Raw genomic sequence first — 95,747 nt, forward strand, 5'->3', positions numbered from 1 at the left:
ATGGTCAGGTTATCGACGTTGCGCACCGCCGACAGCGCGCCGACGGGGCAGAAGCCATCGCGGCACTTCGCCTTGATCGCCGGGCGATAAAAACTCTCTTCCGGCAGGCTCACGTCGTTAGCCAGCGCGTAGCCGGCGATATAGTTCGCCGCCTGTTCCGCCGCCACTTTACGTGCGGTTTTGCCGACAATCAGCGCCACGGTGGCGCCGCTTTGTACGGTTTCGCCCTGCGGATAGGGGATCGACTCGCCATCGCCAATCACGGTATTGCGCGGCTTGATAAACCAGACCGCGGTTTTCGGCGGGGTCTTGTAGGGGGCCTGTTGAAACGCTTCGCGCCAGGCGTCGAGCTGGCTGCGATGATTGAGCGCAACGGCGAAGATGGTACCTTTCATTCACCACTCCTCTGGAACTCATTTCGGATTCGAAGGGATTTCATTAATATGTTAATGATCATCTTTTATGCTTTGCGGCCAGGTTTAGCAACTGGAAGTGAATGTTTTGTGATCTGATTAACACAATATTTACACTTCAATTACTTATTCGTTTTTAATCAATAAGTTGACTGTTTTTCAGGAAGAGGCTGGTACTTTTCAGGTGCAGAAACCGGTTGTACATGGCAGGATTAAAGCTAATTGTTAAGTTGTTAATAAGTTTTGGATGAGGCTGTAGAGGGGATACTATGCATGATTCATTAACCATTGCCTTGTTGCAGGCGCGTGAGGCGGCGATGGCCTACTTTCGGCCGATCGTCAAACGGCACAATCTCACCGAACAGCAGTGGCGGATCGTGCGAATTCTCGCCGAACGTCCGTCGATGGACTTTCACGATCTGGCCTTTCGCGCCTGTATCCTGCGCCCCAGCCTGACCGGGATTCTGACGCGCATGGAGCGGGATGGGCTGGTGCTGCGCTTAAAGCCGGTTAACGATCAGCGCAAGCTGTACGTCTCGCTGACGCCTGCCGGAACCGCACTGTATGAAAGCGCCCAGGCCGAAGTGGAAGAAACCTATCGCCTGCTGGAGGCCCAGTTCACCACGGAAAAGCTGCAGCAACTGACCTCGCTGCTGGAGGAGTTTATTGCGCTTGGCGTCCCTGCCGGGCGCGGTGATGAAGAAGAGTAGCGGTTACGGCTCGGCGCTCAACCTGGCGAGGGCAATAAGCGTTTCCGTGCGGGCGGGAGCCAGCGGTTCTCTTGGCTGCGGCAGCGGCCAGCCATACAACCAGCGGGCGCTGGCGGCGCAGGTGCGCCCCTGACAGGCGCCCATTCCGCAGCGCTGGGTCAGTTTGGCCTGCGGCCAGCCTCCGGCGGCCGCCACATCGCCGCAGCGTACATCTTCGCAGCGGCAGAGCAGGCTCTCCGGCGTCGCCGCGTTTTTCAAAGATTCCGCCAGCCGGAAGGTACGGTTAATGGCCGCGGCGAAGCGCTGCCAGCGGGCGCGACGGATAAATAACGCCTGCGCTTGCTGGCTGGCCCCGGCGGCGGCATACCCGGCGATTTCGCCCTCCGCCTGCGCCAGCTCGCTACCACCGAAACCGGTGCACTCGCCGGCGGCGTAGATATCCGCGATGCTGGTTTGCTGCCAGCGGTTAACCTGGATCGCCTCCTGTGCCGTGGCGCAGCCAAACAGCAGCCCCGTCTCGATATTGGGCACCAGCCCGTAGCCGATAGCCAGCCGATCGCAGGCGATAGTTCGCTCAACGCCGCGCTGGCGCAACGTCACGGCTTCCAGCCGCGTTGTGCCGTGAGCGCGGATCGCCTGCGCGCCGCTCAGATAGCCTTTCGGAGCCAGCGTCGCTAACTGTCGCAGCTTCTGCGGCCAGCGCCACAGCCCGCTGGCGAAGCGCAGCAGCGCCGGGAGCGGCGCTTGCTCAATGATATTCGTTACGTCGCCTCCGGCCTTGTTCACCGTATCCGCCACCGCCAGCAGCAGCGGACCACTGCCGGCAATCACCACCTTTTCTCCTTTCAGCGACAGGCCCTGTTTGATTTGCGCCTGCAAGCCGCCCGCGCCGGTTACGCCGGGTAAGGTCCAGCCGGGAAAGGGCAGCGACAGCTCGCGCGCGCCGCAGCAGAGGATCAGTTTTTGCCAGTAAACCACGCCAGCGCCGTCGACGGTTTCAAACAGCACGCTGTGCGCGGAGGGACGGGCAATCAGCCGCGCGCCGTTCACCACCCGGATGGCGGCAGACGCGGCGATGGCGTCGCGGTAGCGCCGGGCCAGGACGGGCAGCGTCGCCTGCGGACCGGCACGCCAGATTTGCCCGCCAGGGGCGGGGTTATCGTCGAGAATAATCACCTGTTTATCGCAGGCGGCGGCGGAGAGCGCGGCCGCCATGCCGGCGGGGCCGGCGCCGAGGATTAAAATGTCACAGCGCAGCGTGTTCATCGCGGCTCCTTTCTATTTGCATATCGGACCGGCACAGGGTCTGGCAGGCCAGCACCCGTAGGCCATCGACGGTGACCCGGCACTCCTGGCAGACACCCATGCCGCAAAACGGCGCGCGTGAGTCGCCCTTGACCGCCTGGCGGGTGGTGGGATCGCCGGTCAACGCCAGCGCCGCCGCCACGCTAATGCCTTCCGGCACCGTCAGCGCTTCGCCATCAATGGTGATAGTGAGAGTGGTCTTCATGCGATCGCCTCCTGTTGACACAAACGGGCCGGGAGCCAGGCGTCTGGCGCCAATGGGCAGCGTTCATCGAGGATCTGCGCCGCCAGCAGTTCAGCCGTGGCCGGGGCGGTGGTGACGCCCAGCCCTTCATGGCCCAGCGCCAGCCATACGCCACGGCGCGTGGGATGCGGGCCGATCAGCGGGTTGCCATCCTGCGAGGCGGCGCGCAGGCCGCTCCAGCAGCGGATGATATTCAGCGTCGCCAGCGCCGGCACAAAATGGCGGGCGCGGTCGAGCATCTGCCCCAGTAAGGGCAGATCCAGCAGCCGCTCGCGGTTATCAAACTGACGCGACGAGCCAATCAGCAGCTGGCCGGTCGGCCGCGGCTGAAGGTTAAACGCCACTGAGGTGCCGCCGCCGTGGGCGCTGGCGCCGTAACCCAGCTCAACCAGCTGATGATGCACCCGCGGCCGGTAGCGATCGGTAATCGCCAGCTGGCCCTTTTTCGGTCGCAGCCAGTTTTCCGCTAACAGCGCGTTGGCTTCAAGTCCGCAGGCCACCACGATTGCCCGCGCCTGGAGTCGTTTGCCGCTGGCGAGCAGCACCTGCGGCTCTTCAATCGCCTGGGCGCTGTCGTGCAGGCAGGTGAGATGGTTTCCGGCATCGGCCATCAGCCAGCGGGCGACGTTTGGCGCGTAGACGATACCATCGCCTGGCACCCACAGGCCGCCCGCCAGCCCGCCGCGCAGCAGCGGCTCGCGCCCGGCGATCTGCTGAGGGGTCTGGCGTTCGCTGGGTACCTGATAGCTGGCCATCCGCCGCTGTTTTTCGCCCGCGACGGCCATCTCTTCTTCGCTTTCCGCCAGCCACAGCGTGCCGCAGCCGCGCCAGGCGCAATGGTCGGGCATTCGCGGCGTGATAGCGCGCCAGCGTTCCAGCGACCACGCCGACAAGGCAAGCTCGGCGGGGTCATCATCCATGCACACCAGATGGCCCATACCGGCCGCCGTCGCGCCTGGCTGACCGTTATCGATAAGCGTCACGCTCTGCCCCCGCTTCGCCAGCTGCCACGCGCAGGCGGCGCCGATGATCCCGGCGCCGATCACGATGACATCGCACTGCTTCACGGTGCGATCCCCCAGCAGAAGGGATCGTCAGGGTTGAGGATCAACTGGTTATCGCCGCATACCCAGGCTTCGCCGCGGATCGTTGGAATGATGCCTTCAGCGGTGCGCTGGTAGCTGGCGGTAAACTGGCTGCCGATGATGCTGGCCTGACGCCAGATTTCTCCTGGCTGCAGCTTGCCATCCTGCGCCAGGCAGGCCAGCTTGGCGCTGGTGCCGGTACCGCACGGCGAGCGATCCCAGGCCTTTCCCGGACAGAGTACGAAGCTGCGGCTGTCGGCGGCATCGTCAGCGGCGAACAGCTCGATATGGTCGATAATGCCGCCGTCATCGCCGCGGATCCCCGCCGCTTCCAGCCCCTCGCGTACCGCCCAGGCGTAGTCGGTGAGCTGTGGAATCTGTTCGGGGGTAATGGCGAACGGGTGGTCGTTAATCAGAAAAAACCAGTTACCCCCCCAGGCAATATCGCCGATGACGGGACCCAGCGCGGTCTCAACGCGGATCTGTTTTTTCCAGCGGCGGGCCGGGACGTTTTGCACCGATACGCTGCCATCGTCGTGCAACGTGGCGCTTACGTCGCCGACCGGGGTTTCAATCAGATGTACGCCGGGCTGGATACGCCCAAGCCAGGCCAGCGAGGCGATAAGCCCGATGGTGCCGTGACCGCACATATTCAGAAAACCGGCGTTGTTGAAGAAAATCACGCCAGCGGTAGCCGCTGGCGAGACAGGTTTGCACAGCAGCGCGCCGACCAGTACGTCATTACCGCGCGGTTCGAGAATGGCCGCCTGACGCCACTGGTCGAAGTCGCGGGCAAAGCGGTCGCGGCGCTCCGCCATGTTGCCGCCGCCGAGGTCGGGGAAGCCGTCAACGATCAGGCGGGTTGGTTCGCCGCCGGTATGTGAATCAATAGCTCTCAGCGTAACAGGGGGGCGTGGCGCGATCATCAGACTCTCCGGAAGTTAACAACATGTTTCATCATGCTGGCGCAACCTTCCCCGGCCTGCTTGAGCGCTTTCGTCAGAGAAAATGACGAAATCTGCACAGTAATCAGCACGGTATTTTTCAATTTTTCATAGTTATTTCTTATTAATCATTTGCTTAATGCTGTGGTAAACCGAAAGTGACCATTGCGCCAGTGGATAAATCAGGGGAAGGCGTAAAGCGGATCCAGGATCGCAAAACCGAGGGTTGCTGCTTGAGGTGTTAACAGAAAGTGAATAAATATCCTCCGGTCACTTACATGAGGAGGCCTTATGATCGGTGTTTCTGATGCGGCGCCGCCGCGCGCGGTTAACCAACCTGAGCTGGCCGTCGATGAGTTGAGCCAGATCTGCGAAGGGCTGGCGCGCCAGCGGCCGGAAAATATGCCAGCGCTGCTGAATGCGCTGGCGCTGATTGCGCCCCTGCTCAATGCCATTCCTAATGTGGTCTTTTTTATCAAAGATCGTCAGGCGCGGTATCTGCTGACGAACCTGACGCTGGCCCGCCGCTGTGGTTTCAAAAGCGTCTCCTCGCTGCTGGGCAAAACCTCCGCCGATGTCTTTCCTTCCGCGCTGGGTCAGGGCTACACCGAACAGGATCTTCGGGTGTTGCGGGAAGGGGTGACCCTGCGCGATCAGCTGGAAATGCATCTCTACAATGGCCGCGAGCGCGGCTGGTGTCTGACGCAGAAACTGGCGCTGCGCGATATCAGCGGCCAGGTGATCGGCATGGCCGGGATCTCTCACGATCTGCAGGAGGCCCACGCCCGCCATCCGGCGTGGCAGCGGCTGGCGATCGTCGACGATCATATCCGCCGCCACTATCACCGGCCGATCGCCATGGAAGAGTTAACCGCCTTAAGCGGGATGTCGATTGCGCAGATCGAACGCTACTGCAAACGGATCTTTCATCTCACCCCGCGGCAAATGATCCACAAAGTGCGCCTGGAAAAAGCCACCGAACTGCTGGCTGGCGATACGCCGATTACCGATATCGCCCTGCAGTGCGGGTATACCGATCACAGCGCTTTCAGCCGCCAGTTCAAGGCGATGACCGGCTCGACGCCGCGTGATTTTCGCCTCACGCTGCTCGGATAAACGCTGGCTCACACTTTTGTCGACTGTGCTAATTTCGTCATCGTATTGAGGGAAAACCGACAAGCCGCCGGTTCCGCGACACGTCAATCTGTCAGTGAATATTCACCATTCATTCACTTCGACTTAACAAAATGACGACAAGGAACTGAGCATGAGCAAAAAAGCGATTCACTGGAGCGGCGTATTCCCGGCGGTCAGCACGCAGTTTCGTAGCGATTTCACCCTCGATTTAGACGCCACTCACGCGGTGATGAAAAACCTGGTCAAAGATGGCGTTTCCGGGCTGGTGGTGTGCGGCAGCGTAGGTGAAAACACCTCGCTGAGCACCGATGAAAAACTGCAGATTATCGAGGTGGCGAAGGATGCCGCGGGCGGCAAAATTCCGGTCATCGCCGGGGTGGCCGAGTTCACCACCGCCTTCGCCCAGAAAATGGCGAAAGAGGCGGAGCGCGTCGGCGTCGACGGGATCATGGTGATGCCGGCGCTGGTCTACTCCTCAAAACCGCATGAAACCGCGGCCCACTTCCGCAGCGTGGCGAGCGCTACCGACCTGCCGATTATGGTCTACAACAACCCGCCGATTTACAAAAACGACGTGACGCCGGACATTCTCGCCACCCTGACCGACTGCGACAACATCGTCTGCTTTAAAGACTCCTCCGGCGATACCCGCCGCTTTATCGACCTGCGTAACACCGTTGGCGACCGCTTCGTACTGTTTGCCGGGCTGGATGACGTGGTGGTGGAAAGCATCGCCGTCGGCGCGGAAGGCTGGATCTCCGGAATGTCCAATGCCTTCCCGCGCGAAGGGGAAACACTATTCCGCCTCGCCCGCCAGCAGCGTTACGAAGAGGCGATGGCGCTGTACCGCTGGTTCATGCCGCTGCTGCATCTCGATGCGCGTCCGGATCTGGTGCAGTGCATCAAGCTGTGTGAAGAATTGCTGGGTCGCGGCAGCGCCATTACCCGTCCGCCGCGTCTGGCGCTGGAAGGCGAAACGCGCCAGCAGGTGGTGGCGATCGTTGAACAGGCGCTGGCCACTCGTCCGACGCTGCCGGATGTCGGCCTCTGAGCACAGGAGTCAATATGAATGCATCTCAGACCATGGCGGGACGGCAGTTTATCGCCGGACGCCGTATTGCCAGCGGTGAGGCGACGCTATTGAGCCTGCGGGCGGTGGACGGCGAAGCCACCGGCCACCGCTTTTATCCGGCTTCCCGCGGGGAAGCCGCACAGGCCGCAGAAGCCGCGCAGCAGGCCTTTGCTGTTTATTCACAAACCACGCCGCAGCAGCGGGCGCACTTTCTCAACGCCATTGCTGATGAACTGGATGCGCTGGGTGAGGCGTTTTTTGCTATCGCTGGGCAGGAGACCGCGCTGCCGCAGGCGCGGCTGCAGGGTGAACGGGCGCGCACCAGCGGCCAGTTGCGGATGTTTGCTGGCGTGATCCAGCGCGGCGATACCTTCGCCGCCCGTATTGATACCGCCTTAGCCGACCGTCAGCCGCTGCCGCGCCCGGACCTGCGCCAGTATCAGCAGGCGTTAGGGCCGGTGGCGGTGTTTGGCGCCAGCAACTTTCCGTTGGCCTTTTCCACCGCTGGCGGCGATACCGCCTCGGCGCTGGCGGCTGGCTGCCCGGTGGTGGTGAAGGCCCATCCGGGCCATATGGCCACCGCCGAGCTGACCGCCGAGGCGATCGTCAGGGCGGTGGCGCGGTGCGGTTTACCCGGCGGCGTATTCAATATGATTTTTGGGACCGATATCGGCGCCGAATTGGTCCGTCATCCGGCGATTCAGGCCGTTGGCTTTACCGGTTCGCTGGCCGGCGGTAAGGCGCTGTATCAGTTGGCGCAGCAGCGCCCGCAGCCGATCCCGCTGTTTGCTGAAATGTCGGCGATTAACCCATTGATTATTCTGCCGCAGGCGCTGCAGACCCGGGCCGAAGCGCTGGCGAATGAGCTGGTGGCGTCATTTACCCTCGGCGGCGGGCAGTTCTGTACCCGTCCGGGGCTGATTCTGGCGCTGCGCGGCGCCGGGCTGGAACGCTTTAAGTCGGCGCTGTGCGCGGCGATAGCGGGCTCTTCGCCGCAGGTGTTGCTCAATGCGCCGACCCTTCAGCACTACCGCCAGGGCGTGGCGGCACTGGCGGCGCACCCGCGTATCGAGAAGCTGGCGAGCGGCATCGCTGCCGGCGCCGGGCAGGCGCAGACCCTGCTGTGGCAGGCTCAGGTCGAGGATCTGCTGGCGCAGGATACGCTGCTGCAGACCGAAGTTTTCGGCCCGCTGTCGCTACTGGTGGAAGTGGACGACGCGGCCCAACTGCAGGCGGTGGTGAAAGCGCTGCAGGGGCAGCTCACCGCGACGCTGCACGCCGAGGCGGATGATGGCCCGCTGGCGGCGAGCCTGCTACCGCTGCTTTGCGAAAAGGCCGGACGGGTGCTGTTTAACGGTTATCCCACCGGCGTGGAAGTGTGCGATGCGATGGTCCACGGCGGTCCGTGGCCGGCGACCACCGACGCACGCGGGACCTCGGTCGGCAGCCGGGCGATTGAACGCTTTCTGCGCCCGGTCTGTCTGCAGAACGCGCCCGCCGCCCTGTTACCGCCGGCGCTGCAGGATGCGAACCCTTTGAACCTGCTGCGCCTGGTCAACGGCCAGTGGACCCGGGAAGCGATTTCCTCCTCTCATTGACGCAAGGGCATCACCATGACCATTCACTCTACGCATAACAGTCAAACCCGCGTTGCAGAGTCGGGTAAGTTTAAAAAACAGCTGACCCTAACCGATCTCACGTTTATCGGCCTGGGAGCGATTTTCGGCTCCGGATGGTTATTCGCCGCCAGCCACGTGGCCTCCATTGCCGGTCCGGCCGGGATCGCCTCGTGGGTAATTGGCGGTTTTGCGGTATTGCTGCTGGGGATTGTCTACTGCGAGCTGGGGGCGGCGCTGCCGCGCGCCGGCGGTATCATTCGCTACCCGGTCTTTTCCCACGGTGAGCTGATGGGCTATCTGCTGGGGTTCATCACCCTGATTGCGTTCTCCAGCCTGATCTCGATTGAAATCGTCGCCGCCCGGCAATATGCCGCCGCCTGGTTTCCGGCGCTGACCCAGCCGGGCTCCAGCTCGCCGACGCTGCTGGGGTGGGTGGTGCAGTTCTTGCTACTCTGTTTCTTCTTTGCGCTTAACTACTACAGCGTCAAGACCTTCGCCCGTTCAAACAACTTCATCAGCGTGCTCAAGTTTTTGGTGCCGCTGCTGGTGGTGGTGACGCTATTCACCTTCTTTAAACCGGAGAACCTGCACGCGCAGGGAATTGCGCCGTTTGGCATGTCCGGGGTGGAAGCGGCAATTAGCGCAGGCGGGATTATCTTTGCCTATCTTGGGCTGACGCCGATTATCTCGGTGGCCAGCGAAGTGCAAAAGCCGCAGCGAACCATTCCGATCGCGCTGATTTTATCGGTGGTGCTGTCGACAATTATCTATGTGCTGCTGCAGATTGCGTTTCTCGGCAGTATCCCCACCGAAATGCTGAACGGCGGTTGGGCCGAGGTGAGCAAACAGTTCTCGCTGCCGTATCGCGATATTGCCATTACCCTCGGGATGGGCTGGCTGGCCTTTATGGTGATAAGCGATGCGATCATCTCCCCGAGCGGCACCGGCAATATCTATATGAACGCGACGCCGCGGGTGATCTACGGCTGGGCGAAGGCGGGTACCTTCTTTAAAGCCTTTACCCATATTGATAAAGAGTCCGGTATTCCGCGCCCGGCGCTATGGCTGACTTTTGGACTGTCGATTTTCTGGACGCTGCCGTTCCCCTCCTGGGAACAGCTCATTAGCGTGGTGTCGGCTGCCCTGGTGCTGAGCTACGCCATCGCCCCGGTGACCGCCGCCGGGCTGCGCCGCAACGCGCCGGATCTGCCACGGCCGTTCCGCGTGCGCGCCTTCGGCATCATCGGCCCGGTATCGTTTATGATCTCGGCGCTGATTGTCTACTGGTCCGGCTGGAATACGCTCTCGTGGCTGTTGGGGCTGCAAATCGTGATGTTTGTCGTCTATGTGATGTGCAAAGGTAAGGTGCCGGAACATACCGTGAGCCTGGCGCAGCAGGTGAAATCGTCGCTGTGGCTGATCGTGTTTTATGCGTTGATTATCCTCTTTTCCTGGCTGGGCAGCTTCGGCGGGCTTAATGTTATCGGTCACCCCTGGGATACGGTGCTGGTGGCGGCGATGTCGTTGGGGATTTACTACTGGGGCGCGCGCAGCTGCCTGCCGCAGGCTAATTTTAGCGGAGATGAAGAAGAGTAAGGAGAGCACGATGGAGTCGGTAACCCTTTCGTTACCTGAAGCTTATGACCTGGCGCTGGAAATGCTCAGCGCCAATGGATTTAGCGCCGACCACGCGGCGGCCATTGCCCGTAATGTGGCCGCCGGGGAGCGCGACGGCTGCGCTTCCCACGGCCTGTGGCGGCTGTTGGGTATTGTCGATACCTTGCGTAAAGGTAAGGTATCGCCTGATGCCGAGCCGCATATCCACGACCAGGCGCCGGCGATTGTGCGGGCGGATGCCGGGGGCGCTTTTTCGCTGCTGGCCTACGAGCGAGCGCTACCACTGCTGCTGGAGAAAGCGCGGCACAGCGGTATTGCGGCGCTGGCAATTAACCGCTGCGTCCATTTTTCCGCGCTGTTTGCCGATATTGAGCCGTTGACCGAGGCAGGGCTGGTGGGGCTGGCCTGTACGCCAAGCCACGCCTGGGTCGCCCCGGCGGGCGGCACCCGTCCGCTGTTCGGCACCAATCCTATCGCTTTTGGCTGGCCGCGGCGGGACAAACCGCCGTTTATTGTTGATATGGCGACCAGCGCCGCGGCGCGCGGTGAGATCCAGCTGCATCAGCGTGCCGGCAAAGCGCTACCGGAAGGCTGGGGAATCGACAGTCAGGGACAGCCAACGACCGATGCCGCGGAGGTGCTGAACGGCGCGATGTTAACCTTTGGCGGGCATAAGGGCTCGGCGCTGGCGGCAATGGTCGAGCTGTTGGCCGGGCCGCTTATCGGCGATATGACCAGCGCCGAATCGCTGGCGTGGGATAACGGTGCGGGCGGTCTCCCCTACGGCGGCGAGCTGATCCTGGCGCTGGATCCGCAGCGTTTTCTCGGCGCGCAGGCACAAGAGCAGCTGGCGCGCGCCGAAACGCTGTTCAAGGGGATGCAGGAGCAAGGGGCGCGGCTGCCGGGCGAGCGGCGTTTCGCCTGCCGTCAGCAGAGTGAACGGCAGGGGGTCACTATCAGTCGTTCATTGCATGATGAGATTTGCGCCTTGCGGCCATAGTAAAGTGCGGAGCGCGGCGGGGCCGACCATCAGAGCGACAGGCGCATGGCGCAGCGCGACTCGGGCGGCAGGCCGTGCCGGGTCTCCTGTTCCCTTTTTGCCGCCAGCCCGGCAGGCAGGGTCAGCTCATCGAGCATGGTGAATCCCAGACGGGTATAAAACGGCGCATTCCACGGCACCTCGCGGAAGGTGGTGAGGGTTACCGCTGGATAGCCCATCTGCCGTGCGCCCTCGATAACCTGCTCCAGCAGCATCCGGCCGATGCCCTGATGCTGCCAGTCCTCGTGGACGGCGATTTCGACGATAAATAAGGCGTCGTCGAGCGGTTCGGTCAGAATAAAGCCAATCGGCTGCCCGGCGGCTACCGCCAGCAGGCTATGCTCTGTTTCCAGATAATCATGATGACGCGCAACGCTAATCACCTCGCTGTCCGCCAGCCAGGCGAGAGAGGGGATCTGGCGAAATGCCTGGGCGGCAGAACGTTCAATGGCGGGCAGAAGGGCGATATCGCTCTCCTGAGTCAGGCGTAATACGGCACCGGCAGTTATAGTGTTAGTTTTCATCACCTCAGCATAGCAGCCCTCGGGAGAAAAGTATGGAGCTGACCGCCGTTCCCGCCACGCAGTTCAGCAGCGTGCAGTTAACGGATATTCTCAACGCCTGTTTTGAAGCCTATCTGGTGCCTGTTACCCAGTCGGTGGCGGGATTTGTTCAGCGTTTTAGCGCCGAGGGGATGAGCCTGATCGATTCCCGCGTCTGGCTGGCCGGAGATGAACCGGCGGCGATCGCGATTGTCGCGCGCCGGGGAAGTGCCGCTCGCCTGGCCGCCTTTGCCCTGCGCCCGGCCTGGCGCGGCAAAGGCCTGGGCCGGGAACTGATGCAAGAGCTGCTAATGCGCCTGCAACAGCAGGGGAGCGAGACGGTATCCCTGGAGGTGATCCGCGATAACCACGCGGCCGTCGCGCTATATCAGGCGCTGGGCTTTACGCGACGCTATGGGCTCTGCGGTTACCTGAGCAATGAACCTCTGGCTCCGGTATCGGGTGTATTACAGCTTTATCCCACCCTGGGCCTGCTACGGCGCGCCATTGACGAGAATAATAGTCAGCTCCCCTGGCTGCTGGATCCGCTCACCTTCGCCACCCTGCCATGTCAGGTCGTGACGCTGGAACAGCGCGCCTTCGCGGTACTAACGACGGCGGGCTCGCGGCCTGTACTGCAGTTTCTGTGGGTGGAGCCCGCCGCCCGCCGTCAGGGGCTGGCGCGTGAGCTGCTGGTGACGCTGGCGCAGCAGTTCCCGGGCATTGGTACTTCGGTGACGGTCCCGGAAACGTTTACGCCGCTGTTTGCCGCGGCGGGATATGTGCCGCTATCGCTGCAGCAGTATGAAATGAGCGCAACGATGAATGCCCTGCGGTCAGCAGGGCGTTAAGATTCAGTCGTTACGCGGGTCACTAATCGGCTGGCGAACCAGGAAAATGTAGGCCAGTGCGCCGAGAGCGGTCACACAGCCGCATATAACCAGTGCCAGCTGGAAGGAATGGGTGGTATCGACAATAAATCCGGTCACCACCGGTGCGAATGAAGCGCAGATAAAGCTGGCGAAATTCTGAATACTGCCGACGGAAGCCGTCATTCTTGATGCTACGGCGACGTGGATCAATCCCCAGCAGGACGTTCCGGCAAAATGAATACAGAACAACGCCATACCGATTAACAGCACCGCCGCGATTGAGGTGGTGGCATGGGGCACGATCAGCGTAAACGCCGCGGAGCAGAACATCCCGGCAATAATGCAGATCTTGCGGCTTTTGATCGGGGCCATGCCGCCTTTGACCAGCCAGTCGGTGACGTAGCCATTGATCAGCATACCGGCGGCACCAAACAGGAAAGGAATGGCGGCCATAAACCCGGTACTTTTCAGATCGAGGTTATACGCCGTTTGCAGGTAACCCGGCAGCCATGCCAGATATAGCCACGCGGTATAGTTGATGCCGCTGAAGCCGAACATCATTCCCCACATGGTTTTGTTTTTAAACAGACTGCGCCATTCGGCAAAACTCAGCGGGTCGCGGCGAACGTTGACGCTTCCGGCATTAAGGTAGGCCTGCTCATCGGCGGTGAGGGGGATATCCTCCCGGTTGCGATAAAGCATATACCAGCCGATAGCGACAAAGATCCCCAGTACGCCGATGGTAATAAACATCCAGCGCCAGCCCATCATCAGCATCATCGCGGCAAGGATCGGCGGGCTGATCGCCACGCCAATCGTCGAGGCGGCGTTAAAGAAGCCCATTGGGCGACCGCGCTCTTTAATATTAAACCAGTCGTTGATCACCTTGACGCCGCACGGGTTCATCGGCGCTTCGCCGATCCCCATGCCGATACGCACCAGGACAAACTGGGTAAAGCTGTGCACCATCCCGGAGACCGCCTGAAATAGCGACCAAAAAAACATGCCCAGCCCCAGCATGATGCGTGGACCTTTGCGATCCAGCAGCGGCCCGCAGGGCAGTTGCGCAATGCCATAGGCCAGAGAGAAAACCGATAACAGCGCCCCGATTTCAGTGGCGGTAAGCCCTAACTCCTCGCGAATCGTTAAGTTCGCAACGGACAATGAACTTCGGTCGAGGTAGTTAATCACCGCCGCCAGAAATAACATAATCATTGCCGTTGTTTGAATCTTTTTAATACGAGAACTACGTTGTAGTATATTTTCTAAGGGAGCTGAAAGGGTTTCCGCTTCCCCCTTTTTAAAGTCGGTCTGCGGGTCTATGGTTATATTTTGTGATTCCACGCCTGACTCCTGATTATTATGTTTGAATACCAAGTGACAACGAAGTGTTTAAACATCACCCACCTGTTTCACAGTAAAGTAAGTCGACTTGTTTTCAGCATAAATAACCTTTTTGAGGGCGCCGGATTACGTTTTTGGATTTGTGCTGTTGCTAATCATTTTCTGTTTTTAATCGGTACTTAATGCGCCAGCGATTCATTTTGCTTGAGAGAGTTAATCATGGATTGCTTCGCGGAGTTCAGGTGGTTACGTAGTGCCAGGTTGGCATCCAGATCGCTGCGACAGATGAGTGCGCTCAGGATCGTCATATGTTCATCAATGGCGATGATATTGCGCTGTTTAAGGTCGCTTTCATCCCACTGATAGTGGAAGTGAAAGATCACGGAAATAATTTCAAGTGATTGATTAAAAAATATATTATCAGCAGCGGAAAGCAGCAGCGAATGAAAATCACGATCGAGCTGGGAGAACATACGAAAGCTGTTGCCGATGCTGTCCCGCAGGGTGCGGTGGCGCTCGAGCAGGGTTTTGGCCTGCAGCCAGCGGGCATCGCTGTCCGGCAGATTAAGAAAATGTTGAAGTGCGTGGGTTTCCAGCATCTCCCGCAATTCGAACAGTTGCTCGGCCCAGGATTGCTCAAATTTTTTCATGTTCCACTGGCCGCGCTTTTCGCTTTCAATCAGGTTGTAGCGGCTGAATTTCAGTAAAAATTCTCTGACCACGACCGGGCTGACGCCCGCGGCACGCGCCAGTTGCAGTTCGGAGAACCGCTCCCCGGCGCGTAGCTGACGCTGGTTAATCATGGTAAAAAACGCTTGTTCAAAGAGACGGTTTTGTTCGGTCAGCGAGGCGCTGGAACCATCGAAGCCGTCCTGTACTTCCGGCTGACGAAGGATCTGGTAGTCGTGATTGACCTGGCTCAAGACGCCGCGCTCGCATAAGTGACAAAGGATATGGCGCACCGTGGTGCGGCTGATGTTATACATCTCCGCCAGTGCGCTTTGCGAGGGTAGCGGCGAGGGGATAAAGCCGCGCGCCATATCGTTGATGACCTGGTTAATAACATTGTGACGTAGGTTTTGTGAGCGACTCATAACGTTTTCCTTTTTTATCCATTAAAGCCGGATTTAAAACAGTTTTGTGCGCGACATTTCACAGATTTTGCAATGAGTTTCACTCTGTTTCTATTTTTCATCGATATCTAAGCCAACAAATACGGAGGCAATTATTATGACGTCGATGAATACTTTAGTGTGTCAGGAACCTAAAAAACTACACTGGGAAAAACGCCAGATTCCCATTCCCGGTGACGATGAAGTGCTCATTAAAATAAAAACGGTGGGAATTTGTGGCACGGATATTCACGCATGGGGCGGCAATCAACCTTTTTTTAGCTATCCGCGCGTTCTTGGACATGAAATATGCGGTGAGATAATTGGGCTGGGTAAAAATATTCTTAATTTGAAGAGCGGACAGCAGGTTGCTGTAATTCCCTATGTCGCCTGCCGCCAGTGTCCGGCCTGCCTGAGCGGCCGGACAAACTGCTGCGAGAAGATTTCGGTGATCGGCGTGCATCGCGACGGCGGGTTTAGCGAGTATCTCTGCGTGCCGGTCAAAAATCTGCTGGTGGTGGATGACGTTGAGCCGGAAGCCGCAGCGCTAATTGAACCCTTCGCCATCAGCGCCCACGCGGTGCGCCGCGCCGCTATCCGGGCAGGGGAGCAGGTGCTGGTGGTTGGCGCGGGCCCCATCGGCCTTGGGGCGGCGGCGATCGCTAAGGCTGACGGCGCGCAGGTGGTGGTGGCGGATACCAGCCCGGCGCGGCGCGATCATGTGGCGCAGCACCTTGGTCTGACAACGCTCGACCCTTCCGACCCGCAGTTTATCGAACAGCTGTGCGCAGCCTTCGGCGGTTCTCTGGCGCAAAAAGTGATCGACGCCACCGGAAATCAGTATGCGATGAATAACACCGTTAATTTAATCCGTCACGGCGGCAGCATCATTTTTGTTGGTCTGTTTAAGGGGGAACTGCAGTTCTCTGACCCGGAATTTCATAAGAAAGAGACGACGATGATGGGCAGTCGTAATGCGACGGAAGAGGACTTTGCCAAAGTCGGGCGGCTGATGGCCGAGGGGAAAATCACCGCCAGGATGATGCTGACCCACCGTTACGATTTCAGGTCGCTGGCGGACATTTACGAAAGCGAAGTGATTAATAATCGCCAGCTGATCAAAGGCGTCATTCATTTTTAGCAGGTAATCTTATGAAATCGTTAAACAGACAAGATTTTCCCGGGCCGCAGTACCCGACGCGCGCGATTCAGTTCGGCGAGGGCAACTTTCTGCGGGCGTTTATCGACTGGCAGTTGGATCTGCTGAACGCGCAAACCGATCTGGCGGCAGGCGTGACCATCGTTCGCCCGATCAACACCGCGTTTCCGCCGTCGCTCAATACCCAGGATGGACTCTACACCACGGTGATCCGCGGACTGGACGAACGCGGCGAGGCGGTGAGCGAGGCGCGGATTATTCGCTCCGTTAATAACGAGATCAATCCCTGGCAGGATTTTGCCGGCTATCTGGCGCTGGCTCGAAATCCGGCGATCGCGTTCGTATTTTCAAACACCACCGAAGCGGGCATCAGCTATCACGCCGGAGACCGGCCTGACGATAAGCCGCCGGTTAGCTTCCCGGCGAAACTGGCCCAGCTGCTGCTCGAACGGTTCCGCCATTTCAACGGCGCAGTGGATAAGGGTTGGACGATCATCCCCTGCGAGCTGATTGACTATAACGGCGAGGCGCTGAAGGCGCTGGTGCTGCGCTATGCCGAAGAGTGGCAATTGCCTGCGGCTTTTCGCGACTGGGTTGAAACCGCCAATACGTTTTGTTCAACGCTGGTTGACCGCATCGTCACCGGCTACCCGCGTGATGAAGCAGAAAAGCTGGAAGCGGAGCTGGGCTACCATGATGCTTTCCTCGATACCGCCGAATACTTCTGGCTGTTCGTTATTCAGGGGCCGCAGGCGCTGGCGAAGAAACTGCGCCTTGATCGCTGTCCGCTCAATATTCGCATCGTCGACGATATTCGCCCCTACAAAGAGCGCAAAGTCGCCATTCTCAACGGCGCACATACCTCGCTGGTCCCCGTAGCGTGGTTGTGCGGCGTGGATACGGTTGGCGAAGCGATGCGGGACGAGGCCATTCGGCATTATGTGCAGCAAACCATCGGCGAAGAGATTATTCCGGCGCTCGATTTACCTGCCGATGAGCTACGGCAGTTTGCTGACGCTGTCACCGGGCGCTTTCTGAATCCCTATATTCACCATCAATTGCTCTCCATCGCCCTGAATGGCATGACTAAGTTCCGCACCCGGATCCTGCCGCAGCTGCTGACGACTATCCGCCAGCACGGCGCGATCCCGCCGCGGCTAACGTTTGCCCTGGCGGCGCTTATCGCCTTCTATCGCGGCCAGCGCGACGGACAGGTGTATCCGCTGCAGGATGATGACGTCTGGCTAACCCGTTTTGCCGAAGGATGGGCTCAGGTGGCGAACGGCAGCCCACTGCATGAACTGGTCACGGACGTCCTGCAGGATGCAGCGCACTGGGGTGAGGATCTGACGGCCATTCCCGGCCTTGCCGACCAGGTCACGCGCTATCTGGAAATGATTTTGAGCGCGGGAATGCGGGAGGCTATGGCGCGGCTGTAACGGGGCTGTTGATGGCGGCCAGCCGGGCTGGCCGCTACGCTATTCTCCGAGGCGCTTCCCAGAAAATTATCGTCAAATCCATTCGGGTAAAAACCGGTGGTAGAGTCCGGCTTTCCTTCTCTTTCAGGCAAGCGGATGGCCATGAAAAAACGGATGACCTCGACGCCGCACGATGCGGTCTTTAAACGATTTCTTCGCCACCCGGAGACGGCGAATGATTTCCTCACCCTCTACCTTCCAGAAGCGATCCGCCAGCGGTGCGATTTCGCGACCCTGAGACTGCAATCGGCGAGCTTTATCGATGAGGATCTGCGCGCCTGGTATTCGGACGTCCTCTGGTCGGTACAAACCACCTGCGGTGCGGGGTATGTTTACGTGGTGATAGAGCATCAGAGCTCGCCGGATAACCATATGGCGTTTCGCCTGATGCGCTATGCGATTGCCGCGATGCAGCGCCACCTGGATGCCGGGCACAAAACGCTGCCGTTGGTGGTGCCGATGCTTTTTTATCACGGTGTGACCAGTCCATACCCCTTTTCCCTCAACTGGCTGGATGAATTTGCCGACCCGCAGCTGGCGAAGACGCTGTATGGCTGTCCGTTTCCGTTGATCGACGTTACGGTGATGCCAGATGATGACATCGTGCAACATCGGCGAGTCGCCTTGCTGGAGCTGATGCAAAAACATATTCGCCAGCGCGATCTCAGCGGCATAACGGAGTCGTTGGCGGCCGTTGTGATGCTGGGATACACTAACCGTCGGCAGTTGAGAATACTGTTTCACTATATGCTGCAGTACGGTAATACGGCCGAGCCGGGCGTGTTTCTCCGCCGGCTGGCCCGCCGTCTGCCACAGTATGAGGAGACACTGATGTCTATCGCGCAAAAGCTTAAGCAGGAAGGTCGGCAAGAAGGTCGTCAAGAAGGTCGTCAAGAAGGTCGACTAGAAGGCCGGGAAGAAGGGCACCAGGAGGGCTTGCAGGAAGGAAGCCGGCGCGAGGCGCTGCGTATTGCCGGCAGTATGTTACAAAATGGCCTCGACAAAGAGATGGTACAGAAAATCACAGGGCTTTCGGCTGATGAACTACAGCCGCTGTAGGGTTAACGCTCTGCCACGGCAACCGTTGCCCGGCGCGCAAACCCGCCGGGCAGGATGATTTTAGCCTTCGCTTTTCACCACTTTGATCTCCACCATGCCGATCCCCAACTGACGTGGGGAGTGACCAAGGATATTCCCCTCGTTGGTGGACTGCGGGTCCGGCGGAGTGATGGTCAGGGTGTTGCTGTGCGACGGGTTGTCGAAATGCAGCGTCGTAGTGGTTACGTCATTGGCCAGTGTAAGCACTTGCTCACTGTCTCCCACCCGCACCGGGATCGGCTTATTGGCGTTTGGGCCGTAGGCTTTGGCGGTGATCACCAGATCAAATTTTTCCGGTAGCGGCTCTTTATATTCAATCTTCACGTCGCTGCCCAGCTGGGCGTTGGACCACCGACCCCAGGACTCGGGACGCGAAATGCCGCTGAACTGCTTGACCTCTTCCGGGGCGCCGGCGACGTTAAACACGAAGCTGTCGGCCTTGTAGCGAATATCGTTGTCGACGACTTTTAGCGTCTCGACGTTCCCCTTATAGCGCTCCATATCGATAAGGGTGTCCCTGAAAGCGGTTTTGCCTTGCCACTGCGGCTTATCGACGTGCTGGACCTTCTGCTCACCGCCCAACTGCCCCTGCGAGACGCACCAGTCGGTGGAGAGCGCCAGCTCAGGCGACCACAGTTGCCCCATTTTATAGCAGCGATCGACCCACACGAAATTGTCCCGCGGCGCGAAATCGGCCAGCTGGAAGCGCAACGGCGCGGAGTATTCGCTCTCCGGCAGCGGTTCAACGCGCTGGTCCGATACCCGCAGCAGCAGCGGCAAACGGAAATGGCTGCCGGAGAAAGCGATCATGTTCTTCTGCGAGTCGATGGTGAAGTTTTTCATCTCTTTCGGGAAGTTCCACAGGCGGATCACGTCCGGTTTCCAGGCCAGCACTTTCTCTTTCATATTCAAGAAAATACCGGAGAGCGACTGGCCGGAGAGGCTGCTGCGCCCGAGGCCGATAAAGTTATCGCCGCCGAGAATATCCAGCACCGTCGCGCCGTTATCCATGGTGTTGCGTTTCACCGCCAGCGTCTCCTGCTGCGGTTGATCGCCGCGCAACACGAAGAACAGATTGCTGCGATCGTGCTTGTTGAGATAATCCCAGGCGCTGTTTTTCATGGCCAGGTGATCGGAAGAGACCACGATGACCGTGTTTTTGAAATAGGGTGAGGCTTTGATCTTCTCGATCAGCGCGGCGATATGTTCCTGGCTGCAGCTAACGGCGCTGAAGGAGAGGTTTTTCTTACCGTCCACGTCATAGCGTTTACGCTCGCAGGTGCGCGAGATAAAGCCATCCGGGTGGTGAGTATCCACCGTCAGGGCGAACAGCGAGAAGCGTTTACCGGACCGGGACAGCTCTTCAAATTTTTTCCACGTCTCATCGAGCACGGTGTCGTCATAGAAGCCCCAGTCGTTGCGATAGGCGCGATCCGCTACCGTAGTTTTGAGCTCTTCCGCCCCGAACAGGTGATCGAAGCCGTGGGATTTGAGAAACACGTCTTTGCCGGCAAAGCGCAGGTTGGCTCCCTGCACAAAGTAGTTTTCATAGCCGGAGTTTTTCAGGATATCGCCAAGGCAGATATTCTGCGGAAAGAAGCTGGAGACCGAGGCCGAGGCGTTGCCTTCAAACGGCGCGAACAGCGGAATGCCGCACTGCGAGGCGACCATACCGGCGATGGTGTAATCCGTCCCCGGGAGCTGCATGGTATTGCTGAAATCGAGGCCCTGATCTTTTATTTTGCCGAGCTCAGGGGTGAGGTTAGGAAAGGCGTCGTTATCAAAATAGGTACGCTCAAGGCTTTCGCCATAGATATAGACCAGGTTCAGCTGTGGATTGTCGATATGCTTCGACGGCTCTTTGTAGTACGCGGCAAAATCCGGGTCACCTTCCCGTGACTGCGATTTCACCAGCTCGCTGATCTGATGGAAGGCCGGGCTGGCATCAACGGAGGCCAGCGCCAGCAGCAGCGCCGCCAGGCTGTAACCGACGTGATGAGGATGATGCCGACGGCGGCGCAGCACCCAGCCCAGCGCGCCAAAGACGGCAACCAGCGCGACGCCAACGCCGACGCCCGGCAGAATGTATTTGCCGATCCCGGCGCCAGTCAGGCTGTTGGTCAGGGTATAGAACACCGCGTCGTTGATGCCGTCGCCGGTAAAGTAGTCGCTGGCGTAGAGGGTGATGTTCAGCACCACGAACAGACCTAACACCGTCAGCGTGGCGGCAAACCACCAGGTGTTACGACCCGCTTTCCAGGCATAAAGCACCACCGAAGCTAAAAATAAGGCGATGGATAACAACTCTGACACAGCTCATCCTCATTAGCGCCAGTTGTCGGCTGGCAGAACAGATTACTTTTCACGCCACACTGTAATTGCAGCGCCATCTTGCTGCAATTCTAGCGTCATGAAACTGTGCAGTTATTCAGAATTGGTTTAGATGTTGCCTTTTTTGATCGGTGTCGCATCGGGTGTGGCGGGGAAGCGGAGAGGGAAAAAGGGTAAAAAAACCGTTTCAGGCCGCGCTGCCGTCGCGAAGGCGACAAACGCGGCATTAGCAGTACGTATCAGGAGAGGAAGTTAACGCCCTGTTTTAAGACCAGATCGCAGGCTTTGGTTTTCACCTGTTTCGCCAGCGAGCTGTTGCCAAGCGTATTCAGGTCCAGCTGCTGGCCGTTATTACTATTGAGCAAGCCCTGTAGGCCATCGAGATAGTTGGTGTCTTGTTTCTGTTTTTCCGGCGTGCTGAGTCCCAGTTTATCCAGCACCTGGTTTTTGACGTTATCGGCGCTGGTCACGGAGGCCAGCTTCTGTTGCGCGCAATATGACAGGATCCCGGCCGCATTATTCATGCTGCTGGCGGTCAGAGACTGGTTGCTGCCGCTGAGCAGGCTGGTTAGCGAGGAGACGGACATGCCGCCGCTGCCGGCCTGGGTGCTGCTGCCGCTAAGCTGGCTGGCGGCGCTGTTAAGAGAATCCTGCCAGGAGGCAGCGTGGGCGCCGGCGAGGGTAAATGCACTGGCGGCAAGCGCGGCAAGTAAGCCATTTTTAAACAATTTCATAGACGGACTCATAAGCGTGACTGAATAATCGCTTTAGTATAACGCCGTCGTCGTCCGGAAATCTCTTAATACTCCTTGCCAGTGACGCGGTGTCGGTAACTTTCCCAGTTGAAGATAACCCACAGGCTGTTCCCCAGCCGCATACGGTCCATTACCCGCTCGCCGAGCAGCTTGTTCATCTCTTCCATATTGCTGTTGGTGAGCATCCCGGTAGGCCGTTTGGATGAAGAACGACGGTCAACTATCTGATTGATAATGACCTTCTCATAGCGAGACTCCGTCTGCATACCAATTTCATCAATCACCAACAGGTCGACTTTGCTGAGGTCGCTCAGCAACTGCTCTTCGCTCGTTTCCCGGTTGCCAAAGGTATCTTTCATCGCCGACATAATATCGGCCACGGTGATGATTAAGACCGACTTCCCGCGCAGCAGCAGCTCGTTGCAGATGGCTGCCGCCAGGTGGTTTTTGCCGGTGCCAGGTTTGCCGGAGAAGATAAAGCTGGCGATATTGCCATCGAACTCTTCCACATACTGACGTGCGCGGGCGAGGGCGTTCATCTGTCCTTCGCACTCGACGCGGTAGTTATCAAAGGAACAGTTCTGATGCAGCGGGCGGATCCCTGAGCGGTTGAAGGTGCGCTGCATTTTCATCGCGCGGTTCTCCCGCTCCAGCGCTTCGGAACGCAGCCGGCCTTGCTCTTTTTGCCAGGCCAGAAGCTCTTCGCCGGTTTTAAACGCCGGTTCGATATGGGCCGGCATCATTTTCTGCAGACGCTTCATCAGATCGCCCACGTTTTTCATGCTCATCCTCGGAAACCTCGCGGAATATGACTGTCGGGTTCGCTCACGCTGTTCACATCGCGCTTCGGCTGTCCGCCGTTGCTGGCGCGGCTAATTTGCACGCTGCGCGCCAGCTTCTGCTGCCACTGCACGTGGTGAAACACTTTACCTTCCGCCTGCCAGTAAGCGACGAAGGCGGCCAGCTCTTCCGGCGTGACTGGCTGGCTCAGGGCAATGCCCCACAGCGCGGCCAGGCGCTGAAAATCGGCGTCCGGCTGCCAGTCCGCGTACATGGCAAATTTGCCCATAGGCACCGCAACCGGCGCCGCGGCGGGCTCCTCGAAAAACTGCGGGTCAAGCGCGATGTCGCTGCCGGGGCGCGCCAGCCTGGCTTCCAGCTCCAGCAACTGCGCCAGCCGTGCTGGCGTCAGCGCATAGAATACCGGCGCGTTATTGGCAAAAACGGCAACGGTGCCGTCAGTCGATTTCGCCAGCAGCGTCGCGTGCTGCTGGAGGAACTCTTCCAGGCCGCTAAAATGGGAGGTTAAAATTCGCGAAGACATAACTCTATCTCAACTCTGAACTGCAAAGAGTGGGGTGATCTGCACATAGTAGCACAGAGCCCATCGCGGAAGGAGCGTCGCGGCTGTACCGCGACGCCGGGGTCAGACGCGAGGGCGCTTGCGATACAGCCACAGACCGGGTATCGACAGGCCAATAGAAAGGGCGCCCACAATAGACGACGCCTTTAAAAAATTGCTCAGCAGCAAAATCATCATCTCTTCAGAATAGCCAAAATGGCTGATCTTTACCGCGGAGATCATCGCGGTATAGGCCGAGATGCCGGGAAACATCGGGATCACGGCGGCGACGGTAAAAATCTTCGGATGCGCCAGATACCAGCGTGACCACTGAATGCCGATGCTGCCCACCAGCAGAGCGGCGAGAAAGGTGGCCCATTCAATGTTAAAACCGGCGCTCATCATGACCATGCGCGAGCCGTGGCCGATCGCCCCCAGCAGCGCGCACCAGCGCAAGGCGCGCTGGGGGACATTAAAGACCATGGCAAAACCGACGGCGGGGATAGCCGCCAGCAGCATGTCTTCCGCCAGTGCGAAAATAAACGAGATTATGCCCATCCGCGCAGCCCCCATACGGTCATCGCCATCACCACGCCAATGCAGGTGGCAAGGGTTAACAGGCTGGCGATAGCCCAGCGGGCGAGCCCCGTATTAATATGCCCTTTAAACATATCGGCGACGGCGTTGATCAAAGGAAAACCCGGAACCAGCAACAGAACGCTGGCGGCCATGGCAATGGTTGGCGTGCTGGCAAAGGCCGGGAGGCGCAGCAGCAGCCCGGAGATGGTGGTGGCGACAAAGGCGGTGATGCAGAAGTTGATCTGCGGATGCATGGACCGGTGGGTCAGCACCTGACGAATGTACATGGCTACCGTACTGGCGCAGAAGCTGACCAGCGCGCCGTCCCAGCCGCCGTTATTCAGTTTGCAGAAACAGGCGCAGGAGAGCCCCACCATGATGACCAGCAGCCACCGCGGATAACGCAAGGGAACGATCTGTGCAAAGCGCTTCTCGACGTCGCGATAGTCCAGCAGCTTATGTTCGGCGAGGATCACAATATGCTGAACTTCCGTCACCACATGCATATTGATGCCGCGGTCGACATTTTTACGCGTTGAGGTGAGACATTCGCCATCTTTAATGGTGGTCAGCACGATGGCATTAGACGAGATGGCGCTTTCGACGCTGTCCATTCCCAGCGCCCGTCCGAGGCGGGTGGAAAGCTCTTCCACCAGCGCACTTTCGGCGCCGTGCTGTAACAAAAAAAGACCACACTGGATGCACAATCGTGTGATTGCCCGCTGCTGTGACCGATCAACCTGCATAATTCCTCTGCTGTCCGCGACGTCTGGTTATCTGTCGATACTTTAACCTGAAGCGCCGTAGCGGCTGAGGGGGGCGGGATCAAATAATATGCAAAAATGTCCCAGTTGGCGGGGCGGCAGAATTTGAAGCGTCCCACACTTTTGCCAGTTTGGTGAAAAGTGCAATTTTTGTCGCCATTCATCCCTTCTTTTTCCCGTCTGACTTATCAAAAATGCAGGAAAGAACTTTTATTAAACAAAAATTATACAAATAATTAACCCTGCAAGAGTGAGACAACCCTATGAAAACACAGGTCGCGATTATTGGCGCAGGCCCCTCCGGGCTGCTGCTGGGGCAGTTGCTGCACAATGCCGGGATCCATACCGTGATCCTCGAGCGTCAAACGCCACAGTATGTGCTGGGGCGCATCCGTGCGGGAATTCTGGAAAGCGGTACCGTCGATCTGCTACGCGAAGCCGGCGTGGCGCAGCGGATGGATGCCGAAGGCCTGGTGCATCATGGGGTGGAGTTTCTGTTTGACGGCCAGCGGGTACCCGTCGCACTGAGCGAGCTGACTGACGGCAAGAGCGTGATGGTTTATGGCCAGACGGAAGTGACCCGCGATCTGATGGCGGCCCGGGCCGCCAGCGGCGCGCCGATCGTCTATGGCGTGAGCGAGGTGGCTATTCATGACGCGAAAAGCGACCGACCGACGGTCACCTACCTCAGCGAAGGTGAAACCTGCCGCCTGGAGTGCGACTTCATCGCCGGTTGCGACGGTTTTCACGGAGTGTCACGGCAAAGCATTCCCGCTGACATTCTCAAAACCTACGAGAGCGTGTGGCCGTTCGGTTGGTTAGGTCTGCTGGCGGATACGCCGCCGGTCAATCCGGAGCTGATCTATGCGCACCATCAGCGGGGGTTTGTATTGTGTAGTCAGCGCTCACTTACGCGTAGCCGCTATTATCTGCAGGTTCCGCTGAGCGATAAGGTTGAAGCATGGTCGGACGAACGTTTCTGGCAGGAGCTGAAATGCCGCTTGCCGGAGGACCTGGCCTCCAGGTTAGTGACTGGTCACTCACTTGAGAAGAGCATTGCCCCGCTGCGTAGTTTCGTGGTGGAGCCGATGCAGTATGGGCGGCTGTTTCTGGTGGGAGATGCCGCGCATATCGTTCCGCCAACCGGCGCCAAAGGGTTAAACCTGGCGGCATCGGACGTTAACTACCTGTGGCGGATCCTGCGCGAATACTACCATCGTGGCCGCAGCGATCTGCTGGCGACCTACTCGCAACTGGCGCTGGATCGGGTCTGGAAAGGGGAACGTTTTAGCTGGTTTATGACCCGCCTGCTGCACGATTTCCCGGACCAGAACGCGTTCGACGCCAAAATGCAGGCCGCCGACCGCCGCTACTATCTTGGCTCCCGTGCCGGGCTGACCACCATCGCGGAAAACTACGTGGGCTTGCCCATGGAACGCGTTACCTGACTAAAGAGGAGTGATTATGCCGCCCATGCAAGCCGTCCCCGTATTTAAGCTGTATGGCGAAGAGCGCGGCTGGCCAACGCCGGACCTGTTGCACTGTGAGTCCATTTTGCAGCGTAGCAGTCTGTACGAGTGGCATATTCGCGTTCATCAGCATGCGGAAATGGTCCAGCTCCTGTATCTGCATCAGGGCCGGGCAGAGATCGAAATTGAAGGTACCACCGCGGTGATGACGGCGTCCTGTATCCAGGTGGTTCCCGCCCTCTGTATTCATGGGTTTCATTTTTCGCCCGGGACGCAGGGGTATGTGCTCTCTCTGGCGCTGCCGCTGCTGAGCCGGTTTGAAAATCAGTTCGGTCGGCCGCTGGATGTGCTTAGCGTACCGCAGTGCGTGCCGGTAGGCCGTTCCCGGGGGCGTATGCATACACTATTTTCCGCGCTTCGCGAGGAGTATTGCGAAGAGCATGATGCGCGGGAGATGATGCTGTACTCGCTGCTGGGGACGCTGCTGGTCTGGCTGAACCGGCAGTGCCACCCCGCACCGCCCGCGGAAGATAAAGCGGAGCGGAAGCGCAGTATGATGCGTCACTTTTCCCGGCTTATTGAGAGTCACTACCGACAGCATCTCCCGCTGGCGGAGTATGCGAAGCTGATTGGGTTGTCGGTCACGCATTTAAATTATTTATGCCGCGAGTTCTATGGCTGTAGCGCTCTGGGGGTATTGCATCAACGCCTGATGCTTGAAGCGCGACGCAATCTGCAGTACACCCGCATGACGGTGACGCAACTCTCTGATTACTTAGGGTTTAGTGATGCCGCCTATTTTTCTCGCTTTTTCCGCCGCTATAGCGGCATGTCGCCTAAAGCATTTAGGGAAACAATCAAAGATAATGCTTTATAACGTTGGTGCCTGAAATTACTTTTGCTTAATGATAGTTTTATCTTTTCTAATTTATTAGCGCAGGAGCGTCTGTGCTAATATTAATCGCAAGTATACACAGTAATAATATTTACACGGTATGACCACGGTTCGGTCGTTACGTATACCGTGTACGCAGGCCATGAATATAGTTTTTATATTCATTCAAAGAATGATATGGCGGTGATGTTAAGCGCCAATTGTTTTTCGGCAGGCGAAGGAACTTCGACAGGAAGCGGAGGTGTTATGTTACCAGGACAAGGTAAGTTTGGTGTCGTTATTAGTAAAATTCCCGTCATGCAGTCAGGGTTAAAGGTTATCTTCAATGAAAATCTTCCTGACTACGAACTCAGCTTTTGTCGTTCTCATGATGAGCTCACCCTTTTGCAACTGCGGCGGGCGGTGCTGGTCGTCGCGGATATCTCCGGCGAGATTGCGCATCCCCGGGCCGTTTGCGAGCGTTATTACTCCCTGATGACCCAGTATCGCGATATTCACTGGGTTTTTATGGTCAGCGACAGCCTCTATCCATTGGCCGTTGAGCTATTGATTCGCCCTGAAAGCTCGCTGATCTCCGAGAGCGAGCCGGTTAACCGGCTGATTGAGGTGATTTGCGCCGGCAGTCGTGCTGCCGAGCAAATTAGCCGGACGTTGTTCACCGGAGACGAGGATAGCGATTTCGCAAGCTACCACTCTGTGGCGATGCTGACCCTTTCGGAACGCAAGGTCTTGCGTCTTCTGGCAAAGGGATGGGGAATTAATCAGATCGCCGCGCTGTTGAAAAAGAGTAATAAAACCATCAGTGCGCAGAAAAATAGCGCAATGCGACGCTTATCACTGCGAAGTAATGCTGAAATGTATGCCTGGATCAACAGCGTGCAGGGAATGCAAGAGCTGAATATCAATTCAGCTTACGGGGAGCAAATGGAATGGAAAAAAATAGCACAACCCGCCATGTCGCCATCGTAGAAAAATGTGTGATGACGGAAATGGCCTGGCGCTATATCTTTAGTCGTGAAGATAATAGCCGATACCATATTCATTTTTTTAAAAATGTCAGTACGCTCAGGGCAGTGGAAACATCATTTCCCTGGTCAGCAATTATCTTTTCACTTTCGGGGAGTCGTTCATCAAGAGCCGAGAGTCTACTTTTTCTTCATGAAATGGCGCGAGGCCGACCGGAAGTACAAACGATTATTCTCGCTAATAATGAAAGTGAAATGCACCTGATCGGCCATCTTATGCCGGCCTGCCTGCATGGCATATTGAATAAATCCGCACCGCGACGCGGATTACAGGAGAGTTTGTTACAGCTGCTGGACAATCATCATCTCAGCGGCAGCGAGCAATTTTGCGACAGAGAGGCGTGCAACGATCCGTTAAGCCCAACAGAGCACGCCATTCTTCGCTATATGTCCTGGGGATATTCACTTTCTGAAATTGCGATACAGCTGAACCGGAACATTAAAACTATCCGCGCGCATAAATTTAACGCCATGACCAAGCTCGGCGTTCGCTCAGACATTGGTTTATTAAACGCGGCGGATATCTTGCTGCATTTACCGGTGAATGGCGCGAACAACGCCGTTAAACAGGTGGCGTAACGCGGCTATAAACACACATCTACCCATGTCGCATCGGTGAGCTGCGCCATTCGTTCTGGTTCAATACGAACGGCGCTGTGAATGGCTCCCGCTGCGGGTAGCACCTCCTGATAGTGCCTGAGCGAGACGTCGCAATAGACGGCCAGCGGGTTTTCCAGACCAAAAGGGCACACGCCTCCTACCGGATGACCGGTCCAGGTCACCACCTCATCGCTGCTTAACATTCTGGCTTTCGCACCAAAGGTCTCTTTCAGCTTTTTGTTATCGAGCCGCGCATCGCCCCTGGCGACGATCAGTACAATCTTATCCTTGATCTTGAGCGACAGCGTTTTGGCGATTTGTCCCGGCTCAACATTGTGCGCGGCAGCGGCGAGCGCGACGGTGGCGGTACTCTGAGTTAACTCAATAATTTCGATATCGGGGGCGTGTTCGGCAAAAAACTGCCGTACAGACTGCAGACTCATTGGATTCTCCTGATTTAAGCCTGGTTAAATCTGTCACAAGCCTGGCGGAGTGTAAATAACAGCGCGGACAATCCAGATTCTTTCTATTTTGTCGATCTCCTTCACATTCACCGTAACCGGTTACTGTAACCGGTTGCGGTTGGGCGCGTAGAGATGAATACTGGAACAGTCACTTCTCACTTTATTTATAACATAAGAGCCGTGTATGAATCGTTGCGTCATGAGCAGTATAGCCGGTAATCCATCAACGGCCTGCTGCATCAAAAACGGTCATCGTAACGGCAGGGTAATCGTTGTTGGGCCAGTATCAATAGCCTGTCAGGAGGGCTACTATGTCTGCTAACCATGCTGCGTTTAATTTGATATTTCGCTTTGTAGAAAATTACATAAGCCCCATAGCAGGGCGGATCTCATCGCAGCGTCACGTCATGGCTATCCGTGACGGTTTTATCTCAGCGATGCCATTTATGATCGTCGGATCGTTCCTGCTGGTGTTTGCTTATCCACCTTTCTCACCGGATACCACCTGGGGTTTTGCCCGCGCCTGGCTGGATCTGGCAAAAGAGTTTGAGGGACGAATTCTGACCCCCTTTGATATGACGATGGGGATCATGTCGATCTACATCTGCGCGGCGATCTCCTATAACCTCGGTAAACACTACGAGAAATCCAATCAGCTTGATCCCTTTATGTGCGCAATGTTGTCGATCATGGCCTTTTTGTTGGTTGCCGCGCCGAAGACGCAGGGTACGCTACCGGTGGATAGCCTCGGCGGGACGGGGATCTTTACCGCCATTCTGGTGGCGATCTACTGCGTGGAGATGATGCGTTTTCTCAAGGCGCATAACATCGGCATTCGCTTGCCGGATCAGGTTCCGCCGATGATCAAAAACTCGTTTGATCTGTTGATCCCGGTGCTGGTGGTGGTGCTGACGCTCTATCCGCTGAGTCTGTTTATCCAGCACCATTTTGATATGCTGATCCCGCAGGCCATTATGGCCATCTTCAAACCGCTGGTTTCGGCAGCCGACTCTCTGCCGGCAATTCTGCTGGCGGTGCTTATTGGCCACCTGCTGTGGTTTGCCGGGATCCACGGCGCCGCGATTGTTTCCGGGATGCTGCAGATGTTCTGGCTGACCAACCTTGGTATGAACCAGCAGGCGCTGGCCCAGGGGGCCCCTCTGCCACATATCTTCATGGAGGCGTTCTGGACATTCTTCATTGTGGTTGGTGGGTCCGGGGCGACCATGGGGCTGGTGTTCTGTTATCTGCGTAGCCGCTCAGCGCATTTGCGCTCCATTGGCCGTCTGAGCGTGGTGCCAAGCCTGTTTAACATTAACGAGCCGGTTATCTTTGGGACGCCTATCGTCATGAATCCGGTGTTCTTTATTCCGTTCCTGCTGGCGCCAATGGTGAACGCGGTGCTGGCCTGGGCAGCAATGAAGCTGGATCTGATTGGCCGCGTTATCTCGGTGGTACCGTGGACGGCGCCAGCACCGATTGGCGGCGCCTGGGCGCTGGGCTGGGATTTCCGGGCGGCGGTTCTGGTGATTGTTCTGGCCTGCGTGTCGGCGATTATCTACTTCCCGTTCTTTAAGGTGTATGAGAAACAACTGCTTGCTCAGGAAGCGGAAGAGGCCGAACGGGCGGAGCAGGAGAGTCAGCAAACCGCATAACTCGTGAGCGGGCGGCGGCGGCCGCCCGTTTTATGACGGGCAGGGGGTTATTTCAGCGTGCAGTCGCCGCACTGTTGGACATCCGGCAGGCGATAGCGCTGGCAGCAGGTGCGTCGGACTAACTGCCCTTCACGCAGCACCACCGTTCGCCACAGTGGGTTATCCTGACCATCGGCGAGCTGTTTTTCAAAGAAGCAGTGCTGACGCAGAGCGGCGACCTGCGCATCGCCCAGCAGCGTGCGCATTTCACCTAAATACCAGTTGATCAGATAGCCGGTATTACTCCAGATAAGTTTGCCATTGATCTCGCCCGTCGCTTCCAGCGCCTCAACCACCGGCTGCAGGGTACGAATCACCAGGGCTTCCATCCGCGCCGGCGATGAAAGCGCTGCTATCCTGGCATCGCTATACACGTCAATCCAGAAGCAGGCAGCCCGGCCGCTCTCGTGAAATTCGACATGGAAATATTCTGGCGCCAGGCTGAGTCCCTGCGGTTCATTAAGCAGCGCCAGCATCAGCGGCGGCACCAGCAGACCAATATACCACTGGGCCCAGAGTGAGAGCAGGGGCTTCGGTTCACGCGGCTGCGTGGGCTGATGACGGTAGATGTGATCGGACCAGGTGGCCAGCAGGGATCGTAACGCGGTGGGTTGCGACCACTCGGCGAGCGTTAACGCATGCGGCGGGGCAGGTTCATCCAGACGCAGGAAATCCAGCAGATGAGGGCGCAGGGCAGTGATTTTTTCCCGAATACTCTCCGCCAGCGCACGTTCAGCCGTCGGGAAGGGAGCCCGCCAGATAAGTTCATCGCTAAGAGAAAGGGAGCGCCAGGCCATTTGATTTCCAAATACAAATCTAAATGATAATGATTCCCGATATTAGTTGTTTGCAGGCGGCATGGCAAGGAGTTTGTCGGCGCCGCGATACCGCGGCGCGCGAAGGTAAAGCTAACTGGCAAGAATAATATTGCGTCCTTTATTTTTGGCCTCATACAGTGCGCCGTCAGCTCGTTCCAGCGCTTGCTCAATATTGTCATCAATTAACGGCGTCAGACCAATGCTGATGGTGACGTTGGTGGCGACACTTTCATTAAACATATGCGGGATCTTCAGATCATAGACCCGCTGACGAATGCGTTCGGCAGCCTGCCAGGCGGTTTCCTCGCTGCTGTTGGTCAGCAGCACCATAAACTCTTCCCCACCAAAGCGAGCGACAATATCGCGCGAGCGCACGGCGTTGCGGATCGCGGCAGAGACGCGAATCAGCGCCTGGTCGCCCATCATATGGCCATAGTGGTCGTTATAAGCTTTAAAGTGATCGATATCGAGGAGCAGCACAAAGTGGTTGTCGCCGTCCAGCGCCAGCAGGGTGTCGAGGCGGTTCTGCAGCCCGCGGCGATTATACAAACCGGTCAGGGGGTCCAGCATACTGAGATCGTTGAGCGTGTTGCGTTCCTGCATCAGTTTATCCATTAATCCTTGTGTGAAGGCATCGTTGCGCTTCTGGATAATATTTTGCAGGGTAATACCGGCAATAGGCAGCACAAAACAGTAGGTCATGCGCAACCATTGTTCCCCCTCTGACATTATCAGGCAGACAAGGAAAGTCGGTAAAGAGTGAAGGGTAAAGGCAGTGATATTATTGGAAAAAGCGATGGTGCCGATAAACAGAATGCTTAATAGGGCGATCACCAGATAGTTAAAATGTGGCGGTGTCAATAGCATCGCTTTTGCCACCACGTGCCATGCCCAGAGCATACCAAATAACAATGAGATAGCCGGAATATTTATTTTCGCTTGCGGCCATTTCCAGTGCCAGAGCAGCAACAGCCCGCTGCAGGCCACGATCAGGGCACAGGGCAGCGTAAAACGAACTACCGTAAATAGTGGGCTGACCAGCGACAGAGTGGAGGAAATGAAATTAAGCAGTAAAAAAAGCCGTAAGGAATATTGATATTTTTGTGCGTAGTGTGCTCGCCAGGTTTGTGCAGTCATATCGGAAGAATCATTATTAGTCGTTAAATTTCAAAATGATGAAAGCCAAAAATGAAGAGTCTGATAACAATGTGCAAAAAAAGGTTATTTGCAAAATAAGCAAAATATTTAATATATATCGGTAATCCGCTTAATTTATCACCTTCATGAATGTATGTCATTACCGCGAACGTAAAGAATAAGCTGCGGGCGCAGGGTAAATGACAAATGATAAAAATTATCATATGATATTGGTTATCATTATCGATATGAGAGGTGAAGCCATGTTGCAGCGAGCATTAGGGAGTGGTTGGGGTGTGGTGGTTCCCGGCGTGCTGATTGCCGCTCTCGGGTATGCCGGGGTATCGGCCGATGTGTGGCGAGCGCTGGTCGCGGTGGGCATGCTGATGTCCGCGGCGATGATATGGCATCGCCAACTGCGCCATTTTATCCTGCTGCCATCTTGCGTTGCATTGATTGGTGGAATAATGCTGATGATTCTGGATGTCAAACTGAGGGGATAATGCCAGAAGAGAGAAGAATATTGGTGCGAGGGGGGGGACTTGAACCCCCACGTCCGTAAGGACACTAACACCTGAAGCTAGCGCGTCTACCAATTCCGCCACCTTCGCACAGTATTCTTTCTTTAGGATATTGCCTCGTTGGTGCGAGGGGGGGGACTTGAACCCCCACGTCCGTAAGGACACTAACACCTGAAGCTAGCGCGTCTACCAATTCCGCCACCTTCGCCCAGTGCGAGCAATATCTTCGTGGATTATGGTGCGAGGGGGGGGACTTGAACCCCCACGTCCGTAAGGACACTAACACCTGAAGCTAGCGCGTCTACCAATTCCGCCACCTTCGCATACCATCGACACTATGAAAGTATCGTTACCACGGAGGCGCATTCTAGTGGTTTTCGGCGGCACGTCAATAGTTAATTATGCAGGTTGTATCGATTGCTGCAAAAATGGGCGGGTTTGCCTGGAGGAAGCGCCAGCGGTACCCCGAATGGGTCGCTGGCGCGAGAAGGCGATTATTTTTTCGCCTGGCGGGTCATGATGGTGCGATAGACCTTAAAGCGTCCTGTCTGGGCGATCACCTCATGGAAGCCGAACATCTCATCCAGCACCTGGGGATATGGCAGGAAGGCGTTGGCGACAATGCGCAGTTCGCCGCCGCTGTTCAGATGGCGAACAGCGCCGCGGATCAGCGCCTGTGCGGCTTCGAGGCTGGTCTGCAGTCCGTCATGGAATGGCGGGTTCGAAATAATCATATCGAATCGGCCATTGACCTCGGAGAAGACGTTGCTGGCAAACACATCGCCTGCAAAACCATTAGCGGCAAGCGTGGCGCGGCTGGCTTCAACTGCCGGGGCGCTGACGTCGCACAGCGTCAGACGCACCTTCGGCGAATGGCTGGCCAACACCGCGGCCAGTACGCCCGCGCCGCAGCCGACGTCCAGCACTTTCCCTTTGGTATGCGGCTCGAGAGTGGATAGCAGCAGCTGGCTGCCGACGTCCAGACCGTCGCGACTAAACACGCCAGGCAGCGTTTTAATCGTCAGATTATCCAGCGCATACTCGCCCCAGAAAGCTTCGGCGTCGAAGGTCGGCTGCTTTTCCAGACGGCCATGATAGAGACCACAGCGACGGGCGCTGTCGATTTTATTCAGCGGGGCATACTCGGCCAGCATTTGCTCTGCGCTGCGAACGCCGCTACGGTTTTCCCCAACGACGAAAATATCAATTCCCACTGGCAGCAGAGAGAGCAGGTTCATCAGCTGGAACTGCGCCTCGGGTTTGTTCTTCGGCCAGTAGTAGATCAGGGTGTCGCAATCGGCGACGTCGGCGGCCTCGGCCACTAAGCTAAAACGGACGTTGTCACCCATCTGACGGTTCAGGACCTGCCAGTGGTGGAACTGTTGGGTATGAGCGCGGCTGGCCGCGGTATCCAGACGCGCAGGCAGGTCATCCTGCAGGTCACCGGCAAACAGAACGCGGGCGGACTCGAAATCATCACTGTGGCGCAGCAAGACTTCACTTGCCGGGGTAAAAGCGGACATGAAACACTCCTTCATTAAGACTGGCGCCGATTATAGTAGTTTGTTGGCGCAGATACGACGGATTTGCTATATTGCGCGCTTGTTTACCAGGAGTGTTTCGCTATGACATCCCGACGAGACTGGCAATTACAGCAGCTGGGCATTACCCAGTGGTCGCTGCGCCGACCGGGGGCGTTGCAGGGCGAAATCGCTATCTCGCTTCCTGAACATATTCGTCTGGTGATGGTGGCAGAAACCCCGCCGTCGCTGACAGAGCCGCTGATTGGCGACATATTACGCGCGCTGGCCGTGACGCCAGATCAGGTCCTGCAGCTTACCCCCGAGCGGGTGGCGATGCTGCCGCAGGACAGCCGTTGCAACAGCTGGCGGTTGGGCACAGAGGCGTCGCTGCCGCTGGCGGGCGCCCAGGTGTCCACCCCCGCTTTTGATGAACTTCAGACCAGCGCGCCCGCTCGCAGGGCGCTCTGGCAACAAATCTGCGCACATGAACACGATTTCTACCCTCAGCACGGCTGATTTATCCAACGCCTGGCAAATCGAAAAACGCGCCCACGCTTTCCCGTGGAGCGAACAGACCTTTGCCAGCAATCAGGGTGAACGTTATCTGAATTACCAACTGGCAGTGGATGGAGAAATGGCGGCGTTCGCCATTACTCAGATAGTCCTCGATGAAGCGACGCTGTTTAACATCGCCGTCGATCCGGCATACCAGCGCCGTGGCCTGGGACGGGAACTGCTGGAACATGTTATTGATGAAGTTGAAAAACGCGGCGTCGTCACGCTGTGGCTGGAGGTGCGCGCTTCCAACGCTGCCGCCATTGCGCTCTATGAAAGCGTGGGCTTTAACGAAGCGACCATCCGCCGCAACTACTATCCGACGGTCGACGGGCGCGAAGACGCCATTATTATGGCTCTGCCAATCAGTATGTAAGACAAGGTGATACGATGAAATGGGACTGGATTTTCTTTGATGCCGATGAAACGTTGTTTTCGTTTGATTCTTTCAGCGGCTTACAGCGGATGTTTCTCGACTACAGCGTGACATTTACCGCCGAAGATTTTCAGGACTATCAGGCCGTGAATAAGCCGCTGTGGGTGGATTATCAAAACGGCGTCATCACCTCGCTGCAGCTGCAGCACCAGCGCTTTGACAGCTGGGCGGAACGTTTGAACGTTAAGCCGGGTGAGCTCAACGACGCGTTTATGAATGCGATGGCGGAAATCTGTGCCCCGCTGCCGGGGGCGGTCTCGCTGCTCAACGCGCTGCAGGGCAAGGTCAGGATGGGCATCATCACCAACGGTTTTACCTCGCTGCAGCAGACTCGTCTGGAACGCACAGGTTTACGCGATCACTTTGATTTACTGATTATTTCTGAAGAAGTCGGCGTCGCCAAGCCGGATGCGCGTATCTTCGATTACGCGCTGGCGCAGGCGGGTAACCCGTCGCGCGACAGGGTATTGATGGTCGGCGATACCGCCGAGTCGGATATCCGCGGCGGCGTCAATGCCGGACTGGCCACCTGCTGGCTGAATGCGCACCAGCAAACGTTGCCGGCAGACCTGCGGCCCGACTGGACGGTGACCTCGTTAAGCGAACTGGAGCAGCTCCTGTGTAAACACTGATTGCCTCCCCCCCATTGATGGGTAAAATAGCCGCAATTTTTCGTATTCCACATGCGCAGCCCGTTGCTGCGTTTACTTAGAAGATTAATTATGACGTTGTCTCCTTATCTGCAAGAGGTGGCCAAACGCCGCACTTTTGCCATTATTTCTCACCCGGATGCCGGTAAGACCACCATCACCGAAAAGGTGCTGCTGTTCGGACAGGCGATTCAGACCGCCGGTACCGTAAAAGGCCGTGGCTCCAGCCAGCATGCAAAGTCCGACTGGATGGAGATGGAAAAGCAGCGTGGGATCTCAATCACCACCTCGGTGATGCAGTTCCCGTACCACGACTGCCTGGTGAACCTGCTGGATACTCCGGGGCACGAAGACTTCTCCGAAGATACCTACCGTACTCTGACGGCGGTTGACTGCTGTCTGATGGTGATTGACGCGGCGAAAGGCGTTGAAGACCGGACCCGTAAGCTGATGGAAGTTACCCGTCTGCGCGACACGCCGATCCTCACCTTTATGAACAAACTCGACCGTGATATCCGCGATCCGATGGAGTTGCTGGATGAAGTTGAGAATGAGCTGAAAATCGGCTGCGCGCCGATTACCTGGCCTATCGGCTGCGGCAAGCTGTTCAAAGGCGTTTATCATCTCTACAAAGACGAAACCTACCTGTATCAGACCGGTAAAGGCCACACCATTCAGGAAGTGCGCATCGTGAAAGGGCTCAACAACCCGGAACTCGACGCGGCGGTGGGGGAAGACCTGGCGCAGCAGTTGCGCGACGAGCTGGCGTTGGTGCAGGGCGCGTCAAACGAGTTCGATAAAGATCTGTTCCTGGCGGGCGAAATCACCCCGGTGTTCTTCGGGACCGCGTTAGGTAACTTCGGCGTTGACCATATGCTGGATGGCCTGGTGGAGTGGGCGCCGGCGCCGATGCCGCGTAACACCGATACGCGTGAAGTGACGGCCGCAGAAGAGAAATTCACCGGTTTCGTGTTTAAAATTCAGGCCAACATGGACCCGAAACACCGCGACCGCGTGGCCTTTATGCGTGTGGTGTCCGGCAAATATGAGAAAGGCATGAAGCTGCGTCAGGTGCGTATTGGCAAGGATGTGGTGATTTCCGACGCACTGACCTTTATGGCTGGCGACCGTTCTCACGTTGAAGAAGCGTATCCGGGCGATATCATCGGCCTGCATAACCACGGCACCATTCAGATTGGCGATACCTTCACCCAGGGCGAGATGATGAAGTTCACCGGTATTCCGAACTTCGCACCGGAACTGTTCCGTCGTATTCGCCTGAAGGATCCGCTGAAGCAGAAACAGCTGCTGAAAGGGCTGGTTCAGCTCTCTGAAGAGGGTGCGGTACAGGTCTTCCGTCCGATCGCCAATAACGATCTGATCGTCGGCGCCGTTGGTGTGCTGCAGTTTGACGTGGTGGTAGCGCGTCTGAAAAGCGAATACAACGTGGAAGCGATTTACGAATCGGTCAACGTGGCCACCGCGCGCTGGGTTGAATCCACGGATGTGAAGAAATTCGAAGAGTTTAAACGTAAAAACGAAGTTCAGCTGGCGCTGGATGGCGGCGATAACCTGACCTATATCGCCCCGACGATGGTCAACCTGAACCTGACGCAGGAGCGTTATCCTGACGTGGTGTTCCGCAAAACGCGCGAACACTAATCCCTGATGAAGCGCGGCATAGCCCGCGCTTTTTTCTTCCCAGGCCCGCGTTTCCCTCCTTCTGGAAAGTTCTTAAAACACCGCTAATTCGTCTGTTTTTTGTCCATATCATCCGCAACCCCTTCGTCTGTCTACTATATTTAATTCGTGATTTTAAAAATGCTGGCGTAATTCACTGCTTTCAAACGCCAGCGCTGGTGAAAAAACGAGGACATCACGATGACCAGACTAAAGAATGCCAATATGTTGCTGGCGCTCTTCTTAGGCTTAGCCGCGTTGAACGCCTCGGCAGAGACGGAAAAAACAACGGTAGACAGTGCGAAGTCGGCTGCCAGCAATGCGGGAGAGGCGGTAGACAATTCGATTAACAAAGTCGGCGATTTTATGGATGACAGCACCATTACCGCGCGGGTAAAAGCGGCGCTGATCGACCATAAAGATATTAACTCCGGCGATATCTCGGTGAAAACGGAAAACAAAGTGGTCACCCTCAGTGGCAACGTCAACAGCGCTGAGCAGAAAAGCCAGGCACTGAGCGTAGCGAAAGGGGTCGAAGGCGTCTCTCGCGTCGACGATAAGCTGAAGGTCCATCACACCTCATCGAGTGAGACAGCGACGCTGAAAGGGTATGCCGGGGATACCGCCATTACCAGTGAAGTGAAAGCCAAGCTGCTGGCGGATGATATTGTTCCTTCACGCAATGTGAAAGTTGAAACCAACGCCGGCGCGGTGCATCTGACCGGTACGGTGGCTTCCGCGGCGCAGGCGGAGCGTGCGGCAGAGATTGCGAAAGCGGTCTCCGGCGTGAAAAGTGTCCGCAACGATCTTAGCGTTAAGTAAATCGAGTTATTAACAAAAGTGTTGTCTGGCCAAGGTTGCCGAACGAATAGCAGCATCCACTGAGCGATGAGCTATACAGAAAGGGTGCGAAAACCGCTGTTCACCGTCCATTATGGTAAGGAGAAAAGTATGTTTCGATGGGGAATTATTTTTCTGGTCATTGCATTAATTGCTGCGGCCCTGGGCTTTGGTGGTCTGGCGGGTACTGCCGCTGGCGCCGCGAAAATCGTCTTTGTCGTCGGGATTATCCTGTTCCTGGTGAGCCTGTTTACAGGACGCAGACGTCCTTAGGTGGCCCACAATCCGGGCGATGCTGAAGCCTGAGCGTTTTTACTGACACGTCATCTTACACAAAGCCAGTCCTCCGGACTGGCTTTCGCGGTTTAAGCGACAGACAAATTGCGTTACTTTGTCAGGAGAAGACCAATCGAACAGGAAAGCAGGGTGGGGCAACGCATTCCCGTCACGCTGGGCAATATCGCCCCGCTGGCGGTTAAACCCTTTCGACCGGGCAAGCTGGCGCTGGTGTGCGAAGGGGGTGGTCAACGAGGGATTTTCACCGCCGGGGTGCTGGACGAATTCATGCGCGCCGGATTTAACCCCTTCGACATAATGCTGGGCACCTCCGCCGGCGCGCAAAATCTCTCTGCCTATATGTGTAATCAACAAGGGTATGCCCGTAAAGTCATTACCCGCTACACCACCTCACGCCAGTTTTTCGATCCGATGCGCTTTGTCCGCGGCGGCAACCTTATCGACCTCGACTGGCTGGTGGAGGCCACCTCACAGCAAATGCCGCTGGCCATGAACTACGCCGAAGCGCAGTTCGCGTTGGGGAAAGAGCTGTGGATGTGTGCCTGCCGCGGTGACGATTACTCTGCCAGCTATTTTTCGCCGACGCCGCAAACATGGCTGGACCTGATCCGCGCCTCCAGCGCCATCCCCGGCTTTTATCGCAGCGGCGTGTTGCTTGACGGCGTCAGCTACCTTGACGGCGGTATTAGCGATGCCGTCCCGGTGCAGGAGGCGGCCCGCCGTGGTGCGCAGACCATCGTGGTGATCCGTACCGTCCCCTCGCAGATGTTTTATACCCCGCAGTGGTTTAAGCGGATGGAGCGCTGGCTGGGGGAGAGCAGCCTACAGCCGCTGGTCAATCTGGTGCACCACCACGAAAACACTTACCGCGCTATCCAGCAGTTCATCGAGAAGCCGCCCGGTAAGCTGCGGATCTTCGAAATCTACCCGCAGCGGCCATTGCGCAGTATGGCACTTGGCAGTCGGCTGCCGGCGCTGCTGGAGGACTACAAAACCGGCCGTCAGTGTGGCCGCTATTTCCTGGCGACGGTAGGTAAACTGCTGGCTGATCGGCCGCCGCTGCTGCGCCATGCGCCGCGTATTGCCCGGCCTGCGCCGGTGGTGGTGCCGCCCGTACCGGTGGCCAATGAAGCGCCTCAGGCGACCATCATTCCTGCACCGCAGGCGAATGACGCCAGCTTTGATCATGAGGATCTGGCATGAGCCACCGTTTTATCGATACCCACTGCCACTTTGATTTTCCTCCCTTCGCCGAGGATGAAACCGCCAGCCTGGCGCGAGCGGCGCAGGCTGGTGTCGGGCAGATCATTGTCCCGGCTATCTCCGCTGCGCGTTTTAACCGGGTGCTGGCGCTGGCGGCGCAGCATGAGGCGCTGTACGCCGCGCTGGGCATGCATCCGATCGTCATTGAGCAGCATGCCGATGAGGGGCTGGCGCAGCTGGAGAAGTGTCTGTCCCTGCGCCCGCCAAAACTGGTGGCGGTGGGGGAGATTGGCCTCGATCTCTATCGCGACGATCCGCAGTTTGACCGTCAGCAAGCGCTGCTGGAGGAGCAACTGAGGCTGGCGAAGCGTTACGATCTGCCGGTTATCCTCCACTCCCGACGCACCCACGATAAGCTGGCGATGCTGCTGAAAAAACATGCCCTGCCGCGCACCGGCGTGGTACATGGCTTCGCCGGCAGCCTGCAGCAGGCCGAGCGCTTCGTTCAGCTCGGCTATAAGATTGGCGTTGGCGGCACCATTACCTATCCGCGCGCCAGCAAAACCCGTGAAGTGATGGCGCGTCTGCCACTTTCCGCGCTGCTGCTGGAGACCGATGCGCCGGATATGCCGCTGAATGGTTTTCAGGGCCAGCCGAACCGCCCTGAACAGGTGGCGCGCGTATTTGACGCGCTATGTGAACTGCGCGCGGAACCAGCACCGACGATTGAAGCCGCGGTGATGGCGAATACCAAAAGCCTCTTTTCCGCGCTGGCGGCCTAAGTTTCTCCTTTTCCGTCCGAGGCGAAGCAGGCCTCGGGTTGCGCCTGTTGTGATAATTCCATCATTTTTTATCCATCTAAAATTCTTTATATCTCAACAATAAACTGTTGTTTATGGCGACGGTATGCACAAATTGTGCGCCGTGGCGTCGAGAAACTTCAGTGGAATATGTTAGAATAATAACATCATCACTCACTGCGCTTTGCCGGTTATGCTTAAACAGGACGTAAAGGTAAGCGTCGCGATAACTGATGATTAATTGTGATTTATATCACATCACAGTAATGCAAATTAGTAAGTAGTTTTCATTAACTGTGATGAATGTCGAAGTGTAGCGGCGAGTGGATGTTACAATAGTAACAGACTCGCAAGGTGAACAAACTATTGATCCGGCCTGACGCCGGCGGAGTATGAAATGACTGATTTAAAAGCAAGCAGCCTGCGCGCGTTAAAACTGATGGATCTGACCACTCTGAATGACGACGACACCAATGAGAAAGTCATTGCCCTGTGTCATCAGGCGAAAACCCCGGTGGGTAATACTGCGGCGGTGTGCATCTACCCGCGCTTCATCCCGATTGCCCGTAAAACGCTGAATGAGCAAGGGACGCCGGATATTCGCATCGCTACGGTCACCAACTTCCCGCACGGTAATGACGATATCGACATTGCGCTGGCGGAAACCCGCGCAGCGATCGCTTACGGTGCAGATGAAGTGGACGTGGTCTTCCCGTACCGCGCGCTGATCGCCGGCAACGAGCAGGTTGGTTTCGACCTGGTGAAAGCCTGTAAAGAGGCTTGTGCGGCGGCCAACGTGCTGCTGAAAGTGATCATCGAAACCGGTGAGCTGAAAGAAGAAGCGCTGATCCGCAAAGCGTCTGAAATCTCTATCAAGGCAGGCGCTGACTTTATCAAAACTTCGACCGGTAAAGTGCCGGTGAATGCGACGCCGGAAAGTGCGCGCATCATGATGGAAGTGATCCGCGATATGGGCGTTGAGAAAACCGTTGGCTTCAAGCCTGCCGGCGGCGTACGCAGCGCGGAAGATGCGCAGCAGTTCCTGGCGATTGCAGATGAACTGTTCGGTGCCGACTGGGCCGATGCCCGTCACTATCGTTTTGGCGCATCCAGCCTGCTGGCTAGCTTGTTGAAAGCGCTGGGCCACGGCGACGGCAAGAGCGCCAGCAGCTACTAATCCCTTGATTTGCCGGATGGCGCTGCGCTTATCCGGCCTACGAATGGATGCCTGTAGGCCGGATAAGGCGCTCGCGCCGTCATCCGGCAATTTATTCTCTTTGGGAGGTTACCGTGTTTCTCGCACAAGAAATTATTCGTAAAAAACGTGATGGTCATGCATTAAGCGATGAAGAGATCCGCTTTTTCATCAACGGCATCCGCGACAATACTATCTCAGAAGGACAGATCGCCGCGCTGGCGATGACCATTTTCTTCCACGATATGTCCATGCCGGAGCGTGTTTCCCTGACCATGGCGATGCGGGATTCCGGCACCGTTCTCAACTGGAAAAGTCTTAACCTCAACGGCCCGATCGTCGATAAACACTCCACCGGCGGCGTGGGTGACGTGACCTCGCTGATGCTGGGGCCAATGGTGGCCGCCTGCGGCGGTTATGTACCGATGATCTCCGGGCGTGGCCTCGGCCATACCGGCGGTACGCTGGATAAACTGGAAGCGATCCCGGGCTTCGATATCTTCCCGGACGACAACCGCTTCCGCGAGATTATTAAAGATGTCGGCGTGGCGATTATCGGGCAGACCAGCTCGCTTGCTCCGGCCGACAAACGTTTCTATGCCACCCGCGATATTACCGCGACGGTGGACTCCATCCCGTTGATTACCGCCTCGATTCTGGCCAAGAAACTGGCGGAAGGGCTGGACGCGCTGGTGATGGACGTCAAAGTCGGCAGTGGTGCCTTTATGCCGACTTATGAACTCTCTGCCGCGCTGGCCGAAGCGATCGTGGGTGTTGCCAACGGCGCCGGCGTGCGTACCACAGCGCTGCTGACCGATATGAATCAGGTGCTGGCATCCAGCGCCGGCAACGCCGTTGAAGTTCGCGAAGCGGTGCAGTTCCTGACCGGCGAATATCGCAACCCACGCCTGTTCGACGTGACGATGGCGCTGTGTGTGGAAATGCTGATCTCCGGCAAGCTGGCGGCGGATGACGCCGAGGCGCGCGCGAAGCTGCAGGCGGTGCTGGATAACGGTAAAGCGGCGGAAGTCTTTGGCCGCATGGTCGCGGCGCAGAAAGGGCCGACCGACTTTGTCGAGAATTATGATCATTATCTGCCGACGGCGATGCTGAGCAAAGCGGTCTATGCTGATACCGAAGGTTTTATCAGCGCGATGGATACTCGCGCGCTGGGAATGGCAGTGGTTTCTATGGGCGGCGGCCGCCGCCAGGCATCAGACACCATTGACTATAGCGTTGGCTTTACCGATATGGCGCGTCTGGGTGATCGCGTCGACGGACAGCGTCCGCTGGCGGTGATCCATGCCAAAGACGAGAACAGCTGGCAGGAGGCCGCGAAAGCGGTCAAAGCGGCCATTAAACTGGACGATAAAGCCCCGGAAATTACACCGACAGTCTATCGCCGCATCACTGAATAGCGATATACTGATCTGATCGCTTTTTTGCAGCGCAAGATGTATGGAGAACAAGATGAAACGTGCATTTATCATGGTGCTGGACTCCTTTGGGATTGGTGCAACGGAAGACGCTGACCGCTTTGGCGACGTCGGCGCCGATACGATGGGCCACATTGCGGAAGCCTGCGCCAAAGGCGAGGCTGACAATGGCCGCAAAGGCCCGCTGAATTTACCGAACCTGACCCGTCTGGGTCTGGTGAAAGCGCATGAAGGTTCTACCGGTAAAATTGCCGCCGGAATGGATGGCAATGCCGAAGTGATTGGTGCCTATGCCTGGGCGCATGAACTCTCTTCTGGTAAAGATACGCCGTCCGGTCACTGGGAAATCGCCGGTGTGCCGGTGCTGTTTGACTGGGGCTACTTTAGCGACCATGAAAACAGCTTCCCGCAGGAGCTGCTGGATAAGCTGGTGAAGCGTGCGAACCTGCCGGGCTACCTCGGCAACTGCCACTCTTCCGGGACGGTGATCCTCGATCAACTGGGCGAAGAGCACATGAAAACCGGGAAACCGATTTTCTATACCTCTGCTGACTCGGTGTTCCAGATCGCCTGTCACGAAGAGACCTTTGGCCTCGACAAGCTGTATGAGCTGTGCGAAATCGCGCGTGAAGAGCTGACCGAAGGCGGCTACAACATTGGCCGCGTCATCGCCCGTCCGTTTATCGGCGATAAAGCCGGTAACTTCCAGCGTACCGGCAACCGTCACGATCTGGCGGTCGAACCGCCGGCGCCGACCGTACTGCAGAAGCTGGTTGACGAGAAAAACGGCCACGTGGTGTCCGTCGGTAAAATCGCCGACATCTACGCCAACTGCGGCATCACTAAGAAAGTGAAAGCCACCGGGCTGGACGCGCTGTTCGACGCGACCATCAAAGAGATGAAGGAAGCGGGCGACGAGACCATCGTCTTCACTAACTTCGTCGACTTTGACTCCTCCTGGGGCCACCGTCGCGATGTCGCCGGCTACGCAGCGGGTCTGGAGCTGTTCGACCGCCGTCTGCCGGAGCTGATGGAGCTGGTAGGGGAAGACGACATTCTGATCCTCACCGCCGACCACGGCTGTGACCCGACCTGGACCGGTACCGACCATACCCGCGAGCATATTCCGGTGCTGGTATATGGCCCGAAAGTGAAACCGGGTTCGCTCGGTCACCGTGAAACCTTCGCGGACATCGGCCAGACTATTGCGAAATACTTTGGTACGTCTGACATGGAATATGGCAAAGCCATGTTCTGAGGTCATTGCCCGGTGGCGCACAGCGATCCGGGCCTACGATTTGTAGGCCGGGTAAGGCGTAGCCGCCACCCGGCAAAAACAACAATGTAAAAGGAACTGAAGATGGCAACTCCTCACATTAACGCAGAAATGGGCGATTTCGCTGACGTAGTTTTGATGCCGGGCGACCCGCTGCGCGCGAAGCACATTGCAGAAACCTTCCTTGAAGACGTGCGTGAAGTGAACAACGTACGCGGCATGCTGGGCTTCACCGGCACCTATAAAGGCCGCAAAATCTCCGTGATGGGCCACGGGATGGGTATCCCGTCCTGCTCAATCTACACCAAAGAGCTGATCACCGATTTCGGCGTGAAGAAAATCATCCGCGTGGGCTCCTGCGGCGCGGTGCGTGAAGATGTCAAACTGCGTGACGTGGTGATCGGCATGGGCGCGTGCACCGACTCTAAAGTGAACCGTCTGCGTTTCAAAGACCACGACTTCGCGGCGATTGCCGATTTCGGCATGGTGCGTAACGCGGTAGACGCGGCGAAAGCGCTGGGCGTTGACGCGCGCGTTGGCAACATCTTCTCCGCTGATCTGTTCTATACGCCGGACCCGTCCATGTTTGACGTGATGGAAAAATACGGCATCCTGGGCGTGGAAATGGAAGCGGCCGGGATCTATGGCGTCGCGGCGGAGTTCGGCGCGAAAGCGCTGACCATCTGTACCGTTTCCGACCACATCCGTACTCACGAGCAGACCACTGCCGCTGAGCGTCAGACGACCTTCAACGATATGATCAAAATCGCGCTGGAATCGGTACTGCTGGGCGATAAAGAATAAGACCTGTTGTGCCGGGTGGCGGCTTCGCCTGATCCGGCCTACGGTTTTCCAGGCCCGCTAAGCGCAGCGGGCTTTTTTATTAGCGCACCGCACCGGCCATCCACGTCGACAGTTCTTTCAGTTCCGCTTCCTGCTCCGGGAAATCCCCGACCAGCGCCTCACACTGCTGCTGCAAGACTTCCGCCCGATACTGACAGCCAACTAAGCGTGCCGCCAGGGCCTCCAGCGGCGCCGGGTTCAGGCTATCGGTAAAGGCTTGCGCGCGGGTGATATGGCCTTTCTCGACATCAAAATGCAGCTCAACGCCGCCCCAGCGAAAGCGCTCGTCTAACAGATGAGAGAAGGCCGGCGCCTGACCGAAGTTCCACTCCCAGCTGCTCTGGCGGGCGAAGGTCTCGGCAAAATTCGGCAGGTCCGGCGTGTTGTCCGGGGAGATCACCTCGGCGTCCACCCTTTCGCCGTAATGGCTGAAGAACGCCTCCTGAATCGCCTCGCAAACTTGCTGATGGGTAATGCCCGGCAGCAGATCAACCAGGTTCGCCACGCGACCGCGCACCGAGGTAATGCCTTTAGCCTGTAGCTTTTTCTGGTCCGGGTTAAGGTAGTTAGCGAGGCGGCTTAAATCGGCATTCAGCAGCAGGGTACCGTGATGAAAACCGCGGTCCATGGTTTCGCGATAGGCGGAGCCCGAGACTTTGCGGTCGCCGTTGTCAGTTTTGACCACCAGATCGTTGCGCCCGGAGGCTTCGGCGGTTACGCCGAGTGAATTGAGCGCCGCCAGCACGATAGCGGTGGAGACGGTTTTGTCGTACTCCGGTTTGCCTGCCATAAAGGTAAAGCAGGTATTGCCGAGGTCATGGAACACCGCGCCGCCGCCGCTGCTGCGACGGGCCAGCCGTACGTGGTCCTCTTCCATGCGTCGGGTATTACACTCCTTCCACGGGTTCTGCGCGCGGCCGATGACCACGGTATCAGCATTGCGCCACAGGAACAGCACCCGCTGGGTGGCGGGCATCTGGCGGAAAATACACTCCTCGACCGCCAGGTTGAACCACGGGTCGTAAGAGTCAGAGAGCAGGAGGCGCAATGTGGACATTATAGATTTCCTTTCTTTTCATCGTCTTCATCCTCAACCGGCTTGTTGGCGGTGAGCAGGAAGGGCGATTGCTGCCAGCGGGTGCGTTTGCCCTGCAGCAGCGTGCGGGTCAGCACCACGCCGATAGCCAATGACAGCAACAGCATCAGGCGTAATATATTGGTGGTATTATCCACCTGCTTCGCCTCGGTCGCCAGGGTATGGGTATCGAGGGTCAGACGCAGGTAGCCCAGCGGACCGTTTTTTCCCGGAACCGGCTCGACAATCTGCTGGTTGAAGTAGCCGCCGGCTTTTTTGCCATCCAGCGCCAGCCGGTCGCGAACCTCGACGCTTTCGCCAGAGCGTGCCACCAGGTCGCCCTGTTCGTCATACACGCCGGCGTCCAGTACGCGGCTGTTATGGGTCAGCTGCGTCAACAGTTGATTAATGCGCTTCTCGTCCGGTGTTTCGCTGCGCATCAGCGGTACGAGATTCAGTACCACCTGCTGCGCCAGCGTGCGGGCCAGCTCTTCCAGCTGCGGATTGCGTTGTTTCTGACTGTTCTGACTGAACCACGAAGCGCCCTGCATCAATGCGACGAGCAGGGCGAGACAGATAAGGACAATGACCGCACGATGCAGCCGGAATTTCAGTTTTGCGCGAACCATATTCCACCTTTGAAAATTTGCAGCTTAATGTTGCCAGAAGCGCTGGTTACAAGGTAGCCTCATGCGTTATTTTCCTCGCCTGAATGAAGAGATGTGGAGCCGTAATGCCTAACAGTTTGACCTGGTGCGACCTGCCTGAAGACGTTTCCCTGTGGCCTGGGTTGCCGCTTTCCCTGAGCGGCGATGAGGTCATGCCGCTGGATTATCACGCCGGGCGCAGCGGCTGGCTGCTGTACGGGCGTGGGCTGAATAAGCGCCGTCTGACGGACTGGCAGCGCGAGCTGGGCGCCGCGTTAGTGATCGTTGCCTCCTGGGTGGTCGAGGATTACCAGGTGATCCGCCTGGCCGGTTCGCTGACTCCCCGTGCGACGCGACTGGCGCATGAGGCGGGGCTGGACGTCGCGCCATTGGGTAAAATCCCCCATCTGCGCACCCCAGGGCTACTGGTGATGGACATGGACTCCACGGCGATCCAGATCGAATGCATTGATGAGATTGCGAAACTGGCCGGCACCGGCGAGCTGGTCTCGGAAGTGACCGAGCGGGCGATGCGCGGGGAGCTGGACTTCACCGCCAGCCTGCGCCAGCGCGTGGCGACGCTGAAAGATGCGGATGCCAGTATTTTGCTGCAGGTTCGCGACGCGCTGCCGCTGATGCCGGGCCTGGCACAGCTGGTGCTCAAGCTGGAAACGCTGGGCTGGAAAGTGGCGATCGCCTCCGGCGGCTTCACCTTCTTTGCGGAGTACCTGCGCGACAAGCTACATCTCGACGCGGTGTTCGCCAATGAACTGGAGATCCGCGACGGCAAGCTCACCGGCAACGTGCTCGGCGATATCGTCGATGCGAAATATAAAGCCAATACGTTGCGCAAGCTGGCGGAAAAGTATGAGATCCCAACGGCGCAAACTGTGGCTATCGGTGATGGCGCTAACGACCTGCCGATGATTAAGGCGGCAGGCCTCGGCATCGCCTATCACGCGAAGCCTAAAGTGAATGAACAGGCGGAAGTGACTATCCGCCACGCTGACCTGATGGGGGTATTCTGTATTCTCTCGGGCAGCATGAACCAAAAGTAAGAGGTAAACGTGGCGAAAGCTCCAAAACGCGCATTTGTCTGTAATGAATGTGGTGCGGATTATCCGCGCTGGCAGGGGCAGTGCAGCGCCTGCCATGCCTGGAATACCATCACCGAGATGCGCATCGCCGCGTCGCCGCAGGTGGCGAGAAACGAGCGTCTGTCAGGCTATGCCGGTAACGCCGGCGTGTCGAAGGTACAGAAGCTGTCGGACATCAGCCTGGAAGCGCTGCCGCGTTTCTCCACCGGCTTTAAAGAATTTGACCGCGTGCTGGGCGGCGGCGTAGTGCCGGGCAGCGCTATCCTGATTGGCGGTAACCCCGGCGCGGGGAAATCGACGCTGCTGCTGCAAACCCTCTGCAAACTGGCGGAGGGGATGAAAACCCTGTACGTCACCGGGGAGGAGTCCCTGCAGCAGGTGGCGATGCGCGCGCATCGTCTCGGGTTGCCAACGGCGAACCTGAACATGCTCTCGGAAACCAGCATTGAGCAGATCTGTCAGATTGCCGATGAAGAAAAGCCGCAGCTGATGGTGATCGACTCCATTCAGGTGATGCATATGGCTGACGTGCAGTCGTCGCCGGGCAGTGTCGCCCAGGTACGTGAAACCGCGGCCTATCTGACGCGCTTTGCCAAAACTCGCGGCGTGGCGATTGTGATGGTCGGCCACGTTACCAAAGACGGCTCGCTGGCCGGTCCGAAGGTGCTGGAGCACTGTATCGACTGCTCGGTGCTACTGGACGGCGATGCCGATTCTCGTTTCCGCACCCTGCGCAGCCATAAAAACCGTTTTGGCGCGGTCAATGAACTCGGCGTTTTCGCCATGACCGAGCAGGGCCTGCGCGAAGTCAGCAACCCGTCCGCCATCTTCCTCAGCCGGGGTGATGAAGTCACTTCCGGCAGCTCGGTGATGGTGGTCTGGGAAGGGACTCGCCCGCTGCTGGTGGAGATCCAGGCGCTGGTGGATCACTCGATGATGTCCAACCCGCGCCGCGTGGCGGTGGGGCTGGAACAGAACCGTCTGGCGATCCTGCTGGCGGTGCTGCACCGCCACGGCGGCCTACAGATGGCCGATCAGGACGTCTTCGTCAACGTGGTTGGCGGGGTCAAAGTCACTGAAACCAGCGCCGATCTGGCGCTGCTGCTGGCGATGGTTTCCAGCCTGCGCGACCGCCCGCTGCCGCAGGATCTGGTCGTCTTTGGCGAAGTCGGGCTAGCCGGCGAGATCCGCCCGGTGCCGAGCGGTCAGGAGCGTATCTCCGAAGCGGCGAAGCATGGTTTCCGCCGCGCCATCGTCCCGGCGGCCAATGTGCCGAAAAAAGTGCCGGAAGGCATGCAAATCTTTGGTGTGAAAAAGCTTTCAGACGCGCTAAGCGTTTTTGACGACTTATAATAAGTTAAAAGGAGATTAGCGATGTCGTCATTTGACTATTTGAAAAGCGCCATTAAGCAGAAAGGCTGTACGCTGCAGCAGGTGGCGGAAGCCAGCGGGATGACCAAAGGGTATCTCAGCCAGCTGTTGAACGCCAAAATCAAAAGCCCGAGCGCGCAGAAGCTTGAAGCACTGCATCGTTTTCTCGGGCTGGAGTTCCCCCGCCGACAGAAAAGCGTCGGTGTGGTGTTTGGTAAGTTTTACCCGCTGCATACCGGGCATATCTACCTGATACAGCGCGCCTGTAGTCAGGTCGATGAGCTGCATATCATCATGGGCTATGATGACACCCGCGACCGCGAGCTGTTTGAAGAGAGCGCCATGTCGCAACAGCCGACGGTGCCTGACCGCCTGCGCTGGCTGCTGCAGACCTTTAAATATCAGAAGAATATTCGCATCCACGCCTTCAATGAAGAGGGAATGGAGCCCTATCCGCACGGCTGGGACGTCTGGAGTCATGGGATCCGCGCTTTTATGAGCGAAAAAGGGATCGAGCCGAACCGGATCTATACCTCGGAAGAGGCCGATGCGCCGCAGTACCTTGAGCATCTGGGGATCGAGACGGTGCTTATCGATCCTAAGCGGACCTTTATGAATATTAGCGGCGGGCAGATCCGTGAGAACCCGTTCCGCTACTGGGAATATATTCCGACGGAAGTGAAACCGTTCTTTGTGCGGACGGTGGCGATCCTCGGCGGCGAGTCGAGCGGTAAATCGACGCTGGTCAATAAGCTCGCCAATATCTTCAATACCACCAGCGCCTGGGAGTATGGCCGGGATTATGTCTTTTCGCATCTCGGCGGCGATGAGATGGCGCTCCAGTATTCGGATTACGATAAAATTGCCCTCGGACATGCGCAGTATATTGATTTTGCAGTGAAATACGCCAACAAAGTGGCATTTATCGATACCGATTTCGTCAGCACTCAGGCCTTCTGCCTGAAGTACGAAGGGCGTGAGCACCCGTTCGTGCAGGCGCTGATTGATGAATACCGTTTCGACCTGGTGATCCTGCTGGAGAACAATACCCCGTGGGTGGCCGATGGACTGCGCAGTCTTGGGAGCTCAGTGGATCGCAAGGAGTTTCAGTCGCTGCTGGTGTCGCTGCTGAAAGAGAACGAGATCGAGTTTGTCCATGTTAAGGAGTCGGACTACGATGCGCGCTTCCTGCGCTGCGTCGAGCTGGTGAAGCAGCTGATGGGGGAGCAGGGGTAGGTCCTCTGCGGGCTGTTGCCCTCACCCCAGCCCTCTCCCGGTGGGAGAGGGAGCAAACCCTAAAAAAGGCAACTTGCGTTGCCTTTTTGTATTTACCTTACCCTCACCCCAACCCTCTCCCGGTGGGAGAGGGAGCAAACCCTAAAAAAGGCAACTTGCGTTGCCTTTTTGTATTTACCTTGCCCTCACCCCAGCCCTCTCCCGGTGGGAGAGGGAGCAAACATTAAAAAAGGCAACCGAAGTTGCCTTTTTGCGTTTTATTTCGCGATACGCTTGTACTTGATTCGCTTCGGCTCCAGCGCGTCGGCGCCGAGAGTGCGTTTCTTGTACTCTTCGTACTCGGTAAAGTTACCTTCGAAGAACTCAACTTTACCTTCATCCTGGTAATCCAGAATGTGGGTGGCGATACGGTCAAGGAACCAGCGGTCGTGCGAGATAACCATCGCGCAGCCCGGGAACTCCAGCAGGGCGTTTTCCAGCGCGCGCAGGGTTTCGATATCCAGGTCGTTGGTTGGTTCATCGAGCAGCAGGACGTTACCGCCCACCTGCAGCAGCTTCGCCAGGTGCAGACGACCGCGTTCACCGCCGGACAGTTCGCCAACGCGTTTACCCTGGTCGACGCCTTTGAAGTTAAAGCGGCCCACGTAGGCGCGGCTCGGCATCTCGGTGTTGCCGATCTTCATGATATCCAGGCCGCCGGACACTTCTTCCCACACGGTCTTGCTGTTGTCCATCGCGTCGCGGAACTGATCGACGGAGGCCAGCTTAACGGTTTCACCCAGGGTGATGGTGCCGGAATCTGGTTGTTCCTGGCCGGACATCATGCGGAACAGGGTAGATTTACCCGCGCCGTTCGGACCGATGATACCAACGATAGCGCCTTTCGGTACCGAGAAGCTCAGATCGTCGATCAGCAGACGGTCGCCGTAGGATTTACGCAGGTTGCTGACTTCCAGAACTTTATCGCCCAGACGCGCGCCTGGCGGAATGAACAGTTCGTTGGTTTCGTTACGTTTCTGGTATTCGACGTTGTTAAGCTCTTCAAAGCGTGCCAGACGGGCTTTGCCCTTGGACTGACGGCCTTTGGCGCCCTGGCGAACCCACTCGAGTTCTTTCTCGATAGATTTGCGACGCGCCGCTTCCTGAGACGCTTCCTGTGCCAGGCGCTGATCTTTCTGCTCCAGCCAGGAGGAGTAGTTACCTTCCCACGGAATACCTTCGCCGCGGTCAAGCTCGAGGATCCAGCCGGCGACGTTGTCGAGGAAGTAACGGTCGTGGGTAATCGCTACGACGGTACCTTCAAAGTCGTGCAGGAAGCGTTCCAGCCAGGCGACGGACTCGGCATCCAGGTGGTTAGTCGGTTCGTCGAGCAGCAGCATGTCTGGTTTTTCCAGCAGCAGGCGGCACAGCGCGACGCGGCGGCGTTCACCACCGGAAAGATTAGCAATTTTCGCATCCCAGTCCGGCAGACGCAGGGCATCGGCCGCGCGCTCAAGCTGCACGTTCAGGTTGTGACCGTCGTGCGCCTGGATAATCTCTTCGAACTTGCCTTGCTGAGCGGCAAGCTTATCGAAATCCGCATCCGGCTCGGCGTATTTGGCATAGACTTCGTCCAGACCCTTCAGCGCGTTAACCACTTCGGCGACCGCTTCTTCAACGGACTCACGCACAGTGTGCTCCGGGTTGAGCTGCGGCTCCTGCGGCAGGTAGCCGATTTTGAGGCCAGGCTGCGGACGCGCTTCACCTTCGATCTCGGTGTCGATACCGGCCATGATGCGCAGCAGGGTAGATTTACCGGCGCCGTTCAGACCAAGCACACCGATTTTCGCGCCAGGGAAGAAGCTGAGGGAGATATTTTTCAAAATATGACGTTTCGGCGGAACCACTTTGCCGACACGATGCATGGTATAAACGAATTGAGCCACGTTGGACTTCGCCTCTTTCTATTTTGATAGATAGTTCAAAGCCGAAGTGTAGCCTTTTTCGCGCGCTAATCCCAGCGAGGCGACAGGATTCACAGAAGCGTAAAAAAATGTCCAGGACATGGCGCGTTTAGCGTTGTCTGATTAGCATAAGTAAAGCTGCCTGCCGAACCGGCAGGGGCTTTTAAGCGGCACGATGCTGCGAAAATGCACCGGAAAGAGGAAGAGCTTGTGGAAAAAGCCAAAAAAATAGCGTGGCATCTTTTGGCTGCCAGCGTTGGTCTGTTGACGTTGAGTCAGCTGGCGCATGCGGATTCACTGGATGAACAACGCAGTCGCTACGCACAAATTAAGCAGGCGTGGGATAGCCGGCAGATGGATGTGGTCGATCAGCTGATGCCCACGTTAAGCACTTATCCCCTGTATCCCTATTTGCAGTACCGGCAGATCACCGATGATCTGATGAACCAGCCGGCGCTGGTAGTGAAAAACTTTATTGACGCCAATCCGACGCTGCCCCCGGCGCGTTCATTACGTTCGCGCTTTGTGAATGAACTGGCCCGGCGCAGCGACTGGCGCGGCCTACTGGCGTTTAGTCCCGATAAGCCGACCAGCACCGAGGCGCAGTGCAGCTATTACTACGCCAAGCTGAGCGTGGGGCAGTCGCAGGAAGCCTGGAGCGGGGCGAAAGACCTGTGGCTGACGGGCAAGAACCAGCCTGGCGCCTGTGAGCCGCTGTTCAGCGCCTGGCGTGACTCCGGACAGCAGGATCCGCTGGCCTATCTAGAACGGATCCGCCTGGCGATGAAGGCCGGCAATATCGGGCTGGTCAAATCGCTGGCTCAGCAGATGCCCGCCAACTATCAGAGCATCGCTTCCGCCGTCGTCGCGCTGGCTAACGATCCAAACAGCGTCCTGACCTTCGCCCGCACCACCGGAGCGACCGACTTTACCCGCCAGATGGCCGCCGTCGCCTTCGCCAGCGTCGCCCGTCAGGATGTGGAAAATGCCCGCCTGATGATCCCTTCGCTGGTGCAGGCTCAGCAGCTCAATGAGGATCAGACTCAGGAGTTACGTGATATTGTCGCCTGGCGCCTGATGGGTACCGATGTAACCGAAGAGCAGGCTATCTGGCGTGATGACGCAATCATGCGCTCGCAGTCCACACCGCTGGTGGAGCGGCGGGTGCGGATGGCCTTGGGGACGGGCGATCGCCATGGTCTGAACACCTGGCTGGCGCGCCTGCCAATGGAGGCGAAAGAGAAAGACGAATGGCGCTACTGGCAAGCGGATCTGCTGCTGGAGCGCGGCAGGGACGAGGAGGCGCAGGCGATCCTTCGCTCGTTGATGCAACAGCGAGGCTTCTACCCGATGGTCGCTGCGCAGCGACTTGGCGAGGAGTATACCTTCCGCATCGATAAAGCCTCGGGAACGATCGATCCGGCGCTGGCTTCCGGTCCGGAGATGGCGCGGGTACGCGAACTGATGTACTGGAATATGGATAACACCGCGCGCACCGAATGGGCGAATCTGGTCACCAGCCGTACCAAATCCCAGCAGGCGCAGCTGGCGCGTTACGCTTTTGATCAGCACTGGTGGGATCTGAGCGTGCAGGCGACGATCGCCGGCAAACTGTGGGATCAGCTGGAGGAGCGCTTCCCGCTGGCGTATAACGATCTGTTCGCGCGTTACATCAGTGGCAAAGATATCCCGCAGAGCTATGCGATGGCGATTGCTCGTCAGGAGAGTGCCTGGAACCCGAAAGTGCGCTCGCCGGTTGGCGCCAGCGGACTGATGCAGATTATGCCGGGCACCGCGACGCATACCGTCAGTATGTTCAGCATTCCCGGCTACAGCGGCCCGTCGCAGCTGCTGGATCCGGAAACCAATATCAATATCGGCACCAGCTATCTGCAGTATGTCTACCAGCAGTTCGGCAATAACCGTATCTATGCCTCGGCGGCCTATAACGCCGGGCCGGGCCGGGTTCGTACCTGGCAGGGGAACAGCGCCGGACGGATCGATGCGGTGGCGTTTATCGAGAGTATTCCGTTCTCGGAAACCCGTGGCTACGTGAAGAATGTCCTCTCCTATGACGCCTACTATCGCTACTTTATGGGCCAGCAGGATAAGCTGTTCAGCGATGCGGAGTGGCGGCAGCGTTACTGATCGCCGGGAAGTATGTTATGCTTTGTACTCGTTGAAGAGTACATTCGACGGGCAGCGTAAGCTGCCCGTCTCAATATGGTGGCGCGATATGACCCAACAATCTCCTTATTCCGCGGCCGTTGCCGAACAACGTCATCAGGAGTGGCTGCGCTTTGTGGCGCTGTTACAGCAGGCCTATGCTGAGGATCTGCATCTGCCATTGCTGCAGCTGATGCTGACACCCGACGAGCGCGAAGCGCTGGGCACCCGGGTGCGCATTATTGAAGAGCTGCTGCGCGGCGAGATGAGCCAGCGCGAGCTGAAAAATGAGCTCGGCGCCGGGATTGCGACCATCACCCGCGGGTCAAACAGCCTGAAATCAGCGCCGGCCGAACTGCGTCAGTGGCTGGAACAGACGCTGCTGACTAGCGATAAATAGCGTTATGGAACGGGCTCAACGCCAGCACGACCGCCTGATGGTAAACGCTGCTGCGGGTTAATTTTCCACCGGTGAAAACCCCAATCGCTCCCTCTTTACGACCGATCTGGTTGATGCCGGTATACTGCGACATGACCGGTCCCAGGGCTTCACCAGCGCGAACCTGCTCAAGAATAACCTCAGGTAACGGCAGCGTGGCTGAGCGCGCTTCTCCGCGCCGATCAGCGCTTTCAATGACCACCCAGCTAAAGGTGCTGCCATCGTCGATACCGGCCTCAATGGCCACCCAGAAATCGGCATCGGGCTGGATAAGGCGCGCATTGGCGACACGATTTCGTGCGCCAGCGCGCGTTTCCTCGCTGCCGAAGGGCTGTTCCGGCACGCCGCTCTCGACGGAGATGGACTCAATATGGCAGGATCCTTCGCCGAAAATCTCGTTAAAAGCCTGCAGAATTGCCTGAATTTTGGCGGGATTAGTGGTCGCTGAGACAACATGGTGCATAATCAAAACAACTCAGAATAAACTAAAGTCATCGCAGTATACTCTAAATCACCCTCAGGGCAGGCGGTAATGCCCTAAGCTGGTTGATGACGAGTTCAGAACGGAATAAAAGCATGTTACAGGTATACCTTGTTCGCCACGGTGAAACGCAGTGGAACGCCGAGCGACGTATTCAGGGTCAGTCCGATAGCCCGCTGACCGCACACGGTGAGCGCCAGGCCTGGCAGGTTGGCGAGCGCGCCAGAACGCTGGGGATCACCCATATCATTACCAGCGATCTGGGGCGAACCCGCCGTACAGCAGAGATTATCGCCGAAGCCTGTGGTTGCAGCGTGATCGCCGATGCGCGTCTGCGCGAGCTGGATATGGGGGTGCTGGAGAAGCGCCATATCGACTCGCTCAGCGAAGAAGAAGAGGGCTGGCGTCGCCAGCTGGTCAACGGCACGCCGGATGGTCGTATTCCGCAGGGCGAATCGATGCAGGAGCTCAGCGAGCGAATGCATGCGGCGCTGGCATCCTGTCTGGAGTTACCGGCCGGTAGCCGACCGCTGCTGGTGAGTCATGGTATGGCGCTGGGCTGCCTGGTGAGCACGATTTTAGGGCTGCCGGCATACGCTGAGCGTCGTCTGCGACTGCGCAACTGCTCTATCTCGCGCGTCGACTATCAGCAAAGCCCGTGGCTGGCTTCCGGCTGGGTGGTGGAAACGGCGGGCGACGTCTCGCATCTTGACGCCCCCGCGATGGACGAGCTGCAGCGTTAACGACGAATCGGGATCAGATACTCGCAGCGTAACTGAATCGGCGTAGCCTGATCCCGGTTTTCATCCTCAGGGTAGAAGCGTTCAATATCCAGCCCCTTGCGACGGGTCAGGTTTAGCATCGGCATGCAGGTGCCGTAGACCGTCAGGATGAATTCCTGCAGGCCGGTGCCCAGTCCTTCATACGTAAACATGACATACTCGCCGCCCTCCAGGGTGACCGGATGGGCGTTCTGCAGATGGCCATTAGCCATCTCCGGCGTCAGCGCGGTGGTATAGAACACTTCCTGCTCATCGTCCTTCTCCAGGCTCGGACGCGGCTCATGCAGCCCGTAGAGCACCGGAGGGATCGACGGCGAATTACCGAGGAAGTCCCGCCAGAACTGGACGCGCATCTGGTTGCGGAAATCGGAGATTTCCTCGAGCTTACAGGTATAGCTCTGGGTGACGCCGAGCAACTGAGTGGTAGGCAGGGCGACAAATTCATGTTTTGGCAGCGTGAATTCGCCAAGACGCAGCGGCGGACGCATACCGAACGAGCTCCAGTCCGGTGAGCGGCGGTAGAGCGCCGGCGTCAGCGAGAACTGCTTTTTAAATGCCCGGGTGAAGGTCTGCTGGGAGTCGAAGCGGTACTGAAGCGCAATATCAAGGATTGGACGGGCGGTAAGACGTAATGCGACAGCAGATTTCGATAACCGGCGCGCGCGAATATAGGCACCGATGGCATGGCCGGTGACATCCTTAAACATTCGCTGTAAATGCCACTTGGAATAACCTGCCTTCGCCGCCACATTGTCCAGAGAAAGCGGCTGATCCAGGTGACCTTCCAGCCAGCTAAGGAGATCGCGAATAATCCCTGCTTGATCCATAAAATGTCCCCATCCTTAAACACAGGTGCCTGATATTAAAGTAGCGGATAATAGCATTTTTTGATGTTTTAGCATTCAGTGTTTTTTTTGCTTTTAAATGCGGAAGGTCAGTGGAGCTGAACGATAATTTTGTAAAGCTGTGATCTATAAACCTTTTCTGCTAAGTGCGTGATAATCACTCAGCTATATTTTTTAATAATGGTAACAATATGAAATACAAGAAGTTTGCGATGGGCCTGCTGCTGCTGGCCGGCTGCCAGATGGCTCAGGCGGAGCAGATTGGTTCCGTGGATACGGTCTTCAAATGGTTAGGGCCGGATCACAAAATTGTCGTCGAAGCCTTTGACGATCCGGATGTGCAGAACGTGACCTGCTATATCAGCCGGGCGAAAACCGGCGGGATCAAGGGCGGGTTGGGGCTGGCGGAAGATACCTCCGACGCGGCCATCTCCTGCCAGCAGGTCGGGCCGATTGAGCTGACGGACAAAATCAAAAACGGCAAAAGCCAGGGCGACGTGGTGTTCCAGAAGCGCACCTCGCTGGTGTTTAAAAAACTGCAGGTTGTTCGCTTCTATGATGCGAAGCGCAATGCGCTGGTCTATTTGACCTACTCGGATAAAGTGGTTGATGGCTCGCCGAAGAACGCCATCAGCGCCGTACCGATCATGCCATGGAATAAATAAACGGGAGCGCGCATGCAGCAGCCACGGATTTGGTTAGTTGAGGATGAACAGAGTATCGCTGATACCTTGGTTTATATGCTGCAGCAGGAGGGCTTCCAGGTCACCATCTTTGGCCGCGGGTTGCCCGCGCTGGAGGCGGCGGCGCATCAGGCGCCCGATGTCGCCATCCTCGACGTCGGCTTGCCGGATATCAGCGGCTTCGAGCTCTGTCGGCGCCTGCTGACGCGTTATCCGGCGCTGCCGGTGCTGTTTCTGACGGCGCGGAGCGACGAGGTCGATAAACTGCTCGGGCTGGAAATAGGCGCTGACGATTATATCGCCAAGCCGTTTTCGCCGCGCGAAGTCTGCGCGCGGGTGCGAACCGTGCTGCGGCGACTGCAGAAGTTTGCCGCGCCTTCGCCGGTGGTACGCGTCGGCGAGTTTGTGCTCGATGAGCAGGCGGCGTCGATAAGCTGGTTCGGCCAGCCGCTGAACCTGACGCGCTACGAATTCCTGCTGTTGAAAACCCTGCTGCATGCGCCCGGTCGCGTCTTCTCCCGTCAGCAGCTAATGGAGCTGGTGTGGAGCGATGCCTGGGAAAGCCTCGACCGTACCGTCGATACCCATATCAAAACCCTGCGCGCCAAGCTGCGGGCAGTGAATCCTGAGGTTACGCCGATCAATACCCATCGCGGCATGGGCTACAGCCTGGGGCGTGGCTGATGCGCATCGGCATGCGTCTGCTGCTGGGCTATTTTCTTATCGTCGCTATCGCCGCGTGGTTTGTGCTGTCGATCTTTGTCCAGGAAGTGAAGCCGGGCGTGCGCCGGGCGACGGAGGGGACCCTCAACGATACCGCCACCCTGCTGGCGGCGCTGGCACGTGAAGACCTGCTGGCGGCAAACCCGCAGCAGGGCAGGCTGGCGCAGGCCTTTCAACAGCTCAACCAGCAGCCTCTCAACGCCCATATTGGCGGAATTAAAAAGGTGCGTAATGAGTACCGTGTCTATCTGACTGATGCCAGGGGCAAAGTGGTGTTTGACTCCAGCGGGCAGGCGACAGGGCAGGACTATTCGCGCTGGAACGACGTCTGGCTCACCTTGCGCGGCCAGTACGGCGCGCGCAGTACACGCAGCGATCCGAATGATGAAACCAGCTCAGTCATGTATATCGCCGCGCCAGTGATGGATGAGGGGCGGATTATCGGCGTGCTGAGCGTCGGTAAACCCAACCTGGCGATGACGCCGGTCATTAAGCGCAGCGAGCGGCGGATCCTCTGGGCCGGTGGCGCCCTGCTGGGCATTGCGCTGTTGATTGGCTGCGGCGTCGTCTGGTGGATCAATTTTTCTATCGGCAAGCTGGTGCGCTATGCGGACTCGGTGACCGCGGAGCGTCCGCTGCCGCTGCCTGAGGTGGGCAGCAGCGAACTGCGCAAGCTGGCGCAGGCCCTCGAGAGCATGCGGGTGAAGCTTGAGGGTAAAAATGCCATCGAAAACTATGTCTATGACCTGACTCACGAGCTGAAGAGCCCGCTGGCGGCCATCCGCGGTGCGGCGGAGATCCTGCGTGAAGGGCCTCCGCCTGAGGTCGCGGCGCGGTTTACCGCCAATATCCTTGCGCAGAACACCCGGATGCAGCTGCTGGTAGAGCGATTGCTCCAGCAGGCACGACTGGAAAACCAGCTGGAGATAAAGCGGCAGCCGGTATCGGTTGACGCGCTATTCCAACGCCTTACGGAGGAGCGCGACATCGCCCTGGCGACGAAAGCCATCACTCTGCGCTGGCAGACGTGCGGAATAACCGTCAATGGTGATGGCGAACTGCTGGCCCAGGCGCTGGGTAACCTGCTCGACAACGCGATTGATTTTACCCCCCAGGGCGGCGAGATCGTCCTGGCCGCGGAGAAGCGGAATGAAGAGGTGCAACTGAGCGTCATCGATAACGGGTGTGGTATTCCGGACTATGCGCAGGCGCGTATTTTTGAACGCTTCTACTCGCTGCCGCGCGAAAATGGCCATAAGAGCAGCGGCCTTGGACTGGCGTTCGTTCGTGAAGTGGCGCGCCTGCATCAGGGCGATATTCGTCTGCACAATCGTCCCGAAGGCGGTGCGGTCGCCACGCTGCGACTTCACCGTCCCTTCACATAGCTTCAAATTCCCCCCACATAGCCGCCCTACAGTGAGGCCATCACGATAGGGAGAAAGGCTATGTTGAAATCACCGTTATTCTGGAAAATCACCACGTTAATCGGTTGTGTCGTGCTGTTATCTTTGCCGCTAATGATGGTCAGGGAGCTTATTAATGAGCGGGCGGATTATCGCAGCGAGGTGGTGGACGCCATTGAGCAGAGCACCAGTGGCTCGCAAAAACTCGCCGGGCCGCTGATCGCCATTCCGGTGACCGAGACCCTGACCCGCATGGAGAACCAAAAAGAGGTCGAATATCAGCGGCGCTGGGAGTACTACTGGCTGCCGGAGTCGTTGGCGGTCAACGGCAAACAGACCGTGGAGTCGCGGAGGGTAGGCATCTACAGCGGCCAGGTCTGGCATAACGCCCTGCAGATTAAGGCCTCGTTTGATCCGCTGCGTCTGGCGGCGCTGAGAAAATCGAATATTGTCCTGGGCCAGCCGCGGCTGGTGGTGAGCGTCGGCGATGCCCGCGGTATTGGCGCCATCCATGCCCCGGAGGTCAACGGTAACGTATTAAGCGTGGAGCCGGGGCTGGGGATAAGCGGCGATGGCGCAGGTATTCATATGCCAATGCCTGCGCTGGCGGAGGACAACAAGCCGCTTGAGATTGCCTTTTCTCTCGAGCTGAACGGGACGGGAGAATTTTCACTGGTGCCGATCGGGCGTAACAGCGAACTGCAGTTGACCAGTAACTGGCCGCATCCCGGCTTTCTCGGCAGCTTCCTGCCAACGCAACGGGAAGTGAGTGCTGCCGGCTATCGCGCCCACTGGCAAAGCAGCTGGTTCGCCAACGATATGGGTAGCTATTTCAAGGATGATATGGAGATCCCGTGGTCGCGGCTGCCAGCGTTCAGTGCCGATGTGATGTCGCTTGCCGACCAGTACCAGCTAACCGACCGGGCGACAAAATACGCCATCCTGTTAATTGGGCTGACCTTTATGGCCTTTTTCGTGTTCGAGAGCCTGACTCATCGTCCCCTGCATCCAATGCAGTATCTGCTGGTGGGCCTGTCGCTGGTGCTGTTTTACCTGGTGCTGCTGGCGCTTTCGGAGCACGTTGGGTTTACCGCCGCCTGGCTGGCGGCCAGCCTGTCCGGCGCGGTGATGAACGGGGTCTATTTACAGGCAGTGCTCAGGGGATGGCGTAACAGCCTGCTGTTTGTCGCCGCGCTGCTACTGCTGGATGGGGTGATGTGGTTTCTGCTGCATTCCGAGGACAGCGCGCTGCTGCTGGGTACCGGGGTACTGGCGCTGGCGCTGAGCGTCCTGATGTTTTTGACCCGCCGGGTGGACTGGTATGCGTTATCGTTACCGAAAGGCAGTGCGCCTCCGCCGCCGGCTGCCGATGATGACAAGCTGCGCCTCTGGAAAGAGTGACGGCATAAAAAACGGCGCCCTTGGGGCGCCGTTTTCACATCATGGCTGCGGAATAAAACGCATTATTCCTGCAGATCGCCACAGAAACGGTAGCCTTCACCGTGAATAGTGGCGATGATTTCCGGGGTATCCGGAGTAGACTCGAAGTGTTTACGAATCCGACGAATGGTCACATCAACGGTACGGTCATGTGGCTTCAGCTCACGACCGGTCATTTTCTTCAGCAGCTCGGCGCGAGACTGAATTTTGCCCGGGTTTTCGCAGAAGTGCAGCATCGCGCGGAATTCACTGCGCGGCAGCTTGTACTGCTCGCCGTTCGGGCTCACCAGTGAGCGGCTGTTGATATCGAGTTCCCAACCATTGAACTTGTAGCTCTCCACGCTGCGGCGCTCTTCGCTCACGGTACCGAGATTCATGGTACGGGAGAGCAGGTTGCGCGCGCGGATAGTCAGTTCACGCGGGTTAAACGGTTTAGTGATATAGTCGTCAGCGCCGATTTCGAGGCCAAGGATCTTATCCACTTCGTTGTCGCGGCCAGTTAAAAACATCAGCGCGACGTCAGCCTGCTCACGCAACTCGCGCGCCAGCAGAAGACCATTTTTACCCGGCAGGTTGATATCCATGATCACCAGGTTGATATCATTTTCAGACAGGATCTGATGCATTTCCGCGCCATCGGTCGCTTCGAATACATCGTAACCTTCTGCTTCGAAAATACTTTTTAACGTGTTGCGTGTTACCAACTCGTCTTCAACGATAAGAATGTGCGGGGTCTGCATGTTTGCTACCTAAATTGCCAACTAAATCGAAACAGGAAGTACCAAAGTCCCTGACCTGCCTGCTGCATGTCGCAAATTAACATGCGCGGCGTAACATGACTAAAGTACGTAATTGCGTTCTTGATGCACTTTCCATCAACGTCAACAACATCATTAGCTTGGTCGTGGGTACTTTCCCTCTGGACCCGACGGTGTCAAAAACGGCTGTCATCCTAACCATTTTAACAGCAACATAACAGGCTAAGAGAGGCCGAACACCCAATAAAACTACGCTTCGTTGACATATATCAAGTTCAATTGTAGCACGTTAACAGTCTTGTGAAATCATTGCATCGTCATGCTCTTTATAGTCACAATCCTTACACAGCTCAACTAGTTGCGTGGATAAATTAATAAATACAGTGAATCCAATGCGTGGAACGATACCTCAGATGAAATTTCATTGCCCATCATATGGATAAATGGGTTCTGTTAACATACTTCTTGTCATGGCCTCCTGAGAACAGTTTAGATTTTTTTATGGGTAAGCAAACGCAATTTTAGTGATTTTTGTTGCAAATTTGTAAATTTTCACCGCGTAAAATGGTGCGGCCAGCGCTTCGCCAACGCCTGAGAGAGAGAAAGAAACTGCAATGCGTTTAACGATCATTTTAGTGGCCCCAGCCCGGGCAGAAAACGTCGGCGCCGCCGCCAGAGCGATGAAGACCATGGGATTTCGCGATCTACGGATCGTGGACAGTGAAGCCCACCTGGCGCCGGCGGCACGCTGGGTGGCGCATGGCTCAGGCGATATCCTCGATGGCATCACCACCTATCCAACCCTTGCCGAAGCGCTGCACGACGTCGATTTTACCGTCGCCACCACCGCCCGTAGTCGCGCGCGGTTTCACTATTACGCCACGCCGCAGCAGCTGTTACCTCTGCTGGAGGAGAAGGCGCAGTGGATGACGCATGCGGCGCTGGTATTTGGCCGTGAAGATTCCGGGTTGAGCAACGAGGAGCTGGCCCTGGCCGATGTGCTCACCGGCGTGCCGATGGTGGCGGATTATCCGTCGCTGAATCTCGGCCAGTCGGTGATGGTCTACTGTTATCAATTAGCATCGCTAATGCAACAAACGGCGCCCACCGCCGCCGCCGCAGACCATCATCAGCTGCAGGCGTTACGCGTCCGCACCGAGGCATTACTTTCGCGTTTAGGCGTGGAGGAGGATGCCAAACTGGTCGACTGGCTGGCGCAACGAATGGGGCTTCTGCAGCAGCGCGACACGGCAATGTTGCATCGATTGCTGCATGATATTGAAAAAAACCTCCCGGAATAAAGCTCTGTCATATTTTTTAATTATGGTTATCTGTGCTGTTTTTGAGGGCTGGGTTCCGCCGATCTGGATGTTTTTTCTTGCCGTGACGGCGCAATACGCAAGCTGGCTGAAATAGGGTTAATTGAGAAATTCATTGACTTAAGAAGGCAGATACTTTAACCAATATAGGCAGGACACACAGACAGATAAAAATACAGAGTACACAACATCCATGAATCGCATCGGCATGATTACCACCATTATCACCACCACCATTACCACAGGTAACGGTGCGGGCTGACGCGTACAGGAAACACAGAAAAAAGCCCGCACCTGAACAGTGCGGGCTTTTTTTTTGACAAGAGATCAAGGGGTAAGAACCATGCGAGTGTTGAAGTTCGGCGGTACATCAGTGGCAAATGCGGAACGTTTTCTGCGGGTTGCCGATATTCTGGAGAGTAATGCCAGGCAGGGGCAGGTAGCGACCGTACTGTCTGCCCCGGCGAAGATCACCAACCATCTGGTGGCGATGATTGAAAAAACGATCGGTGGCCAGGATGCCCTCCCGAATATTACCGACGCTGAACGCATTTTTGCCGAACTTCTTCAGGGCCTTGCCGATGCCCAGCCCGCTTTCCCGCTTGCCCAGCTGAAAGCCTTCGTTGAGCAGGAATTTGCTCAGATTAAGCATGTCCTGCACGGCATCAGCCTGCTGGGCCAGTGCCCGGACGGAGTGAATGCCGCGCTGATCTGCCGTGGCGAAAAGCTCTCCATCGCCATCATGGCGGGTCTGCTGGAAGCCCGTGGTCATAAAGTCAGTGTGATTAACCCGGTCGAAAAACTGCTCGCAGTGGGCCACTATCTGGAATCCACGGTCGATATCGCCGAATCCACCCGCCGCATTGCCGCCAGCCAGATCCCGGCAGACCATATGATCCTGATGGCCGGATTTACCGCTGGCAATGAGAAGGGCGAACTGGTGGTGCTGGGGCGTAACGGCTCCGACTATTCGGCTGCGGTACTGGCCGCCTGCCTGCGCGCGGACTGTTGCGAAATCTGGACCGATGTCGACGGGGTGTATACCTGCGATCCGCGCCAGGTGCCAGATGCGCGTCTGCTGAAATCAATGTCTTATCAGGAGGCGATGGAGCTCTCCTACTTTGGCGCGAAAGTGCTGCATCCGCGCACCATTGCCCCTATCGCTCAGTTTCAGATCCCATGCCTGATCAAAAATACCGGCAACCCGCAGGCGCCGGGAACGCTCATCGGCGCCAGTCGCGATGAAGACGACCTGCCGGTGAAAGGCATCTCTAACCTCAACAATATGGCGATGTTCAACGTCTCCGGTCCAGGGATGAAAGGTATGGTCGGTATGGCGGCCCGCGTCTTCGCCACCATGTCCCGCGCTGGCATCTCGGTGGTATTGATCACCCAATCCTCTTCGGAGTACAGCATCAGTTTCTGCGTGCCGCAGAGCGATTGCGCTCGTGCCAAACGGGCGATGGAAGATGAGTTTTATCTCGAGCTGAAAGAGGGGCTGCTGGAGCCGCTGGCCATTATGGAGCGTCTGGCCATCATCTCCGTGGTGGGCGACGGGATGCGTACCCTGCGCGGTATCTCGGCGAAATTCTTTGCGGCGCTGGCCCGCGCTAATATCAATATCGTGGCGATTGCCCAGGGCTCTTCTGAGCGCTCTATTTCGGTAGTGGTCAGCAATGACGACGCCACCACCGGCGTGCGTGTAACCCACCAGATGCTGTTCAACACCGACCAGGTGATTGAAGTGTTTGTCATCGGCGTCGGCGGCGTCGGCGGCGCGCTGCTGGAGCAGATCAAGCGCCAGCAGGGATGGCTGAAGAACAAACATATCGATCTGCGCGTCTGCGGTGTAGCCAATTCTCAGGCGCTGCTGACCAGCGTTCATGGCCTGAATCTGGAGAACTGGAGTGAAGCGCTGGCGGAGGCGAAAGAGCCGTTTAATCTTGGCCGCCTGATCCGTCTGGTGAAAGAGTACCACCTGCTCAATCCGGTGATCGTCGACTGTACCTCCAGCCAGGCGGTCGCCGATCAGTACGCCGACTTCCTGCGCGAAGGTTTCCATGTGGTGACGCCGAACAAAAAGGCCAATACCTCTTCGCTGGATTACTATCACCAGCTGCGCCATGCGGCCAGCAGCTCGCGCCGCAAGTTCCTCTATGACACTAACGTTGGCGCTGGCCTGCCGGTGATTGAGAACCTGCAGAACCTGCTCAACGCCGGCGATGAGCTGCGCCACTTCTCCGGGATCCTTTCCGGCTCTCTGTCCTTTATCTTCGGCAAGCTGGACGAGGGGGTGAGTTTCTCAGCCGCGACGGCGCTGGCCCGTGAGATGGGGTATACCGAGCCGGATCCGCGCGACGATTTATCCGGGGTGGATGTCGCGCGTAAGCTGTTGATTCTGGCCCGTGAGACCGGGCGTGAACTGGAGCTGTCGGACATTATCGTGGAGTCGGCGCTGCCGGCGGACTTCGACGCCAGCGGCGACGTCGACACCTTTATGGCCCGTCTGCCGTCGCTGGACGATGGGTTTGCTTCGCGGGTTGCCAAGGCACGTGATGAAGGTAAAGTCTTGCGCTACGTTGGTAACATCGAAGAGGATGGTACCTGCCGCGTGAAAATTGCCGCCGTTGACGGCAACGATCCGTTATTCAAAGTCAAAAATGGTGAGAACGCGCTGGCCTTTTACAGCCACTATTATCAGCCACTGCCGCTGGTGCTGCGCGGCTATGGTGCCGGGAACGACGTCACGGCGGCCGGCGTATTTGCCGACCTGCTGCGCACCTTGTCCTGGAAGTTAGGAGTTTAAGATGGTCAAAGTATATGCCCCGGCTTCCAGTGCCAATATGAGCGTCGGGTTTGATGTGTTGGGCGCGGCGGTCACGCCGGTGGATGGCACGCTGCTGGGCGATAACGTCACTGTTGAAGCGGCGGAGCAATTCAGTCTGCACAATCTGGGACGCTTCGCCAGCAAGCTGCCGACGGCGCCGCAGGAAAACATTGTTTATCAGTGCTGGGAAAGTTTTTGCCGGGAGATCGGTAAGACGGTACCGGTGACGATGACCCTGGAAAAAAACATGCCGATCGGCTCCGGGCTCGGCTCCAGCGCCTGCTCGGTGGTCGCCGCGCTGGTGGCCATGAACGAGTTCTGCGGTAAGCCGCTCAACGAGACGCGGATGCTGGCGCTGATGGGGGAGATGGAAGGGCGTATCTCCGGCAGCATTCACTACGATAACGTGGCGCCGTGCTATCTTGGCGGCATGCAGTTGATGATCGAAGAGAACGGGATTATCAGCCAGCAGGTGCCGGGGTTTGATGAGTGGCTGTGGGTATTGGCCTATCCGGGGATTAAAGTCTCCACCGCCGAAGCGCGGGCGATTCTGCCGGCACAATACCGCCGCCAGGATTGTATCGCCCATGGTCGCCACCTCGCGGGCTTTATTCATGCCTGCTACACCCGCCAGCCGCAGCTGGCGGCAAAATTGATGAAAGATGTCATTGCCGAACCGTACCGTACCAAACTGTTGCCGGGCTTTAGCGAAGCGCGCCAGGCGACAATGGAGATCGGTGCGCAGGCTTGCGGCATCTCCGGCTCTGGCCCGACGCTGTTTGCGTTGTGTGATAAACCGGACACCGCACAGCGCGTCGCCGACTGGCTTGGCGCGCACTATCTGCAGAATCAGGAAGGCTTTGTTCATATTTGCCGGCTGGACACGGCGGGCGCACGCGTAGTGGGATAACCAATGAAACTGTATAACTTAAAAGATCATAACGAGCAGGTCAGCTTTGCGCAGGCCGTCACCCAGGGACTTGGCAAGCATCAGGGCCTGTTCTTTCCGCACGATCTGCCGGAATTCAGCCTGACAGAAATCGACGACATGCTGGCGCAGGATTTTGTCACCCGCAGCGCCAAAATTTTATCGGCCTTTATCGGCGATGAGATCCCACAAGATGTTCTGCAGCAACGGGTCGGCGCGGCGTTTGCGTTTCCGGCACCGGTAAGCAAGGTTCAGGATGATGTCGGCTGTCTGGAGCTGTTCCATGGCCCCACGCTGGCGTTCAAGGATTTCGGCGGCCGCTTTATGGCGCAAATGCTGACCCATATCGCCGGTGATAAGCCGGTCACCATACTGACTGCAACCTCTGGCGACACCGGGGCGGCGGTGGCGCATGCCTTCTACGGTCTGCCGAACGTTAAGGTCGTGATCCTCTATCCGCGTGGTAAGATCAGTCCGCTGCAGGAGAAACTGTTCTGTACTCTCGGCGGCAACATTGAAACCGTGGCGATTGACGGCGACTTCGATGCCTGCCAGGCGCTGGTGAAGCAGGCGTTTGACGATGAAGAGCTGAAGACCACGCTGGGGCTCAACTCGGCTAACTCCATTAACATCAGCCGTCTGCTGGCGCAGATCTGCTACTACTTCGAAGCGGCGGCGCAGCTGCCGCAGGAAGCCCGCAATCAGCTGGTAATTTCCGTACCAAGCGGCAACTTCGGCGATTTAACCGCCGGTCTGCTGGCCAAGTCGCTGGGGCTGCCGATTAAGCGCTTTATTGCCGCTACCAACGCGAACGACACCGTTCCCCGTTATCTGCAGGGCGGTGAGTGGGCGCCAAAAGCCACCCAGGCGACGCTGTCCAACGCCATGGATGTCAGCCAGCCGAACAACTGGCCACGCGTCGAAGAGCTGTTCCGCCGTAAAATCTGGCAACTGAGCGAGCTGGGGTATGCTGCGGTCGATGATGAGACCACCAAAGCAGCGATGCGTGAACTGAAGGCCATCGGCTACATCTCTGAGCCGCACGCGGCGATTGCCTGGCGCGCGCTGCGCGATCAGCTGCAGCCGGGAGAGTACGGCCTGTTCCTCGGCACCGCGCATCCGGCGAAATTCAAAGAGAGCGTGGAAGAGATCCTGCAGGAAACCCTGCCGCTGCCGAAGGAGTTGGCCGACCGTGCCGACCTGCCGCTGCTGTCCCACAATCTGCCGGCGGATTTCGCCGCGCTGCGTAAGCTGATGATGGGCTAGTATTGTCGTTCAGCTCTCTGCTAAACCGGGCCTCGTGCCCGGTTTTTTTTCGCTCGAAAATGGAGGTATTGTGTACAGACGAGCAATAAATGCGGCGGACTCTAGATTCAGATTGCAGAGAATAAACAGAATAGTTTTGTAGCGTTAATATTTTGTTATCGACCCATAATGGGGACGGAGAGAAGAGGTAACTTATGACAACGCTGAAACCTGTTTTGCTGGCACTTTCTATGTTGCTGGTCGCTCCTGCGTTGGTTCATGCTGACGAAATCACCCTGATCCCGGCGGTGAAACTGCAAATCGGCGATCGCGATGATTATGGTCATTACTGGGATGGCGATCATTGGCGCGATCGTGACTGGTGGGCTCATCATTACGACTGGCGCGATGATCGCTGGCGTCCGCATGATGATTATCGCCACCACGATCGTGACGACGATGACGATCAAGGTCATCATGGCCATGGGCACGAGCGGCATCACCACGACGACTGATTATTCTTGCCCCCGGCGCGAGGCTGGGGGCATTCAGGCTTACTGCTCGTGGCGTTTGAACACCATTTCACCTTTCTCCGACGCGTCCGCATCAAAGAAATAGCCTTCGCTACTAAATGCCTTGAGCTGCTCCGGCTGGGTTAAGCGATTTTCGATAATGTAGCGACTCATCAGACCGCGCGCTTTTTTCGCATAGAAGCTGATCACTTTGAATTTACCGTTTTTCTCATCGAGGAACACCGGCTTGATTAGCTGGCCCTGCAGTTTTTGCGTTTTCACCGATTTAAAATACTCATCGGAAGCCAGATTGATGACGATATCGTCGCCCTGAGCCTGCAGTGCCTGATTCAGCTTCTCGGTAATGGTCTCGCCCCAGAACTGGTACAGATCTTTGCCGCGCGGGTTTTCCAGACGGATCCCCATCTCCAGGCGGTAGGGCTGCATCAGGTCCAGCGGGCGCAGCACGCCATACAGGCCGGAGAGCATGCGCAGGTGTCGCTGCGCGAAGTCAAAGTCGTCCTCGGTGAGCGTTTCTGCCTGCAGGCCGGTGTAGACATCGCCCTTGAACGCGAGGATCGCCTGACGGGCATTTTGCGGCGTAAAGTCAGGATGCCAGTCGTGGAAGCGGGTGGCGTTAAGGTCCGCTAGCTTGTCGCTGATACTCATCAGCTTACCGATTTGTGGCGCGGTCAGATGACGGGCGATGCCGATAAGCTGTTGAGAATACTCCAGGAGTTCGGGCTGGGTATAGCGAGTCGTTGCCAGCGGGCTTTGATAATCGAGCGTTTTAGCAGGTGAAATCAGAATCAGCATATCCAGTCCTTGCAGGTAATTTCGACGAATTTTAACAAAAAAAGTGCATGGTGGGATCGATAGCTGCGATTGCCGCGCTATTCGCGCGGCAGTTCATTCCAGGCACCCGGGGCCAGCTGCTGGTGAATATCCGGGTAGCGGGCCGCATCGAAAGTGGGCTGGATGCCCAGCCGCCGCTGGCGCAGATAATCGCTGGCGATAATCCGCACCGTCGGGGAGAGCAGCAGGATGGCTGTCAGGTTGGTCATCGCCATCATCGCCATGATGATATCCGCACTCTGCCAGACGACGGGCAGGCTAACCAGGGTTCCCAGCAGCACCATCAGGACGGTGAGTATACGCAGCGCCCAGATATAGCGCGGCTTGTCCAGACGCAGAAAGACCAGATTATTTTCTGCATACACGTAGTTGGCCACGATAGAGCTAAAGGCGAACAGCAGCACGATGAGGGCGATAAAATCCGCTCCCCAGCCGCCGATCAGCACGCTCATCGCATGTTGCAAGTCCTGAATACCATTGAGCGTATATTCATTGTCGGGGCGCGGCGCCAGCATGACGATAATCGCGCTGGCAGTACAGATCACGATGGTATCGATAAACACGCCAATCATCTGCACGATCCCCTGCGCTGCCGGGTGCGGCGGCCAGGAGGCGGCGGCCGCGGCGGCGTTCGGCGAAGAACCCATCCCTGCTTCATTGGAGAACATGCCGCGCTGGAAGCCGCTGGTCAGCGCCTGGCTGATGGAGTAGCCCACCGCGCCGGCGGCAGCTTCCTGCCAGCCGAAGGCGCAGCGAAAGATGGTGGCAAAAATGGTCGGCAGGGCGGTGATGTGCCACAGGCCGATGAGCAGGCTGGTGGCGATCCACAGCAGCGCCATGATGGGCACCAGCCACTGCATCAGGCGCGCCACGCCGCGCAGGCCACGGAGAATGGCCAGGAAAACGAAAATGGCCAGCACGCCGCCGCTGACTGCCGCCGGCAGATCGAACGCATAGTGCAGGGCATGGGCCACCGAGTTAGCCTGCACGGTGTTGAAGATAAATCCATAGGCCAGCAGCAGGAGGATCGAAAACAGAACGCCCATCCAGCGCATGCCGAGGCCGCGCGCCATATACCACGCTGGGCCACCGCGAAACTGCCCCTGGCTGTCGCGCTCTTTGTATAGCTGGGCAAGGGAACACTCAGCGAAGCTGCTGGCCATGCCGAGCAGGGCGGAAACCCACATCCAGAATACGGCCCCAGGCCCGCCGGCGGCGATCGCCAGCGTCACCCCGGCAAGATTGCCGCTGCCGACCCGGGCGGCAAGACTGGTACAGAGCGCCTGGAAGGACGTCAAACCACCCGGCTGCGGGTGCAGGCTTTTTTTCAGACTGCGGCCGAATTTGCGCACGTAGCGGAACTGAATACCCCGGGTTTGCCAGCTAAACCAGATACCCGCGCCCAGTAACAGATAAATCATCACTGAGCCCCAGAGTATTTCATTGATAAATGAGAGAAAATCAGGCATTAAACATCCTCTTGTCCATGCCGGTACGCTTGTGTAAGCGTTACCAATTAAGTGACAATCCTTTCGCTTTCAGCAAATTAAGCGGCGCAGTTTATCACACTCTGCGCTCTTCTCTCGTCGGCGGTTGCGCTGACCCGGCAGCGTGTTATCATCTGGGCAGACCGGTTACATCCCCTTAACTGCTGTTTAAGAGAAATATATCATGACGGATAAATTAACTTCTCTGCGTCAGTACACCACTGTCGTCGCTGACACCGGAGATATTGCGGCAATGAAGCTGTATCAGCCTCAGGATGCCACCACTAACCCTTCCCTGATTCTCGGCGCGGCTCAGATCCCTGAGTACCGTAAGCTGATTGACGACGCTGTGGCCTGGGCACGTAGCCAGAGCAGCGATCGCGCGCAGCAGATCCTCGATGCATCCGACAAGCTGGCGGTGAACATCGGTCTCGAAATCCTGAAGCTGATCCCGGGCCGCATTTCCACCGAAGTGGATGCACGCCTCTCCTATGACACTGAAGCGTCTATCGCGAAAGCCAAGCGCATCATCAAGCTGTATAACGACGCGGGCATCAGCAACGATCGTATTCTTATCAAGCTGGCTTCCACCTGGCAGGGCATTCGCGCTGCTGAACAGCTGGAAAAAGAAGGCATCAACTGTAACCTGACGCTGCTGTTCTCCTTCGCTCAGGCTCGCGCTTGCGCCGAAGCGGGCGTCTTCCTGATTTCGCCGTTTGTTGGCCGCATCCTCGATTGGTACAAAGCGAACACCGACAAGAAAGAGTACGCGCCGGCAGAAGATCCGGGCGTGGTTTCCGTTAGCGAAATCTACGAATACTACAAGCAGCACGGCTATGAAACCGTAGTGATGGGCGCCAGCTTCCGTAACGTTGGCGAAATCCTGGAACTGGCCGGCTGTGACCGCCTGACCATCGCTCCGGCGCTGCTGAAAGAGCTGTCTGAAAGCGAAGGCGCGATTGAGCGTAAACTGGTTTATACCGGTGAAGTGAAAGCGCGTCCGGAACGTATTACCGAATCTGAATTCCTGTGGCAGCATAACCAGGATCCGATGGCGGTAGACAAACTGGCGGAAGGTATCCGTAAGTTTGCGATCGACCAGGAAAAACTGGAAAAAATGATCGGCGAACTGCTGTAATCCCGCAGGTGGCCGACGCCCGTCGGCCACATTACACTGTCTGTCCCGCCTCCGGCAGTGTATCATTTCGTTTAACGCCACAGTTTGAACGGAATAACCATGAATACCTTACGAATCGGCTTAGTTTCCATCTCCGATCGCGCCTCCAGCGGCGTCTATCAGGATAAAGGCATCCCGGCACTGGAAGAGTGGCTGGCGCGTGCCCTCACCACCCCTTTCGAACTGCAAACCCGCCTGATTCCGGATGAGCAGGTGATCATTGAGCAAACGCTGTGCGAACTGGTTGACGAGATGGGGTGCCATCTGGTGTTGACCACCGGCGGAACCGGCCCTGCGCGTCGCGATGTGACGCCTGACGCAACGCTGGCGATTGCCGATCGCGAGATGCCGGGCTTCGGCGAGCAAATGCGCCAGGTTAGCCTACACTTTGTGCCGACGGCTATCCTTTCCCGGCAGGTCGGGGTGATCCGCAAGCAGGCGCTGATCCTTAACCTTCCCGGACAACCGAAAGCGATTCAGGAAACCCTCGAAGGGGTAAAAGATGCTGACGGCAAGGTACTGGTACACGGTATTTTTGCAAGTGTACCTTATTGTGTACAGTTGCTCGAGGGCCCTTATGTCGAAACTGATGGCCGTGTGGTAGAAGCATTTCGTCCCAAGAGCGCCAGACGCGAAACTTTATCCTGAATTTGATGCATTTGTGACATAACCTGCATCGCTGATGGTGTGCCGTTTTATTTACGATATAGTGCTGTTTACTTTACACGCTATAAAACACGCTGCACACCTCAGGATGAAATCGCGTTATGTCATATGCAAACCGACCGCTCAACCGCCAGGATTATAAAACGCTGACGCTGGCCGCCCTTGGCGGCGCGCTGGAGTTTTATGACTTTATCATCTTCGTTTTCTTCGCCGCCGTCGTCGGCGAACTCTTCTTCCCCGCTGATATTCCGGAATGGCTGCGCCAGGTGCAAACCTTTGGCATTTTCGCCGCTGGTTATCTGGCACGCCCGCTGGGAGGGATCATCATGGCCCACTTTGGCGATCTGGTGGGACGCAAGAAAATGTTCACCCTCAGCATCCTGCTGATGGCGTTGCCGACCCTGGCGATTGGCCTGCTGCCGACCTATAGCTCGGTGGGTATTGCTGCGCCGTTGCTGTTGCTGCTGATGCGTATTCTGCAGGGGGCGGCGATCGGCGGCGAGGTTCCTGGCGCCTGGGTGTTTGTCGCTGAGCATGTCCCGGAAAAACGCATTGGTATCGCCTGCGGTACGCTGACGGCCGGCCTGACGGTTGGCATTCTGTTGGGGTCGGTGGTGGCGACGCTTATCAACACCAGCCTGACGCCGCAGGGGATCCACGACGGCGGCTGGCGGATCCCCTTCCTGCTGGGCGGTGTATTTGGTCTGATTGCGATGTATCTGCGTCGCTGGCTGCAGGAGACGCCGATTTTTCTTGAGATGCAGCAGCGTAAAGCGCTGGCGCAGGAGCTGCCGGTAAAAGCGGTGGCGCTCAAGCACCAGAAGGCGGTGGTGGTCTCTATGCTGCTGACCTGGCTGCTGTCGGCGGGCGTGGTGGTGGTGATCCTGATGTCGCCGGTCTGGTTGCAGAAACACTATGGCTTCGCGCCGGCGATTACCCTGCAGGCTAATAGCATCGCCACGATTATGTTGTGCATCGGCTGTCTGCTCGCCGGGCTGGCGGCGGACCGCTTTGGCGCCAGCCGGACTTTCATCGTCGGCAGCCTGCTGCTGGCGGTTGCCAGCTGGGCATTTTACCACCTGTCCGGCGCCAGCCCGCAGCGGCTGTTTCTGCTCTACGGCACGGTGGGGCTCTGTGTCGGCGTGGTAGGGGCGGTGCCTTATGTCATGGTGCGGGCTTTTCCGGCAGAAGTGCGCTTCACCGGTATCTCGTTTTCCTACAACTTGTCGTACGCGATCTTTGGCGGCCTGACGCCGATTGCGGTCACCATGCTGATGGGCGTGTCGCCGATGGCGCCGGCCTGGTATGTGCTGGCCCTGTCGCTGATGGGACTCGGATTAGGTATCTGGCTGCGTCAGGGGTTGACGGCGTCGGCGGGGTTACCGGAAGGGGAACTGCAGCGTTGAGTCTGGTTTACCGATGATGACCTGCCGCCGCCCTGTGACAGGACGGCGGCGGACGATTAACGTGGTTCGCCAATCGGCAGCACGGTGCGGCCGAACTGCTCGTTCAGCACTTCACCCATCGCCAGGTAAATGGCGCTGGCGCCACAAACCAGGCCGACCCAGCCAGCGACTTTCACAATGCCTTCGTTATCCACCAGATGACCAATCGCCAGCAGCGCGAACAACACGGTCAGGCTCAGGAAGACAAACTGCAGCATGCGGGCTGCTTTCAGGGTGCCAAAGAACATAAACAGGGTAAAGACCCCCCACAGGCCGAGGTACATGCCGAGGAAGTGCGCGTTTGGCGCTTCCGCAAGACCCATTTTCGGCATCAGGAGGATAGCCACCAGCGTCAGCCAGAAGCTGCCGTAGGAGGTAAAAGCGGTTAAGCCAAAGGTGTTGCCTTTCTTGTATTCAAGCAGGCCGGCAAAAATTTGCGCAATGCCGCCGTAAAAAATGCCCATCGCCAGGATAGCTACATCGAATGCGAACAGGCCGCTATTCGCCAGATTAAGCAGAATAGTGGTCATGCCGAAGCCCATAAGGCCCAGCGGTGCCGGATTAGCCAACTTAGTGTTGCCCATAATTCCTCAAAATTATCATTAAAAGGGAAGCATTACCCCGCGACTTGGCGGCGGGGCGCGGCATAATAATGAGGCGATGAAGGGCTGTCTATGATCTGGCGGGGTATTTTTCACCAATTTCTGTTGCGCCCGACGGCGACGAGCGCATTTGCCGTAAACAGGCAATATGCAGGACCGCGGGGATGGTGACCCGATACGCGCTACCGCTTACCGCTTTGACGCTGTTCAGCGCGGCGCCGAGCGGCCCGCCCAGCCCGGCGCCGCGCACCAGTCCATGTCCAATAACGCTTACGGCGGCATGCGTGCGCAGGATGGCGGTTAAGCGCTCGTCCAGCAACAGGGCGACGCCTTCGCTCAGCTTGCGGTGCCTCAGCAGATGGGGCAACAGATTTTCCAGCTCATGACTCCGGCAATCCACCGCGGCAAGAAATTGCGCCTTTTGCTCCGCATCCAGCTTATTCCAGCTGTGCTGCAGGAAATGCGCCAGCAACAGCTGCTCGATCTGCGGCGTTGTCATCTGTTTGTCGACCTTCGCCTTCAGCCGTTTACACACATCCAGCAGGATCGCGCGATAAAACTTACCGTGGCGGCGTAGGGTGTTGGCGATGCTGTCGCCACCAAAATGCTGTAGCTCTCCGGCAATTAGCTGCCAGTTGCGGCGATAGCGTTCCGGGTGGCCCTCCATTGCTAAAAAAGTCTCGTTGCGCAGCAGCGTACTGGAGAGACGGGGTTTGCCGTTTTCGCCGTGGGTCAGAATACGGGTAAAAGCTTCCAGATGCGCCTCACTGCACTCAGGAAGAAAGGCCAGATCGTCATCTGCCAGATAGTTAATATGCATAAATCATCCCTCCTCAGGATAACGAGGTTAGTCGTCGCCGATAATTTTTAATGAGGCCATGTCAGAGGAGTGGACCGTGTGGCCGGAGAAGGCGATTTTCTTCACACAGCGTTTGCTGTCGTTATCGCTGTTGAGGGTGATCCAGCCGGTGGTGCTGCCCTCGTTGATCCCGGCTGGCACGCTCAGACTGTGGCTGGCGCCGCGGCTGGCCTTAAAGTAGACCGTCGCCCCGGAGAGCTGTATATCGCCGCGCTCAGCGCTGAGCTGAATGCGCTTGACGACCCGACAGACCGGGAGCTTCAGCGTCAGATCGTTGGTTTCATTGCGCGGCATGGCCACCACGCCGAGGATTTTATGGTCGTTGGCGGCCGCCGAGGTGATAAACGACAAGCCGAGGATAATCCCCGCGGAAAGCCGGAATAATGGTTTCATCAATCTGTCCCCTGAATAAGTGAAGTGCGACGGCGAGGGATATTATCACCAGGGGAACGGGGCCATTAGCGCGCAAGTATTGCGGTTTATGTCAATGATATTATGAATATATTTGGTTTTTATATTCGTTATTTATATGTGTATTTCGCTACCTCGTTTGGCGCCAGGCAATGTCGCCCGGGACGCTTTTCACGACTCAGGTCAGGGCGCGGTGCAAAAAATTTTTAGGCTTGCCCCTTGATGACGGGGTGGGCGACCCCATCTTGTAGTCAACCGCAGTGAAGAACCTGAAAAAAAATGATGTCTGGGCAGTTGAAACCGCACGTTTCGCCCTTATTACAGGTTCACAACCACATGTTGATCGAATTTTTAGTGGAGACGTTTAGATGGGTAAAATTATTGGTATCGACCTGGGTACTACCAACTCTTGTGTAGCGATTATGGATGGCACTACTGCACGCGTGCTGGAGAACGCCGAAGGCGATCGCACCACGCCTTCTATCATTGCCTATACCCAGGATGGTGAAACTCTGGTTGGTCAGCCGGCTAAACGTCAGGCAGTGACAAACCCGCAAAACACCCTGTTTGCGATTAAACGCCTGATTGGCCGCCGCTTCCAGGACGAAGAAGTTCAGCGTGACGTTTCTATCATGCCATACAAAATTGTTGCCGCAGACAATGGCGACGCATGGCTGGATGTGAAAGGCACCAAAACTGCACCGCCGCAGATCTCTGCTGAAGTGCTGAAAAAAATGAAGAAAACGGCTGAAGATTACCTGGGTGAACCGGTAACTGAAGCGGTTATCACCGTACCGGCTTACTTCAACGATGCGCAGCGTCAGGCAACCAAAGATGCCGGCCGTATCGCCGGTCTGGAAGTCAAACGTATCATCAACGAACCGACCGCGGCTGCGCTGGCTTACGGTCTGGATAAAGAAGTCGGTAACCGCACTATCGCGGTATACGACCTCGGCGGTGGTACTTTCGATATCTCTATTATCGAAATCGACGAAGTTGACGGCGAAAAAACCTTCGAAGTCCTGGCAACCAACGGTGATACCCACCTGGGCGGTGAAGACTTCGATACTCGTCTGATTAACTACCTCGTTGATGAGTTCAAGAAAGATCAGGGCATTGACCTGCGTAACGACCCGCTGGCCATGCAGCGCCTGAAAGAAGCCGCTGAGAAAGCGAAGATCGAACTGTCTTCTGCTCAGCAGACCGACGTTAACCTGCCGTATATCACTGCAGATGCGACCGGTCCGAAACACATGAACATCAAAGTGACTCGCGCGAAACTGGAAAGCCTGGTAGAAGATCTGGTTAACCGTTCCATCGAGCCGCTGAAAGTGGCCCTGCAGGATGCCGGTCTGTCCGTTTCCGATATCAACGACGTTATCCTCGTTGGTGGTCAGACTCGTATGCCGATGGTGCAGAAGAAAGTGGCTGAGTTCTTCGGTAAAGAGCCGCGTAAAGACGTTAACCCGGATGAAGCTGTGGCGATCGGCGCAGCAGTTCAGGGTGGTGTACTGACAGGTGAAGTTAAAGACGTTCTGCTGCTGGACGTTACCCCGCTGTCGCTGGGTATCGAAACCATGGGCGGCGTGATGACAGCGCTTATCAACAAAAACACCACTATCCCGACGAAACACAGCCAGGTGTTCTCTACCGCAGAAGACAACCAGTCTGCGGTAACCATCCACGTGATTCAGGGTGAGCGTAAACGCGCGTCCGATAACAAATCACTGGGTCAGTTCAACCTGGATGGTATTAACCCGGCGCCGCGCGGTATGCCGCAGATCGAAGTGACCTTCGACATCGATGCTGACGGTATCCTGCACGTTTCCGCGAAAGACAAAAACAGCGGTAAAGAGCAGAAGATCACCATCAAGGCGTCTTCCGGTCTGAATGAAGAAGAAATTCAGAAAATGGTTCGCGAAGCAGAAGCTAACGCCGAATCTGACCGTAAGTTCGAAGAGCTGGTACAGACCCGTAACCAGGGCGACCATCTGCTGCACAGCACTCGCAAGCAGGTTGAAGAAGCAGGCGACAAACTGCCGGCTGATGACAAAACGGCTATCGAGTCTGCGCTGACTGCGCTGGAAACTTCCCTGAAAGGCGAAGACAAAGCGGACATCGAAGCGAAAATGCAGGCGCTGGCGCAGGCTTCTCAGAAGCTGATGGAAATTGCTCAGCAGCAGCACGCTCAGCAGCAGGCGGGTTCCGCTGACGCTCAGACGAGCAACGCGAAAGACGACGATGTTGTCGACGCTGAGTTCGAAGAAGTGAAAGATAAAAAATAATCGCCCTTTGAACGGGTAAAACACTGGCACGGGCGAAGAGGTTTCCTCTCCGCCCGTGCACGCATGTTAAGGGGCTGAAAAACACCGATGGCAAAGCAAGATTACTACGAGATTTTAGGCGTCTCCAAAACAGCGGAAGAGCGTGAAATCAAAAAGGCTTACAAGCGCCTGGCCATGAAGTATCACCCGGACCGCAATCAGGGTGATAAAGAGGCCGAAGCAAAGTTTAAAGAAATCAAAGAAGCGTATGAAATCCTGACTGATGCCCAGAAGCGTGCGGCCTACGATCAGTATGGCCATGCGGCCTTTGAGCAGGGCGGCATGGGCGGCGGCGGCGGTTTTGGCGGCGGTGCGGATTTCAGCGATATCTTTGGCGATGTCTTTGGCGATATCTTTGGCGGCGGACGTGGCCGTCAGCGCGCGGCGCGCGGCGCCGATCTCCGTTACAACATGGAGCTGACGCTGGAAGAAGCGGTGCGTGGCGTCACCAAAGAGATCCGTATTCCAACGCTGGAAGAGTGCGACGTCTGTCACGGCAGCGGCGCCAAGGCCGGCAGCAAGCCGCAGACCTGCCCGACCTGTCATGGCGCAGGCCAGGTGCAGATGCGTCAGGGCTTCTTTGCGGTACAGCAGACCTGTCCGCACTGTCAGGGACGCGGTACGCTGATTAAAGATCCATGCAACAAATGCCATGGCCACGGGCGCGTAGAGAAAACGAAAACCCTGTCGGTCAAAATTCCGGCAGGTGTGGATACCGGCGATCGGATCCGTCTGGCGGGCGAAGGCGAAGCCGGCGAGCATGGCGCCCCGGCAGGGGATCTGTACGTTCAGGTCCAGGTGAAGCAGCACGCTATCTTTGAGCGTGAAGGCAATAACCTGTACTGCGAAGTCCCGATCAACTTCACGATGGCGGCGCTGGGTGGTGAGATTGAAGTGCCGACGCTCGATGGCCGCGTTAGCCTGAAAGTGCCGGGTGAAACCCAGACCGGCAAGCTGTTCCGCATGCGTGGCAAAGGCGTAAAATCCGTTCGCGGCGGCGCCCAGGGCGATCTGCTGTGCCGCGTGGTGGTGGAGACGCCGGTAGGGCTGAACGAGAAGCAGAAGCAGCTGCTGAAAGAGCTACAGGAGAGCTTCGGCGGTCCGACCGGGGAAAACAACAGCCCGCGTTCGAAAAGCTTCTTTGACGGTGTGAAGAAATTCTTCGACGACCTGACCCGCTAATTGCGTTTTTACTGATATCCGGCCCGGGCCTCGCTGCCCGGGCTTTTTTTTGCCTAACGCCTCCTCTTTTATTCGTAAAAAACGAATGTTAAAGCAATTTAAATCTGATTTTTTCGAATTATCAGTGTGTGTATTATGCTTTTATCGAGTTATTCACCAACAGGATGAAAGTAAAAGTGAAACATCTGCAACGATTCTTTAGTAGCGATGCTTCCGGCGGCATTGTCTTAATCATTGCCGCCGTGCTGGCGATGGTGATGGCCAATACCAGCGTGACCAGCGGTCTGTATCACTCCTTCCTTGATACACCAGTCCAGCTGCGGGTAGGGGCGCTGGAGATCAATAAGAACATGCTGTTATGGATCAATGATGCCCTGATGGCGGTGTTCTTTTTACTGATTGGCCTGGAGGTCAAACGTGAGCTGATTCAGGGCTCGCTGGCAAGCCGCCGTCAGGCGGTGTTTCCTGTGATTGCCGCGCTCGGCGGGATGATTGTGCCGGCGCTGGTCTATCTGGCTTTTAACGCCCAGGATCCTGTCGCCAGAGAAGGGTGGGCGATCCCGGCGGCGACGGATATTGCCTTTGCCCTCGGTGTGCTGGCGCTGTTAGGGAGCCGGGTACCGACGGCGCTGAAGATTTTCCTGATGGCGCTGGCGATTATTGATGACCTCGGGGCTATCGTGATTATCGCGCTGTTTTATACCCACGACCTGTCCATGCTCTCGCTGGGCGTGGCGGCGGCGGCGATTGCGGTGCTGGTGGCCCTGAACCTCAGTGGCGTGCGGCGTACCGGGATCTATATTCTGGTTGGCGCGGTGCTGTGGACGGCGGTGCTGAAGTCTGGCGTTCATGCGACCCTTGCCGGGGTGATCGTCGGCTTTATGATCCCGCTCGAGGAAAAGCATGGCAAGTCACCAGCCAAAGCGCTTGAGCATGTTCTGCACCCGTGGGTCGCGTTTATGATCCTGCCGCTGTTCGCCTTCGCTAACGCTGGGGTTTCGCTGCAGGGGGTCACCCTTGCCGGACTGACGTCACTTCTGCCGCTGGGCATCATGGCTGGGCTGTTTATCGGCAAGCCGCTGGGGATCAGCCTGTTCTGCTGGCTGGCGCTGAAGCTGAAGTGGGCATCGCTGCCGGAGGGGACCACCTGCAAGCAGATCATGGCGGTGGGTATTCTGTGTGGGATTGGCTTTACGATGTCGATTTTCATTGCCACCCTGGCCTTTGGCAGCGTCGACCCCGCGTTGATCAACTGGGCCAAGCTTGGCATCCTGATCGGCTCAGTGCTATCAGCGGTCGTCGGATACCTCATACTGCGTCAGCGCGTGACGGATACTCGCCTCGCGGTATAACCTTTCTGCAGGAGAGCCTGCGTGGCTCTCCTGGACATTATCAGGGAGAGAAGCATGTCACATATCAACTACAACCATCTGTACTACTTCTGGCACGTGTATAAAGAAGGGTCCGTCGTTGGCGCGGCGGAGGCGTTGTTTCTGACGCCGCAGACGATTACCGGGCAGATCAAAGCCCTGGAAGAGCGCCTGCAGGGTAAGTTGTTTAAGCGAAAAGGAAGGGGACTGGAACCGAGCGAACTGGGCGAACTGGTCTTCCGCTATGCCGACCGCATGTTTACCCTGAGCCAGGAGATGCTCGACATCGTCAACTACCGCAAAGAGTCGAATCTGCTGTTTGATGTTGGCGTCGCTGATGCGTTATCCAAGCGGCTGGTCAGCGGCGTGCTGGATGCCGCCGTCGTCGAGAGTGAGCAGATCCATCTGCGCTGTTTTGAATCCACCCATGAGCTGCTGCTGGAGCAACTGAGCCAGCATAAGCTCGATATGATTATCTCTGACTGTCCGATCGACTCGACGCAGCAGGAAGGGCTATTTTCGGTGAAGATTGGCGAGTGCAGCGTCAGCTTCTGGTGCATGAATCCGGCGCCGACGAAGCCGTTTCCGGCCTGTCTGGAAGAGCGGCGGCTGTTGATCCCTGGTCGGCGTTCGATGCTGGGACGTAAACTGCTGAACTGGATTAACGTACAGGGCCTGAAGGTGGAGATCCTCGGTGAGTTTGACGATGCGGCGCTCATGAAAGCCTTCGGTGCCGCACATAATGCGATATTTGTCGCGCCGACGCTCTACGCGCATGATTTCTACCATGATGAATCGATTATCGAGATTGGCCGCATGGATAGCGTGATGGAGGAGTATCACGCCATCTTTGCCGAACGGATGATTCAGCATCCGGCGGTACAGCGCATCTGTAATCGCGATTATTCGTCACTGTTTACCGAACCCCGATAGCCTGGAGGCGTGGGCTGGCGTGGCTCGGGTCGCGCCAGTGCGCGCTACCGGGGAAGATGACAGGCATAAAAAAACCCGCTTTCGCGGGTTTCTTTAACAAAGTTCAGCAAGCAGGCGATTAAGCCAGTTTGTTGATCTGTGCAGTCAGGTTTGCTTTATGACGCGCAGCTTTGTTTTTGTGGATCAGACCTTTAGCAGCCTGACGGTCCACGATTGGTTGCATTTCGTTAAATGCTTTCAGTGCAGTAGCTTTGTCGCCAGCTTCGATCGCTGCGTATACTTTCTTGATGAAAGTACGCATCATAGAGCGACGGCTTGCGTTGTGCTTGCGAGCCTTTTCAGACTGAACGGCTCGCTTCTTAGCTGATTTGATATTAGCCAAGGTCCAACTCCCAAATGTGTTCTATATGGACAATTCAAAGGCCGAGGAATATGCCCGTTTAGCCTTCTTTTGTCAATGGATTTGTGCAAATAAGCGCCGTTTAACACCACAGCGCTTCATTACGTAGTGATGGCGCAAGATTCTACCAGCTTGTTGCAGGCGAATACAGCTTTTCCACCATAAAAATCGCCGGGCAGGGGCAGTTTTCCGGCTTTCTCTCGCTGAGTGAATGAATTACTGAGAACTTTCTTTGCCGAGGCGCAATCGTTGGTTAACGTTGACAGTTGTACAAGGTATACTCGGACGATTTTCACTGTTTTGAGCCAGACATGAAGCTGATACGCGGCATACATAATCTCAGTCAGGCGCCGCACGGGTGCGTGCTGACCATTGGCAATTTTGACGGCGTGCATCGTGGGCATCAGGCACTGTTGCAGCGGTTGCGCGAAGAGGGCCGCCAGCGCGGTTTACCGGTGGTGGTGATGATTTTCGAACCCCAGCCGCTGGAGCTATTTGCCGCCGATAAAGCCCCGGCGCGCTTGACCCGCCTGCGTGAGAAGCTGAGCTATCTGGCTGAAAGCGGGGTCGACTATGTGCTGTGCGTGCGGTTTGACCGCCGTTTCGCCGCGCTGACCGCGCAGGATTTTATCAGTGAACTGCTGGTGCGCCGCCTGGGTGTGCAGTTCCTTGCCGTCGGTGATGATTTCCGCTTTGGCGCTGGTCGCCAGGGGGATTTCTTGTTATTGCAAAAGGCCGGAGCGGAATACGGCTTCGACGTGACCAGCACCCAGACCTTCTGCGAGGGTGGGGTGCGTATCAGCAGTACGGCGGTGCGCCAGGCGCTGGCCGATGACGATCTCCTGCTGGCGGAGACGCTGCTGGGCCATCCGTTTAGCATCTCCGGACGCGTCGTTCATGGTGATGAACTGGGCCGTACCATAGGTTTTCCTACGGCGAACTTACCGCTGCGTCGTCAGGTTTCCCCGGTTAAAGGGGTCTATGCGGTAGAAGTAACAGGGCTGGGCGACAAACCGATAGCGGGCGTCGCCAATATTGGCACCCGTCCAACGGTATCGGGGGTGCGTCAGCAGCTTGAAGTACATCTGTTGGACGTTGTAATGGACCTCTACGGTCGCCATATCAATGTAGTACTGCGTAAAAAAATACGTAATGAGCAGCGGTTTGCGTCGCTGGACGAGCTGAAGGCGCAAATCGCACGTGATGAGTTAACGGCCCGCGAATTATTTGGGCTCACCAGGCTGGCCTGAGCCACTGGTGTTTATCAAACCGAAATACGGAACCGAGAATCTGATGAGTGACTATAAATCGACCCTGAATTTGCCGGAAACAGGGTTCCCTATGCGTGGCGACCTCGCCAAACGCGAACCGGGAATGCTGGCGCGTTGGACCGATGATGACCTGTACGGCATCATTCGTGCAGCCAAAAAAGGCAAAAAAACCTTCATTCTGCATGATGGCCCTCCTTATGCGAATGGCAGCATTCATATTGGTCACTCAGTTAACAAGATTCTGAAAGACATTATCGTTAAGTCCAAAGGACTGACGGGCTATGACTCGCCGTACGTTCCGGGCTGGGACTGTCACGGTCTGCCGATCGAACTGAAAGTCGAGCAGCAATACGGTAAGCCGGGTGAGAAATTCACCGCCGCTGAATTCCGCGCCAAGTGCCGTGAATATGCCGCTGAGCAGATCGACGGTCAGCGTAAAGACTTTATCCGCCTGGGCGTGCTGGGCGACTGGTCGCGTCCGTACCTGACCATGGACTTTAAAACCGAAGCCAACATCATCCGTGCGCTGGGTAAAATCATCGGCAATGGCCACCTGCATAAAGGCGCTAAGCCAGTGCACTGGTGCGTTGACTGCCGTTCCGCGCTGGCGGAAGCGGAAGTGGAGTATTACGACAAAACGTCTCCGTCTATCGACGTGGCGTTCCACGCGGTAGATAAAGCCGCGGTACTGGCGAAATTCGGCGTGGCCGACGTCAACGGCCCGGTGTCGCTGGTTATCTGGACCACCACGCCGTGGACCCTGCCGGCTAACCGCGCCATCTCTCTGTCGCCGGAATTCGACTACGCGCTGGTGCAGGTTGACGGTCAGGCGCTGATCCTGGCGAAAGATCTGGTTGAGAGTGTGATGAAGCGCCTTGGCGTGGCGGATTACACCATCCTGGCGGCGGTACAAGGCGCCGAGCTTGAACTGATGCGCTTTAAGCATCCGTTCCTCGATTTCGACGTGCCGGCGATCCTTGGCGACCACGTGACGCTGGACGCGGGTACCGGTGCGGTGCATACCGCCGGCGGCCACGGTCCGGACGACTACACCATCAGCCAGAAATACGGTCTGGAAATCGCCAACCCGGTTGGCCCGGACGGTGCTTACCTGCCTGGTACCTATCCGTCTCTGGATGGCATCAACGTCTTCAAAGCCAACGACATCATCGTTGAGATGCTGCGTGACAGCGGCGCGCTGCTGCACGTGGAAAAAATGCAGCACAGCTATCCGTGCTGCTGGCGCCACAAATCGCCGATCATCTTCCGCGCCACTCCGCAGTGGTTCGTGAGCATGGATCAGAAAGGCCTGCGCGCGCAGTCGCTGAAAGAGATCAAAGGCGTGCAGTGGATCCCGGACTGGGGCCAGGCGCGTATCGAATCGATGGTTGCTAACCGTCCTGACTGGTGTATCTCCCGTCAGCGTACCTGGGGCGTGCCGATGTCGCTGTTCGTGCACAAAGAGACCCACGAACTGCACCCGCGTACCCTTGAACTGATGGAAGAAGTGGCAAAACGCGTTGAGGTTGACGGCATCCAGGCGTGGTGGGATCTCGATTCCCGCGACATCCTTGGCGCTGACGCCGACAGCTACGAGAAAGTGCCGGATACCCTCGACGTGTGGTTTGACTCCGGGTCGACCCACTCTTCCGTGGTTGATGTGCGTCCGGAATTCGCCGGCCACGCCGCCGATATGTATCTGGAAGGCTCCGACCAGCATCGCGGCTGGTTTATGTCCTCGCTGATGATTTCCACGGCGATGAAAGGCAAAGCGCCATACCGTCAGGTACTGACCCACGGCTTCACCGTCGATGGTCAGGGCCGCAAAATGTCCAAGTCTATCGGTAACACCGTTAGCCCGCAGGACGTGATGAACAAGCTGGGCGCCGATATCCTGCGTCTGTGGGTGGCCTCCACCGACTACACCGGCGAAATGGCGGTCTCCGATGAGATCCTCAAACGCGCCGCGGACAGCTATCGTCGTATCCGTAACACCGCCCGCTTCCTGCTGGCGAACCTGAACGGTTTCGATCCGGCGAAAGACATGGTTAAACCGGAAGAGATGGTGGTGCTGGACCGCTGGGCGGTCGGCTGCGCGCAGGCGGCACAGGAAGATATCCTGAAAGCCTACGAATCCTACGACTTCCATGAAGTGGTACAGCGCCTGATGCGCTTCTGCTCCATCGAGATGGGCTCGTTCTACCTCGACATCATTAAAGACCGCCAGTACACCGCGAAAGCGGACAGCGTGGCGCGTCGCAGCTGCCAGACCGCGTTGTTCCACATCGTGGAAGCGCTGGTGCGCTGGATGGCGCCGATCATGTCCTTCACCGCGGACGAAATCTGGGGCTACCTGCCGGGCGATCGTGAGAAATATGTCTTCACCGGCGAGTGGTATGAAGGTCTGTTCGGCCTGGCCGACGACGAAGCGATGAACGACGGTTTCTGGGATGAGCTGCTGAAGGTACGCGGCGAAGTCAACAAGGTGATCGAGCAGGCGCGTGCGGATAAGAAAGTCGGCGGCTCTCTGGAAGCAGCGGTCACGCTGTATGCCGATGCCGACCTGGCGGCCAAGCTCAACGCGCTGGGCGATGAATTACGATTTGTCCTGTTGACCTCCGGCGCCAACGTTGCCGATTATGCCCAGGCGCCGGCTGATGCCTGGCAGAGCGATCTGCTGAAAGGGCTGAAAGTGGTCCTGAGCAAAGCCGAGGGCGAGAAGTGCCCACGCTGCTGGCATTACACCAGTGACGTCGGCAAGGTAGCGGAACACGCAGAAATCTGCGGTCGCTGTGTCAGTAACGTCGCCGGTGACGGCGAGCAACGTAAATTCGCCTGATGAGTAAATCGATCTGTTCAACGGGGCTACGCTGGCTGTGGGTCGTCGTAGCCGTGCTGATTATCGATCTGGGCAGCAAATTCCTGATCCTCCAGAACTTCGCTCTGGGGGAGACGGTTCCGCTGTTCCCGTCGCTTAATCTGCATTATGCCCGCAACTATGGCGCGGCGTTTAGTTTCCTCGCCGACAGCGGCGGCTGGCAGCGCTGGTTCTTTTCCGGGATCGCGCTCGGCATTTGTGTGGTACTGACGGTACTGATGTACCGTTCGAAGGCGACGCAAAAGCTGAACAATATTGCCTACGCCCTGATTATCGGTGGTGCGCTGGGTAACTTATTCGATCGCCTGTGGCACGGCTTCGTGGTCGATATGATCGACTTCTACGTCGGCGACTGGCATTTCGCCACCTTCAACCTCGCCGATAGTGCGATCTGCATCGGCGCAGCGCTGATTGTGCTGGAAGGTTTCTTGCCGAAACCGGCCGCGAAAGAGCAGGCGTAAATGTCAATGCCGGGTGGCGCTACGCTTACCCGGCCTACAGAATTTGTGGCCGCCCGTCGGCCCGGTTAGCATAGCGCCACCGGGCAACCGGTGACCTAAAACAAGCGAGCAATTTGCATGTCTAAATCCGTACAGAGCAACAGCGCGGTACTGGTGCACTTCACACTGAAACTGGACGACGGCTCCACCGCCGAGTCCACGCGCAGCAACGGCAAACCGGCGCTGTTTCGCCTCGGCGACACCTCTCTGTCTGAAGGGCTGGAGCAACAGCTTCTCGGTCTGAAAGAGGGGGAGAAAAAAGCCTTTTCGCTGGAGCCTGACGCCGCCTTCGGCGTAACGAGCCCGGACCTGATTCAGTATTTCTCTCGCCGTGAGTTTATCGATGCTGGCGAGCCGGAAATCGGCGCGATTATGCTCTTTACCGCAATGGATGGCAGCGAAATGCCTGGCGTGATCCGCGAAGTCAACGGCGATTCCATCACCGTCGACTTCAACCATCCGCTGGCCGGGCGCACCGTTCATTTTGATATTGAAGTGCTGGAGATCGATCCGGCGCTGGAGGAGTAACATGCAGATCCTGTTGGCTAACCCGCGCGGTTTTTGCGCTGGCGTTGACCGCGCTATCAGCATTGTAGAAAACGCGCTGACGCTGTATGGCGCACCGATTTATGTTCGCCATGAAGTGGTGCACAACCGCTATGTCGTGGATAGCCTGCGTAAGCGCGGCGCCATTTTTATCGAACAGATCAGCGAAGTGCCGGACGGCGCAATCCTGATTTTCTCCGCCCACGGTGTTTCGCAGGCGGTACGCAACGAAGCGAAGAGCCGCGACCTGACGGTGTTCGATGCCACCTGTCCGCTGGTGACGAAAGTCCATATGGAAGTCGCCCGCGCCAGCCGCCGCGGCGAAGAGTCGATTCTGATTGGCCACGCCGGCCACCCGGAAGTCGAAGGCACTATGGGGCAGTATAATAACCCGCAAGGGGGCATGTACCTGGTCGAGTCGCCGGAAGACGTGTTGACGCTGGAAGTCAAAAATGACGCCCGGCTGTCGTTTATGACCCAGACCACGCTCTCCGTCGACGATACGTCTGACGTTATTGACGCCCTGCGCGCGCGTTTTCCGAAAATCGTCGGTCCGCGCAAAGATGACATTTGCTATGCCACCACCAATCGCCAGGAAGCCGTGCGCGCGCTGGCGGAGCAGGCTGACGTGGTGCTGGTGGTCGGGTCGAAAAACTCCTCAAACTCTAACCGCCTCGCCGAGCTGGCGCAGCGAATGGGCAAAGCGGCTTACCTGATTGACGACGCCTCTGATATTCAGGAAGCGTGGGTCAAGGATGCGGCCTGCGTCGGCGTGACAGCGGGCGCATCGGCGCCGGATATTCTGGTGCAGAACGTCATTACCCGCCTGCAGGAGCTGGGCGGCGGCGAAGCCGTGCCACTGGAAGGCCGGGAAGAGAATATCGTCTTTGAAGTGCCGAAAGAGCTGCGTGTGGATGTCCGTGAAGTAGAGTAAGTTCTTTCCTCCAGCAGTATGAGAAGATGCCAGACTTAACGTCTGGCATTTTTTTAGGGAGAAACCATGCGCTTACCGATCATTCTTGATACTGACCCGGGCATCGACGATGCTGCCGCCATTGCCGCGGCGCTGTTCGCGCCCGAGCTGGAGCTGCAACTGATGACCACCGTGGCGGGCAACGTTTCGGTGGAGAAGACGACCCGTAACGCGCTGCAGCTGCTGCACTTCTGGAATGCCGATGTGCCGCTGGCGCAAGGGGCGTCGATGCCGCTGGTGCGTCCGTTGCGCGACGCCGCCTCGGTGCATGGCGAATCCGGCATGGAGGGGTATGACTTTGTTGAGCATCAACGTCAGCCGCTGGCGAAGCCGGCCTTCCAGGCGATCCGCGATGCATTGATGCACGCTGCCGAGCCGATTACTCTGGTGGCGATTGGCCCGCTGACCAATATAGCGCTGCTGCTGACCCAGTACCCGGAATGCGTGTTCAACATTCGCCGGCTGGTGATCATGGGCGGTTCCGCGGGGCGCGGCAACTTCACGCCGAATGCGGAATTCAATATCGCTATCGACCCGGAAGCCGCCGCGAAAGTGTTCCACAGCGGGCTGGAGATTGTGATGTGCGGGCTGGACGTCACCAACCGAGCGCTGCTGGCGGCAGATTACCTGACGACGCTACCGACGCTGAACCAGACCGGTAAAATGCTTCATGCTCTGTTTAGCCACTATCGCAGCGGCAGCATGAGCAGTGGTTTGCGAATGCACGATCTCTGCGCTATTGCGTGGCTGGCGCGCCCGGAACTGTTCACTCTCCAGCCGTGCTTTGTGGCGGTGGAGACGCAGGGGACCTGGACCGCGGGCACCACGGTGGTGGATATCGAAGGACGACTGGGCCAGCCGGCGAACGCTCTGGTGGCGCTCGATATCGATGTGGAAGGGTTTCAGCGCTGGGCTGCGGAGGTGATTGCCCTGGCGCCGTGATAAATCACTCGATTTTCAAGGAAAGAAGCAATGACCTATGGACAGGCGTATTTGAGCGGCTGGAAAGAGACCTTTAATTTTAGCGGCTGCGCCAGCCGGCAGCAGTTTTGGACGTTTTTTCTTATCAATGTGCTGATCGCCACCGCGCCAGTGGCCGCCTGGAGTCTGGCCACCCTTGTTAACCCTCAATACGGCATCCTCAGCTTTGTTGTCATTCCCTTTGCCGCGCTCTGGCTGCTGCTGATGGCGCTCCCCTTGCTGGCTGTTGGCTGCCGGCGGATGCATGATATCGGCCGCTCCGGGATCTGGTTTGTGCTGGGGGTTATCATTCCGTGGTTTGCAATTATTTCGCTGGCTCTGTGCTGCCTGCGTTCAGCGCCGGCACCGTCTCGCTGAGATAATCAATCATCGCCCGCATCCTGGCGGGCATATGTTTATCTCCCGCCCACAGCAGCCACAGATCGCCGGAGTAGCTGCTGATGAATTCCCACTCGGGCAGCACCTGCACGATATCGCCCTTCGCCAGCGCCTCGCGAGCGGTAAACAGCGGCAGGCTGCCAATGCCCAGATGCTGCTTAACCGCGTCGAGGCGTACGGCGGTATGGTTGGCGGCGTACCGCCCGTAGGTTTGCACCGTTTCGCTTTTCCCTTCCCGGCGGAACTTCCAGCGCGCATCGGCGGGCGTTTCGCCAAGGCTGATGCAGCTATGCGCGCGCAGATCCTGCGGCGTGTGCGGCATACCGTGCCGTTGTAAATACGCCTCAGTGGCGCAGATAACATGCATGACCGGTATCAGCGGTTTGCCATGCAGACCAGGGGAAGGGGTATCGGTGATGCGCAGCGCCAAATCAATACCGTCATCGATAAAATCCAGAGGGCGATCTTCCAGCCGCAGGCAGACGTCAACCTGCGGGTAGCGGTGGAAAAACGCCATCATCAGCGGGTGGATCACAAAGCGGCCGACGGCTTTCGGTACGCTGAGCGTCAGCTTTCCCTGAGCGACCGTTTGGCGACTGCTGGCGGAATCTATCGCCTGCCGCGCCGCTTCCAGCATCTGCTGGGCATGCTGATACACCGTTTCCCCGGCATCGCTCAGTCGCAGCTTACGGGTGGTACGATGCAGCAGCTTGCTGCCCATCTCCCGCTCCAGCCGCGACACGCTGCGGCTCACGGCGGAGGGCGTCAGGCCGCTCTGGCGGGCGACGGCGGAAAAGCTGCCCTGGTCGACTATCTGGACGAAGAGGGCGAGGTCCGGCAGGAGGTTCAGATTCATTTGTGCTCCCGGAGCAAAAGTGCATTGGCGGGTGGTGGGATTATCGCTGTCGATATTATCAATATACTGGTCGGACAGAGAGGAGAATCACCATGACTGAACGAGTTTATTACACCAGCGATGCTACCGACGGGCGCGCCCAGATCATCGCCTGCACTGCAGAAGCGGATGGCCGTTACGCCATCGAACTGGATCGGACGTTGTTTCACCCGCAAGGGGGCGGTCAACCGGCAGACCGCGGCTGGATAGCCGGGCAGGTGGTTGAGACGGTTATTGTGCGCGGCGACAGCGTGCTGCATATCCTGTCGCAACCGCTTCTCCTCGGTGACGTGGAGATGAAAATTGATGCCTCCGCGAGACAGCTGCATGCCCGTCTGCATTCTGCTGGCCACCTGCTTGGCCTGGCGGGCGAACAGCTTGGCTGGCAACCGGTGAAAGCGCACCACTGGCCCGGCGAAGGGCGGATAACCTTCACCAGCAGGAACAATGCCGCGCTGCCGGACGCCAGCGCGCTGTTGGCGCCGGTGAAGTCCTGGCAGGCGCAGGACTTACCGCGTCAGGTGACGTTCGCTGATGGCCTACGCCAGGTGGGATTTGGCGAACTGCCCGCTTATCCCTGCGGTGGCACCCACGTCGCCCGTCTGGCGGAGCTGGGCGACGTCGTCGTCAGCCAGCTTAAAATGAAGAAGGGGCAACTGGTGGTCAGCTATACCCTGGCGTAAGCGTTTTATCTCTGCTCAGGATGGGTCTGCTTGCCGTGATAGATGCGCTCAGGTCGGCCAACCTTGCCGTAGCTGATTTCCGCTTCCAGAAAGTCGTTCTTCACGCCTTGCTCCAGATAACGGCGGGCGGTGGTTTTGCTGCTGCCGAGGATACGGGCCAGCGAGTCGGCGGTATGTACCACCGATGGGTCGGCAAACAGCTGGAGCACGCGCTGAAAGGTACTTTCATCGATCCCGCGCAGCGGTGCGCTGGCGGGTTCCGTTTGCTCCCGAGCCTGAATATTAAACAGCGCGTCGACATGGATCTGGCTGGCCTGTTCGCTGGAGCGCAGCGAGCTACGATAGCGGGCAAAGCGCTCCAGCGTGTGCTGCAGGCGCTGATAGTGCACCGGCTTAATCAGGTAATCGAACACCCCAAGACGCAGCGCTTCGCTGATGGTATCCATGTGATTATCTGCGGTAATAAAGATAATCCGTCCCTTGTAATGCGTACTGACAGCATGGCGGATCAGATCGATACCTTTGCCGTCGGGTAAAAAATTATCCAGCAGGATCAGCTGCGGTTGATACAGCCTGAGCTGTTTCCTGGCGCTCTCAAGCTTATCCGCAATGCCAATGACGTCGAACTGGGGAAACTGTTTAATGTTATCCACCAGGATCTCCGCCAGCATAGGTTCGTCTTCAACGATAAGAGTAGTGATGCTATCCATGATGTTCATCTCGGGTCAGGGGGATATAAAGCGTAAAGATGGAGCCAAAAGGAATATTATTTTCGACGACAATGCTGCCGCCTGCCTGTTCCACATAACTGCGTACCAGCCAGAGTCCGATACCATGATCTTTGCTGGTACTGCTGGTGACGCCGCGCTCGAAGATCCTGTCGCGCAGCGCCTCGTCAATGCCGCATCCCTGGTCGGCGATCTCAATGATCACTTCGTGACCGTCGCTGTTGATCAGGCATTCTATCTGCCTTGACCCCTGCGGCTGACGCAGGCTGGCATTGTAGGCGTTATCAAGCAGATTCCCCACGATCGAGATCCATTCATTGTGAGAAAGGGCGGTGGGTAATCTGTCAACGAAGCAGGCCGGATCGAAAACCAGCTCCAGACCGAGCTCTTTGGCCCGGTAATACTTGCCGATCAACAGTCCGGCCAGATGGTTATCCTGGAAATTCCGCGCGATAAAATCGATCACCTTCTGGTGACTTTCCGACTGCTGTTGGATCAGATCCAGCGCATGATCGTAGCGTTTAAGAAACAGCAGGCCAGCGATAGTGGAGATCAGATTGCGATGCTCATGCTGCACGGCGCGCAGGTTATCGGCGTACTGTTGCACCTGGCTGAGCTGCAGGCTAAGGGTGTTGATATCGTCTTTGCTGCGAAAGCTGATCACCCAACCCTGTGGCTCATTGTTTAAGATCACCGCCATCCGGCTGGCGATCACTTTGATCTGATTGAAGGTGACGATTTCGTCTTTTTTATTGGCCTGTGGCGCATCGTAGAAAAAGGTCTCCTGCGAGATAACGCTGTTGATCCCTTTGCCGATAAGCGTCGGTTCCGGCTGACTCAAATTGAGCAGACGGCGGGCAGTCTGATTAATTGCAGTGATTTTATAACCGGAGTCGATGGCGATAAGCCCTTCGAATACCGATTCAAACAACACGCTTTGCTGGATCAACAGCTGTGACAGCTGTTGGGGTTCCATATTGAGCATCTGCTTTTTGATATGCAGTGAGAAGCGGCGAGCGCAATAGAGCAGGAGCAGTAACATGATGGCCATCGGGATCAGCAGCGAGCTTATCTGCAGGCTGAGCCAGTTCTCCAGTTGCTCGATGGTATAGCCTACCGACACAATGCCGATCACCTTGCCGGTTTCGTCCTGAATCGGCGATTTACCGCGCAAGGAGGATCCCAGCGAGCCTTTGCGCACTGACACGTAGCTTTTGGCGTTTATCAACGCCTCATCGCTATCGCCGCCTTCCATCGATTTGCCGATTTCATCAGGATTGACGTGATAGAGGCGCTGGCCGCTGGCATCACCGACGGTGATGTAGGTGGCGTCGGAGAACGAACGCATGGGGTCGATAAGGGCTTTGATTCTGGCGAGATCGCGTTTCTGTACCGCCTCCACCAGCTCCGGCATCGCCGAAATCTGCATTGCCTGAATCAGCGCCCGTTGCCCGACCTGATAATGCAGACGCTCCTCGGTAATGTCTGTCAGATACCATGACATCGCCAGCATGACGATCGTCGAGGTAAATAAGATCAGCAGGAAGATGCGATTCTGAAACGATCGCCGGGCAAACCAGTGGGTGATTTTTCGGGTGTACATAGCGCCAATGGACATGAAAAGGTTATTTTCCCCGTTTCGCGGCCCGAGAACCCGCTGATGGCGCACAGAACCGCTATTTTCAGAAAAGTGATCGATCGCAGGAGCTTGCTTGTTAATCCTGCCCCGGAGGCGGGGCGACAGCCACACCTCCGGGAAGGATACCGGCCTACATCGCCAGCACGTACTTGAGCATCACCCCGGCGGCGATCGCCGAGCCGATCACCCCGGCCACGTTCGGGCCCATGGCGTGCATCAGCAGGAAGTTCTGCCCGTCTGCCTCCAGACCCACTTTGTTCGACACCCTTGCCGCCATCGGCACCGCCGACACCCCCGCCGAGCCGATCAGCGGGTTGATTTTATGTTTGCTGAAGATATTCATCAGCTTCGCCATCAGCACCCCGGCCGCGGTACCCACGCAGAAGGCGATCACCCCCAGCAGCAGAATGCCCAGCGTCTGCGGCTGCAGGAACTTGTCCGCCACCAGCTTGGCCCCCACCGACAGCCCGAGGAAAATGGTCACGATGTTGATCAGCGCGTTCTGCACCGTGTCGCTCAGCCGGTCCACCACGCCGCTCTCGCGCATCAGGTTGCCGAAGCAGAACATCCCCAGCAGCGGCGCGGCGTCCGGCAGCAGCAGCGCCACCAGCAGCAACAGCACCGCCGGGAAGAGGATCTTCTCCCGCCGGCTCACCGTGCGCAGCTGCACCATGCGGATCTTCCGCTCCTTATTCGTGGTCAGCGCCTTCATGATCGGCGGCTGGA

95 protein-coding genes, 3 tRNA genes, 2 pseudogenes and 1 other annotated feature (1 of these 101 only partly in view) are annotated in these 95,747 nt (G+C 57.3%); of the genes and pseudogenes, 61 read left to right on the forward strand and 39 right to left on the reverse strand.

Annotated features, from left to right (window positions below; genetic code table 11):
• Together CWM58_RS22615 and CWM58_RS28840 are read right to left on the reverse strand one after the other, a co-directional pair.
• Positions 1 to 395, reverse strand: partial view of a fumarylacetoacetate hydrolase family protein gene (locus CWM58_RS22615; RefSeq protein WP_100676424.1) — the 5' portion only. The gene continues 238 nt to the left of window position 1, outside the view; 395 of the gene's 633 nt are visible here — the first part of the coding sequence; it begins with the start codon at positions 393 to 395; the stop codon falls past the left edge of the window.
• A gap of 58 nt (positions 396 to 453) precedes the next feature.
• Positions 454 to 618 (reverse strand): annotated as a pseudogene (locus CWM58_RS28840) (hypothetical protein).
• Between the two features lie 64 nt (positions 619 to 682).
• On the opposite strand from CWM58_RS28840, the gene hpaR reads away from it, so the two are divergent.
• Positions 683 to 1,123, forward strand: a complete 441-nt coding sequence (gene hpaR, locus CWM58_RS22620; protein ID WP_002887503.1) for a homoprotocatechuate degradation operon regulator HpaR — start codon at positions 683 to 685, stop codon at positions 1,121 to 1,123.
• Positions 1,124 to 1,126: 3 nt separating this feature from the next.
• Here hpaR and CWM58_RS22625 read toward each other — a convergent pair whose 3' ends face one another.
• From CWM58_RS22625 to CWM58_RS22640, 4 genes are read right to left on the reverse strand one after another with little or no spacing between them, the layout of a single operon-like run.
• Positions 1,127 to 2,389 (reverse strand): FAD-dependent oxidoreductase, encoded by a 1,263-nt coding sequence (locus tag CWM58_RS22625; RefSeq protein ID WP_100681844.1) that lies wholly within the window; start codon positions 2,387 to 2,389, stop codon positions 1,127 to 1,129.
• Positions 2,370 to 2,633 carry a (2Fe-2S)-binding protein gene (locus CWM58_RS22630; RefSeq protein WP_100681845.1) on the reverse strand — a complete coding sequence of 88 codons (264 nt, stop codon included), beginning with the start codon at positions 2,631 to 2,633 and terminating at the stop codon, positions 2,370 to 2,372. The genes CWM58_RS22625 and CWM58_RS22630 overlap by 20 nt, the downstream gene beginning before the upstream one ends.
• Positions 2,630 to 3,739, reverse strand: coding sequence for an NAD(P)/FAD-dependent oxidoreductase (locus CWM58_RS22635; RefSeq protein ID WP_100681846.1), 1,110 nt, complete (start codon positions 3,737 to 3,739; stop codon positions 2,630 to 2,632). The genes CWM58_RS22630 and CWM58_RS22635 overlap by 4 nt, the downstream gene beginning before the upstream one ends.
• The gene (locus CWM58_RS22640) at positions 3,736 to 4,683 is read right to left on the reverse strand and encodes a 4-hydroxyproline epimerase (protein WP_100681847.1); all 948 of its coding nucleotides are present in this window, start codon (positions 4,681 to 4,683) and stop codon (positions 3,736 to 3,738) included. The genes CWM58_RS22635 and CWM58_RS22640 overlap by 4 nt, the downstream gene beginning before the upstream one ends.
• Positions 4,684 to 4,992: 309 nt before the next feature.
• Between CWM58_RS22640 and CWM58_RS22645 the strand changes: the two genes are divergently transcribed.
• The 5 genes from CWM58_RS22645 (at position 4,993) to CWM58_RS22665 (ending at position 11,146) form a co-directional block, all read left to right on the forward strand.
• On the forward strand, positions 4,993 to 5,817 hold the full coding sequence (locus CWM58_RS22645; RefSeq protein WP_061155870.1) for an AraC family transcriptional regulator: 825 nt from the start codon (positions 4,993 to 4,995) through the stop codon (positions 5,815 to 5,817).
• A 151-nt stretch (positions 5,818 to 5,968) separates the two neighbouring features.
• A complete protein-coding gene (locus CWM58_RS22650) occupies positions 5,969 to 6,889 on the forward strand; it encodes a dihydrodipicolinate synthase family protein (RefSeq protein WP_100681848.1) in 921 nt (306 codons plus the stop codon).
• A gap of 14 nt (positions 6,890 to 6,903) precedes the next feature.
• Positions 6,904 to 8,508 carry an aldehyde dehydrogenase (NADP(+)) gene (locus tag CWM58_RS22655; protein WP_100681849.1) on the forward strand — a complete coding sequence of 535 codons (1,605 nt, stop codon included), beginning with the start codon at positions 6,904 to 6,906 and terminating at the stop codon, positions 8,506 to 8,508.
• 15 nt (positions 8,509 to 8,523) lie between these two features.
• Positions 8,524 to 10,125, forward strand: a complete 1,602-nt coding sequence (locus CWM58_RS22660) for an APC family permease (protein ID WP_100681850.1) — start codon at positions 8,524 to 8,526, stop codon at positions 10,123 to 10,125.
• A 10-nt stretch (positions 10,126 to 10,135) separates the two neighbouring features.
• A complete protein-coding gene (locus tag CWM58_RS22665; RefSeq protein WP_100681851.1) occupies positions 10,136 to 11,146 on the forward strand; it encodes an Ldh family oxidoreductase in 1,011 nt (336 codons plus the stop codon).
• Positions 11,147 to 11,175: 29 nt separating this feature from the next.
• Here the strand turns inward: CWM58_RS22665 and CWM58_RS22670 are convergent, their stop codons facing one another.
• On the reverse strand, positions 11,176 to 11,709 hold the full coding sequence (locus tag CWM58_RS22670) for a GNAT family N-acetyltransferase (protein WP_074387147.1): 534 nt from the start codon (positions 11,707 to 11,709) through the stop codon (positions 11,176 to 11,178).
• 32 nt (positions 11,710 to 11,741) lie between these two features.
• On the opposite strand from CWM58_RS22670, the gene CWM58_RS22675 reads away from it, so the two are divergent.
• Positions 11,742 to 12,578 carry a GNAT family N-acetyltransferase gene (locus CWM58_RS22675; RefSeq protein ID WP_100681852.1) on the forward strand — a complete coding sequence of 279 codons (837 nt, stop codon included), beginning with the start codon at positions 11,742 to 11,744 and terminating at the stop codon, positions 12,576 to 12,578.
• 3 nt (positions 12,579 to 12,581) lie between these two features.
• Here CWM58_RS22675 and CWM58_RS22680 read toward each other — a convergent pair whose 3' ends face one another.
• Both CWM58_RS22680 and CWM58_RS22685 read right to left on the reverse strand, forming a co-directional pair.
• The gene (locus CWM58_RS22680; RefSeq protein ID WP_100681853.1) at positions 12,582 to 13,943 is read right to left on the reverse strand and encodes an MFS transporter; all 1,362 of its coding nucleotides are present in this window, start codon (positions 13,941 to 13,943) and stop codon (positions 12,582 to 12,584) included.
• Positions 13,944 to 14,122: 179 nt separating this feature from the next.
• Positions 14,123 to 15,037: a GntR family transcriptional regulator gene (locus CWM58_RS22685; protein ID WP_100681854.1), complete on the reverse strand. Its 915-nt coding sequence runs from the start codon at positions 15,035 to 15,037 to the stop codon at positions 14,123 to 14,125.
• A 136-nt stretch (positions 15,038 to 15,173) separates the two neighbouring features.
• Between CWM58_RS22685 and CWM58_RS22690 the strand changes: the two genes are divergently transcribed.
• From CWM58_RS22690 to CWM58_RS22700, 3 genes are all read left to right on the forward strand, one after another.
• Positions 15,174 to 16,196 (forward strand): zinc-binding alcohol dehydrogenase family protein, encoded by a 1,023-nt coding sequence (locus CWM58_RS22690; protein ID WP_100681855.1) that lies wholly within the window; start codon positions 15,174 to 15,176, stop codon positions 16,194 to 16,196.
• An 11-nt stretch (positions 16,197 to 16,207) separates the two neighbouring features.
• The gene (locus CWM58_RS22695; protein ID WP_100681856.1) at positions 16,208 to 17,653 is read left to right on the forward strand and encodes a tagaturonate reductase; all 1,446 of its coding nucleotides are present in this window, start codon (positions 16,208 to 16,210) and stop codon (positions 17,651 to 17,653) included.
• A 135-nt stretch (positions 17,654 to 17,788) separates the two neighbouring features.
• Positions 17,789 to 18,751, forward strand: a complete 963-nt coding sequence (locus CWM58_RS22700; protein ID WP_162678026.1) for an Rpn family recombination-promoting nuclease/putative transposase — start codon at positions 17,789 to 17,791, stop codon at positions 18,749 to 18,751.
• 60 nt (positions 18,752 to 18,811) lie between these two features.
• Here the strand turns inward: CWM58_RS22700 and opgB are convergent, their stop codons facing one another.
• The 6 genes from opgB to CWM58_RS22730 all read right to left on the reverse strand — a co-directional run bounded on the left by opgB (position 18,812) and on the right by CWM58_RS22730 (position 24,543).
• Entirely contained in the window at positions 18,812 to 21,103 is a 2,292-nt protein-coding gene (opgB, locus tag CWM58_RS22705; protein ID WP_100681857.1) for a phosphatidylglycerol--membrane-oligosaccharide glycerophosphotransferase, read from the reverse strand.
• A 257-nt stretch (positions 21,104 to 21,360) separates the two neighbouring features.
• Positions 21,361 to 21,855 (reverse strand): DUF2501 domain-containing protein, encoded by a 495-nt coding sequence (locus CWM58_RS22710; RefSeq protein ID WP_061155858.1) that lies wholly within the window; start codon positions 21,853 to 21,855, stop codon positions 21,361 to 21,363.
• Positions 21,856 to 21,920: 65 nt separating this feature from the next.
• Positions 21,921 to 22,658 (reverse strand): DNA replication protein DnaC, encoded by a 738-nt coding sequence (dnaC, locus tag CWM58_RS22715; protein ID WP_008807545.1) that lies wholly within the window; start codon positions 22,656 to 22,658, stop codon positions 21,921 to 21,923.
• 2 nt (positions 22,659 to 22,660) lie between these two features.
• Entirely contained in the window at positions 22,661 to 23,200 is a 540-nt protein-coding gene (dnaT, locus tag CWM58_RS22720) for a primosomal protein DnaT (RefSeq protein WP_061155857.1), read from the reverse strand.
• Positions 23,201 to 23,302: 102 nt separating this feature from the next.
• Positions 23,303 to 23,776 carry a threonine/serine exporter gene (locus CWM58_RS22725; protein WP_012542936.1) on the reverse strand — a complete coding sequence of 158 codons (474 nt, stop codon included), beginning with the start codon at positions 23,774 to 23,776 and terminating at the stop codon, positions 23,303 to 23,305.
• Entirely contained in the window at positions 23,767 to 24,543 is a 777-nt protein-coding gene (locus tag CWM58_RS22730; protein ID WP_008807542.1) for a threonine/serine ThrE exporter family protein, read from the reverse strand. The genes CWM58_RS22725 and CWM58_RS22730 overlap by 10 nt, the downstream gene beginning before the upstream one ends.
• A gap of 281 nt (positions 24,544 to 24,824) precedes the next feature.
• On the opposite strand from CWM58_RS22730, the gene pobA reads away from it, so the two are divergent.
• The 4 genes from pobA to bglJ all read left to right on the forward strand — a co-directional run bounded on the left by pobA (position 24,825) and on the right by bglJ (position 28,529).
• On the forward strand, positions 24,825 to 26,009 hold the full coding sequence (gene pobA / locus CWM58_RS22735) for a 4-hydroxybenzoate 3-monooxygenase (protein WP_061155856.1): 1,185 nt from the start codon (positions 24,825 to 24,827) through the stop codon (positions 26,007 to 26,009).
• Between the two features lie 16 nt (positions 26,010 to 26,025).
• Complete coding sequence (locus CWM58_RS22740) at positions 26,026 to 26,907, forward strand: helix-turn-helix domain-containing protein (protein WP_061155855.1); 882 nt, start codon at positions 26,026 to 26,028, stop codon at positions 26,905 to 26,907.
• Positions 26,908 to 27,171: 264 nt separating this feature from the next.
• Entirely contained in the window at positions 27,172 to 27,894 is a 723-nt protein-coding gene (locus CWM58_RS22745) for a helix-turn-helix transcriptional regulator (protein WP_100681858.1), read from the forward strand.
• On the forward strand, positions 27,855 to 28,529 hold the full coding sequence (bglJ, locus tag CWM58_RS22750; RefSeq protein ID WP_061155854.1) for a DNA-binding transcriptional activator BglJ: 675 nt from the start codon (positions 27,855 to 27,857) through the stop codon (positions 28,527 to 28,529). Before CWM58_RS22745 ends, bglJ begins: the two co-directional genes overlap by 40 nt.
• Before the next feature lie 5 nt (positions 28,530 to 28,534).
• Here the strand turns inward: bglJ and CWM58_RS22755 are convergent, their stop codons facing one another.
• Positions 28,535 to 28,993, reverse strand: coding sequence for a YbaK/EbsC family protein (locus CWM58_RS22755; protein ID WP_100681859.1), 459 nt, complete (start codon positions 28,991 to 28,993; stop codon positions 28,535 to 28,537).
• Positions 28,994 to 29,325: 332 nt separating this feature from the next.
• Here CWM58_RS22755 and CWM58_RS22760 point away from each other — a divergent pair, with 332 nt between their 5' ends.
• Entirely contained in the window at positions 29,326 to 30,669 is a 1,344-nt protein-coding gene (locus CWM58_RS22760; RefSeq protein ID WP_061155853.1) for a PTS sugar transporter subunit IIC, read from the forward strand.
• Between the two features lie 47 nt (positions 30,670 to 30,716).
• Here CWM58_RS22760 and fhuF read toward each other — a convergent pair whose 3' ends face one another.
• From fhuF to CWM58_RS28845, 3 genes are all read right to left on the reverse strand, one after another.
• On the reverse strand, positions 30,717 to 31,505 hold the full coding sequence (gene fhuF, locus CWM58_RS22765) for a siderophore-iron reductase FhuF (protein WP_100681860.1): 789 nt from the start codon (positions 31,503 to 31,505) through the stop codon (positions 30,717 to 30,719).
• Positions 31,506 to 31,616: 111 nt separating this feature from the next.
• Positions 31,617 to 32,663: a GGDEF domain-containing protein gene (locus tag CWM58_RS22770; protein WP_061155851.1), complete on the reverse strand. Its 1,047-nt coding sequence runs from the start codon at positions 32,661 to 32,663 to the stop codon at positions 31,617 to 31,619.
• A 23-nt stretch (positions 32,664 to 32,686) separates the two neighbouring features.
• Positions 32,687 to 32,824 (reverse strand): hypothetical protein, encoded by a 138-nt coding sequence (locus CWM58_RS28845; RefSeq protein WP_226682212.1) that lies wholly within the window; start codon positions 32,822 to 32,824, stop codon positions 32,687 to 32,689.
• Positions 32,825 to 32,926: 102 nt separating this feature from the next.
• On the opposite strand from CWM58_RS28845, the gene CWM58_RS22780 reads away from it, so the two are divergent.
• Positions 32,927 to 33,166 (forward strand): DUF1435 domain-containing protein, encoded by a 240-nt coding sequence (locus CWM58_RS22780; RefSeq protein WP_061156421.1) that lies wholly within the window; start codon positions 32,927 to 32,929, stop codon positions 33,164 to 33,166.
• 21 nt (positions 33,167 to 33,187) lie between these two features.
• Here the strand turns inward: CWM58_RS22780 and CWM58_RS22785 are convergent.
• The 4 genes from CWM58_RS22785 to rsmC all read right to left on the reverse strand — a co-directional run bounded on the left by CWM58_RS22785 (position 33,188) and on the right by rsmC (position 34,707).
• A tRNA-Leu gene (locus CWM58_RS22785) sits at positions 33,188 to 33,274 on the reverse strand.
• Between the two features lie 31 nt (positions 33,275 to 33,305).
• Positions 33,306 to 33,392: transfer RNA gene (locus tag CWM58_RS22790), tRNA-Leu, on the reverse strand.
• A 28-nt stretch (positions 33,393 to 33,420) separates the two neighbouring features.
• Positions 33,421 to 33,507: transfer RNA gene (locus tag CWM58_RS22795), tRNA-Leu, on the reverse strand.
• 171 nt (positions 33,508 to 33,678) lie between these two features.
• Complete coding sequence (gene rsmC, locus CWM58_RS22800) at positions 33,679 to 34,707, reverse strand: 16S rRNA (guanine(1207)-N(2))-methyltransferase RsmC (protein WP_061155849.1); 1,029 nt, start codon at positions 34,705 to 34,707, stop codon at positions 33,679 to 33,681.
• Between the two features lie 102 nt (positions 34,708 to 34,809).
• On the opposite strand from rsmC, the gene CWM58_RS22805 reads away from it, so the two are divergent.
• The 12 genes from CWM58_RS22805 (at position 34,810) to deoD (ending at position 45,879) form a co-directional block, all read left to right on the forward strand.
• On the forward strand, positions 34,810 to 35,223 hold the full coding sequence (locus tag CWM58_RS22805) for a DNA polymerase III subunit psi (RefSeq protein ID WP_004146046.1): 414 nt from the start codon (positions 34,810 to 34,812) through the stop codon (positions 35,221 to 35,223).
• Positions 35,192 to 35,638: a ribosomal protein S18-alanine N-acetyltransferase gene (rimI, locus tag CWM58_RS22810; RefSeq protein ID WP_008807531.1), complete on the forward strand. Its 447-nt coding sequence runs from the start codon at positions 35,192 to 35,194 to the stop codon at positions 35,636 to 35,638. The genes CWM58_RS22805 and rimI overlap by 32 nt, the downstream gene beginning before the upstream one ends.
• A 14-nt stretch (positions 35,639 to 35,652) precedes the next feature.
• On the forward strand, positions 35,653 to 36,330 hold the full coding sequence (gene yjjG / locus CWM58_RS22815; protein WP_061155848.1) for a pyrimidine 5'-nucleotidase: 678 nt from the start codon (positions 35,653 to 35,655) through the stop codon (positions 36,328 to 36,330).
• 90 nt (positions 36,331 to 36,420) lie between these two features.
• On the forward strand, positions 36,421 to 38,010 hold the full coding sequence (gene prfC / locus CWM58_RS22820) for a peptide chain release factor 3 (protein ID WP_100681861.1): 1,590 nt from the start codon (positions 36,421 to 36,423) through the stop codon (positions 38,008 to 38,010).
• 219 nt (positions 38,011 to 38,229) lie between these two features.
• The gene (osmY, locus tag CWM58_RS22825) at positions 38,230 to 38,850 is read left to right on the forward strand and encodes a molecular chaperone OsmY (RefSeq protein WP_048267429.1); all 621 of its coding nucleotides are present in this window, start codon (positions 38,230 to 38,232) and stop codon (positions 38,848 to 38,850) included.
• Between the two features lie 129 nt (positions 38,851 to 38,979).
• Positions 38,980 to 39,141, forward strand: coding sequence for a DUF1328 domain-containing protein (locus CWM58_RS22830; protein WP_002887716.1), 162 nt, complete (start codon positions 38,980 to 38,982; stop codon positions 39,139 to 39,141).
• Between the two features lie 153 nt (positions 39,142 to 39,294).
• A complete protein-coding gene (locus CWM58_RS22835) occupies positions 39,295 to 40,368 on the forward strand; it encodes a patatin family protein (RefSeq protein ID WP_074387118.1) in 1,074 nt (357 codons plus the stop codon).
• Positions 40,365 to 41,150: a TatD family hydrolase gene (locus tag CWM58_RS22840; protein ID WP_100681862.1), complete on the forward strand. Its 786-nt coding sequence runs from the start codon at positions 40,365 to 40,367 to the stop codon at positions 41,148 to 41,150. The genes CWM58_RS22835 and CWM58_RS22840 overlap by 4 nt, the downstream gene beginning before the upstream one ends.
• Before the next feature lie 415 nt (positions 41,151 to 41,565).
• Positions 41,566 to 42,345 (forward strand): deoxyribose-phosphate aldolase, encoded by a 780-nt coding sequence (gene deoC, locus CWM58_RS22845; RefSeq protein WP_077274749.1) that lies wholly within the window; start codon positions 41,566 to 41,568, stop codon positions 42,343 to 42,345.
• Between the two features lie 113 nt (positions 42,346 to 42,458).
• Entirely contained in the window at positions 42,459 to 43,781 is a 1,323-nt protein-coding gene (deoA, locus tag CWM58_RS22850) for a thymidine phosphorylase (protein WP_077274709.1), read from the forward strand.
• Between the two features lie 52 nt (positions 43,782 to 43,833).
• On the forward strand, positions 43,834 to 45,057 hold the full coding sequence (deoB, locus tag CWM58_RS22855) for a phosphopentomutase (RefSeq protein WP_012542922.1): 1,224 nt from the start codon (positions 43,834 to 43,836) through the stop codon (positions 45,055 to 45,057).
• Between the two features lie 102 nt (positions 45,058 to 45,159).
• The gene (gene deoD, locus CWM58_RS22860; protein ID WP_002887789.1) at positions 45,160 to 45,879 is read left to right on the forward strand and encodes a purine-nucleoside phosphorylase; all 720 of its coding nucleotides are present in this window, start codon (positions 45,160 to 45,162) and stop codon (positions 45,877 to 45,879) included.
• A 79-nt stretch (positions 45,880 to 45,958) separates the two neighbouring features.
• Here the strand turns inward: deoD and lplA are convergent, their stop codons facing one another.
• Both lplA and CWM58_RS22870 read right to left on the reverse strand, forming a co-directional pair.
• The gene (gene lplA / locus CWM58_RS22865) at positions 45,959 to 46,975 is read right to left on the reverse strand and encodes a lipoate--protein ligase LplA (RefSeq protein WP_100681863.1); all 1,017 of its coding nucleotides are present in this window, start codon (positions 46,973 to 46,975) and stop codon (positions 45,959 to 45,961) included.
• Positions 46,975 to 47,622, reverse strand: coding sequence for a YtjB family periplasmic protein (locus tag CWM58_RS22870; RefSeq protein ID WP_012542920.1), 648 nt, complete (start codon positions 47,620 to 47,622; stop codon positions 46,975 to 46,977). The genes lplA and CWM58_RS22870 overlap by 1 nt, the downstream gene beginning before the upstream one ends.
• A 104-nt stretch (positions 47,623 to 47,726) precedes the next feature.
• Here CWM58_RS22870 and serB point away from each other — a divergent pair, with 104 nt between their 5' ends.
• The 3 genes from serB to nadR are packed head-to-tail and all read left to right on the forward strand — an operon-like array spanning position 47,727 to position 51,344.
• Positions 47,727 to 48,698 (forward strand): phosphoserine phosphatase, encoded by a 972-nt coding sequence (gene serB / locus CWM58_RS22880; RefSeq protein ID WP_016160266.1) that lies wholly within the window; start codon positions 47,727 to 47,729, stop codon positions 48,696 to 48,698.
• Positions 48,699 to 48,707: 9 nt separating this feature from the next.
• Positions 48,708 to 50,090 (forward strand): DNA repair protein RadA, encoded by a 1,383-nt coding sequence (gene radA, locus CWM58_RS22885; RefSeq protein ID WP_061155839.1) that lies wholly within the window; start codon positions 48,708 to 48,710, stop codon positions 50,088 to 50,090.
• Between the two features lie 21 nt (positions 50,091 to 50,111).
• Positions 50,112 to 51,344, forward strand: a complete 1,233-nt coding sequence (gene nadR, locus CWM58_RS22890) for a multifunctional transcriptional regulator/nicotinamide-nucleotide adenylyltransferase/ribosylnicotinamide kinase NadR (protein ID WP_002887802.1) — start codon at positions 50,112 to 50,114, stop codon at positions 51,342 to 51,344.
• Between the two features lie 257 nt (positions 51,345 to 51,601).
• Here the strand turns inward: nadR and ettA are convergent, their stop codons facing one another.
• Entirely contained in the window at positions 51,602 to 53,269 is a 1,668-nt protein-coding gene (gene ettA / locus CWM58_RS22895; protein WP_061155838.1) for an energy-dependent translational throttle protein EttA, read from the reverse strand.
• Between the two features lie 228 nt (positions 53,270 to 53,497).
• Here ettA and sltY point away from each other — a divergent pair, with 228 nt between their 5' ends.
• Entirely contained in the window at positions 53,498 to 55,435 is a 1,938-nt protein-coding gene (sltY, locus tag CWM58_RS22905; RefSeq protein ID WP_100681878.1) for a murein transglycosylase, read from the forward strand.
• 88 nt (positions 55,436 to 55,523) lie between these two features.
• Complete coding sequence (gene trpR / locus CWM58_RS22910) at positions 55,524 to 55,853, forward strand: trp operon repressor (RefSeq protein ID WP_012542918.1); 330 nt, start codon at positions 55,524 to 55,526, stop codon at positions 55,851 to 55,853.
• Here the strand turns inward: trpR and yjjX are convergent.
• Positions 55,840 to 56,355 carry an inosine/xanthosine triphosphatase gene (gene yjjX / locus CWM58_RS22915; protein ID WP_100681864.1) on the reverse strand — a complete coding sequence of 172 codons (516 nt, stop codon included), beginning with the start codon at positions 56,353 to 56,355 and terminating at the stop codon, positions 55,840 to 55,842. The genes trpR and yjjX overlap by 14 nt on opposite strands.
• Before the next feature lie 113 nt (positions 56,356 to 56,468).
• On the opposite strand from yjjX, the gene gpmB reads away from it, so the two are divergent.
• The gene (gpmB, locus tag CWM58_RS22920; RefSeq protein WP_074387112.1) at positions 56,469 to 57,116 is read left to right on the forward strand and encodes a 2,3-diphosphoglycerate-dependent phosphoglycerate mutase GpmB; all 648 of its coding nucleotides are present in this window, start codon (positions 56,469 to 56,471) and stop codon (positions 57,114 to 57,116) included.
• On the opposite strand, the gene robA is transcribed toward gpmB, so the two are convergent.
• Complete coding sequence (gene robA / locus CWM58_RS22925) at positions 57,113 to 57,982, reverse strand: MDR efflux pump AcrAB transcriptional activator RobA (RefSeq protein ID WP_008807515.1); 870 nt, start codon at positions 57,980 to 57,982, stop codon at positions 57,113 to 57,115. The two genes, gpmB and robA, sit on opposite strands and share 4 nt — an antisense overlap.
• Before the next feature lie 209 nt (positions 57,983 to 58,191).
• Here robA and creA point away from each other — a divergent pair, with 209 nt between their 5' ends.
• Genes creA through creD form a run of 4 tightly spaced genes read left to right on the forward strand, consistent with a single transcriptional unit; the run spans position 58,192 to position 62,210 of the window.
• A complete protein-coding gene (creA, locus tag CWM58_RS22930) occupies positions 58,192 to 58,665 on the forward strand; it encodes a protein CreA (RefSeq protein ID WP_012542917.1) in 474 nt (157 codons plus the stop codon).
• A gap of 12 nt (positions 58,666 to 58,677) precedes the next feature.
• Complete coding sequence (creB, locus tag CWM58_RS22935) at positions 58,678 to 59,367, forward strand: two-component system response regulator CreB (RefSeq protein WP_100681865.1); 690 nt, start codon at positions 58,678 to 58,680, stop codon at positions 59,365 to 59,367.
• A complete protein-coding gene (gene creC / locus CWM58_RS22940) occupies positions 59,367 to 60,791 on the forward strand; it encodes a two-component system sensor histidine kinase CreC (RefSeq protein WP_100681866.1) in 1,425 nt (474 codons plus the stop codon). The genes creB and creC overlap by 1 nt, the downstream gene beginning before the upstream one ends.
• 60 nt (positions 60,792 to 60,851) lie before the next feature.
• Positions 60,852 to 62,210 carry a cell envelope integrity protein CreD gene (gene creD, locus CWM58_RS22945; RefSeq protein ID WP_165785839.1) on the forward strand — a complete coding sequence of 453 codons (1,359 nt, stop codon included), beginning with the start codon at positions 60,852 to 60,854 and terminating at the stop codon, positions 62,208 to 62,210.
• Positions 62,211 to 62,272: 62 nt separating this feature from the next.
• Here the strand turns inward: creD and arcA are convergent, their stop codons facing one another.
• Positions 62,273 to 62,989 carry a two-component system response regulator ArcA gene (gene arcA / locus CWM58_RS22950; protein WP_002887843.1) on the reverse strand — a complete coding sequence of 239 codons (717 nt, stop codon included), beginning with the start codon at positions 62,987 to 62,989 and terminating at the stop codon, positions 62,273 to 62,275.
• Positions 62,990 to 63,084: 95 nt separating this feature from the next.
• Here arcA and yjjY point away from each other — a divergent pair, with 95 nt between their 5' ends.
• From yjjY to CWM58_RS22990, 7 genes are all read left to right on the forward strand, one after another.
• Positions 63,085 to 63,225: a protein YjjY gene (gene yjjY / locus CWM58_RS22955; protein ID WP_001541509.1), complete on the forward strand. Its 141-nt coding sequence runs from the start codon at positions 63,085 to 63,087 to the stop codon at positions 63,223 to 63,225.
• Between the two features lie 396 nt (positions 63,226 to 63,621).
• Complete coding sequence (locus tag CWM58_RS22965; protein ID WP_061155833.1) at positions 63,622 to 64,308, forward strand: tRNA/rRNA methyltransferase; 687 nt, start codon at positions 63,622 to 63,624, stop codon at positions 64,306 to 64,308.
• Between the two features lie 211 nt (positions 64,309 to 64,519).
• Entirely contained in the window at positions 64,520 to 64,588 is a 69-nt protein-coding gene (thrL, locus tag CWM58_RS22970) for a thr operon leader peptide (protein WP_004222578.1), read from the forward strand.
• Positions 64,527 to 64,644, forward strand: a sequence feature (Thr leader region). Its footprint overlaps the gene before it by 62 nt.
• 25 nt (positions 64,645 to 64,669) lie before the next feature.
• Positions 64,670 to 67,132: a bifunctional aspartate kinase/homoserine dehydrogenase I gene (gene thrA / locus CWM58_RS22975; RefSeq protein ID WP_061155832.1), complete on the forward strand. Its 2,463-nt coding sequence runs from the start codon at positions 64,670 to 64,672 to the stop codon at positions 67,130 to 67,132.
• 1 nt (position 67,133) lies between these two features.
• The gene (thrB, locus tag CWM58_RS22980; protein WP_008807508.1) at positions 67,134 to 68,063 is read left to right on the forward strand and encodes a homoserine kinase; all 930 of its coding nucleotides are present in this window, start codon (positions 67,134 to 67,136) and stop codon (positions 68,061 to 68,063) included.
• A 3-nt stretch (positions 68,064 to 68,066) separates the two neighbouring features.
• Positions 68,067 to 69,347: a threonine synthase gene (gene thrC, locus CWM58_RS22985; RefSeq protein ID WP_100681867.1), complete on the forward strand. Its 1,281-nt coding sequence runs from the start codon at positions 68,067 to 68,069 to the stop codon at positions 69,345 to 69,347.
• Positions 69,348 to 69,541: 194 nt separating this feature from the next.
• Positions 69,542 to 69,841, forward strand: coding sequence for a DUF2502 domain-containing protein (locus CWM58_RS22990; RefSeq protein WP_061155830.1), 300 nt, complete (start codon positions 69,542 to 69,544; stop codon positions 69,839 to 69,841).
• Between the two features lie 39 nt (positions 69,842 to 69,880).
• Here the strand turns inward: CWM58_RS22990 and yaaA are convergent, their stop codons facing one another.
• Both yaaA and CWM58_RS23000 read right to left on the reverse strand, forming a co-directional pair.
• A complete protein-coding gene (yaaA, locus tag CWM58_RS22995) occupies positions 69,881 to 70,654 on the reverse strand; it encodes a peroxide stress protein YaaA (RefSeq protein WP_100681868.1) in 774 nt (257 codons plus the stop codon).
• Positions 70,655 to 70,731: 77 nt separating this feature from the next.
• Complete coding sequence (locus tag CWM58_RS23000) at positions 70,732 to 72,162, reverse strand: alanine/glycine:cation symporter family protein (protein ID WP_061155828.1); 1,431 nt, start codon at positions 72,160 to 72,162, stop codon at positions 70,732 to 70,734.
• 202 nt (positions 72,163 to 72,364) lie between these two features.
• On the opposite strand from CWM58_RS23000, the gene tal reads away from it, so the two are divergent.
• The 3 genes from tal to CWM58_RS23015 all read left to right on the forward strand — a co-directional run bounded on the left by tal (position 72,365) and on the right by CWM58_RS23015 (position 75,429).
• On the forward strand, positions 72,365 to 73,318 hold the full coding sequence (tal, locus tag CWM58_RS23005; protein WP_061155827.1) for a transaldolase: 954 nt from the start codon (positions 72,365 to 72,367) through the stop codon (positions 73,316 to 73,318).
• 99 nt (positions 73,319 to 73,417) lie between these two features.
• On the forward strand, positions 73,418 to 74,005 hold the full coding sequence (mog, locus tag CWM58_RS23010; protein WP_008807503.1) for a molybdopterin adenylyltransferase: 588 nt from the start codon (positions 73,418 to 73,420) through the stop codon (positions 74,003 to 74,005).
• 119 nt (positions 74,006 to 74,124) lie between these two features.
• A complete protein-coding gene (locus CWM58_RS23015) occupies positions 74,125 to 75,429 on the forward strand; it encodes an MFS transporter (protein WP_061155826.1) in 1,305 nt (434 codons plus the stop codon).
• 56 nt (positions 75,430 to 75,485) lie between these two features.
• On the opposite strand, the gene satP is transcribed toward CWM58_RS23015, so the two are convergent.
• From satP to CWM58_RS23030, 3 genes are all read right to left on the reverse strand, one after another.
• Positions 75,486 to 76,052, reverse strand: coding sequence for an acetate uptake transporter (satP, locus tag CWM58_RS23020; RefSeq protein ID WP_012542907.1), 567 nt, complete (start codon positions 76,050 to 76,052; stop codon positions 75,486 to 75,488).
• A gap of 88 nt (positions 76,053 to 76,140) precedes the next feature.
• Complete coding sequence (gene msyB, locus CWM58_RS23025; protein WP_100681869.1) at positions 76,141 to 76,890, reverse strand: acidic protein MsyB; 750 nt, start codon at positions 76,888 to 76,890, stop codon at positions 76,141 to 76,143.
• Positions 76,891 to 76,917: 27 nt separating this feature from the next.
• Positions 76,918 to 77,322, reverse strand: a complete 405-nt coding sequence (locus tag CWM58_RS23030; protein WP_100681870.1) for a DUF2541 family protein — start codon at positions 77,320 to 77,322, stop codon at positions 76,918 to 76,920.
• Between the two features lie 386 nt (positions 77,323 to 77,708).
• On the opposite strand from CWM58_RS23030, the gene dnaK reads away from it, so the two are divergent.
• The 4 genes from dnaK to nhaR all read left to right on the forward strand — a co-directional run bounded on the left by dnaK (position 77,709) and on the right by nhaR (position 83,149).
• A complete protein-coding gene (gene dnaK / locus CWM58_RS23035; RefSeq protein ID WP_100681871.1) occupies positions 77,709 to 79,625 on the forward strand; it encodes a molecular chaperone DnaK in 1,917 nt (638 codons plus the stop codon).
• Positions 79,626 to 79,712: 87 nt separating this feature from the next.
• The gene (gene dnaJ / locus CWM58_RS23040) at positions 79,713 to 80,846 is read left to right on the forward strand and encodes a molecular chaperone DnaJ (protein WP_008807497.1); all 1,134 of its coding nucleotides are present in this window, start codon (positions 79,713 to 79,715) and stop codon (positions 80,844 to 80,846) included.
• A 176-nt stretch (positions 80,847 to 81,022) separates the two neighbouring features.
• Positions 81,023 to 82,198 carry a Na+/H+ antiporter NhaA gene (nhaA, locus tag CWM58_RS23045; protein WP_100681880.1) on the forward strand — a complete coding sequence of 392 codons (1,176 nt, stop codon included), beginning with the start codon at positions 81,023 to 81,025 and terminating at the stop codon, positions 82,196 to 82,198.
• Between the two features lie 54 nt (positions 82,199 to 82,252).
• Complete coding sequence (gene nhaR, locus CWM58_RS23050) at positions 82,253 to 83,149, forward strand: transcriptional activator NhaR (protein WP_061155822.1); 897 nt, start codon at positions 82,253 to 82,255, stop codon at positions 83,147 to 83,149.
• 118 nt (positions 83,150 to 83,267) lie between these two features.
• Here nhaR and rpsT read toward each other — a convergent pair whose 3' ends face one another.
• The gene (gene rpsT / locus CWM58_RS23055) at positions 83,268 to 83,531 is read right to left on the reverse strand and encodes a 30S ribosomal protein S20 (RefSeq protein ID WP_003018940.1); all 264 of its coding nucleotides are present in this window, start codon (positions 83,529 to 83,531) and stop codon (positions 83,268 to 83,270) included.
• Between the two features lie 116 nt (positions 83,532 to 83,647).
• Here rpsT and CWM58_RS29350 point away from each other — a divergent pair.
• The 8 genes and pseudogenes from CWM58_RS29350 to CWM58_RS23100 form a co-directional block, all read left to right on the forward strand.
• Positions 83,648 to 83,853, forward strand: a pseudogene (locus tag CWM58_RS29350) (DUF2575 domain-containing protein); the annotation flags it as partial.
• Positions 83,854 to 83,860: 7 nt separating this feature from the next.
• Positions 83,861 to 84,799, forward strand: coding sequence for a bifunctional riboflavin kinase/FAD synthetase (gene ribF, locus CWM58_RS23070; RefSeq protein ID WP_061155821.1), 939 nt, complete (start codon positions 83,861 to 83,863; stop codon positions 84,797 to 84,799).
• Positions 84,800 to 84,842: 43 nt separating this feature from the next.
• Positions 84,843 to 87,659 carry an isoleucine--tRNA ligase gene (gene ileS / locus CWM58_RS23075; protein WP_061156417.1) on the forward strand — a complete coding sequence of 939 codons (2,817 nt, stop codon included), beginning with the start codon at positions 84,843 to 84,845 and terminating at the stop codon, positions 87,657 to 87,659.
• Entirely contained in the window at positions 87,659 to 88,159 is a 501-nt protein-coding gene (gene lspA / locus CWM58_RS23080; RefSeq protein ID WP_061155820.1) for a signal peptidase II, read from the forward strand. Before ileS ends, lspA begins: the two co-directional genes overlap by 1 nt.
• A gap of 117 nt (positions 88,160 to 88,276) precedes the next feature.
• On the forward strand, positions 88,277 to 88,726 hold the full coding sequence (fkpB, locus tag CWM58_RS23085; RefSeq protein WP_061155819.1) for an FKBP-type peptidyl-prolyl cis-trans isomerase: 450 nt from the start codon (positions 88,277 to 88,279) through the stop codon (positions 88,724 to 88,726).
• Position 88,727: 1 nt separating this feature from the next.
• Positions 88,728 to 89,678 carry a 4-hydroxy-3-methylbut-2-enyl diphosphate reductase gene (gene ispH, locus CWM58_RS23090; RefSeq protein ID WP_100681872.1) on the forward strand — a complete coding sequence of 317 codons (951 nt, stop codon included), beginning with the start codon at positions 88,728 to 88,730 and terminating at the stop codon, positions 89,676 to 89,678.
• A gap of 66 nt (positions 89,679 to 89,744) precedes the next feature.
• The gene (rihC, locus tag CWM58_RS23095; RefSeq protein ID WP_100681873.1) at positions 89,745 to 90,659 is read left to right on the forward strand and encodes a ribonucleoside hydrolase RihC; all 915 of its coding nucleotides are present in this window, start codon (positions 89,745 to 89,747) and stop codon (positions 90,657 to 90,659) included.
• A 30-nt stretch (positions 90,660 to 90,689) separates the two neighbouring features.
• Positions 90,690 to 91,055, forward strand: coding sequence for a DUF805 domain-containing protein (locus CWM58_RS23100; protein WP_100681874.1), 366 nt, complete (start codon positions 90,690 to 90,692; stop codon positions 91,053 to 91,055).
• Here CWM58_RS23100 and CWM58_RS23105 read toward each other — a convergent pair.
• Positions 91,003 to 91,932: a LysR family transcriptional regulator gene (locus CWM58_RS23105; protein ID WP_100681875.1), complete on the reverse strand. Its 930-nt coding sequence runs from the start codon at positions 91,930 to 91,932 to the stop codon at positions 91,003 to 91,005. The two genes, CWM58_RS23100 and CWM58_RS23105, sit on opposite strands and share 53 nt — an antisense overlap.
• A 92-nt stretch (positions 91,933 to 92,024) precedes the next feature.
• On the opposite strand from CWM58_RS23105, the gene CWM58_RS23110 reads away from it, so the two are divergent.
• Entirely contained in the window at positions 92,025 to 92,654 is a 630-nt protein-coding gene (locus CWM58_RS23110; protein WP_100681876.1) for a hypothetical protein, read from the forward strand.
• A gap of 5 nt (positions 92,655 to 92,659) precedes the next feature.
• Here the strand turns inward: CWM58_RS23110 and CWM58_RS23115 are convergent, their stop codons facing one another.
• From CWM58_RS23115 to CWM58_RS23125, 3 genes are all read right to left on the reverse strand, one after another.
• Positions 92,660 to 93,364: a response regulator gene (locus CWM58_RS23115; RefSeq protein ID WP_061155811.1), complete on the reverse strand. Its 705-nt coding sequence runs from the start codon at positions 93,362 to 93,364 to the stop codon at positions 92,660 to 92,662.
• A complete protein-coding gene (locus CWM58_RS23120) occupies positions 93,357 to 94,985 on the reverse strand; it encodes a sensor histidine kinase (protein WP_100681882.1) in 1,629 nt (542 codons plus the stop codon). The genes CWM58_RS23115 and CWM58_RS23120 overlap by 8 nt, the downstream gene beginning before the upstream one ends.
• 166 nt (positions 94,986 to 95,151) lie before the next feature.
• Positions 95,152 to 95,747, reverse strand: a 596-nt coding sequence (locus CWM58_RS23125; protein WP_133122435.1) for a sodium ion-translocating decarboxylase subunit beta, incomplete at its 5' end; no start/stop codon positions are given.

The sequence above is a fragment of the Klebsiella sp. H-Nf2 genome, from assembly GCF_002806645.1.
Lineage (GTDB): Bacteria > Pseudomonadota > Gammaproteobacteria > Enterobacterales > Enterobacteriaceae > Klebsiella > Klebsiella variicola.

Excerpts from the sequence above, each read along its gene's own strand:
- hpaR (WP_002887503.1), top strand. The coding sequence starts at position 683 with ATGCATGATTCATTAACCATTGCCTTGTTGCAGGCGCGTGAGGCGGCG.
- CWM58_RS22625 (WP_100681844.1), bottom strand. The coding sequence starts at position 2,389 with ATGAACACGCTGCGCTGTGACATTTTAATCCTCGGCGCCGGCCCCGCC.
- CWM58_RS22630 (WP_100681845.1), bottom strand. The coding sequence starts at position 2,633 with ATGAAGACCACTCTCACTATCACCATTGATGGCGAAGCGCTGACGGTG.
- CWM58_RS22640 (WP_100681847.1), bottom strand. The coding sequence starts at position 4,683 with ATGATCGCGCCACGCCCCCCTGTTACGCTGAGAGCTATTGATTCACAT.
- CWM58_RS22645 (WP_061155870.1), top strand. The coding sequence starts at position 4,993 with ATGATCGGTGTTTCTGATGCGGCGCCGCCGCGCGCGGTTAACCAACCT.
- CWM58_RS22650 (WP_100681848.1), top strand. The coding sequence starts at position 5,969 with ATGAGCAAAAAAGCGATTCACTGGAGCGGCGTATTCCCGGCGGTCAGC.
- CWM58_RS22655 (WP_100681849.1), top strand. The coding sequence starts at position 6,904 with ATGAATGCATCTCAGACCATGGCGGGACGGCAGTTTATCGCCGGACGC.
- CWM58_RS22660 (WP_100681850.1), top strand. The coding sequence starts at position 8,524 with ATGACCATTCACTCTACGCATAACAGTCAAACCCGCGTTGCAGAGTCG.
- CWM58_RS22665 (WP_100681851.1), top strand. The coding sequence starts at position 10,136 with ATGGAGTCGGTAACCCTTTCGTTACCTGAAGCTTATGACCTGGCGCTG.
- CWM58_RS22670 (WP_074387147.1), bottom strand. The coding sequence starts at position 11,709 with ATGAAAACTAACACTATAACTGCCGGTGCCGTATTACGCCTGACTCAG.
- CWM58_RS22675 (WP_100681852.1), top strand. The coding sequence starts at position 11,742 with ATGGAGCTGACCGCCGTTCCCGCCACGCAGTTCAGCAGCGTGCAGTTA.
- CWM58_RS22685 (WP_100681854.1), bottom strand. The coding sequence starts at position 15,037 with ATGAGTCGCTCACAAAACCTACGTCACAATGTTATTAACCAGGTCATC.
- CWM58_RS22690 (WP_100681855.1), top strand. The coding sequence starts at position 15,174 with ATGACGTCGATGAATACTTTAGTGTGTCAGGAACCTAAAAAACTACAC.
- CWM58_RS22695 (WP_100681856.1), top strand. The coding sequence starts at position 16,208 with ATGAAATCGTTAAACAGACAAGATTTTCCCGGGCCGCAGTACCCGACG.
- CWM58_RS22700 (WP_162678026.1), top strand. The coding sequence starts at position 17,789 with ATGGCCATGAAAAAACGGATGACCTCGACGCCGCACGATGCGGTCTTT.
- CWM58_RS22710 (WP_061155858.1), bottom strand. The coding sequence starts at position 21,855 with ATGAAATTGTTTAAAAATGGCTTACTTGCCGCGCTTGCCGCCAGTGCA.
- dnaC (WP_008807545.1), bottom strand. The coding sequence starts at position 22,658 with ATGAAAAACGTGGGCGATCTGATGAAGCGTCTGCAGAAAATGATGCCG.
- dnaT (WP_061155857.1), bottom strand. The coding sequence starts at position 23,200 with ATGTCTTCGCGAATTTTAACCTCCCATTTTAGCGGCCTGGAAGAGTTC.
- CWM58_RS22725 (WP_012542936.1), bottom strand. The coding sequence starts at position 23,776 with ATGGGCATAATCTCGTTTATTTTCGCACTGGCGGAAGACATGCTGCTG.
- CWM58_RS22730 (WP_008807542.1), bottom strand. The coding sequence starts at position 24,543 with ATGCAGGTTGATCGGTCACAGCAGCGGGCAATCACACGATTGTGCATC.
- pobA (WP_061155856.1), top strand. The coding sequence starts at position 24,825 with ATGAAAACACAGGTCGCGATTATTGGCGCAGGCCCCTCCGGGCTGCTG.
- CWM58_RS22740 (WP_061155855.1), top strand. The coding sequence starts at position 26,026 with ATGCCGCCCATGCAAGCCGTCCCCGTATTTAAGCTGTATGGCGAAGAG.
- CWM58_RS22745 (WP_100681858.1), top strand. The coding sequence starts at position 27,172 with ATGTTACCAGGACAAGGTAAGTTTGGTGTCGTTATTAGTAAAATTCCC.
- bglJ (WP_061155854.1), top strand. The coding sequence starts at position 27,855 with ATGGAAAAAAATAGCACAACCCGCCATGTCGCCATCGTAGAAAAATGT.
- CWM58_RS22755 (WP_100681859.1), bottom strand. The coding sequence starts at position 28,993 with ATGAGTCTGCAGTCTGTACGGCAGTTTTTTGCCGAACACGCCCCCGAT.
- CWM58_RS22760 (WP_061155853.1), top strand. The coding sequence starts at position 29,326 with ATGTCTGCTAACCATGCTGCGTTTAATTTGATATTTCGCTTTGTAGAA.
- fhuF (WP_100681860.1), bottom strand. The coding sequence starts at position 31,505 with ATGGCCTGGCGCTCCCTTTCTCTTAGCGATGAACTTATCTGGCGGGCT.
- CWM58_RS22770 (WP_061155851.1), bottom strand. The coding sequence starts at position 32,663 with ATGACTGCACAAACCTGGCGAGCACACTACGCACAAAAATATCAATAT.
- CWM58_RS28845 (WP_226682212.1), bottom strand. The coding sequence starts at position 32,824 with ATGACATACATTCATGAAGGTGATAAATTAAGCGGATTACCGATATAT.
- CWM58_RS22780 (WP_061156421.1), top strand. The coding sequence starts at position 32,927 with ATGTTGCAGCGAGCATTAGGGAGTGGTTGGGGTGTGGTGGTTCCCGGC.
- rsmC (WP_061155849.1), bottom strand. The coding sequence starts at position 34,707 with ATGTCCGCTTTTACCCCGGCAAGTGAAGTCTTGCTGCGCCACAGTGAT.
- CWM58_RS22805 (WP_004146046.1), top strand. The coding sequence starts at position 34,810 with ATGACATCCCGACGAGACTGGCAATTACAGCAGCTGGGCATTACCCAG.
- rimI (WP_008807531.1), top strand. The coding sequence starts at position 35,192 with ATGAACACGATTTCTACCCTCAGCACGGCTGATTTATCCAACGCCTGG.
- yjjG (WP_061155848.1), top strand. The coding sequence starts at position 35,653 with ATGAAATGGGACTGGATTTTCTTTGATGCCGATGAAACGTTGTTTTCG.
- prfC (WP_100681861.1), top strand. The coding sequence starts at position 36,421 with ATGACGTTGTCTCCTTATCTGCAAGAGGTGGCCAAACGCCGCACTTTT.
- osmY (WP_048267429.1), top strand. The coding sequence starts at position 38,230 with ATGACCAGACTAAAGAATGCCAATATGTTGCTGGCGCTCTTCTTAGGC.
- CWM58_RS22830 (WP_002887716.1), top strand. The coding sequence starts at position 38,980 with ATGTTTCGATGGGGAATTATTTTTCTGGTCATTGCATTAATTGCTGCG.
- CWM58_RS22840 (WP_100681862.1), top strand. The coding sequence starts at position 40,365 with ATGAGCCACCGTTTTATCGATACCCACTGCCACTTTGATTTTCCTCCC.
- deoC (WP_077274749.1), top strand. The coding sequence starts at position 41,566 with ATGACTGATTTAAAAGCAAGCAGCCTGCGCGCGTTAAAACTGATGGAT.
- deoB (WP_012542922.1), top strand. The coding sequence starts at position 43,834 with ATGAAACGTGCATTTATCATGGTGCTGGACTCCTTTGGGATTGGTGCA.
- deoD (WP_002887789.1), top strand. The coding sequence starts at position 45,160 with ATGGCAACTCCTCACATTAACGCAGAAATGGGCGATTTCGCTGACGTA.
- lplA (WP_100681863.1), bottom strand. The coding sequence starts at position 46,975 with ATGTCCACATTGCGCCTCCTGCTCTCTGACTCTTACGACCCGTGGTTC.
- CWM58_RS22870 (WP_012542920.1), bottom strand. The coding sequence starts at position 47,622 with ATGGTTCGCGCAAAACTGAAATTCCGGCTGCATCGTGCGGTCATTGTC.
- serB (WP_016160266.1), top strand. The coding sequence starts at position 47,727 with ATGCCTAACAGTTTGACCTGGTGCGACCTGCCTGAAGACGTTTCCCTG.
- nadR (WP_002887802.1), top strand. The coding sequence starts at position 50,112 with ATGTCGTCATTTGACTATTTGAAAAGCGCCATTAAGCAGAAAGGCTGT.
- trpR (WP_012542918.1), top strand. The coding sequence starts at position 55,524 with ATGACCCAACAATCTCCTTATTCCGCGGCCGTTGCCGAACAACGTCAT.
- yjjX (WP_100681864.1), bottom strand. The coding sequence starts at position 56,355 with ATGCACCATGTTGTCTCAGCGACCACTAATCCCGCCAAAATTCAGGCA.
- gpmB (WP_074387112.1), top strand. The coding sequence starts at position 56,469 with ATGTTACAGGTATACCTTGTTCGCCACGGTGAAACGCAGTGGAACGCC.
- robA (WP_008807515.1), bottom strand. The coding sequence starts at position 57,982 with ATGGATCAAGCAGGGATTATTCGCGATCTCCTTAGCTGGCTGGAAGGT.
- creA (WP_012542917.1), top strand. The coding sequence starts at position 58,192 with ATGAAATACAAGAAGTTTGCGATGGGCCTGCTGCTGCTGGCCGGCTGC.
- creB (WP_100681865.1), top strand. The coding sequence starts at position 58,678 with ATGCAGCAGCCACGGATTTGGTTAGTTGAGGATGAACAGAGTATCGCT.
- creC (WP_100681866.1), top strand. The coding sequence starts at position 59,367 with ATGCGCATCGGCATGCGTCTGCTGCTGGGCTATTTTCTTATCGTCGCT.
- creD (WP_165785839.1), top strand. The coding sequence starts at position 60,852 with ATGTTGAAATCACCGTTATTCTGGAAAATCACCACGTTAATCGGTTGT.
- arcA (WP_002887843.1), bottom strand. The coding sequence starts at position 62,989 with ATGCAGACCCCGCACATTCTTATCGTTGAAGACGAGTTGGTAACACGC.
- yjjY (WP_001541509.1), top strand. The coding sequence starts at position 63,085 with ATGACTAAAGTACGTAATTGCGTTCTTGATGCACTTTCCATCAACGTC.
- CWM58_RS22965 (WP_061155833.1), top strand. The coding sequence starts at position 63,622 with ATGCGTTTAACGATCATTTTAGTGGCCCCAGCCCGGGCAGAAAACGTC.
- thrA (WP_061155832.1), top strand. The coding sequence starts at position 64,670 with ATGCGAGTGTTGAAGTTCGGCGGTACATCAGTGGCAAATGCGGAACGT.
- thrB (WP_008807508.1), top strand. The coding sequence starts at position 67,134 with ATGGTCAAAGTATATGCCCCGGCTTCCAGTGCCAATATGAGCGTCGGG.
- thrC (WP_100681867.1), top strand. The coding sequence starts at position 68,067 with ATGAAACTGTATAACTTAAAAGATCATAACGAGCAGGTCAGCTTTGCG.
- CWM58_RS22990 (WP_061155830.1), top strand. The coding sequence starts at position 69,542 with ATGACAACGCTGAAACCTGTTTTGCTGGCACTTTCTATGTTGCTGGTC.
- yaaA (WP_100681868.1), bottom strand. The coding sequence starts at position 70,654 with ATGCTGATTCTGATTTCACCTGCTAAAACGCTCGATTATCAAAGCCCG.
- CWM58_RS23000 (WP_061155828.1), bottom strand. The coding sequence starts at position 72,162 with ATGCCTGATTTTCTCTCATTTATCAATGAAATACTCTGGGGCTCAGTG.
- tal (WP_061155827.1), top strand. The coding sequence starts at position 72,365 with ATGACGGATAAATTAACTTCTCTGCGTCAGTACACCACTGTCGTCGCT.
- mog (WP_008807503.1), top strand. The coding sequence starts at position 73,418 with ATGAATACCTTACGAATCGGCTTAGTTTCCATCTCCGATCGCGCCTCC.
- CWM58_RS23015 (WP_061155826.1), top strand. The coding sequence starts at position 74,125 with ATGTCATATGCAAACCGACCGCTCAACCGCCAGGATTATAAAACGCTG.
- satP (WP_012542907.1), bottom strand. The coding sequence starts at position 76,052 with ATGGGCAACACTAAGTTGGCTAATCCGGCACCGCTGGGCCTTATGGGC.
- msyB (WP_100681869.1), bottom strand. The coding sequence starts at position 76,890 with ATGCATATTAACTATCTGGCAGATGACGATCTGGCCTTTCTTCCTGAG.
- CWM58_RS23030 (WP_100681870.1), bottom strand. The coding sequence starts at position 77,322 with ATGAAACCATTATTCCGGCTTTCCGCGGGGATTATCCTCGGCTTGTCG.
- dnaK (WP_100681871.1), top strand. The coding sequence starts at position 77,709 with ATGGGTAAAATTATTGGTATCGACCTGGGTACTACCAACTCTTGTGTA.
- dnaJ (WP_008807497.1), top strand. The coding sequence starts at position 79,713 with ATGGCAAAGCAAGATTACTACGAGATTTTAGGCGTCTCCAAAACAGCG.
- nhaR (WP_061155822.1), top strand. The coding sequence starts at position 82,253 with ATGTCACATATCAACTACAACCATCTGTACTACTTCTGGCACGTGTAT.
- ribF (WP_061155821.1), top strand. The coding sequence starts at position 83,861 with ATGAAGCTGATACGCGGCATACATAATCTCAGTCAGGCGCCGCACGGG.
- ileS (WP_061156417.1), top strand. The coding sequence starts at position 84,843 with ATGAGTGACTATAAATCGACCCTGAATTTGCCGGAAACAGGGTTCCCT.
- lspA (WP_061155820.1), top strand. The coding sequence starts at position 87,659 with ATGAGTAAATCGATCTGTTCAACGGGGCTACGCTGGCTGTGGGTCGTC.
- fkpB (WP_061155819.1), top strand. The coding sequence starts at position 88,277 with ATGTCTAAATCCGTACAGAGCAACAGCGCGGTACTGGTGCACTTCACA.
- ispH (WP_100681872.1), top strand. The coding sequence starts at position 88,728 with ATGCAGATCCTGTTGGCTAACCCGCGCGGTTTTTGCGCTGGCGTTGAC.
- rihC (WP_100681873.1), top strand. The coding sequence starts at position 89,745 with ATGCGCTTACCGATCATTCTTGATACTGACCCGGGCATCGACGATGCT.
- CWM58_RS23100 (WP_100681874.1), top strand. The coding sequence starts at position 90,690 with ATGACCTATGGACAGGCGTATTTGAGCGGCTGGAAAGAGACCTTTAAT.
- CWM58_RS23105 (WP_100681875.1), bottom strand. The coding sequence starts at position 91,932 with ATGAATCTGAACCTCCTGCCGGACCTCGCCCTCTTCGTCCAGATAGTC.
- CWM58_RS23110 (WP_100681876.1), top strand. The coding sequence starts at position 92,025 with ATGACTGAACGAGTTTATTACACCAGCGATGCTACCGACGGGCGCGCC.
- CWM58_RS23115 (WP_061155811.1), bottom strand. The coding sequence starts at position 93,364 with ATGGATAGCATCACTACTCTTATCGTTGAAGACGAACCTATGCTGGCG.
- CWM58_RS23120 (WP_100681882.1), bottom strand. The coding sequence starts at position 94,985 with ATGTACACCCGAAAAATCACCCACTGGTTTGCCCGGCGATCGTTTCAG.